This window comes from Cryobacterium psychrotolerans (genome assembly GCF_900101115.1).
GTDB classification, from domain to species: Bacteria; Actinomycetota; Actinomycetes; order Actinomycetales; family Microbacteriaceae; genus Cryobacterium; species Cryobacterium psychrotolerans.
On sequence record NZ_FNFU01000005.1, the window covers coordinates 56,325 to 169,750 of the forward strand.

Below are 113,426 nucleotides of genomic sequence, written 5' to 3' on the forward strand. Positions count from 1 at the left end.
CGGCGAGTTCTCGGGCGAACGGGTGCGGGACGGAATCGTGCTGGCGAACGAATTCGCCGCGATGGATCCCTACCGGGCGACCACGCACAACAAGGGCATCATGAACGGCATCGACGCCGTCGCGATCGCGACCGGAAACGACTGGCGCGCAATCGAGGCCGCCGCCCACGCGTATGCCGCGCGCGGCATACGTTACGCGCCGCTCACCGACTGGCGCACGGACGAAGACGGCAACCTGGTCGGCGAGCTGACCATCCCGTTGAAGGTCGGCACGGTCGGCGGGCAGGTCGAATCGAACCCGGCCGTGCGGCTGGCCCGCACGATCCTCGACGTCTCCTCCGCCCGGGAACTGGCCGAGGTGATGGCTGCCGTCGGCCTGGCCCAGAACCTGGCCGCGCTCAAGGCGCTGTCCACCACCGGCATCCAGCGGGGGCACATGCGGCTGCACGCTCGTGCCGTCGCGGCCGCCGCCGGAGCGAGCGGAGCCCGGTTTGACGAGGTCGTCGAGAGACTCATCGCCGACGGGGAGATCAAGGTCTGGAAGGCCCGCCAGATCATGGAGGCCCTGGGCGAGACCGTGGAGGGCGGCGCGCCCGCGGCGGGTGCGCCCCGGGCGGTTGTTCCCCCCGTGGCCGCGGTGCCCGCCCCGGGCGCCCACCTCGGGTACGGCAAGATCATCCTGCTGGGCGAGCATTCGGTCGTCTACGGTCACCACGCGATTGCCGCGCCGATCGGGCTGTCCGTCCGGGCGGAGGTCACCAGGGGATCGTCGGCGAGCGAACCGGTCATCTCCGACTGGGATGTCGATGGGTCCGTTCGCGAACCGATCCGGGAGAACATCTCACACCGGGTCGCGGCGCTGATCACCGAGCGCCTCGGCGTACCCGCGGCGGGGATGCGCGTCGACGTCTTCTCGGACCTGCCCCGGGCGAGCGGCCTGGGCGCCTCCGCCGCCTTCGCTGTGGCCGTGATCCGCGCGGTCGCCGCGTCGTTCGACATCCGGATCAGCGACGCCGCGGTGTCGCGCCTCGCCTTCGAATGCGAGCAGATCGTGCACGGCACGCCGTCGGGCATCGACAACACCGTCGCCACCTTCGGCAGGCCGATCCTGTTCCGCAAAACGGATGACGGCCGCCCCGAGATCAGCGACATCGTCACACCGCAGCCGATTCCGATCATCATCGGACTCTCCGGTGTGAGTGCGCTCACGTCGCAGACCGTGGGTCTGGTGCGGAGAGCCTGGCAGCGGAACCCGCGGCGCTACGACCAGATCTTCGCCCAGATCGACGGGCTCGTCCTGGCCGGAGTCGACGCGCTCCGACGCGGGGACATCGCCGACCTGGGCGAGCTGATGAACATCAACCAGGGCCTGCTCAATGCCCTGCAGGTGTCCAGTCCGGAGCTCGAGGAACTCGTCGCGATCGCCCGGCGGGCGGGCGCGCTCGGGGCGAAACTGACCGGCGGGGGCGGCGGAGGCGCCATGATCGCCGTTGCGGAACCCAGCGGCACGGAACCGATCATCGCCGCCATGCGCGGGGCCGGCTACACGACGTATCTCACCGAGATCCGCTAGCTCCGGCGGGCTAACCGTTCGGGTAGAGCAGCGGAAGCTGGAGTGTCAGCCAGGGGCTGAACGCCCACGGGGTGGCGTTCACGGCCGTGATCAGCTGCGGTCGCTCCGCCCATCGCCACTCCATCACCTCGTCGGCGTGGGGAGCGATGTCCGAGGCCGTGGTCGCCGTGTAGACCGGGCAGATCTCGTTCTCCACGATTCCCGAGGCGTCCACCGCGCGATAACGGAAGTCGGGCAGCGCCGGGGAAAGCGTGTCGATCTCGATGCCGAGTTCGTGTTCGGCCCGCCGCACCACGGCATCCGCCAGCGCCTCACCGGGGCCCGGATGACCGCAGAATGAGTTCGTCCAGACGCCGGGCCAGGCCTTCTTGGTCAGGGCCCGCCTCGTCACGAGGATGCGCCCGTCCCGGTCGAAGACGTGGCAGGAGAAAGCCAGGTGGAGCGGGGTGTCGAGGCCGTGCACGAATGCCTTGTCGGCGGTGCCGATCGGCGTTCCGTCCTCGGCGACCAGCACCACCAGTTCGCTGGGTTCCCCCGCGGGCTGCTCCCGGTCGCCTCGCAATCGATCCTCCACCACGTGCACCCATCCTCCGCAAAGTCCGCATCCCAAATCTACGCCAGCCCCTCACCTGCCGTCGCCGGCTGAGCCGCCCGAAGTGCTTCCCGCTGCGGCCCCGCTAGGCCGTGTTGAATAAGTCTGTGTTGATTCAGATCAACGTGGCGGCAAGGGTGATACCGGCTTCGCAGTTGCGCGCCGTCTTGTCGGAGCGAGGTCAAAGCCGACCACATCGAGCCCTGCGTCGCGGAGGCCTCCCGCGATGAGCGATCCTGCCTCGCCCAGACCGATTGCAGCAACTTTGATGGCCTGAGTCATGTGATCACTCTCGCAGAGCGACAAGCGGCCGGCCCGGATGTCAGTGCCACACGTCCGCCGCGACCTCGACGACCTCGCGGACCTTCGCCCACTGCTGTTCCTCACTCAGGTCGTTGCCGTCCTCTGTTGAGGCGAAGCCGCATTGCGGACTGAGCGCGAGCTGCTCCAGCGGCACGAACGTCGCCGCCTCCGCGATGCGTCGCTTCAGGAGCTCGCGGTCTTCCAGCTCGCCGCTCTTGGTCGTCACCAGCCCGAGCACCACGACCTTGTCCCCCGCGGGCAGATGGCGCAGCGGGGCGAAGGTACCGGCGCGCTCGCTGTCGTACTCGAGAAAATAGCCGTCGTAGTTGCACACCGAGAGCAACTGCTCAGCGACCGGTTCGTACCCGCCCGACGAGATCCACGTCGAGCGGAAGTTGCCGCGGCAGACATGCGTCGTCACCGTCATGTCGTCGGGCTTGCCCGCGAGCGAGGCGTTGATCAGAAGGGCGTAGCGCTCGGCCAGTCCGTCTGTGCGGATGCCGCGCTCCGCCGCCTTCGCGATCTCGACATCGGAGCACAGGTACGCCCACGCGGTGTCGTCGAACTGGAGGTAGCGGCATCCGGCATCGTAGAACGCGGCGATCGCATCGCGGTAGGCGCGGGCCAGATCGTCGAAGGTGTCCTCGGCGTCGTCGTAGGCCGCGGGGTTCACAGCGCCACTTTCCAGCCGGAAGTGCAGGACTGTCGGTGCGGGGATGGTCATCTTCGGCAGGACAGCGGTCGTGGACTGCAGGAAACGGTAGTGCTCGATCATGGGGTGGTCGGCCGGGAACCTGATTGGCCCAGTGACCCGCACGCCGCGTGAGCGCGTCTGGACGCCCTGGAACTGGATGCCGTGGTCGAGCTCAACGATCTCGACACCCTGCAGGCCGTCGAAGAAATCGAAGTGCCACCACGACCGGCGGAACTCCCCGTCGGTGGCGAGCTTGAGGCCGGCGTCGGCCTGCCGCGCCACGACCCGCACGATCTCTGCGTCCTCCACCTCGCGCAGCCCGGCGTCGCTCAGTGAGCCGGCCTCGTGTCGTGTTCGCGCATCCTTGAGCGACGGAGACCGGAGGAAACTGCCGACGATGTCTGCACGGAATGGCGGGTTGACGGTCATGAGATCAAAACTACCGCACGGAGAGAATGCCTGCCCGAATTCGCGGGCGCCGTCAGAACACCACGGTGGTGTTGCCCGAGCGCACCACGGTCGTCGCAGTGCCAGGCGACTGCTCGCGCGAGCACCTGCCGTTCGACGTCGGCTCGATACCGTGCGAGATCGGCAGCGGTTGCGGCGTGGGAGACGCGCACGACGTCCTGTTCGATGATGGGGCCTTCGTCGAGGTCTCTGGTGACGTAGTGCGCGGTCGCGCCGATGAGCTTGACGCCGCGCTCTTTGGCTTTCTGGTACGGGGCGGCTCCGATGAATGCGGGCAGGAACGAGCGGTGCCAGCTCCTCGACGGTGTGCGGTTTTTCGCCCATTTGAAGGGTCGTCTGGCCCATCACATGCCTCCTCATTGATGACATTGATTGCCGCTTCGCCGCCGTTCCGGCGTTTTCATCGACTCTCGTTTGCGACCTGGTCCAGATTCTCGAACTTCCGAATCGAACCACTAAGACGATCTTGTTTATAAGTAAACAAGATTGAACTATGCTGACTCTCGACTGCGGACTACGAAGTCTGCAAGCGATTATCAAGACACAGAGAGTTGCTTTGACTTATGGCTGAAACAATAGGGACCGTTCGTACCGGTCTGTTCATCGGGGGCGTCCAGCGCGACACGGTGGATGTGCTCGAGGTCGCAGATCCGGCCAAAGCCGGTCAGGTGGTTGGGTATGCGGCAGCTGCCACCACCGCGGATGTCGCGGATGCGGTGGCGGCGGCAAAAGCCGCATTCCCCGCATGGTCGGCGATGTCGGCCGTGGAGCGCGCCGCCATCATGGCCGAGGCGATTGCCGGGATCGCCGATGAGCGTGATGCAGATGCCGCGGTGCTGTCGCGGGAAAACGGGAAAGTCCGTTTTGAAGGCTGGATCGATTCGCTGGTGTTTGAGATCCGGTGGAACCTGGCATTGATGCTCGCCGGGGAAGTCGACACCGGGAAGACCCTCCCCGTGGTTCCGGGAATCCCGGTGTCCACCGAGGTGACGTACCAGGCACTCGGTGTGGTCAGCGTGATCGTGCCCTTCAACTGGCCGATCGCCATCCTCGGCGCGGCGCTGCCACACGCGTTGCTGGCGGGAAACACGGCGATCGTGAAGCCGCCGCCCTCGGCACCCCTGGCGACGACGCGCGTGGTGCAGCGGATTGCGGAGAAGCTCCCCGCCGGTGTGCTGAACATAGTCACCGGATTGGACCAGAACATGGCCGGGTTGATCGACAGCCCCGACATCGCGAAGGTGTGCTTCACCGGCAGCGTCAATGGCGGGAAGCGAATCATGGAGATGGCTTCCAAGTCGCTCACCCGTTTGACGCTCGAGCTGGGCGGGAATGACGCCGCGATCTTCCTCGAAGATGCCATCCTGGATGACACCCACCTCGACCGCCTGTACGCGGCGATCTTCGATACGACCGGGCAGATCTGCATGAACGCAAAGCGCGTCTACGTGCACTCCTCCCGCCTCGACGAACTCGTCCAGGGTCTGACGGCCCGCCTGGAGAAGGTGCAGCTCGGCTATGGCCTGGATGCCGACACGACCATGGGTCCGCTGCACTCTCCCGTACAGAAGGCCTTCGTCGACGAAATCATCCAGGACGCCAAGGACTCGGGTGCCGAGGTGCGCGAGTTCGGGCAGCTTCCCACCGGTGACCTCGCCGGCGGCAACTTCGTCCGCCCCGCCCTGGTGATCAACCCCGATCCGATGCTGCGTGTCGTGACTCTGGAACAGTTCGGCCCCGTCATCCCGATCATCCCGTTCACGACGGAAGCCGACGCTGTCGCCTCCGCGAACGACACGTGGGCCGGGCTCGGCGGTTCCGTCTGGACGGCGAGTCCCGAATCGGCAAGCCGCGTCGGCTCGCAACTGGCCTGCGGATACGTCTGGGTCAACGACCACGGCGCCACCCGCCTCGACCTCCGCGCTCCGTTCGGCGGTATGAAGCAGTCCGGTTTCGGACGGGAACAAGGAATCGAGGGCATTCGAGCCTTCCAGGACACCCGTGCCATCGCCACGATAGACGCAGCAGCACTCGCCGCGCAGGCGCACTGATGGAGGGCTGTGGCCGGCGCGCTCGGCTGATTCAATCGAGCCTGTCGGCCACGGCCCACTGTCCGGACCCCTCGTGATCGGCCCATCGACATGAAGAACGTCCCCAACCACAAAACCACGCGCACAGGGCCCAGCCCGGTCGCCGGGGTATCGCCCGCGCCGACGGAGGACGTGACCATCCTGGAGCCGTTGAGCGATGTCATCGATAGCGAGAGCTTCACTCCGCGTCTGCTCGCTCTTGTCTCGAACGCCCTGGTCTGGCGTGAATCATTGCTGCTGCGGCGCGAGTTCAACCTCGGAACGAATGACTGGCGCGTGATCTCCGCCCTCGCGATCCGGCCCGGGGCCGCATCGACGGAGATCGCGGACTTCGTTGGAATGAACAAGGCCGTTGTGTCCAAGGCCACAAACACGCTGATCAAACGGGAGTTGATTGTCCCCGCGGCAGGCCCCCGCGGTTCACGGCCGCTGTACCTGACGCGCGCGGGCGCGGAGATGCACGACCTGATGAAGCCCATCTCGCTCAAGGGGGAGGAAATCATTCTCAGCGACCTCACCACCGATGAGGTCACCGAGCTGAAGGCCCTACTGGCTCGGCTCCTGCGCAAGACGCCCGAATTGTCGAGCGTCGCCGACGCACCCGCCTAACAGATAGGTAAGCGGGACACCCGGCAAACGACGAAAGGCCCCCGATTTCTCGGGGGCCTTTCTTGTCCGCCTGGGTTTTGCAAACAAAAACCTCTTGTTCTGCACCAAACCCTGTGTGCGCGAGGGGGGACTTGAACCCCCACGTCCTTTCGAACACTGGCACCTGAAGCCAGCGCGTCTGCCAATTCCGCCACTCGCGCGAACTTGGAAATGCTAGCACTTTCAGCTGCCCCTTCGCCATTCGAGCCCCCGTCGGGCGCGCCCAGGGTCGATAAGCGGGGCGCGTTGCGCGGTGATTCGTGTCCTTCCCGGCGGCGCGGCGCGGGGCGCCCGGGGCGCCCGGGAGTTAGGCGCGGCATCGACCGCGCCCATATGATGACCTTTCGTGCGCTCAACCGCCGTTTCGGCGAGTTAACAAGTGAGCCAAGTAACATGCTCATAGCCAAACGGATCGGATCGGGAGACCTGTGGGCATACTGGACAATTTTGAAAAGGGCTTGGAACGTGCCGTCAACGGCGCTTTCGCGAAGACCTTCAAGTCGGGCGTGCAGCCGGTGGAGATCACCTCGGCGCTTCGGCGCGAGCTCGACACCCAGGCGGCCGTCGTTTCGCGCGACCGCATCCTCGCGCCCAACCGCTTCACGGTGCGCCTGGCGCGGGCCGACTTCTCGCGGATGACCGGGCTCGGCCGAACGCTGATCGACGAACTCACCCAGTTGGTGGAGCAGCACGCCCGCGAGCAGCGCTACCAGTTCGCCGGCGCGGTGGAGATCACCCTCGCCGAAGACCCCAGCCTGAGCGAAGGCATGGTGCAGATCGACTCCACCAACCTCACGGGCAAGGTGGCCTGGACGCCGGTGCTCGAGATCAACGGCAAGCGCCACCCGATCGTCAAGCCCCGCACCGTCATCGGCCGCGGCAGCGACGCCGACATCACCGTCGACGACAGCGGCACCTCGCGCCGCCACGTCGAAATCCTGTGGGACGGTTCACGGGCCAAGGTGCACGACCTCGATTCCACCAACGGTTCGCAGCTCAACGGCGAGCGGGTCACAACGGCCGCCCTCGAACCCGACTCGGTCGTCACCATTGGGCGCACCCGCATTGTCTTCCGCGTCGTCGCGCAGGCCGGGGCGGCCGACCAGGCCGCCGGCTTCTGGGGGCCCGGCAAATGAGCGTCAGCGAACTCACCCTGCTCGTGCTGCGCCTGGGCTTCCTGCTGCTGCTCTGGCTCTTCATCTTCGGCATCGTCTACGCGCTCCGCAGCGACCTGTTCGGCCAGCGGGTGCGCAAGATGGCGTCGGATGCCGCGGCAGCGACCCCCGCGCCGTCCCCGGTCTTCGCCGCATCCGCGAGCGCGCCCACCGAGGCCGTCTCCCGGCCCGTTGTGTCGCCCGGCAGCGGCGGAACCGAGAAGGCGACCGCGCAGAGCGCCTCCCGCCTGGTCATCACCTCCGGACCGAAGGCGGGCACCGAGTTCCCGCTCGGCGCCGAGCCGATCACGATCGGGCGCTCCAGCGACTCCAGCCTCGTCATCCGGGACGACTACACCTCCACCCACCACGCCAGGCTGATGCTGTGGCATGACGACTGGATGATCCAGGACCTCGACTCGACCAATGGCACCTTCCTGGCTGGGAGCCGGATCGCGGTGCCCACCCCCGTTCCCCTGAACACCGCAGTCAAGATTGGTGCCACCAGCTTCGAGCTTCGGCGGTAAGTGCATGGCGACAGTTAGCCACAGCGCAGCCGCGTCCCATGTTGGCAAGATCCGGTCCAACAACCAGGACTCCGGCTACGCAGGCAGCGCGCTCTTCATCGTCGCCGACGGCATGGGCGGTCACGCCGGCGGCGACGTCGCCTCCGCGATCGCGACGAAACGCGTCATGGAAGCCGACCAGCCCTACCAATCCGCGGCGGAGGCGGAATTCGCACTGCAGGCGGCGCTGATCGCGGCTAATTCACAGATCGCTGAATCGGTGTTCGAGCACGCCGAACTCACCGGGATGGGCACGACCGTCAGCGCCCTGGTCGTGCTCGACGACCAGGTCGCGATCGCGCACATCGGCGATTCCCGCATCTACCTGCTGCGTGACGGCGAACTGTCGCAGATCACCATCGACCACACGTTCGTGCAGCGCCTGGTCGACAGCGGCCGCATCACCGAGCAGGAGGCCATGGTGCATCCGCGCCGCTCGGTGCTGATGCGGGTGCTCGGCGACGTCGAGTCCGCGCCGGAGGTCGACACCTCCATCCTCGCCACGCGAACCGGCGACCGCTGGTTGCTCTGCTCCGACGGGCTGACCGGTGTCGTGTCCCACGCGTCGATCACCGCCGCCCTGTCCACCGGCGCGGATGCCCAGACCGTCGCCGACCGCCTGGTGAAGGAAACCCTCGAGGGCGGCGCCCCCGACAACGTCACGATCGTCATTGTCGACATCGGGCCAGAGGACGAGCGCGACGGCGCCCCGCTGCTGGTGGGCTCGGCGGCCGGGCAGCTCGCCTTCGGTGAGGAACCGGCCAGGAACCGGGCGCTGCGGCTGCCGGCCCTGCGGCTGCACCCCGTGCGCGAGACCCACTTCGAACCGGACTCGCAGGATTACCTGTCCGAACTGATCGAAGAAGACGAACGGCGCGCCCGCCGGCGCAAGCTCACCTGGCTGACCGCGATCATCCTGCTCGTTCTCGCGATCGCCGGAGCGGCCCTTCTCGGCTACCAGTGGACCCAAACCCGGTATTTCGTCGGCGTCGAGGGCAGCACCGTGGCGATCTATCGCGGCGTCAACCAGGACCTCGGACCGATCCAGCTCTCGAGCGTCTACGAAGACACCAACCTCGAAATCTCCGAACTCCGGGTCTATGACCGGGATCAGGTCGAGGAAACCATCAGCGCGTCCTCCCTGGAAGACGCGAAACTCATCGTCGAACGGCTCCAAAATGCCAGCAACAAGTAATCCGGCGGGCGCGGCGGACACGTCTGCGCGCCGGGCGCAACCGCGGACGGGCGTCTTCAAGCGCCTGCACCTTCCGCAGAAGCTGCGCAACCTCGAGCTCTTCCTGCTCGCCATCGCCTGCGCGATCAACGCCGCCGCCGTGGTGCTCGTGCAGCTCGGCGCGCTCGGCCGCATCGACACCACGCTCGTGCTGTTCGGCGCCGGCCTGTCCGTCCTGGTCTTCGCCCTGCACATCGTGCTGCGCATCGTCGCGAGCGAGGCCGACCCGTTCATCCTCCCGATCGTCACCCTGCTCAATGGCATCGGCATCGCCATGATCTACCGCATCGACGTGGCCAACAACGAAGGCGGCATCGGCAGTGCCTCGGTGCGGCAGACCATCTGGAGTGCGCTGGCCATCGCCATGGCGATCGTGGTCCTCCTGGTGATCCGCAACCACCGGGTGCTCTTCAAATACACCTACATCGCCGGGTTCGCCGCCGTGATCCTGCTGCTGCTGCCGCTCGTGCCCGGCCTCGGCCGGGAGGTCAGCGGCGCCCGCGTCTGGATCGGCATCGGCTCCTTCGCCACCTTCCAGCCGGGCGAAATAGCCAAAATCGCCCTCGCCATCTTCTTCGCCGGCTACCTCGTACGAAACCGCGACAGCCTCTCCATGGTCGGTAAGCGATTCCTCGGCATGCACTTCCCCCGGCTGCGGGACCTCGGCCCGATCCTCGTGCTCTGGGCACTGTCGATGTCGGTCATCATCTTCCAGCACGACCTCGGTACTGCGCTGCTCTACTTCGGCCTCTTCCTGGTCATGCTCTACCTCGCCACCGCACGCCTCAGCTGGGTGGTCCTCGGCATGGGCCTGTTCATCGGCGGTGCGGTCATCGCAAGCCAGACCCTCAGCTACGTCAACGGCCGCTTCACCAACTGGCTCGATGCGATGAACCCGGATGTCTACAATGCGCCCGGCGGCAGCTACCAGCTCGTGCAGGGTCTGTTCGGCCTCGCCAAGGGCGGCCTCATCGGCACCGGTCTCGGCCAGGGTCGCCCCGACATCACCCCGGTGCCCCAGAGCGACTACATCATCGCCAGCCTCGGCGAAGAGCTCGGACTGGCCGGCATCTTCGCGATCCTCGCCCTGTACCTGCTTTTCGTCGCCCGCGGATTCCGTATCGGCTTCGCCGGCCAGGACGACTTCGGCAAGCTGCTCGGCGTCGGCCTCGCCTTCGTCGTCGCCCTGCAGTGCTTCATCGTCATCGGCGGCGTCACCCGCATCATCCCGCTCACCGGCCTGACGACCCCGTTCCTGGCCGCCGGCGGATCCTCCCTCGTCGCCAACTGGATCATCGCGGCGCTCCTGCTCCGCCTGTCCGACACGGTGCGCAACCAACCCAGGCTGGTGGTCTGATGAATCGAGAACTCAAGCGCGTGAGCATGGTCGTGCTGCTCATGTTCGTCGCACTCCTCACGTCGACCACGGTGGTGCAGGCGTTCCAGGCGGACAACCTGGCCGCGGATGCCCGCAACACCCGCACCCTCTATGACAGCTTCCAGGTCGAACGCGGCGCCATCCTCGCCGACGGCAAGCCGATCGCCGAGTCGGTGCCGGCCGACGACGACTACAAGTTCCTGCGCACGTACAGCAACGGTCCGCTGTACGCGCCGGTGACCGGGTTCATCCCGATCAACGGCGCCCCCACGGGCCTGGAGCACGCCCTCAACGCGGAACTCACCGGAACGTCGAACTCGCAGTTCTTCGACAAGCTCAGCTCGATCATCACCGGGCAGAAGCCCCGCGGGGCGGCCGTGGGCACCACGATCGACCCGGTGACGCAGCAGGCCGCCTGGGACGCACTCGGCGATCTCAAGGGCGCCGTGATCGTGACCGAACCGAAGACCGGTCGCATCCTCGCCATGGTCTCGAAGCCCGGCTACGACCCCAACACGCTCACCGTGCACGACAACAAGAAGGTCACCGACGCCTACCAGGCACTGCTCGACAACCCCGACGACCCCCTGATCAACCGGGCGATCCGCGGCGACCTCAACCCTCCGGGTTCCGTGTTCAAGCTGGTCGTGACGGCCGCGGCGCTCGAGTCCGGCGAGTTCACCCCCGAAAGCACGTTCCCCAACCCCGCCACGCTCACCCTGCCCGGCTCCACGGCCGTGGTCACGAACTCGAGCCGGGGCACCTGCGGCGGCGGCGCCACCGTCACCCTGGCCACGGCGCTGCGGCTCTCCTGCAACATCCCGTTCGCCGAGCTGGGACTGCAGCTGGGGGACGCGGCGATTCGCGAGCAGGCCGAGAAGTTCGGCTTCAACTCCACGTATGGTGTCCCGCTGTCCGTCGCGGAGAGCGTCTACCCGAGAGACCTCGACAAGGCGCAGACCGCCCTCTCCGCCTTCGGCCAGTACGACGTGCGCGCGACGCCGATGCAGATGGCCATCGTGTCCGCCACCATCGCCAACGGCGGCATCGCCATGGAACCCAATCTCGTCGACGAGATCCTCGCCCCGAACCTCAGCCCGCTGGAGAGTTTCCAGGCGAAGGAGATGGCCACGGTGATCAGCCCCGAAACGGCCGCGACCATGACCCAAATGATGGTCAACGGAGTCAAGGACGGCGCCGCGAGCAATGCAAGAATAGACGGGGTTGACGTGGCCGGAAAGACGGGAACCGCACAGAACGGAAAGGATCTGCCGTACACCCTGTGGTTCACTGGATTTGCACCCGCGCAGGACCCGCAGTTTGCCATCACTGTCCTGATTGAGGACGGCGGGGGGCTCGGCCAGGAGGGGTACGGCAATCTTCTTGCCGCACCGGTTGCACAAGAGGTACTAGAGGCGGTGTTGGATAAATGAGACCCACAGCAGGGCTCACCTTCGGGGGACGATACGAGCTGCAGTCCAGGATCGCCATTGGCGGCATGGGCGAGGTGTGGCAATCCACCGACCTCGTCATCGGCCGCACGGTCGCCATCAAGATCCTCAAGGACGAATACCTCGGCGACCCGGGATTCCTCGAGCGTTTCCGCGCTGAGGCCCGCCACGCCGCCCTGGTGAACCACGAGGGCATCGCCAACGTCTTCGACTACGGAGAAGAAGAAGGCAGCGCCTTCCTGGTCATGGAGCTCGTGCCCGGTGAGGCACTCTCCACCATCCTCGAGCGCGAGCATGTGCTGTCGACCGACAAGGTGCTCGACATCGTCGCGCAGACGGCAGCAGCGCTGCACGCCGCGCACGCAGCCGGGCTGGTCCACCGCGACATCAAGCCGGGCAACCTGCTGATCACCCCCGACGGCCGCGTCAAGATCACCGACTTCGGAATCGCCCGCATCGCCGACCAGGTTCCGCTCACCGCGACCGGCCAGGTCATGGGCACCGTGCAGTACCTCTCGCCGGAGCAGGCCAGCGGCAAGTCCGCCTCGCCCACCACGGACATCTACTCGCTCGGCATCGTGGCGTATGAAAGCCTGGCCGGCCGACGCCCGTTCACGGGCGAGTCCCAGGTGGCCATCGCCATGGCGCAGATCAACGAAACCGCGCCCGACCTGCCGACCACGGTCTCCGAGCCGGTGCGCAACCTCGTCATTTCCTGCCTGGCCAAGAACCCCGCCGACCGCCCGGCCTCCGCCGCGCACCTGGCCCGCGCCGCGACGGCGCTGCGCCGAGGGGATGTCGCGGCCGCAGCGGCATCCGTGCCCGCGGTCATGGCCGGGATCACCCCGACCTCCGCAACAATGCTGATGCCCGGCGCCGGGTATGACCAGGCCACGACCGTGCTCCCGACTGCCTCGGCGCCCGGGACGCGCGCCGAGGCGGCCGCCGCCGAGGCCGCGACGAAGAAGAACAAGCGCAGCCCCTGGACCTGGCCGCTGATCGCCCTGATCGCCCTGCTCGCGATCGTGCTCACCGGAACGCTGATCGCCCTCTTCACCCAGGGGAACGAGACCCCGGTCGTGCCCCCGACGTCCACGGCGGCGTCGAGCACCCCGAAGGTGACGCCCACTGCCACGCCGACCGTCACTCCAACCCCGACGAGCACCGCGGTCAGCGTGCTGTCCAAGGACTTTGTGGGCCTGACCAGCGCCGAGGCACGCGACAAGCTCGTCGGCCTGGAACTCGTCGCCGACATGGTTCCCGGGAACATCGCCGATGCGCCGGACAAGGTCGACCGGGTCTACGACGTCAACCCGACCGGAACCGTCCAGAAGGGCACGAAGATCACGGTCAAGTACTTCGTTGCCGCACCCACACCCGATGCGCCGACCACTGCGCCGACCGTTGCCCCGGCCACGGCCGTGGCCGGCACCGACGTGGTCGTCACGTGGACCGCCCAGTCCTGCCCCAGCGGCCTGCAACTGACCGGCTACGAGGTGCTCGTCGAAGGTACCGGCGCGACCTCGCCCCCCGTTGCCAGCCCCGCAGCGACCACGACGTCGGTGACCACGGGTCCGGATGCGGGCACGTTCACCGTGAAGTTCCGCTACCTGTGCGGAGGCTTCCCGTCCGAATACTCGCCGGCATCCACCCCGGTGGTCGTCACGGCTGCGCCGTAGTCCATGCCCCGTGCGGGTACCATAGGCGAGATTGTGTTCGCGAGCTGGGAGTGATGCATTGACTGAGGTTGGCCGTTTGCTCGCTGGTCGCTACCGCGTAGGCGCGCTCATCGGCCGTGGCGGAATGGCGGATGTCCACGTCGGCACAGACTCACGCCTCGGGCGCACGGTGGCCATCAAGCTCCTCAAGTCGACCCTGGCCACCGACCCCGCGTTCCGCACCCGCTTCCGCCAGGAGGCCCAGGCCGCGGCCCGGATGGCTCACCCCACCATTGTGCGGGTCTTCGACGCCGGTGAAGAGACGGTCACCGAACCGGGCGGCCACGAGGCTCAGGTTCCCTTCATCGTCATGGAGCATGTCGACGGACGCCTGCTCAAGGACATCATCCGCGAGGGCCCCGTCGAGTCCGCCGAGGCCGTGCGCATCATCGAGGGCGTTCTCACGGCCCTCGAGTACTCCCACCGCGCCGGCGTCGTGCACCGAGACATCAAGCCGGGCAACATCATGATCACCAGGACCGGCCAGGTCAAGGTGATGGACTTCGGCATCGCCCGGGCGATCTCGAGCTCGGCGACCACGGTCGCCCAGACCACGGCGATCCTCGGCACTGCCGCCTACTTCTCGCCGGAGCAGGCCAAGGGCGAATCGGTCGATGCCCGCACCGACCTGTACTCCACCGGCGTCGTCCTGTTCGAGATGCTCACCGGACGGCCCCCGTTCCATGGCGACACCCCCGTCGCCGTCGCGTACCAGCACGTGAGCGAGGCCCCGGTCACACCGAGCTCGGTCAACCCGAAGGTCTCGCCGGCCCTCGACGCCGTCGTGCTGCGGGCCCTGACGAAGGACCGGTTCGCCCGGTACCAGAGCGCCGTCGAGTTCCGCGCCGACGTCGAGACAGCCGCCGCCGGGCACATCCCCGTGCATCGACCGCTCGACGAAACGGCCGCCGGGTTGTTCGGCCCGGCGCCCGTCATCGCATCCGGGTCCGAGCTCGCCCTCAAGCAGCTCGCCGAAGACCAGACGATGGTGCGCACCCAGCGCCGACCACCGGTGAGCTGGATCTGGGCCGGAATCGTGGCCGTCGTCGTGATCGTGGTCTCGGTGATGTTCTGGGTATTCAGTCTCACGCCGAGCGGCGACATCCCGGACAGTTCGCGCAAGGTGCCCACACTGACCGGGCAGAGCTACGACGCGGCGCAGAACTCCCTTCTCGACCTGGACCTCGCGGCCACGAAAGCCGAGGAGGCCAGCGCCACGGTTCCGAAGGACGAGGTCATCCGCACCGATCCGCCCGCCGGCACGATCGTGCAGCCGGCCGAGGTGATCAAGGTCTTCGTGTCGACCGGCGCCCAGCCGGTCGAGGTCCCTGATGTCACGAACCAGCCCGTCGAGGCCGCGGAAGCAGCCGTCAAGGGGGCCGGGCTCGAATCAGGCTCTGTCACCAAGGAGAACTCACCGACGATGGCCGCGGGCATCGTTCTGCGCACCGACCCGGAGGCCACCAGCACCGTCCAGGCCGGCTCCACGGTCAACTACGTGGTGTCCAGCGGGCTCGTGACCCTCATCGACCTCACCGGCCAGTCGCTCAGCGCGGCGAGCGATCTTCTCAGCGCACAGGACCTCCAGCTGGTTCCCATTCCGACGCCCGACTCCACGTGCGCCTCGGAGGCCGGTTCCCCGGTCACCAAGCAGTCACTGCCCCCGGGTGAAGTGCCCCAGAAGTCCGAGGTCCTCCTCACCTACTGCGCCGGCTAAATCCCGCGAAACTGCAGTTGTGCGCGCTAAACCCGCCGTTTAGCGCGCACAACTGCAGTTTCGCGGGATGTGCGGGCGGGAGAAGAAGGGGAGGTCAGCTGAGCTTGAGCAGCGGCGTGAGGCCCTTGGCCGTCTCGCGCGCCTCAGGCAGGCCGGCCAGGGCCAGCCAGTTGCCGAGCATCCGGTAGCCACCCTCGGTCAGCACGGACTCCGGGTGGAACTGCACCCCGAAGATGGGCGCTGACTCGTGCCGGAGTCCCATGATCACGCCGCCCTGCGTGCGTGAGGTGACGATGAGCTCGCGCGGAACCGTGGAATCGACCACGGCGAGGGAGTGGTACCTGGTCGCCGTGAAGGGCTGCGGCACTCCCTGGTAGAAGTCGCTTTCGTCGTGCGTGATCAGCGACGTCTTGCCGTGCATGAGTTCCTCGGCATTGGTCACGGTGGCCCCGAAGGCCTCCGCAATCGCCTGGTGGCCCAGGCAGACCCCGAGAAGCGGCGTGCCTGAGGCGAAGGCCGCCTCGACGATCGGAATGGAGACGCCCGCATTGGATGGCTTGCCGGGCCCCGGCGAGACAAGGACGCCGTCGTAGTGGGACAGTCGTTCGGCCGCCTCCGATGCGTCGAACGCGTCGTTGCGCAACACCTCGGTCTCCGCGCCGAGCTCCATCAGGTACCCGTTGAGGGTGTAGACAAAGCTGTCGTAATTGTCGAGAACCAGAATGCGGGTCATGAGCCGCCCACCGTCGCTTCCTCTGTGTTGATGATCTCGTCCACCCAGGGGAACACCCACGTGCTCAGGACGAGCAGAACGCCGGCCAGCAGGACAAGCAGGAGCAGTATCCGGAGCCAGGCCGGACCGGGCAGGATCTGCCACAGCGCTGCGTACATGTGAGCCTCCTAGCCCTTCGCCTGCGCGGCGATGATCGGTGCGAGCTCCGCGGGCGGGCCGGCGGATGTCGGCCGCCACGATTCGAAGACGCCGTAGGCGATGATCCGCTCCGCCGTCGAGTACAGCGGGTTGCAGCTGGTCAGGGTGATGAGGGCGTCGGTGGCGGCCTTGTCCACTGCGCCGGGAACCGGGGCGAGCACAGCCACCTCGCTCGGCGCAACGTATTCCATGTCCCGGAACCGGTAGGTGAAGTAGCCGTCGGCCGTTTGCACGTAGATTGCGTCGCCGAGTTGCAGTTCATTGATCAGGTGCATGCCCCCTCCGTAAGCGCTCCGGTGTGCGGCCACGGCGAAGTTGCCGACCTCACCGGGCATCTGGGTGTCGGGGTAGTGCCCGATGCCGAGGCGGGTGCTGTTCAGGACGCCCGTTCCGACACCCTCCGCGATGGTGCGGTGGTAGTCGGCACCGAAACGCGGCACGAAGAGCACGGCGAAGGCATCCCCGGCGCCCGGCGCCGCTGACACGATCGGGTCACCGTAGTCCGCGGGTACCGGGGCAGGCTTGTCGGCGTCCCGGGCGTTACGGTCCTGCGCGATCCAACCGTTGCTGAGGTCGGCGGCGGCCTTCGACTGCTCGCCCGCGACGAACGCGTCATTCCACCAGAGCTGCCAGCCGATGAAGAGGAGCACGACGGCGCCCGCGGTGATGAGCAACTCTCCGAGCACTCCCAATACGGTGACCGGGCGCCGAGACGACTTCCGGCCGCGTCTGCCACGGGCGGGCGCGGCGACAGGCTCGGCCATTTCGGTCATGACGTAATCCTAATCGGGCTCCCGCCGGGCTTTCCCCGAATGGCGGACCGGGGCCCGCCCAGCCGGGGACGCTAGAATCTGAGGCATGGCACGCACAAACCCCCGCACCAAGCCCGCACGCGACGTGGTTTCCCGCTCCGAAGACGCACCGAACCCGGTCTGGTTCAAGCCGGTCATGTTCGGCTTCATGCTCCTCGGCCTCGCCTGGATCATCGTCTTCTACGTGAGCCAGGGCGGTTTCCCCGTGCCGGCGCTCGGCTCCTGGAACATCCTGGTCGGCTTCGGGATCGCCTTCATCGGCTTCCTGATGACGACCCGCTGGCGCTGACTGTCCCCATTTCGGCGGACCAATTACACCGGTGTAATTATCCCCATGTGGAAACTCCTGTGGATAACTTTTCCACAGGCCTCTAGCCCAGTAGTTTCACGCAACTGAGGGCCGCCAGGATCAGCGCGAAAACAACGATCAACGCGGTCTGCAGGGTCGCCTGGGAGCGCTTCCTCGTCTGAACGAAGATGAGGCCCACGATCGCGCCGCCGATCAGCCCGCCGAGGTGCGCCTGCCAGGAGATGTTGGTCCCCGGCAGGAACCCGATGACGAAGTTGATGCCGAGGAGCACCAGCAGCTGGGTGGAGTTGCCCCCCAGGCGGCGCTGGATGACGAACATGGCGCCCACCAGCCCGAAGATTGCCCCGGATGCCCCCACAACGCCCACACGCGGGTCGGCGAGGAACAGGACGCCCAGGGAACCGGCCCACCCGCTCAGCAGGTAGAGCGCGAGGAAGCGCCAGCGTCCCAGCATGGCCTCCAGCTGCGGACCGAAGATCCACAGCATGTACATGTTCAGCAGCACGTGGAAGATGAAGCCGGTCGAATGAAGGAAGACGCTGGTGAGCATCCGCCAGGGCTCGAAGAGCGCGGGGTAGGAAAACGCACCGGCGTAGAAGAGCCTGTCCGTGACTCCGAGGCCCGGAATGAGTTGAAGCACGAACACGAAGAGCGTGACGGCAATGATGCCGTACGTGACGACGGGTGCGCCGCTGCCCGTGAGCCGGGTCAGCACGGCCGACTTCGTGCGCGGAGCGTTGCGGCGCTGCTCCTGCATGCATTCGGGGCAGATGACGCCGACGGCGGCCTGGGTCTGGCACTCAGGGCAGATCGTGCGTCCGCAGCGCTGGCACAGGATGTAACTGGGCCTGCCCGGATGCCGGTAGCAGTAATTCGCGGCGGTACCGGGCAGGTCGGTCATCCGGGGCGGGGCCTAGACCTGTTCGACGGTGACGCTCTCGATGAAGACATCGGAGAGCGGGCGGTCGCGGCCGTCGGTGGGGACCGTGGCCAGCTTCTCAACGATGGCGCGGGAATCCGCGTCCTCGACGGCGCCGAAGATGGTGTGCTTGCCCTGCAGCCAGGTGGTGGGAACAACGGTGATGAAGAACTGCGAGCCGTTGGTGCCGCGGCCGCCCTGGATGCCGGCGTTCGCCATGGCGAGCACGTAGGGCTGGGTGAAGTCGAGCTCCGGGTTGATTTCGTCGTCGAACTGGTAGCCGGGTCCGCCGGTGCCCTGGCCGAGGGGGTCGCCGGCCTGGATCATGAAGTCCTTGATGATGCGGTGGAAGACGGTGCCGTCGTAGAGGGGCGTCTTCGAGGTCTGGCCGGTGGCCGGGTGCTTCCATTCGATCTCGCCCGTGGCGAGGCCGACGAAGTTCTTCACGGTCTTCGGCGCGTGATTGCCGTAGAGGTTTACCTTGATCGGTCCGAGGGTCGTGTTCAGGGTGGCGACTGCGGTGTGCTTAGACATAACGGTAATTCTTGCACAGCACTATTGCCGTCTCCTGACGAGGATCCGATACCCAGAGCGCTCCCAGCCGATTCAGTGGCAAGATGGGTGTGTTCGCCACACGACATCGATGGAGGGTCCAGATGAGCCTGTCACGCAAGCGCCGCAAGGAACTTGACCGGCTGCGCAAGAGCGCAGACGAACTATGGAACCACCAGCAGGAGGTTCTCGACCGTGCGAATGAGATCGCACGCGAGGCCGCACGTCAGGCGGGGAGCCTGACTCGCGAGGAAGTCGTCCCTCGCGTACGCGAGGGATACGAGCACTACGTTCGCCCCGGAGTTCACGCGGGCCAGGAAGTCGCCGACAGCGTTCGCCGCCGCCTGGTCGAGGACGTGCTGCCCGGCATCGGGACCGCGATCGGCACGGTCATGTCGGTCGGGGACGTCGCCAAGGATGCGCGGGTGCGCGCCGCCATGAACCGCCTTCGCTTCCAGAAGCCCGTCGTGGTTGAGAAGCAGGGCCTGGGCGCCGGCACGTACATCGCCATCGGTATCGGCCTGGCCGCCGCAGCCGGCGTCGCCTACGCCGTCTGGCAGACGTTCCGTGCCGACGACGAGCTCTGGGTGGCCGCTGACGAGCCCGAGCGCACGCCGAACGAGGACTAACCGTCCATAGCTTCACCAGGGCCTGTATCTTCCGGATACGGGCCCTGGTCTGTTAACGGGTTTGATTCCGGCTCGTGCTCTTAAACGAAGAACGCCCGGCCGCTGGAGCGGGGCCGGGCGTCTGTCATGTGTGGAGCCACGGGGAATCGAACCCCGGACCTCCTGCTTGCAAAGCATTGCAAGACAAGGTTTTTTCGCAGGTCAGAGGCATTGTTGAAATCACCAAGGGCGCACCCGGGGCGCACCGGTCGACGATCGCTAATCGATTCGGGCGATCTGGCCTGCAACAGTGCGCAAAGTTTCAATGAGCTCAGCACGCTTCCCCGGCTGGTTCATGGCTTGCGGACCCGGATGCCAGGTCTCTACAACGTCGACCGCCGGACGCAGTGGTGATTTATCGATGTTCGCGCGCCAACCGCGCTGCGCGAACCGACCGGACAACACCACGGTCTCGAGCCGAGGAAGCATCTGAATCAGCTCGAGCAGAGCGCCCGCGCCCTCCGCCACCTCGGCCACCTTCGGCTTTACGGACGCCGCTCCGAGGTACCACGGGACAATGTTCCAGCCGATGTATCCGTCATGCAGGCCCGCGGCTTCCCTGGCGAGCCAGAGATTCTCTGCGGTCACGTCGTCGTTGTCGACGGAGATGAACCCGGACCCCGCGCGCAGACTGCCGGAGAGAGCATTCGTCATCGGTCCGGGCGCTTCGAGCACGAGCAGTATTCGAGCTTCTACGCCGGCCTCCGCGGGGTCGAAGCTTGGGACGACGCGGCCCGGCGTGCGTGCCGCCAGTGTTGCAGCCCAATCCCTCAGCGGCTGCACGCTGGCGACTTCGTCGAGCATCGCCAAGCGCTCGTCGCGGGTCTGGGCGGAGCGAAAGCCGCGCGGTGCGCTGAGGAACATAACCCTCAGCGTATCTATCGTCGCGGCACGAGCCATGCCCGATGGGGCAAATGGCGAGCGTCAAACGTACTAGCGCGCCTTCTGGGTCGCGCGTGTACGGAGAACTGCCCGTTCGCGCGAAATAACCTTGGCGCGCTCTCGCGCTGCTCGCGTGCTGCTGTGCGCTCGGTATTAAGTAGGAATGGGTGCAGCTGTTCGTTGTAGACACGCACTGCCGTACAGCGCATCAAGGCCGGGCTGAGAGAGTCGGCATGCGGATTGCTACCGGGGGCGAGAGGGCCTCTCCTACCGCGCACCAGCCACAAGCTCGTCCATCTTCGCCATGAGCGGTGCCAGGCCCGCAGGCGCGAGGTGGCCGTACTGATCGAGGGTGATCGACGGCCTGGAGTGCCCCATCGCGCGGGACACGGACAACAGGTCCGCTTCGGCTTCTGAGAGCGCAATGGCGGCGAAGGTGTGTCGGAGTCCATGGACGTTGATCCGCTTGACAGGCTCCTCGCGACTCTGGTTCGCACGAGCTACTGCACGAGTCACGGCGTCAGAGACGTAGCGTTTGCCGATGGCCTGACCAGGCATCCGGGGGCTCGGGAACATCCAGTCGGACTTGGGGCGATCACCGGCCTGTTGCTCGAGGAGCGGCAGCACGGCCATCAGGACGGGGAGGACGCGTCGACTCGCCCTAGTCTTCGTCGTATCGGTATCACCGCCAGAGTTCTTGACGCTGAGTTGACCACGTGAAAGGTCTCCGACGAGTAGCGTGCGGGCCTCGCCCGACCGCAGCCCCATGAGGCCGAGAACCGACAAGAGCGCCTTTTCCCTGTCGTTGGCCGCGGCACCGATCACAGCCATCAGCTCCGAAGACGACCAGTGCGGGAGCTCCTTGTGCCCGAGCGAGACGACGATGCCGTCGGTGGGGTCACTGTCGATGAGCTTGTCGCGGACGCCGCGCTTGATGGCAGCGCGAAACATCTCGAGCTGCTTCTTCCGACTCGAGCGGGCAATATCACTGCGCTGAGACCAGACCTCGATCTCCGTGGTGTCGATCGTTGAAACGAGCCGATCACCAAAGTGGTTTCGGACACCCCGGGCGTGGTGGTGATCGGCCTCGATGGTCTTCGGTGCCCGGTCGGACTTGGCAGCTAGATGCCGGGTGAGGAGGGTGTCGACGGTGAGCGAGTCCCGACGGATGCGTTGAGCCTTTGGGTCCTGCATCTGATTCGCGTCGTCGAGGAGCGCCTGAGCCTTCTTCTGCTCCTTATATGACTGCTTGCGCTGCAGGGCGTCCCGGCCTGTCCCGTCACGCCAGCGGCGCTGCCATCGGTCACGGCCTGCTTGCCGGCGTTGGGCGATCTCATCCTTGGAGAGGTTCTTCCAGAGGTCATGGACGGTCATCGCTCAGTCTCGGTTCGACGTGCGATCTCGGCGCGCAGCTCGTCGGTCGAGAACACAGCGAGCACCTGACGGGTTAGAGCCTCCCGCGCGGCGATGGCGGCCTGGGTGTCGAGGTCGGGAGCGGCCGAGGTGCTCTTCGCTCCAGTGAGGAGCTCGGCTGCCCTGTCCCGACCGAGGCTGCTGAGGACCGCTGGTCCAATCCCCAGGGCGGAGGCCAGTCGAACGAGCGTCTGGTCAGGCGGGACGGTCACCTTGGGCTCGCCGCTTCGGTATCGGATACCGGAGAGCGCAATACGTATGGCTCCGACACTGAGGCCGGTCGCGGCCGCCAAGTCGGCGGCGGTCAGACCCGACTTCTTGTAGGTGGCGTTAAGGATCAGCGACTCCGCGGGCGGCTGCACGCCCGATTCATCCGACGGTGACGGTTGCTCGTTGCTCGACGTGAAATTTCGTATGGCCATGTTGCCCTCCCGGAGTAGTCGTGAAATTTGCATGGTGGCTGATTCACCTAATACATGTTGCCACAAATCTACTACCACTGCCGCATCTGTAGTAGCTTGGTAGCATGACATTAACTACCCTGCTGCGACATGCCAAAGAGGAGTGCACCCTGCTCACCGTCAAGGACGTCGCTGAGCTCACCCATCTCACGGAGTGGTGGGTTCGCCAACTCATCGCGAAAGGAGAGATCCGCGCGATGAATGTCGGGTCCTACGGGAAGTCGACTAGGTGGCGAATCGACCCCGAGGACTTCAACGCCTGGCTGGCGAGCCGCGAGAACCGGCCCCGGGACCTTATGGAGTCTTGAGCACGCCCGCCCCCTAAACGCCACCTTCCACACCGCAGTCGTTCAAAAAACAAATGGGCCGCCGAGCTACCACTCGACGGCCCGACACGAAGACCTGATCAGGAGATCTATCGAATGCCAAGTGACATCATCTCACGTCCGAGCACGTTGGGGGACCCCGAAAAGGAGATCCAACACATCCCTGAGCCCCGCGGGGGGTTTGGGGGGATCGGGGGGAACCCGGATAGCTCCCCCAGTGCAAACGCACCCATTGCCCAGTCGGGCAACACTCACGCATTGGACCCGGGCAAGGCATGTTTTTCACATGAGCCCCCGATTCTGATCCCCCCAATCCCCCCAATCCCCCCGGGCTACGCGAATCTGTCGCCCGAGCATGCCACCGAGCTGGCCGCGAGCGGCATTCCTCCCGTGATCGCAGCGAGGCACGGGGTCTACACTGCCGAGCGCCGTGAGGACCTGCCTGAGTGGGCACACTGGATGGTCGACGTCCACGGCGACGACGTGCTCCCCGCGCTCGTGTACCCAATGATGGAGCCCGACGGCTCTGTGACCGGTCAGGTGAAGCCCCGGCCCGGCACCGTCGTCGACAAAAACGGCAAGACCATCAAGTACATCTCCCCCTCCGGCGGTGAGAACAGTCCTCAATTGCCGGTCATTCGAAAGGTTGACGCGCCTGTCGGCGTCCTGCTCGTCGAGGGCGTAAAGCAGGCCCTCGCCGCCGACGCCTGGGCGCCTGCCGAATGGTCGATTTACCGCTTCTGCGGCATCACCGGGTGGTCGCGCAACGGCCGACCCACCGCGTACCTGGAGGTCGTCGAGGACCTGGACGTGGTGATCGTGCCCGATGCCGATGCGGCAACGAACTCTCGTGTTTTCGACGGTGCTGTGAAGCTGGGGAAGGCGTGCAAGGAGTGGACCGAGAAGGTCTCCTTTACTCGGATCGAAGGTGCCGGCACCACCGGTATCGACGATCGCCTCGGCGAGCTGGACGGCGCCGAACGGCGCCGCAAGCGGTTCACGCGCTGGATCGCTAGGGCAACTGCTAAGCCCGCTGACAGCCGGCCCAAGGACGACACTCGCGCCTCGAGCGCGGCGGCCAGGAGCTCCGTGGCGGGTCGACCAGTGGTCAACGTCGGCGACGACCGCCTCAAAGTGACCGAGACGCTCGAGAAGATCCTGCGCGATACGTTCGATGGCACCGAGCTGTTCCGCCACGGCGACACGCTGGGGCACCTCGCGATCGACGAGGACGGGCCCGTCATCGAGAATCTGACCGACGGTGCGTTCAATAGGCTGTTGTCCCGGGCTGCCGAGACCATCAAGGTAAGCGACCGTGGGATCGAAAAACACGAGTGGCCCGACAGCAATACGCTCAAATCGCTCGTGGCCGGCTATCGCGGCTACACGCGGGTCGACGGCGTCTCGTCCGTCCCTGTGGTCCGCCGCGACGGGTCGATAGTCACCGAGACCGGCTACGACCCCCAGACCCGACTGTTCGTGGCGTTGAGCGACGACATCCAGGGGCTCGTCGTGCCCGAGAAGCCGACCAAAGCTGACATCGCGGAGGCGAAGCGGTGGCTGCTCGAAGAGCTACTCGTCGATGAGCGCAACAAGCCGATCCACGGGTTTTCCGGGTTCCCGTTCAAGGCAGACGCGGACGTCGCGCACGCCGTGGCGGCATACCTGACTCCTCTGATCCGCAAGCTGGTGCCGCTTGTCCCTCTCTGCGTAATCGACGGCCTCACCAGTCGTGTCGGCAAGGGCCTGTTCCTGGAGTGCCTGGTTCGGGTGATGACCGGCTCTCCGCCGGACCTGACGAACCTGCCGAGGGACGACGAGCAGGAGCTCCGGAAGTTGCTGACGTCTATGCTGCTGGCCGGGCGGACGTTCGTCGTGTTCGACGAGGCGCACGTCATCAACTCGGCGGTTCTGTGCCAGGCGCTGACTGCGCAGATCTGGTCGGACCGTCTCCTCGGCGGCAACAAACAGGCTCGCCTTCTGAACGTGGCTTCGTGGTACGCCGCGGGCAACAAGGTGGAGCGTTCCGGTGACGTTGCCAACCGTGGGTACTCCGTGCGCCTGCACACCAATGAGCCGAACCCACAGGGTCGCGCCAACTTCAAGCACGACCTGAATACATGGGTTCCCGAGCACCGCGCAGAACTACTTCGGTCGTGCCTGATCCTTGTCCGTGCCTGGTTCGCCGACGGCTGCCCAAAGCCGACCGGCGTGCCCGCGGTTCTCGGAGGATTCGAGCAGTGGCGCGAGGTCGTGGGCGGGATCCTTCAGGTCGCCGGCATCAAAGGGTTCCTTGAGTCGGTTGAGGATGAGAGGCTCGCTTCGAACTTCGAGGAGCAGTATCAGCGTGCGCACGTCGCGTCTTTGGCCGACAAATTCGGCATAGGCGTCCCGTTCACCTCCAAGCAGGGATCAATGTTCTTGGTGAACGACGCCGACGCCGAGGCGCCGTACGGCCAAGACGGGCTGAAGGACAAAGAAGATCCGCGTGCTCTCGGGCGATGCTGGAGGTCCATGACCGATGTCTGGTACGACAAACTTCGGCTGGTCAAGATCGGCCAGAGCCACGGGAACGTCGCCAACTGGATAATCGAGCAGCACGGTTCGGCCACCACTCTCGGCACCGCCATCACCGGTGCGGCATCCGTCGCTCCTCTGACCGTCGCCGCAGCGTCGACGAAGAAGCGCATCCCCGAGGAGTCCGGCCGTCCGATGCCGGTTATCACCGACATCGACGACGAGGAGGCTGCCTAATGCAAACTGTCTACTTCGACATTGAGACCGCTGATGCCGACGAGCTGTACACCTACGGCCCGAGTTTCTGTCGGCTCGCCGGCTATGCCGTCGACGATGGTCCCGTCGTGCTCACGACGGACATGGACGAGCTGTGCGCCGTTCTCCGGGACGCGGATCGCGTTGTGGCGCACAACGCGATCGCGTTCGACCTTGCAGCACTGGAGCACTGGCACGGGCTCGATGTCGGTTGCTTGGTCGACGAGGGCAGGGTCCGCGACACACTAATACTCGCGCGGCACAACGACCCCCCACTGTCCGGCCACACCGATGACCGTCGGTACAATCTCGACGCGATCGGGAAGCGGCTGTTCAGCCGGGGCAAGGACCTCTCGGCAACCGGCGAGTCAACCCTCAAGGGGCTGGCCCGCGAGTTCGGTGGTTACGACCGGATACCCGTCGACGACTCGTCGTATCGAAAGTACTTGGTCCGGGACGTAGAGCTCCTGCGGGCGGTCGCCGCTTACCTGAGTTGCGACACATACGCGCTCCGGGAGCACTGTGTCGTGTGGCGGCTGACCCACATAAGCAAGCACGGTTTCCGTGTGGACGTTGTTGAGGCCCGCCGACGGCTGGCGTCCCAACAAAAGCGGGTCGCCGTCCTGCAGCAGCGCATGGTGCAGGTATACGGACTCCCGATCGGGGGCAAGGCTCCCCAGCGGACGAAGGTCGGTGTCATCGCTCTCGAGAGGGCGTTCACCGACTGCGGCATCGAGCCGCCACGTACGCCGAAGGGGGCACTGGCGACCGGCAAAGACGTTCTAGCTGCCCTGCTCCAAGGGCATCCCTGCAACGAGTCGCTCGTCGAGCTGGTCGAGACATTGCGCGCGCTGAATGGGGAACGGTCGGTGACTCAGACGACCCTCGACCACACCGGTTCGGACGGTCGAGTGCACCCGTCGGTGGACGCACGGCAGACTACCGGGCGGATCTCGGTGACCAAGCCCGGCTTGACGGTCATGGGTAAGCGTGACCGTGCGAACGTGCTCGAGCGGTCGCTGCTGCTTCCCGACGAAGGCGAGGTTCTCGTGGCGTTCGACCTCAGCCAGGTCGATGCACGGGCGATCGCCGCACACTGCCAGGACGCCGCATACGTCTCCGCTTTCGAGCCCGGCAAGGACTATCACACCGAGATGGCGGTTGAACTTTTCGGCGACCCATCTCGCCGCAGCGACGCTAAGCCGGTCACCCATGCGACGACCTACGGCATGGGCGCCAGGGGTCTGGCCGCGTCGGCAGGGATCGGGCAGGCCGAGGCCCAGGCGCTGCTGAACACGCTGGACAGCCGCTTCCCCGGCCTCGCCCGCTTCAAGAAGCAAGTGCGGGCCGAGGCCGAGCGGAAGCACATCCTCTGGAATGCGTTCGGACGCCCGATGCGTGTGGAGAAGGGCAAGGAGTACACGAAGGCCCCGGCCGCCATCGGTCAGGGCACGGCGCGCGACCTAATGATGGAGGGCATCCTTCGCCTGCCCGGATGGCTGCTGCCGTGCCTGCGGGCGATCGTGCACGACGAGATTGTGCTGTCGGTCCCCACGGACCGCGCTGAGGAGGCCGAGACCGCGGTTCTGAAGGCCCTGCAGTTCTCCTTCGCCGTAACCGGTGCGGATGTTGCCGTCCTCGTCCTCGCCGACAAGTCCGAGCGCGGTCGCGACTGGGCGGACTGCTACCGGAGCGAGAAGGTGACGTGGCCCGAGGTTGCTCGCGACCACCGTGAGCAGCTGTCCTGCCTTGACGAGCACTGCACGTGGCACATCGAGAGAAACGAAACGAGGAGCGCAGCGTGAGGCTGTTGGCTCCCCGGAGTGCCTTCTCCAAAAGGCTCGGGCCAAACCGACCAGATCGGTGCCTGTGCGCCAGGCACCTGACCTTCACCCCTTCCGTGGTCAGGGTGCGCTGAACCCAAGTGGCCGGACCGCATCGCGGACGGCTTCGGCGAACTGGTTGCGGAAGTTCCCGAGCGGGAACGGGATCGGCTGGTCGTGAAGGAGCGGGGCGCCAGCCGCGATGAGTGCGGGCGCGAGCGCGCGGTAGCTCGGGGTGTGGCAGATGACGATGCCGCCGGGGGCGATGTCGAGGATCTCGTCGAGACGGGCGGGCACGCTATCACGGAGCGCACTTCGGCGGGCACGGCCGCCGAAGTGGTTCACCGGGTACGGTGCGAGGTCGATGAGCCAGACGCCATCGTCTTGGAGTCGGGTGAGAAGGTCCGTGCGGTCGTCGCCGGTGCTGACTTTCTGCCCATAGAGGGCCAGCACGACTCCGCGGAAAAGATTGTCGGCTCGGCTAACCGTCGGCGCGTAGAAGAACCGGCGCTCTGTGGCCGCAGCGCCCGGGTCCGGTGCCGACTCGGCGACGAGCAGAAGTCGCACGCGCTTGGGCTTCCACTGCTCGCGGAGATGCTGGTACCAGGCATGCTCGGCGTATGCGACGGTGGGGCCTTCGTCGTTGACCACGGGTGAATCCTCTCCTGTCGCCCTGTTCGGATGTGAGAACGTTCCTGGGCCGTGCAGGCCTCCGGCGACCTATCCGCCGGCTGCGGCCGAGCGGGCGCAGTTCCGCGGAAGCTCATGGTACCGCCCCATGCGCCCTCCGCATTTCGGTTGCAGGCCAGTTGGGTGCGCGCTGACGACCGTTGGCTTGAGCACCGGTCAGTGCAGGCCGAGCAGGTTTCGGTGAGCACGCGGCAGCCAGGGCGCCCGGAGGACGAGGGACACCCGGCAAGGCCCCCCATAGGGGCGTTGAAGGGCAAGGAGCGCAGTGACGCAGTAAGAGCCCAAGGAGCGCAGTGACGAGGGGGAGGAAGACACAGAGACCGAGCGAAGCGAGAGTCACTGGGGCGCCCGAATTCGTGTCGGCTACGCCGACCACCAAGCGAGATTTTCATGTAGCGAAGCGGAATGAAAAACGAAGCGAGGTGCCACGAACTCTTATGCCCTTTTCCTTTCTCCCTCGTATTCGGAGCTCCAGCGGAGAATCGAGGTCATAATTGCTGGTGTATCAGCGTAAATGGATGGTTCCACACCCTCTGTCAACACCCCGTCGCCGTAGGTGACAGCACTAGGGGGTGGTGACAGTGGCCTCCATTTCCGTTGGAAAGGCGGGGTTTGGTTGTCAACGGCTTTTCCGGTGCCTTGGCACCGTGTTGACAGCCATGGAGCGCAGCGACGCAGAGCGCGTTTCACCCTTTGACTCAATGCTCGTTTCACCCTGCCGTGGCCGCGGGCACGCGGTCACCTTTGCCTCACACTCAGCGCAGGTCGGAGCATCGCGGAGACCTCCCTCATGGCGACTTCTGCCGTGTCTGAGTCGTCTCGAAGAGGCTGCTCAGACGCTCCGTCTCGATCGACGCAGGAGTGAGAAGCGGGACCCGCGACAGCCTCGCAGAGGCGCTGGACAGCCTGGTGAGCTTCACCACATTGGAGACGCAGTCGACACGAATGTAGTCGCCTGGTTGGCCGCAGGCCCCGTTGCAGATCAGCTCCAGGGAACCAGCGTGGCAGCTGCCTGGTCGAGCATCGTATCTGCGCACGGGCCAGCGGGAACTAGCCCCTACAGCGGCTGCAATGGGTTTTGCGGGACCGTGCAAGGCGCGCGGCTTCCACGACCACAGGCACGCCTCTGAAGACGATCGGACGTCAGCGCGAGCGAGCGGCCGAATCAGCGCGGGACATGTTGACGATGCCGCGAGTATCCTCATCGAGGTCATGAACGTCGATATGGCCTGTGTCGATGCGTCGAACCAGTTCAGCCGACGCATCAAGCATTGGCAATCCGCGAACGATCGGGAAGTCGAAGTCGGACCGAATCGCCTTCGGGCGAAGCTTCTTCCCCGCCATCAGAGGGAAGCCAAGTGCGGGATCGGCGATATCGGCGCGCAGCATATTATTGAACGGCAGCCATGCGTATCCCCGGCCCTCGGCGAAGACGTCCCATCCGTTGGCCCGGTAGAAGTCCGCCTGGGACAGCGGCACATGGGCGACGATCACGTTCTGCCTCGAGAAGACGCTGCGCCGCTCGATATCTGCGACGAGCGCGCTGCCTATCCCTTCATGCCTTCGGTCGGGGTCAACCGCGAGGTACTGCAGGAGCATGGCTGAAGGGTCGATCTGCCCCGTGCCAGGGAAGGACGAAGGCACCGCGGCGGCAAAGCCGACCAATTCCCCACCCACTTCCGCGACGAGCGTGAACGAACGCAGCGGGGCTGCAACGCCTTCCGTCAGCGTCAAGGCTGCGAGCTCGGAGTCCTCGTACAGATAGCCGGCGTGATGTTCTCCCGCGATTGCGGGAAAGTACATTCGCTCGTACTCGAGGAGGGCCGAGATATCTGACGGCGTGCCGAAGCGGATGCTAACGCCTGCTGCTGGATCCATCCGATGAGAGTAGCCCAAACCGCGCCAACTGAGGCCGATTCCACCCTCCAGAGTGCGCTCCGTCCCCTCGTTCTCAATTCAGCCGCGTTTCGCTTCAAGGGGTTGCTATCCCCGCTATCGTCTCGCCGGGATCGGGAGCGCCTGCATCGCCGTCATCCCATCCAGCCCCGCGAAAACGTCCATGATGGATGACACTGTGGCACGCCAAACAGTGCTCAAATTGAGCGCCTGGCGCGTCTACACCTTTGAATTCGCTGGGAACCGAATGGCTCTTGGAGTGCCCACAGGGCTCCAAACGGTGCGCGATTCGTCACCATTTATTGTTGGTCTCCGAGCAGAATGTGCAGTGCGGAAACGCAGAAATGCCCTCAGTAGGTCCATCTACACGTGCGCAGGGACTCTGAGGAACTTCCTCTAGCGTTACCCCATGACCCGTTTGCCACCCGACTCCGACAGCCTCGACGGACGAGTTGGTCAGCCGGTATCAGGTGATGCCCTCCAGCGCCTCGGACAAGCGATAGCCAATCTGGCAGGCGACTCAAACTTCATAATCGATTCACTCACCGAACTAGCAATCGCCATGAGGCCCGTGTCGAAGAACAGGCTGACCAAGCAGCAGGAGCGATTCCTGATCGAATCCGGAACCTTCACCGCCGAAACGTTGGCCGCAACACAGAGGGAAGTGGACCGAGGTGGACTCCAGCTAGTGCAGCCGAGGCCTTCCTGTCGCACCTATGCGCCACCCTGGGGCCGGAAGACGTCACCGGCTTCCTCGGCTGGGACGAAGAAGCCGTTCAGACCGCCATCGCCGAGGGTCGCCTCTACGCCGTTGAGATCTCTGGCCGGCTCCGCTTTCCGGTCTGGCAATTCAGTCTCGGATCCCCGGGGAAGCTACTCCCGGGCCTGGCCGAGGTCATCGAGGTCGTCACCCCGAGATGGGGCTGGACCAGCATTGCCGGGTTCATGGCTACGGTACAGTCGAGCCTTGTCGCCAAGGGGCGCAAGACACCCGTCGAGTGGCTACGCGACGGCGGCGACGTCCGCGCGGTGAGAGAGATCGTCGAGTCGGACGAGTGGCGGTGAGCAGGTTCTTCAACCTTGCTCAGGCCTCCACCAAGCGTTCCCCGCGGATTGCTCCCGAGACGGTTGGGAGTTCCAGCTAAATGGAACCACTGATGCCGGGCGATGAGACGCACGTGGTCGTGGCAGGCGACTGGCACGCAAACACCGCCTGGGTCGGCAAAGCCATCCCGTCGATTGCCCGCAATGCCCCTGAAATACGAACGATCCTCCACGTCGGAGGCTTCGGAATCTGGGCCGGCGCAGGCGGCCGCAAGTTCCTCGACGCCGTCGACTTCTGGTGCGTCCGGGCCGGCATCTCGCGCGTGCTCGTCACACCGGGCAACCACGAGGACTGGGATTGGCTGGACAGTGAGTTCAACTCTCAGCCCGGTGAGCCAGTGGCGCTGAGCGCAGTAGTTGAAGTCCTTCCCCGCGGTTATCGGTTCGAGATCGGCAACAGGACCTTCGCATCGTTCGGCGGCGCTGCCTCCGTGGACTATGAGATGCGATCAGCGGGTATCGACTGGTTCCCCGGCGAACTGCCCACGGAGCAGGACGTCGAGCGAGCCATCAGCGACGGCCCGGCAGATGTCCTACTAACACACGAGGCCATCGACGGTGGCACCCCGGCCTCGGAAGACATGCTCCGGTCCAATCCGATGCGGTGGAGCCCGGAGGCTCTGAACTACTCAAGCCGGTCACGCGCGCTCGTCACGAGGGTCTGGGACAGGGTCGCCCCGAAGTTGCTTTTCCACGGCCACATGCATCTAGCGGACGAGGTAGCGCTGCCTTCGGGTCAGCAGGTCATTTCGCTCGGCCGTGACGGTCAGGCGAGGAATCTCGCTCTCCTTGAGCTGTCGACGTTGAACTGGCAATGGCTCGAGCGCGCACCGAAGGAATCCAAGTGAGCGCCATCATCCTCGAGCTTCCCAAGAAGCGCAATGACGTGGCCCCAGGGAAATTCGGCAACGGGTCGTTGACCAATCGCGTTGGGCCGCCTACCAAGGCGAGGAAGCCGCGCGAGGTTGTGCGCACGTATCCGCTGCCGCAGTCCGCGAACGTGCGTAAAACAGAATCGATCGTAGCGATGCTTGCCCCATGGCAAGCGGGTCTGGTCCGAATCCATTCAGGGCTCACACGAGCGCGTTTTGAGGGCGCGCGCTTTCCGAAGTACCTCGACACGAAACCTCTCGCCGAAACGAGCGTCTTGACTCAGCGACAGTGGAAATCTGTTACGAATCAGGCGTTCAAGGAGACCCGGTCGTGGGAAGGGATGGCGAAGCTGCGCGTTGCTGTCCTGATTCGCGGCTCGAAATTACCAAAGAACACCCAATTCTGGCTTTATCAGGTGAACGCTTTCCGGGCGTGGTGGTTCAAAGACGGTTCCCTTCTCCTCCCAACGGATGAGGAGGCACCACCGGCAGCCGTGTATCGGTTGTCGCGCCAAATGATCAAGCAGGTGACTCGGACGCACCCGCGCCCGCGCCTGGGTTCCATTCGTACGATGCTGATGGACAGTCTGATTGTGAACGTGGAGCGTTCTCGCGCGAAGACCTTCGATTACTGGGTGAAGATTTCCACCCTGGATCGAGGTCACCGCGTCATGGTTCCGTTGTCGTCGTATGAGCACATGGAAACTGCACCCGGCCGGGTCCTGCATTACGCGCAAGTTCGCGTCGACACGGACAACCAGGTGAGCCTGAGCTTGCTGCGGAAGAACGCCCTCGCACCGCTGCGCGGGGACGGCGCAGTGGTGGGGTTGGATTGGGGCCTGTCGCACATGTTTGCGACGTCGGACGGGCAACTGCTCGGCAACACCATTTTCCCCTGGTTGAAGGAGCGTGACGCGGAACTTCTCGCACTGACGCGCGCCCTGCAGAAGCAAGGCATCAAGCTGCGCGCATCACGGCGTTACCGCGAGCTGACGCGCCGCATTCGCGAACACATGGTGAACGAGGTCAACCGAATCCTGAACCAGCTGTCCCGGCGCAACATTCGGGCGATCGTGGTCGAGAAACTCGACTTTCGCGGCGGCGGAATGAGCCCGAGCATGAACCATCTCCTGAGCAAATCCGCGAGAGCGACCGTCAGGGCAAAACTCACCTCCCTCACGGAAACGGCCGGCATCGCGGTGACATATGTGCACCCCGCCTATACAAGCCAGCAGTGCGCGAGCTGCACCAACATAGATTTCCGCAACCGGAGTGGAGAGCTCTTCCGCTGCCGGTTCTGCGGACGAGAATCCCACGCTGACGTCAACGGAGCACGAACAATTCTGGGACGTTCCCACAATGATTCTGTTCAACTCTGGATGTATCGCGGGATAGTCAAGAAGATCATCGACGCCCAATTCACCCAACGCTGGGGTTCACCCCCGACTGGGCTAACTCGGCGCCGAGAACCCTCTTCGACCCGCGCCTGAAAGCGCACACGGTCTTTGCAGTTGGCCTCTCCGGGCTCCCGCAGCCGGCAAACGCAATTCACGGCACCTCATGAAAGCGGAAACTGTTCAGGTAGTTGTACAGGTTTGGAAACCAAACCCGACAAGAACCTATGCGCCGATAGTGCGGATAAGTGCGATTATCGGGGGTAAAAAACCACCCCCTTGAAGTGAGGCGAGGCTGCGCAGAAAAAGGGGCTCGGGGCGACACTTTATTTGGCAACCCGCGCTCTGACCGCCCGGCGCGCATGTCACAAGGGTTTCAGCGCTTATACCCAAGTGACATGCCGCACGGCCTGGCGCTGCGGTCGGTGCTGCTACAGCTGGTCGGTGAAGCTGACCGTGAAGTCAGCCTCCGGAACGCTGAGGTCGATGCCCCAGTCATGCGCGTACTGCTCGACGAGAGCATCCAGTTCGGCCTCCTGCACGAGCAGCACGCCAGATTCCCAGAACTGCTTCTTCACGACGGGCCAAGAGACGGTCATCGACATGAACTCGCCGACGACAACGGCCACAGCGTCGAAATGAGCCCTCTGCTGAGTGGCCCGCTTCATGTAGCCCAGAACCTGCCTCAATACCGCAGGGAAGTCGTCGCCCATTGTGGGCTTCAGCTCGAGCCCAATCCGGGCGGTCGCGCCCTCAACAACGTCCGCGTTGAGGAGCCCCCACTTGCTGAAGTACCCACTTGTTGATCGGGGGCAGGTTGACTCGTGCTTCGTTTTGGAGGTGTAGCTCTCGAAGAGACTGAGCGCGCGATGGGCGGGTATCGCACGTTCGGGGAGCCTGCCTTGGAACGGCCGATAGCCCGGCAAATTGCGGTTGCGGTTGACCTCGGCGATTGCGGCGCGGTCCTCTACCTTCTGCTTTCGCGCGTGATGAAGACGACGGAACTCCTTAAGCGCGGCTAACGCGTCAGTATCATCCCGGTTTATCACCTCCACACCATGAGGCGGGAGCTCGTCAGGGACGTCAGGCAGTGGAATCGGCACGCAAGAGCAGCTCGGTTCGCTCGGGGGGTCCATCTCGCTCGATGCGCCGTAGTAACTGAACTGCACGTCCCAGGCGTTCACCTCAAAGGACCGCTGTTCGATCGACGGGTGCGAGGAAGTCACGTGACCGGCCAGGGCTGCGCCGACGAGGGATTCCGCCTCACTCTGGACTTCTGACGCCGTGCGCAGTTTGCGACCGGCAGAGAACATCGCCACAGCGGCGAGGCAGTAGGCGTCCTGGGTGAACTTCGCCTGGAGCGCGTTGTGTTCGGGGGTCTCGGCCGGCTCTGCTGTGGCGTTGCCCAGGCCGGCGACGCTGCCGTTCACGAAGAACTGGACGAGTGTCGGGTTCTTCTCCTGGAACCAGGGCTGGGCAAGCGCCCACTGCACGTAGGCAGGGTCGGTGGCCATGACCTCGGCCGCGGACTTGCCGCTGTGCTTGCCGAAGCGGATCATCGGCGGGTCTTCTACTCTGACGATCTCGGACATGGTTGATCCTCTTTCTGGGGTGTGTGGCTGGGTGGATCCACGAAGCCGTCGGCGGCGCCGGGCGGTTCGTGGGAGGGAACGTAGTGGGGACGCGTGTCGATGGTGCGCGCGTCGGTGCACGGCGGTCGAGCCGATGTCAGACCCGGGGCCGAGCATGGGTCCATGCAAACGTCGTCGTCGACCTGGTCCGCGCCGAACTTGGCGGGTGGCCGCGTACGCACTCAGATTGCGCAGCCGACGGACGGCAATCGACCTGTTCAAGCGGGTCAGTAATGCGGAACGGTGGCGCTAATTACCGGCTTACTAACTCCGACAAATCTCAGATTCATGTAGATATTTAGAGACGAATTTGCGCGGTAAGGGAGTAAGGTCACAAGCATTACTGCATTTCCGCGACAGCAATACCCGAAATTAGAATCTCTAGGAGCCGATATGAGCCAGGACATCGAGATCATCTCCTCTGCCGAGGACAGGGCCATGCGCGCCGCCGACCAGTTGGCCGCCGAAGGCGCCAGTGTGACGGCCGCAGCCGTGCGCCAGCGCAGCGCTGTCGCCATGTCAACGGCCGCGGCGGCAACGAAGGCCTGGAAAGCGCGCGAGAAGAAGGCCGTGGAGGATTCCACCGAGCCAGTGCCGGAACATCTCCAGGCTCGCTTCCTCTCTGTCCTCGAAGGGGTGTGGCGCGAAGCGCGCACTCTCACGCACGCGGAGGTCGATGAACTCCGAGTCGCCGGGGACACGAAGCTGCGCGCATCCGAGGAGGAAGTGGCACAACTCACCGCAGCGGTCGAGGAGCTTGAGCAGGAGAGCGAGCGTGCCGCAGAGAGGGCCGACGACCACGCGTCCCAGCTTGCAGCCGAACGATCGCGAGCAGACCGCGCCGAGGGTGCGCTGGCGGCTGTGACCGAAGAGCGAGACCGACTACTCGCCCAGCTCGATGCGGCTCGCGCCGCGACGGTCAGCTGACGCGGACCAGGTTGCAGTGATGGGAGTGGGGGGCATGGCAACAGGTATTGAGGGCGACGTCGCACGTATTGAGGCGGCACTGAACACGCCCACCCTGAAGCTTCTGGACCGCAAGTCCGCCGGCGTCATCATGCCCATCTTCGCCACCGTGTTCACGCAGGACACGCAGTCCATGCCGGTCGAGCGCTTCCACAGCGTCGTCGATGCTCTGCTCGACGAACTCCGAAGCACCGGGCACGCTGTGCCCGTGGGCGGCGGGAAAGCGCTGGCGATGCAGTGGGTGCGGGAGCGCTGGCTCTACCGCGATCCCGGCCGCGGCCAGGAGACTTACCAACTCACCGGCGACGCGAAGCAGGCGCTGGACTACGTGACGCGGGCGACCCGCACTCAGCTGAACGTCTCGGTGTCTCGCATCGAGACCATGCGACGTGTCGTCTCCGAAGCGGCCCTGGTGGCCAACCCGGACCGCGAAGAGCGCAAGCGCCGTCTCGCGGAGGAGATGAGCCGCCTTCAGGCTGAGTACGAGCGGCTGGACGGCGGCGGCGAGCTGCCGGGATCCTCGGAGTCCGAGCTGACCGAGCAGTTCGCGAATGTGCTGCGCGAACTCGACGGCCTCCCCTCCGACTTCCGCCGGGTCGAGGAGACTGTCCGGGATATGCACCGGGACATCACCAAGCGGTTCCGCGAAGAGGAACGTCCGGTCGGCGAAGTGGTGGATGACTATCTGGACCAGTCGGACAATCTGCTGACGGGGACCCCGGAGGGTCGCGCGTTCTCGGGGGCTCTGGAGCTGCTCCGCAAGCGCGATTGGCTGACGAGCATGCGCGTCGATCTTGAGACGATCCTCGCCCACCCTTGGGCGGGCACGTTGCTTCCCGATGAGCAGCGCCAGCTCAGGACGACTGTCGAGGTAATTCGGCATGGCATCTCCGATGTCCTCGGCCAGCGCACACGCCTCACGGCGACGCTGCGCGAGCACATCGAGAACTACGACCACATCAAGAACCGCGAGCTCGACGCTGCGCTGCGCTCGGCCGATCGCGAGATGCGCATCTGGATGCAGTCGGCCAGGGCCCGTGACCATGTCGAGGTGGAGATCATCCCGCCGGGCATGGACATTGCGGCGCTGCGGTTCCGGACGTTCGACCCCGAAAGCGAACGCGCGCCCGAGCCGCTCGAGGACGTTTCCCAGGGGGCTCCTGCGGCACTGTCTCTCGACGACATCCGGAAGCAGGGCGGGCCGTCGTTGGACCAGCTGCGTCGGCAGATTGAGGCGAGTCAGGCCGCGGGCGACCTTGAGTCTGCCGCAGCGCTGTTCAACACCCTGCCGGAGGACCTGCGCCGGCCGGTTGAGATCCTCGGCCTCTTGCACTTGTTCACCCGGATGGGCGGAGAGATCAACCCGGGGCTGCGTGAGTCAGTCTCCGCAACGCGGCCGGACGGGACCACCCGGCGGTTCCTCATCCCGACATCCACGCTCCAGGCAACCGAGAACGCTAATCCCGAGGGGGAACCACGATGACCGACACCCTGACAAACGACGAGGGCGTCCTCGCTGTCGACTCTGTCGACACAGACCCGATCGACGACCTTGAGGCGCTCGAGGCTTACGACGTGGATGCCTACGCCGTCGAGGCGGCGCCGAACTTCGAGGACGACGAAGCTGACCAGACCAGCCTGGCGATGTTCGAGGGGGACACGGGCACGCTGTATCCCGAGCAACGACGCTGCCTCCACGCGCTGCTGAAGCACCGGTACATCTCGGCCGATCGTCACCCTGAGCAGTGGGCGGTCCTCATCGTCAACCAGGACGTCATCAAGAGCCACTTGAACAATCTGTTCCTCGAACTCCACGTCGACCGCGACTTCCAGGTCGCGTTCAAGCGACAGGCCAGCGCGGAGACCGGGGATCCGCTCCCGTCACTCTTGCGCGACATCTCCCACACCAAGGAGGAGACCATCATGATGCTCTTCCTGCGGCAGAGGTTTTTCGCCCAGCGTCAGGAGGGCGAGGACATCGCGTTCGTGGACCGTCAGACGTTGCTCGACGATGTCGCCGACATGCGCCCCGAGCACGCCACGCACCGCGCCATGGACCAGAAACGGGCTGACAAGGCGATCGACGCTCTGGCCAGCGCCGGCGTGCTCCTGAAGACCGGGGACCCGGACCGATTCAGGATCTCGCCGATCATCGAGGTCCTCCTGCCGGTCGAGCGGGCCAACGTCCTGGCGACGTGGCTGATGGCCCAGAACGGCACCGATGCGCCTGACTCGGACGACGCCGACGCAGACAGCGACGCAGACAGCGACGCAGACAGCGACGCAGACAGCGACGCAGACAGCGACACCGACGGCACGCTCGACTTGCTGTTCGACATTGAGGAGGAAGACGCATGACGCTCGACCTGATGATCCCTGCGCAGCCGAGGCCGGGAACGGGCCATGCGCAGTGGCGTATTGAGGCGCTCCAGATGGCGAACTGGGGCGGTTTCCACGGTCGCACCGAGGTGCGCTTCTCACCCGGTTCCAACCTCATGTCCGGCGCGTCGGGATCGGGGAAGTCGACGGTGCTGGATGCGTATCTCGCACTGATGATGCCCTCTGACACGCCGTTCAACGGGGCCTCGAACGATGCGGGCGGGCGAGCCCGCTCGGCCGAGCAACGCAACCTGTTGACCTACCTGCGCGGCAAGATGGACACGAACCGTGTCGACGGCTCGGACGAGCTGCGCGACCAGGTGCTTCGCGGCGGCAAAGGCGAGCCCATCTGGGGTGCACTCGCCGGGACGTTCATCAACGACGACGGTCGGCGCTACACCGCCCTCCGGATGTACTTCGCCAAGGCAGGCGCGAGCGTGGGCGGCGACGTCACGACGACCTTTGCCACTGTCGAGGGGTATCTCGACATCTCCCGACTCGCCCCGCTGGCTGACACGCGGTTCGACAAGCGTGCGCTGAAGGCCGCCCTTCCGGGCCTGGTCACCTTCAACACGTTCTATGAGTTCGAGGACAACATCCACACGCGCCTGGGCATCGGCGGCGGTGACGGCGGCCGGAAGGCCATGCGACTGCTTGCCCGCGTCCAGGGAGGCATGCAGGTCAAGCGTGTCGACGGCCTCTACAAGTCGATGGTCCTCGAGGAGCCGATCACCTACCGGGTCGCCGACGACGCTCTTGCGCACTTCGCCGATCTGGAGGCCGCCTACCTCAAGATGACCGACGAGGCAGACAAGGTCAAGGCGCTGCGCCGGCTGCCCGGATTGCAGCAGGACCTGGCCGGGGCCGAGGCGAGAGAATTCCTGATCCGTCAGTTCGGCGCCGAGGATGCGGGCCCCTCGCCGTTCCGGCTCTGGATGCTGCGCACGGAGCGGGAGTTGCTCGACACCGCAGTGGCGGAGAACCGCCGGAAGCATGCCGAGACCACGACGACGTACACGCAGGCCAAGGCCGACGAAGCCGAATACGAACGCCAGCTCACCCAGATCGCCGAGGACAAGCGCAGCAACGGCGGCGATGCAATCGACGAGCGCAGGAGCGAGATGGCTCGCCTCAGCCGCAGCCGAGACGAGGTCTACAACTCCAACGTGAGGTTCCAGACGCGCACTGAGGCGATTGATCTGGTTGCGCCCGAGACCGTGGAGCAGTTCGCTGAGGCGCAGGTCGCCGCGGCGGACTTCTTGGCGGGGTTCGGCGCGCGTGAGGCGGCGCTCCTGGTGACGGAGGACGAGGTCCAGGACGAACGTGCCCCGTTGACCAGCCGCCAGGTGGATCTCATGAACGAGAAGAAGTCCCTCACCGGGCGCTCCGGGATGGTGCCGAAACGACTGCACGAGGCAAGGGTGCAGATGGCGCAGGCCGCAGGCCTCGACCCCATGGTCGACCTGCCGTTCGTGGCTGAGCTCCTCGACGTACTGCCGGAGGAATCGCGCTGGCGCTCGGCCGTCGAGAACACGCTCGGCGGTATCGCTCGGACCGTGTTGGTTGACCGGCAGACCCGAGACCGGCTCTCCGCCGCCATTGACGGGGTCCCGATCCGGCCGCGCATCCGCTACCAGGCGGTTAGCCTCGCCGAGCACGAGGACTGGCGAGGTGATCCCGACCACGTCTCGGGGAAGCTCGCGTTCAAGGATTCACCGTTCTCGCGCTGGGTTCAGGACCGGGTCGGCGACACCGGCGTCGACCACCTGTGCGTTCCCGACGCAGCCTCGCTCACCGGCCAGGGGGCGCGCGTCACCCCATCCGGGCAGACCCGCAACGGCGACAAGGGCGCGCACGGGGAGTCCGGGGAGGGCGACATCATCGGCTTCTCCAATGAGCACCGGCTTGCCGACATCGACCGGCTGCTGGCCGAGCTCGAACCCGAGATGGCCGCGATGCGGAAGCGTCTTGCCGACGTGCAGGCACGCCTGAGCGATCTCCGCCAGCAGAAGGACGCGCACGGCTACGTCCAGGACGCCACCTGGGCGGCTATCGACCATCTCGGCATCGACCGGCGCATCGTTGAACTCGAGGACGAGATCGCACGGCTGCGGTCCGCCAACAGGATCCTGGATGCGTTGCAGGCTGACGAGGAACGCATTAAGCCGCTGTTGAAGGAGGCCAATCGGGTCAAGGTCCTCGCCCACGAGGGCAGGAACAACCTGGAGGCCCGTCACGGCAATCTGGTGTCCGATCAGGACGAAGCCCAGGACGGTGTGGACGCGATCGTCAATGCGCAGACCGCCACCGTCACCGAGGCCCAGCAGGACTACCTGGATGCTCTGTTCACGGGCAACTGGGACGCCACGAGCCTGGACTCGTTCGCCAGGAACATGAACGCCCTGCGCAAACGTCTCGGGGAGGAGAGCGAGGCCGCGCGCAAGACCGCCCGCAACGCGGTGAGCGCGATGGAGAGCATGTTCGAGGCGTACAAGGACCGTTGGACGGAGCACAACCTCGGCGTCAAGGTCGCCTCCGCAGACGGCTACCGCGAGATCCTCGACCGGATCGAGTCGGAGGGGTTGTACGAGCGCCGGGATCGGTGGAGGCGTGAGTTCGCTGCCTGGTCCAGCGACGACCTGTTGCGCCTCAACGACGCGTTCGACACCGCACTCGAGGACATCGAGGACCGGCTTGCACCGATCAACCGGATTCTGGAGACGCTGCCGTTCGGCGGCAAGGGCATCCTTCAGATCAGCCTCCGTCGCTTGCAGAGCGACGAGCTGGGCAAGTTCCGTCGTGGTCTTCGCGAGCTCTCGTCTGGACTCGCACAGGAGCTCACCGAGCAGCAGGTTGAGAGCCGGTTCACGAAGCTTCAGGAGTTCATGACCCGTCTGCGCATTCCCGAAGGCCACACCAAGTCCTCGACCTCGCAGCGGGACCGGTACCTCGACGTGCGCCAGCATGTCGCCGTGACCGCGGTGTGTCTCGACGAGGATCGTCGCGAGATCGCCAACTACGACTCTCTCGGCGGTAAGTCCGGCGGGGAGACCCAGGAACTCATCGCGTTCATTGTTGGTTCGGCGCTGCGGTACCAGCTCGGTGACGAGTCGCGTTCACGGCCCCGGTTCGCGCCGGTGTTCCTCGACGAAGGGTTCGTCAAGTCCGACGGCGAGTTCGCCGGCCGGGCCGTCAAGGCATGGCAGGACCTCGGATTCCAGCTCGTCATCGGAGCGCCGCTCGACAAGGTGACGGCTCTTGAACCCCACATGGACCGGCTCCTCACCGTCACCAAGAACGAGCAGGGGTACTCCTACGTTCAGGATTTGCTCGACGAGCCTGACGGGCAGCTCGACGAGCTCGACGATCAGATCGCCGGAGACGCAGCATGAAGGCGCCTGACACCGTCGTCGCGGACATCCGGCGCCGGCTGAGTGATAGGTGGCACACGGACCTGGTCGGTGGGGAAGCAGCGTTCCCGCACGCGTTCCCCCTCGGGCGCTTGGACGCCGACGCTCTGCGTGACGACTACGCGCCCATCCACGCGTGGACGGTCGGCATGCAGGACTGGGCTCGGCGAACCGGCGTTGTGCTCGATTACACCAACCGGAGAGCCAAGGGCGGCACTGTGCAGGCCGTCCCGGCTCACGCCCGAGTCGAGTCCATCGACGACGCCGCCCGGATTGTGGGCGGGGACTGGTCTGACCGGCTCGGGCGGGCCCGCATGCGGCTGGCCATCCTGCGGGAGGGCTACCCCCAGATGATCGACATCGGTCGCACCCTGCGGCTCATCGACACGTACGCAGCGGTCGACTTCGGGTTGCTTCTCACCGTCGCCGATTGGTACCTCCAGGACCCGGCTCGCGCCGCGCTCGGCGTCACCCCGAGGCAGGTCCCGCTCCCAGGCGTGCACGCGAAGTGGCTCCAGTCGCACAAGGCCGGGGTCCAGGCGCTCACAGGGCTTGCAGACCTGAGCCTCTTGCCCGAGCACTCGTCGCGTATTCACTTCACCTACCTTGACCCCGATCACAGGGCTGCCGGTGGGCGCGTCCACGATTCGGCCACAGTGGGCGACTCCTTCGTGCCTGCTTATCAGCCCGAGGTCGTCATCATCTCGGAAAACAAAGACACAGCCATCCACTTCTTGCCCCTTGCCGGCGGCATCTCTGTCGAGGGCGTGGGCAAGGGCGGCAAGACGGTCGCGTCGTTCCCCTGGATCCGAGACGCGCCCGTGGTCGTCTACTGGGGCGACATCGACCGGGATGGGTACGAGATCTTGGACGGCTACCGCGCCGACTTCGATCGCGACGTCGACTCGATCCTGATGGACCCCGAGACCTACGAGGCGTATGAGCAGTTCGGTACTGACCTCGACAAGAATACGAAAGCGATCACGGCCGGAGCCCCGAGGCCAGGGACGAACCTCCATGCTGACGAACGGGCTGTGTATCTACGTGTTCTCGATGCTCAGCGCACCGGGCATCGGCGGGTCGAACAGGAACGGATTCCCTTGGGTCGGGCACTTGAGGCTGTGCAACTGGTCTGCAAGCAGTCCGTATCGGGTGTCTACGAGGGTCTGACGCCGTGACCGCATCGACGCCCGGGAGGATCGAGCACACACCGCCGTTCGCGACTTGTCTGCGCGACTTGAACGACCAGAGCGTTCGTGACGAGATCGTCTCGGAGGCGCGGAAGGACGCGAACGCGACGCTGCTGCGCAAGAGTCGTGCTTCTACCCGTGCGCGCCAAGCCAGCTAGACATGAATGAGGTCCTCACATCGTTTCAGTACCCGGTCTTCACGCGTGCCGTCGCGTACCTGCTGACGCCAGGGCAGAGTCTCAACCTCGTGTGGAGGCCAAGCGGTGTTGGTGATGTCAGCGTGCACAGCACCTAGATGGTGTTTGTCGTTGCTAAACACGAATTAGAGCGAGAACAGTGGTGATTAACTCCTTCAGCGCACACGGCCGCGCGCGCTGCGTAGGAGTGTGGGTCAGGCGGTGAGTGCCGCCGGCGCCCAGGCCGGCCAGGAAGGCTCGCCGATCAGCAGGCCATGTTCATACTCCGCGACGCGGCGGAACGGGTTGCTGGCCGTGCTGTTGTCGAAGAACTCAGTGCGATGAGCCGTCGTGCGGGCCGCTGCGATGAGGTCCCACAGTCGTGCGTACCGCTCGCGAATCTTCTGCTCGGGCACGTCATGACCGCCGTAACGCACGCGTTCAGCAACACGACTCACCGCCACGTCGACGGGAAGCAGGATCACGTGCAGATGCACGAGGTAACCGCGTGCAATCGCATCATCAACGAGGTCGAGTTTGCTCGGATGGCTGAACACCGTCTCAGTGATGAAAGATTTTCCGGCTGCCAGCAGCTGCACGCGCTCGTCGGCCGCGGCGCGAGATGCTTCGTAGGCATGCTCGGACTGGGCATCAGGCCAGCGCTCGGCGGCAATCACGTCGGCGTTCACAAACGGAAGGTGCGTCACCGGTTCCAGAAGGTGGGCGACGTAGGTGGACTTTCCCGAGCCGTTCGGCCCGGCGAGGAGGTGAAGGATCGGCACCTGTTAGGCGTCGTCTTGCTGAGCGTGGTGACGTTTGACCAGATGGCCCTGCGCGTCCGCTTCGCTCCATGAGCGTCCGGATTTCGCGAACTCGGTGGCGAGATTCAGCTTGGCCCGTCGCTCGTCCAGCTGCTCATCCCAGCTTGCCCGCACCACCGCCTGGTCACGTTCGCCGAGGTTGTCGTACTTGTAGCCGGCCTCGCCCGCGAGCACGCGCTGGACATCGCGGGGGCTTGTGCCAGGCGACGCCTCGAGCTCGCGCCCGATCCTGGCCCAATGGCTGATCTGCTGCGCAGCACTCCGGCTTGCAACAGCGCCAACTGATTTCGCGGCCTCAAAGAGGTCGCCGTCCACTCGCATCGGCATTGTGGTGCTCATGCTGTGAGTGTAGCAAACTGCTACAGGAAGGTCGAGATGTTTCGACGAGTGATTAGCGCAGTGGGGTGCGCAGCGGGTAGTGCAGCACGACCTCGCCGGCCAGGCTTCGACGATAGGACGCGTCATGGTCGTCGGCGCGGCTCGCGCGGTGGGCAACCGTGGCCATGTGACCGTTGGTGCCCCCGCACATCGCGCAGTGCTGCGGCGTGCTCGAGAATCTGCTGGCGTAGAGGCGCCGGGCGCCGCAGTCGTCGCAGATCCAGTTTCCGCAGGCGCGGCATGGTGCGGCCTCCAGAGTTGCCTCGGTATTCGACATTGGCTTGCACCCTTCGTGGGACGTATGCGCTATTGGTAGACCTCACGACGGTGCGCCACGCGGACCACCGTCACGACGGGGGCATCGTCGAGAAGCTCGTACAGCACCCGGTAATCGCCCACTCGAATTCGCCATGCGTTGCTTTCGCCCGTGAGCTTCTTGCAGCCGGCGGGCCGGGGATCGTGCTCCAGCTCGGCAATGCCGGCCAGGATGCGGCGGCGGATTCCGAGGTCAAGCTTTCTGATTTCTTTGGCGGCCGCGGTGGTGAACTCGACGCGGTAGGAACTCACTCGTGTTGCTCAGAACCCGTGAGTTCAGAAAGCAGTTCGCCCAGGCCGACGCGCTCACCGTCATCAGCGGTCTTCGCTGCTCGGTACTCGGCGACATCCCTGTGCATTTCGAGCTGCTCGAGGAGCTCAAGATCTTCGGGCCCGATCAGCACGGCCGCCAGCTTGCCATTCTTGGTGATCTGGACGCGCTCGTGACCATAACCGGCACGGTTCACAACATCAGCGAGATCCCCGCGGAGGGACCGAATCGTGACGGAAGAGGTGATGGTGTCCATGCTCTGATTCTAGCACCTGTGTACACATGCAACATAGGTGCAGGTGTGGACACACAACGCTCATGCCGTGAGAATACCGCTTGTGGTCCCGCTCCTGCGGAGTCCGTAGATGGCATCGTTTGAACCGTCACGCGACCACTCAGCGAGCCCCACGGCCAGAGGCTCCGCCGCGTTCATCATCACGCCGGGGCGGGAGCGGGTGTGAGCCCATTCACCCGATGCGGTCGCAGGGACCTTCAGGCGTCGCGTGAAGGTCTCTCTTGAGAGGCGTGCGTCCTCGGGGAATTCGGCGCCCATCCACTGCGTGTATAGGGCGTGAAGGAAGCCGGCTGGCAGGAATTCCCAGGCGAAACGATCGGCGAATGCTCGCCAGAACGAGCGCACTTGCTCGTCGGCGAGAGCGAGTTCTGAGCCGTAGCGTTGCCGCGTAGCGTTTCCTGACGCGGCTCCGAGTGCGTAGGCAATGTCCGCCCAGGAGTGGGTGCGCTGGGGGCCAGCGCGCAGCTGGGCAACGCAGGAGCGGAGCAGCTCGTCAACACAGTCGCGTGCGGCGCTCAGTGCGGTGAGTTCGTCGAGTGAGGCGGGGCTGTTGGGGCTCAGGCAGCGGAGCTCGCCGATGGCGGTGTTGAGGGTTTGCTCGGTGTTTCGCATGGTGTTCTCTCTTTTCTTGTGGATGTCCCGTAACGCTGGTTTGCAGCGCAGAACGGCAAAAGTACCGGCGAAAGTACCGTATTTTTTCAATAGCGCTGGCATGCTCGTGGGAGCAGATTGCCAGATGAGGGTGCGTTTATGGAGCACGCGGGCGGCAGGGCAGGTACCGTATTTATTTCGCAGATTTTCAAAAACGGTACGCACTTCAGGGCGCTTTGGCCTGTCTTTCCCTTTGACTGTCTATTTTCAGAAGAGAGAAAGAGAGAGATGTACCCTATGTACCGCCTGATCGCAGAAACCCTACACATGCGCGCCTGCGCACACGCACCTATAGAGTCCTGTCGAGATCGTGGTACAAACGGTACTTTTGCTCGTTTCCCCTGATCACGCAGCAGAACTGTGCATTTTCACGCGGTACCCAACTGGTAACACGCATGTAGCCCTGCGGTGATGAATTGCTCTTTCATCAGGGGTTTTAGTGGCGTCGATACGAGGGCCAGAGGTACCGCGACACGTACCGTTTTTGGGATAACGCAGTAAATGGCTCTCCTGAGGGTCATTTTCACCCCGCAGGCAGCCCAACGGCGAGCCTCAGACGAGCAGGTCGAGGTAGACCCGCACTGTCGCCGTGCCTGGCGCGATCTCGGTGAGGCCGTTGTCGACGATCGTGATGATCGAGGGGTCATCGGGGCCCTGTGCTGCATAGTCAGCGAAGCCGACCTCGCCGATGTTGAGCCCGGGGTCTCGGGCCCAGGCCCAGCGGGTGCTGAGGGGTTGCGCGAGCAACCAGGCGCCCAGCGCGTGCGCCACCTGTGCGGCGGTCTTGCCGGTGCTCATCGAGACATCCGTGTTGATCTCGATGTGCGGGGCCACTGCGCCGGGACGCCGGAAGCGATCTCTTTCGCGTGCGAGATCGAGGCCGGAGACTTGCAGCCGGCTGATCTCGCGAGGGCTGTCCTCGTAGTGCGCCGGCACGAAGCTGAGGGCCACCGCGTCGCCGACGGCGATCTCTGTGCTTGTGAGCCCCAGGGCCCTGATGCGCTCGAGCTCGATGGGCCGCTTGACGCGCCGGACGCTCTTGGTGAAGCTGCCACCGAGCCAGGCGCTCCAGGGGTCGCTGCTCAGGTCAGCGTGCACCATGGCCAGGCCAGAGGCGAGCGCCGCCGCGGCGACGGTGTCGAAGTGCGTGGACGGTTTGACGATGATCGTCTGGACGAGGCTCATGGCGATGCTCACTTTCTGGTCTCGCGGTGGGAGTGGGGGTGCGTAGCGCAGGATGAGCGTCAGCGCTGACCGTCACTGTCGGTATTAGGTGACTTATCGTGTGACGCAGCCCTGTCTTATGGGGTGTTTGATTGGTACGCTAAGTGCATGACAAATCTGGCAATGCGCCCACTGCGGCGCTCGGCGCACAAGGCCTCGGTGCAGTTGTCGTCGACGTCGATCGTGACGCGCCTTCAGGAGGTTCTCGGGCGTGATGTAGTCGCGATCATAACCAGCAAGACCCCCCGGCAGGTCTCGCGGTGGGTTGCAGGCGAAGCGAAGCCTCCTCTACAAGAACAACGCCTGCTGCGAGACACGTTCCAAGTCGTCGAGCTCCTGGCAGAGGTTGACCCGGATGAGGTCGTGCGCGCATGGTTCATCGGAATGAACCCGCAGTTGGACGACGCGGCGCCGGCAGAGTTAATCGCCGAGGGCCGAGTCCGTGATGTGATGGCTGCCGCGCGCGCGTTCGTTAATGCCGGTTGAACTTGCCCTGGTCTTCGCCCCATCCCCGCTGTGGCGGGTTGAGCGCACCGACCCGGCTCTTCGCTTCTCCCTGCTCAACCCCGTCGATGTGATGAATGACCGAGCCGGGAACCGGTTCGACATCCCCGGCGCTGGTGTCCTCTATGGCGCGACGAAAGCCGACGGCGGCTTCGCTGAAACATTGGCCGGTTTCCGTCCACGCGCGTCCATGGTCGGAGCGTTCAACAAGCTCACGCCGGAACCGGGCCGAGTACTCCCCGGGCAGGTCCCTGCGGCCTGGCTCAACACACGAAGGCTGCGGACCTTCGACGAGACGGGATCGCTACCGTTCGTTGATATCGAATCGCCGGCCACCCACGCCTACCTCACCGAGCAAGCCGCGACGGTTCTCCTGCACCAGGGGTTGGAAAACCTTGATGTCGCTGCCGTGCGGGGTCCGAACCGGCTCCTGACGCGCGCGATCGCAAGCTGGCTCTATTCCCGTACCGACGAACATGCACTCCCGCTCTACGCGGGGATCCGCTACGTGTCCCGGCTCGGTGACTTCGAGTGCTGGGCGATTTTTGACGGCACACCCGTTGAGGTTCGCTCGTCAGCCCCGGTGGATCCGACAGATCCGGCGCTCAGGAAGGTGCTCGAACTCTTCGGCATGTCAATTGCGTAGGTTTCGCTGTTGACGGCGGCTCGAGCAGGGTCGGCCAAGAGGGCCGTCAGGGCTGGTAGCCACTTTCGGAATCGGGCCTCTGAGTCTGGCCGGCGCCTTCGCCCAGCCCGTAGCGGTCGAGCACCATCCCGCGCAGCTCAGCTGTCGAGCTCGTAACCGAACGGATGCGCCGCGTCGACCTGCTGACCAGCCGCGACGTCGCTGCGGCCGTGCGGGCCACGAAGGCAGTGGCTCCACGCGAAGAGCGGCAGGCGCAGTTTGAACGCCTCGTGAAAGCTGTCGTGGCACAGGTGCGCCGCAATAGTGCGCGTTATGTCGTCGATGCGGAGATGGAGAACCGGGCGAGGGCTCATCGGGGAAAGCCGCATGTGCCCATCGAGTCAATGGTCGTGCGGCTGGCGATGCTGGAGATCATTGAGCGCATGCCGACAGACAGGCTGACCGTCGAGGATGCTCGGAATGCTGCCCGGGTCGCGAAGCTACACATTGAGATGGCTTTTCAGGTCCGTCCGGCCGCGGTGATCAATCGGATCCACCGGCTGCAACTCTTTTAGTTGACCGGCGCACGCCATCGCGGAGATGCTGGGGAATGGGGTGCTGCGACAGCATGACTGGTAACGGGATCGGCCAGATGCTCGTCGCGTCGTGCCAAACGGCGGTGAAGTCGGATCTGAGCGAGCTCCTGGGCTGTTCCGAAACCCCTCGCCAGGTGCCACCTGAACGGAGATCCACCTATAAACGCATTCGCGACTCCGCCGCCCTGTCTACGAGTGCGAACACCCGTGTGGGACTACCCGTACCGCCAACGATGGGCAGCGGGCTGACGACGATCATGCTACCCACGGGTGGAAGCTGGGCGAGGTTCTGCAACGAAGTCAGTCCGTATTTGTTCTTGCCCAGTAGGAAATAGTGCATCGGGAACGCGGGATCCAAGCCCGCGGCCCCGCCAGCGTCGATGCCCACGGTTTCGACGCCGAATCCCGAGATCTTGGTCTCGTCGGCGAGCCATTTGGCGCATTCGACCGAAACCCCCGGCGTGTGGGGCCCCGTCTCATCGGCGTTAAGGAACCTGGCCTCGTCCGAAGAATACTGGTCCCACCCGGTGCGGAACAGCAGCCACGTGTTCTCCGCGAGCTGCCCGTGTTCCATCTCCCACGCCTTCACATGCTCGACCTCGAGCAGGAAATCCGGGTTGTTTTCTGCCTCCGCGCTCAGGTCCATGACCGACGCAGATCCGATGAGTTTCTTGAGCGGGATGCTGGCCACGTCGTGACTGTCGCGGCCCGAGATCCAGTGGATGGGCGCATCGATGTGCGTCCCGACGTGCTCCCCGGTGTGGATGTTGTTGTGCTTCCAATACGGACCGGGGTCGTTGTACGCGCTGACTTCCTCAAGACTGAAGTCGACGAGGTTGGCGAAGGGAGCCGGAAGCCGCAACGCGGGCGTCGCGGCGCTGAGCCGGGTCGTAAGGTCGATGATCTCGACCGCTTCGGTTTGGATTGCATCTGCGAAGCCAGACAATAGCGAGCTTTCGTGCACAACAATCATATCCCGTGTCCCATCTTCCATCGACCGCGTCTGTCCTTCTGTGGACTAGATCGTGTCAGCAGCGCGTTCACATGTCAAGCTTCTATTACGGTCGTCAAGTTAGCGACCTGTGCAGTTCCGGCTCCGGCGCCGTGCGGCCACCTGAGCGGATGCAGGCAGCGTGGCGGGCGCGGATCTGGGGATACTCTAGGGCAATGATTGAACCCGACGAGTACCGTGCCGACGCAGCGAGGTCACGGCCGTGAGGTCGTCCGACACGGGCGGGGCCGAAGCGACTGTGAGCCCGCGGCACCAGCAGCTGATCGTCACGATCTACGGACTGTATGCGCGTGAAGAGGGCGTTTCGCTTCCCGTTGCGGCGCTCGTTCGGCTGATGGGCGACTTGGGCGTCGAGGCCGCCGGGGTGCGCTCCTCCGTGTCGCGGCTTAAGCGCCGGGGTGTGCTGGAGAGCCGGCGGAACGACGGCGTGGCCACCTATGCGATCTCCGCCGGCAGCGTGCAGATGTTTGCCGAAGGCGACACGCGCATCTTCGCGCCGGTCCGTGCGACGATCGAGGACAAATGGCTGCTGGCGGTGTTCTCTATTCCCGAATCGATCCGGGCGAAGCGGCACGTGCTTCGGTCCGAGCTGACACGCCTCGGTTACGGTTCGGTGACGCCCGGCGTCTGGATCGCACCCGCCAAGAGCTGGAAGCAGACCCGGGTGCAACTGCGGCGACTCGGCCTGGAGCAGTACGTGGACTTCTTCAGTGCCGACCACCTCGGAGCGGGGGAGCTGTACACCAAGGTCGCCGCCTGGTGGGACTTGGACGCGCTCGACCGGATGTACGCAGACTTCGTCGAGCGCTACGACGGCCTCCTCAGCCGCTGGCAGACCAGGCTCGCACAGTCGGCAGCGGCCGGCACGGACAACACGGCCAACGCGGCGAACATGAAGGATGCCTTCACTGACTACGTTCCGATGTTCACCGAGTGGCGGCGGCTACCGTACCTCGACCCGGGCCTGCCCCTGGAATACCTGCCCGCCGACTGGAATGGCGTGTCGGCCGAGGCGCTGTTCGGGTCCCTGCACAGTTTGCTGGGTCCGCTGGCCCACGGCTACGTGGCCGGGACTATTCACCAGAAATGACGGCCACGCCCTGGATCTCGATCAGAGCCTCGGGCTGCCAGAGCTTCGTGACGCCGATGCCGGCCATTGCGGGGTATCGGGTTCCGGCCAGTTCGCGCCAGACCCGCCCTATTTCGCGCCCGTTTGCCTGGTAGTCCTCGACGTCGGTCAGGTAGATCGTCACCGAGACGAGATCGTCGGGCGTGCCGCGGGCCTCCGTCAAGATATCCAGAACGTTCTGGAAGCACTGGCGGAACTGGGCCACGATGCCCCCGGGCACGATGGCGCCGTCGGCGTCCATCGCGGTCTGCCCTCCCAGATACAGGGTGTTGCCGGCGAGCACCCCGTGCGAGAAGCCGGAGGGGGCGGCCATGTGGGCGGGATTGACGAGGCGGTGGGTCACGTGCGGTCTCCTTCGTGGTGATGCGAGCGATGATGCGGATGCGTGCAAGTGGCGTACGTGTCAGCAGCAATTCGATCGCGGCAGTGCCGTTGGGCATTCCCTCGAGTCGCCTATTGTGCTAATTTCAGGAGCATATACTCTTTTCATAACGTTCGTCATGAAAGCGCAACACAGACACGCGTCAATACACAAAACACGCCAAATCATTCAATGAAGACTGAGGTGCAACTGCGATGAGGCTAGCAACCCTAGAGGTCAACGGCTCCTCGACGGCCGCCGTCGAGGTTAACGGGCTCTTCGTGTCGCTCCCCGCCGCCGATGTCGGCGCGCTCCTGAAGCAGCCGGACTGGCGCCAGGTCGTGGAGGCGCACCTGGCTGACGAACCCGCCGTGAGTGTGCGGGATGCCGACTACCGTGCCGTCATCCCCGCCCCGTCGAAGGTCCTCTGCTGCGGCCACAACTACTCCGAGCACATCCGCGAGCTCGGGCGGGAGCTGCCGCCGTTCCCCACCCTGTTCGCCAAGTTCGCCGACACGCTCACGGGCCCCTACGCGGAACTCGTGCTCGACGGCGAGTCCACCGAGATCGACTGGGAGGCCGAGCTGGCCGTTGTGGTCGGCGCCGAGGTCTACAAATGCACGCCGGAGGAGGCATCCGCGGCCATCGCCGGGTACACCGTCGCCAACGACGTCTCGATGCGGGATTGGCAGCGGCGCACGCTGCAGTGGCTGCAGGGCAAGGCGTTCGACGCCAGCACGCCGCTCGGCCCGGTGCTGGTGACCGCAGACGAGTGCAGCCCCGAGTCGGGCCTGGCGATCACCTGCACCGTCAACGGTGAGGTGGTGCAGGAGGGCTGCACCTCAACCCTCGTCTTCGACGCCGCAGCACTGATCTCCTACATCTCCACATTCACCGTGCTGCGCCCCGGCGATGTCGTGCTCACCGGCACGCCCGGGGGAGTGGGCATGGCCCGCAAGCCCCCGAGATTCCTCGCCGACGGCGATGTGCTCGTGACGGCCATCGAGGGAATCGGCGAACTGCGAAACCGGGTGCGGATGCCCGTGCGCGAGCCGGTCCTGAACTGAACCGCACCACTCCAAGCCACCCGCACCACCCACGAACCGACCGTTAAGAAGGGGCTGACCATGTCAGACATCGTTACCGAGAAGATCGTTCCCGTTGTGACTCGCCAGGGCCACGAGTACGGCGACACCGGACAGTCCGGCGGAGCGCACCGCGTCTCCGGCGTCAGCATCCAGCACACGCCGGCCACCAAGATCTGGTTCGGCAAGGTCACCAACCTTCCGGGCTACCGCTCGCTGCCGCACCACCACGGCGAGGCGGAGACCGGCGGTTATGTTCTCAAGGGGCTGGGCCGCATCTACTTCGGCGAGAACTACTCCGAGTTCATCGACATGAGCGAGGGTGACTTCGTCTTCGTGCCGCCGTTCATGCCGCACGTCGAGGTCAACATGAGCACCACCGAGGACCTCGTCTGGCTGACCACGCGCACCCCGGACAACATCGTGATCAACCTGGCCGATGTGGACGACTCCAGCCTTGAGGGCTATCGCCGCGCATGAGTGACACGGCTGAGGCCGCGCTGAGCGCGGCACGTTTCCTCGCGGCCATCGAGCTGGAGCCGACCGAGCCGGAGCACTTCGACCAGGCCTTCACCGCCGTCACCCAGTACGTGCCGTGGCCCAAGGCCTACGGCGGCGACCTGGTGGCCCAGGCGGCGATGGCGGCGATGCGAAGCGTCGACGCCGACCGCGAGCTGCACTCGATGCACAGCTATTTCATGCGGCCGGCCGACATTCTGCAGCCGCTTCGCTACGAGGTGGAGCATCTGCGGGACGGCCGCTCCTATTCGACCCGCCAGGTTCGCGCGTACCAGAACGGCAAGGTCGTCTACGCGGCCCTGGCGTCATTCCACGTGCCCGAGGAGGGACCGGAGTTCGCCGCGGAAATGCCCCTGCCCTACCGGGACCAGCTGCCCCAGCCGGAAGATCTGCCGTCGTCGGGGGAGACCCTCGCGGGCGTCGAGGGACCGGCCGCCGATTACTGGGGATCGGGTCGCAGCTTCGATATGCGCCACGTGTCGTCCCCGGTCTACCTGCAGTCCGGGGCGGACCGGCTGCCGCACCAGGCGGTCTGGATCAAGGCCTTCGAGGAGCTACCGGATGACCCGCACGTGCGGCGGGCCGCGCTCGCCTACGTCTGCGACTACACGATCCTGGAGCCCGTGCTGCGCGAACAGGGCAGCGCCTGGGCGGATGCCGGACTCGTCACGGCCAGCCTCGACCACTCGATGTGGTTCCACCGCGAGGGGCGGATGGACGACTGGGTGCTCTATGTGCAGGAGGCGGTCTCCACGCAGCGCAGCCGAGGGCTCGCCACCGGGCACTTCTACTCCCGCGACGGCGTCTTGCTGGCGACCGTGGCGCAGGAGGGCATGATCCGGAAGCTCAGGCAGGAATAGACAGCCAGCCTGAAAACGTGGCGTATTCGTTACGACCGTCACGCACATGACATATACGCTAACGTCAACGAACAGCGGCGGGTCCGGCACAGAGACGTCCCGGGCCGCGGTCGCACGGAAGGAAAGGTGCCCGATGGATCTCAGCGCTTCGGCTCACGTGGATACATTCGCCCGAGACAACCTGCCCCCCTCCGAGCTGTGGCCCACCATCGAGTTTACACTCCCGGAGCTGCAGTACCCGGACCGGCTGAACGCGGCCACCGTGCTCATCGACGATGCCGTCGCCACGTTCGGCGCCGACCGGCCGTGCCTGCTCACGCCGGACGGCATCCGCTGGACCTACGGCGACCTGCTCACGAAGGCCAACCAGGTTGCCCAGGTGCTGACCGAGGACTTCGGGGTGGTCCCGGGCAACCGGGTGCTGCTGCGCGGGCCGAACAACCCGTGGCTGGTGGCCTGCTGGCTCGGCGTGCTGAAGGCAGGCGGGGTCGTCGTCACCACCATGCAGGCCCTGCGCGCCCAGGAAATCGAAGCGCTCATCGCACTCACCGGGCCGGTCGTCGGAATCAGCGACCATCGTTTCGCCGACGAGCTGCACGCGGCCGCCGGCCCGAAGCTGGCACTGATCGCCTACGGCGGTGCGGCGGCGGACGACCTGGTCGCCCGGTGCGCGACGAAGTCCGGCGCGTTCGTCAACGTGCAGACGGCAGCGGATGATGTCGCCCTGCTGGGCCCCACGTCGGGAACCACCGGCACGCCCAAGATCACCATGCACTTCCACCGCGACATCCTGGCCAACGCCGACACCTTCGCCCGCCTCATCCTGCAACCCACGGTCGACGACGTCTTCTCCGGCTCCCCGCCCCTGGCGTTCACGTTCGGCCTCGGCGGCCTCGTCGTCTTCCCGCTGCGGTTCGGCGCCTCCTCGCTGCTGATCGAGCGCGCCACCCCCGTTGAGCTCGCGGAACTCACCCACGCGGCCGGGGTCACCATCCTCTCCACGGCACCCACCGCCTACCGGGCGATCCTGCGGGGCGGCAAGGCCGACCTGCTCCGCGGCATCCGCCGAGCCATCTCCGCCGGCGAGCACCTGCCCGGCTCGGTCTGGGCCGAGGTGCTCGAGAAGACCGGGCTGAAGCTGATCAACGGCATCGGATCGACCGAGATGCTGCACGTCTTCATCTCCGCCGCCGACGACGAGATCCGCCCCGGCGCCACGGGCAAGGCCGTCGCCGGATTCCGCGCGATGGTGATGGATGAGGACGGCAACGAGGCGCTGGTGAACCAGCTCGGCCGCCTGGCCGTGATCGGCCCAACCGGCTGCCGCTACCTCAACGACGACCGCCAGCTCAACTACGTCAAGAACGGCTGGAACGTCACCGGTGACACCTTCCGCCGCGACGAAGACGGCTACTTCTGGTACGAGGCCCGCTCGGACAGCATGATCGTCTCCTCCGGCTACAACATCGGCGCGCCCGAGGTCGAGGCGGCGCTCGGCCAGCACGACGACGTGGTCGAAAGCGCCGTGATCGGCAGACCCGACGCGGACCGCGGCAGCATCGTCAGCGCGTACGTGGTCCTGCGTGAGGGCGTGCCGGGCGACGACGCCAAGCGCAAGGAGCTCCAGGACTTCGTCAAGCAGACTATCGCCCCCTACAAATACCCGCGCGAGGTCACCTTCGTGACCGAACTGCCGCGCAACCCCAGCGGCAAACTCCAGCACTTCCAGTTGCGCGACCGCCTGGTCGCGAACGATGCCTGAGAACACGATGTCTGAGAAAGGACGTCCCATGCGTATTGCAGTAATCGGCGGAGGCCCCGGAGGGCTCTACTTCTCCGCCCTGATGAAGCAGCTCAAGCCGGAACACGAAATCGTCGTCTGGGAGCGCAACGCCGCCGACGACACGTTCGGCTTCGGCGTGGTCTTCAGCGACGAGACGCTCGGCGGGATCGAGAACGCCGACACCGTCATCGCCGCCGAGATGGCGAGCCAGTTCGCCCGCTGGACCGACATTGACGTGCACTTCAAGGGTGAAGCGCACACGGTCGGCGGTCAGGGCTTCGCGGCGATGAGTCGCAAGGAACTGCTCCGGCTCCTGCAGCTGCGGGCGATCGTTCTCGGCGTGGACGTGCGATTCTCGACCATGCCCCCCGACGTGGAGGAGCTCAGCCGTGACTACGACCTGGTGCTGGCCGCGGACGGGCTGAATTCGGGCATCCGCACCCGCTACGCCGACTCCTTCAAGCCGACGCTGGACCTGCGCACCTCCAAGTACATGTGGCTCGGCACGACGCAGGTCTTCGAGGCGTTCAAGTTCTTCGTCAAGGAGACCGAGTACGGCATCATGCAGATCCACGGCTACCCGTACTCCGACCAGGGCAGCACCTTCATCGTGGAGATGCACCCGGACGTGTGGGAACGCGCCGGCTTCGGCGCCAGCGCGAACAAGGCCTTCCCGCCCGGGGTCAGCGACGAGGGATCCATCGCGAAGATCCGCGAGATTTTCGCCGAGGAGCTGCAGGGCCACGAGGTGCTCTCCAACAACTCGAAGTGGATCAACTTCACCACCGTGCGGAACGAAAACTGGCGCCACAACAACATCGTGCTGCTGGGCGACGCGGCCCACACCGCGCACTTCTCGATCGGTTCCGGCACCAAGCTGGCCATGGAGGATGCCCTCGCCCTCGCGGCCTGCCTGCACGAGCACGCCGAGGTCGAGGATGCCCTCGCCGCCTACGAGACGGAACGCCGGCCCGTGGTCGAATCGACGCAGCGCGCGGCCCAGGCCAGCCTCGAATGGTTCGAGAACATCGGCCAGTACAAGGACCAGGACGCGATTCAGTTCTGTTTCAACCTGCTGACCCGCAGCCGCCGGATCACCCACGACAACCTCAAGCTGCGCGACCCCGGCTTCGCCGCCCTCGTCGACGCCGATTTCGCTGCGCGCCAGGGCGCGGGCGAGGTCGCGCCGGCCATGTTCCAGCCGCACCGCCTGGGCGAGCTGGAACTGCCCAACCGGGTCATCGTCTCCCCGATGGACATGTACTCCGCCGACGAGGGTGTCCCCGGCAACTTCCACCTCGTGCATCTGGGCTCCCTGGCCATAGGCGGTGCGGGGCTCGTGATGACGGAAATGGTGTGCGTCTCGCCGGAGGGGCGGATCACCCCCGGCTGCAGCGGCCTGTACACCGACCCGCAGCGCGAGAGCTGGCGGGAGATCGTGGGCTTCGTGCACGAGCGGTCCAACGCGAAAATCGGCGTGCAGCTGGGCCATTCCGGCAGGAAGGGCTCAACCAGGCTGATGTGGGAGGGCATCGACGTTCCCCTCGAGGAGGGCGGCTGGGAGACAATCAGCCCCTCCGCCATTGCCTACGGACCGGAGAGCGCCACTCCCCGGGAGATCACCCGGGCCGACATGGATGCCGTCCGCGACGAGTTCGTGAGCGCCGCCCGGCGGGCGGCCGACGCCGGCTTCGATCTGCTCGAGGTGCACTGCGCCCACGGCTACCTGCTGTCCTCCTTCCTGTCGCCGTTGGCGAATCAGCGAACGGATGCCTACGGCGGCAGCCTGGAGAACCGGCTGCGGTATCCGCTGGAGGTGTTCGACGCCGTGCGGGCGGTCTGGCCCGCCGAGCGCCCGATGAGCGTGCGCATCTCGGCCACCGACTGGGTGGACGGTGGGAACACCGAGGACGACGCCGTGGCGATCGCCGAGGCCTTCGTGAAGCACGGCGCCGACGCGATCGACGTGTCGACCGGGCAGGTCAGCAAGGCGGAACGTCCGGCCTACGGCCGGAGCTACCAGACCCCGTTCGCGGACCGCATCCGAAATGAGGTGGCGGTCAAGTACGGAGCGAGCGTCATCGCCGTCGGCGCGATTTCCTCCTACGACGACATGAACTCCATCCTGCTGGCCGGCCGGGCGGACATGTGCGCCCTGGGCCGCTCGCACCTCTACGACACCAAGTGGACGCTGCACGCCGCGGCGGAGCAGGAGTATGTCGGCCCGGGGGCAGAGTGGCCACTGCAGTTCCGGGCCGGGCGACGCAAACCGCCGACGGCGCGCACCGAGGCCGTGCGGCCCCGGCTGGAGCTGGTGCGCCACGATGAGCCGACCGAGCAGGGTCACCACGTTCGCTGGCTGCCGCAGCCGGCCGACCGGGCCCCGGAGAGCGTGGAGTCCGTGACGGTGTAGCCGGTACCGCCCGGCGGCGCGCTCGCTTCCCCCGGCGGGAGGCGGGCGCGCTACTTCGTGTCGGGGGTGAGCCTGTCGAGGAAGTGCTGCGGCCAGGGTCCGGCCTGGTCCTGGCCGGGGGCGATGTAGACGGTGACGAAGGTGCCGTGCGCGGCTGGGCTGCCTTCCCGCCCCTCGAACTCGTGGCCGTACGCGTCGAAGCGGAACGCCATCGAGGTGCGGCCGATCTTCTCGAGCGTCACGGTCGTGGTCACCCGCTGGCCGAACCACAGCCGTGCCGTGAAGTTGACGCTCTGCTGAACCCGCGGTGCGCGCGGGAAGTACTCCGGCAGGCCCAGCCCGCGGAAGAGCTCCGCCTCGCACGATTCGGCCCAGCGCAGCAGCACCGAATTGTGCTGGTGACCCCCGGCATCCGTGTCTACCCACTCCACCCTGCGGTTAATGCTGCAGCTGGAGGGTGTCGTGGTGATCGTCATGTGTGAGCTCCCGTGGTCTGTCGTGTTCCGGCTTTCGGAAACTCTATTGCGATTGCTTGACGGTCGTAAGTGAAAGTGTATGGTTGGGGGGCAGTGGGCGCTCCGTCCATGACCCCGCCCTGCATTGCCCCGACTCAAGGAAGAGTTCATGACGCAATCCCACGCCACACCGGCCGCCACGAAGGCCCTGCCGAAACGGAGCGGTGGCCTTGTGCTCGCGCTTTGCTTCTTCACCATTGTCTTCGACGGCTACGACCTCGTCGTCTTCGGCGCGACGGTGCCGACCCTGCTGGCTCACCCCACCTGGAACATCGACCCGGCCCAGGCCGGCCTGATCGGCAGCCTCGCGCTGATCGGAATGCTGATCGGCACGCTGACCGTCGGAGCGTTGACCGACGTGCTCGGCCGCCGCAAGATCATGCTGTTCTGCATCGCCTGGTTCTCCGTGTGCATGCTCGCTACGGCCGCGGCGCCGAACGAGACCGTATTCGCGGTGCTGCGTTTCCTGACCGGGCTTGGCCTGGGCGGCGTCGTGCCGACCTGCATCGCGCTGACCGTGGAGTACGCACCGAAGACACGGCGCCAGATCGCCAACGCGCTCATGTTCAGCGGCTACTCCGTCGGCGGCGTGGCCGCGGCCGTGCTCGCGATGTCGACCCTTCCGGCACTGGACTTCCGCTGGCTCTACGCAATCGGCGCCCTCCCGCTCGTCACCCTGCTGCCGATCGCCTACAAGTACCTCCCCGAGTCCATCGCCTTCCTCGCGAACCGGCGTTCGCCGGCCGAGGCCCGGGCGACGGCCGACCGGTTCGGCCTCGTCTACGCGGACATCGTCACCGACGCACCGGCCGTTGACGCACGGGCCGGCGCTTCGGCCGCCGCCGTGCCGGCCCGGCAGTCGAGCCTGAAAGACCTGTTCAGCGCCCGCTGGCGCCGGTCGACGATCCTCTTCGCCGCCGCGAACTTCTGCGGACTGCTGCTGGTCTACGGCCTGAACACCTGGCTGCCGCAGATCATGCGCGGCGCCGGCTTCGAACTCGGCCACGCGCTCGCGTTCCTCCTCGTGCTCAACCTCGGCGCGATCGTGGGCTCGATCGGCGCGTCGTGGGTGGCCGACCGGATCGGCATCAAGAAGGTCGTCACCGCCTCGTTCATCCTGGCGTGCATCTCGATCTTCCTGATCAGCCTCAACCTGCCGGTAGCCTTGCTCTTCGTGCTGGTGGCCTTCGCCGGCCTCGGCAGCGTCGGAACGCAGATCCTGGTCGGCGGCTTCTGCGCCACGCACTACCCGCAGCGCCTGAGCCCCACGGCCCTGGGCTGGTCGCTCGGCGTCGGGCGCATCGGCGCCATGATGGGCCCGATCATCGGCGGCGTCATCGCCAGCACCGCGCTCGGTTACCAGGCCAACTTCTACGTCTTCGCGGCCGTGGCCGTGCTGGGTGCCATCGTCGTGTCCTCCGTGTCCACACGCACGGGGGAGTCCCAGAAGGGTGCCGCCGCGGTCGAAACCGCGCCCGCGCAGGCATCCGTGTAATTGATACAACACGTGTAGTTGATACAACGCGTGTCGTTGTACGCCCGGCCGTCGGTGCCTTCCGGATCTCTTCCGCAAGGCGCCGGCGGCCACCCCCGCAGGCCCGATAGAGAAGTGGATCAAGCGAATGAACGTAGCGGAACTGGTCGGCCGGACGCTGGCGCAGCTGGGAGTGAGCCACGCCTTTGGAGTGGTCGGCAGCGGCAACTTCGAGGTCACGAACGCCCTGCGTCGCCATGGCGTGACCTACGTGGCCGCGCGGCACGAGGGGGGCGCCGCCACGATGGCCGACGCCTATTCGCGGATGTCCGGCGAGGTCACCGTCGTGTCCGTTCACCAGGGCTGCGGGCTGACCAACGCCATGACCGGAATCGGCGAAGCGGCCAAGAGCCGCACGCCGATGATCGTGCTGGCCGCTGAAACGGCCGGCTCGGCCGTGCGCTCGAATTTCACGATCGACCAGCAGGCACTGGCCCGCAGTGTGGGTGCCGTGGCCGAGCGGGTGCATTCCCCCGGCAGCGCCGTCGCCGACACCGTGCGGGCCTACCGCACGGCGCGCAGCGAACGCCGCACCGTGGTGCTGAACCTTCCCCTCGACGTGCAGGCGGCTCCGGCCCCGGAGGGCACGCCCGACATCGTGGCCGCCATCCCGTCGGCCCAACTGGTGCGTCCCTCGAACGAGGCCGTGCGCGAGCTGGTCCGGCTGATCCAGGCCGCCGCGCGCCCGGTCTTCGTCGCCGGCCGCGGCGGGCGCGACGCCCGCACGGAGATCCTCGAGCTGGCAGAGCAGGCCGGCGCGCTCGTGGCCACCTCGGCCGTGGCCAGCGGGTTGTTCAACGGCGAGCGATTCTCCCTCGGCATCTCCGGCGGATTCTCCTCACCGCAGACCGCCGAACTCATCAGCCAAGCCGACCTGATCATCGGGTTCGGCTGCACGCTGAACATGTGGACCATGCGCCACGGCGCCCTGATCTCGGAGCGTGCCCGCGTCGTGCAGGTCGACGTCGAAGACAGCGCCCTGGGCGCCAACCGGCCCATCGACCTCGGTGTGCTCGGCGATTGCGCGGCGACCGCGCGGGAGGCCCTCGCCGTACTGCGGGAGCACGGCGGGGCGGCCGACGAGAAGTACCGCACGGAGCGAAACGCCACGCTGATCGCCGAGCACTCCCGCTGGCAGGACGTTCCGGTGGAGGACATCTCGATGGGGGGCCGCATCGACCCCCGGGTGCTGAGCATCGCCCTGGACGGCATCCTGCCGGCCGAGCGCATCCTGTCCATCGACTCGGGCAACTTCATGGGCTACCCGAGCACGCACCTGAGCGTTCCCGACGAGTTCGGCTTCTGCTTCACCCAGGCCTTCCAATCGATCGGGCTGGGCCTGTACACGGCCATCGGTGCGGCGCTGGCCCGGCCGGACCGGTTGCCCGTGCTGGGGACCGGCGACGGAGGCTTCCTGATGGGCATCTCCGAGCTGGAGACAGCCGTGCGGCTGAGTCTGCCGCTGGTCGTCATCGTCTACAACGACGCGGCCTACGGCGCCGAGGTGCACCACTTCACGGCGAAGGAGGACCTCGACACGGTCACGTTCCCCGACTCAGACCTGGCGGCCATCGCCCGCGGCTACGGCGCGCACGCCATCACGGTGCGCACGCCCACCGACCTGGACGCCGTGCAGGGCTGGCTGGATGGGCCCCGGAACGCGCCACTGGTCATTGACGCCAAGATCGCCAGCGACGGCGGAGCCTGGTGGCTGGCGGAGGCCTTCAAGGGGCACTGACCTACTCCGAGCGGTCCCTTCCGAACATGGGCACCACGGTATCCCACGCGGCTGACAGGCTGATCCCCTGACGGACTAGTAGCTGGGAGGCGTCGCCGCGATGATGAAGGTCGCCATGACGTTGCCCTCGTTGATGAGCCGGTGCGGAAGCCTGGAGTTGAAATGACAGCTGTCGCCTTCTGCCAGGCTGTAGCGCTTGCCCTGGACCTCCGCGACAAGGGCTCCCTCGATCACGACAACGCACTCTTCGGACGGGTGGCTCCACGGCTCTGCACTCGAGGCGCCCCCGGGCTTCAAGGATCCACGCAGGACCTCAAGCTGACCGTTTCCAGCGGAATGCCGGGAGTAGGTGATGTCCGCTGTGGGGGACGTGATGCGAACCTGGTGATCCTTTCTGACCACCGATACGCCGCCACCTTCGGGCTCCTGCTCAAACAGCTCGAATAGGGGCACGTCCAGAGCGCGCGAGATCTTGCGCAGTGTTTCGAGGCTTGGATCGGAGCGCCCCCTCTCGACCTGACTGATCAGCCCGGCGGACACCTCCGTCGCGAGCGCCAGCTCCGAAATGGTCATCCCTCGGTTGGCGCGCAACTCCCGAATGCGAAAGCCGTCCACAGGCACATTCCTTTCGGCGACATCTCGTGACCTTTGAAGAAAACATTAGTCACATTGAAAACAGTTGACCACACTAAACATCTGGGCATAGGCTCGCCAGCATGGAAACATCAGCCACCGCCGTACAAACCGCAGAACTCTTCGACGCAGAAGAATTTCGACGCCAGTTTCCGCCGCTCGAAAAAATGGTTCACCTGGCCAGCTGCAGCCAGGGCGCCCTGTCGACGCAACTGAATTCTAGTCTGAGCGACCTCACCAGCTCCCTGACCGATTCAGGCGCCCCATGGGGCCTCTGGATGGGTGAGGTCGAGAAACTGCGTGAACGGTTTGCGCGATTCATCAACGCCGACCCGGATGAGATTGCGATTGTCTCTTCTGCATCGGAGGGTGCCTACCAGGTGGCCTCCAGCTTCCGCTGGGACGAGCGACCGGGCATACTGACGTCCGCTCTCGAATTCCCCTCGGTGGGGCATGTCTGGCGCGCGCAAGCGGCGCAGGGATCCCAGGTGCACATGATCTCCGACCGAGTCGACGCGCTGAACGCAGTCGAGTGGGAGTCTGCCATCAACGATTCGCTGAGCCTCGTTTCGGCGCCGCTGGTGAGCTATCACGATGGCGCTCGCCCGCCGCTCAGGGAAATCACGGACCTTGCGCACACGGCGGGTGCACGGATGTTCGTTGATGCCTATCAAGGTGCCGGCGTGGTTCCGATCGACGTCAAGGAACTCGACTGCGACTATCTCGTGACCGGGTCGCTGAAGTACATGCTCGGTCTCGCCGGGGTGGCCTTTCTCTATGTGAAGGATGGGATCACCTCCGAGCGATCACCGGAACTCACCGGCTGGTTCGGTCGAGTCGACCCGTTCGCGTTTGACCCGGAACTCGTCGACTACCCCACAACCGCGCGCCGGTTCGAGGCCGGGACACCCGCCGTACCTGCCGTGTACGCAGCGAACGCGGGTCTCGGGATTCTCGAGCGAGTCGACCAGGCACAGGCGTATGAGCACGTGTCACGGCTGTCTGACCAGCTCGCGGCAGGACTCTCGGATCTTGGAATCCGGATGAGTCGGCCGGCCGATCCAGAGCATCGGGGACCGCAGGTCGCAATCTACGACGAGGATCCCGCAAGGCTGTCCCAATGGCTCTTCGAGCGGGGAATCGTGACCGCTCCTCGCGGCGAAATCCTCCGGCTGTCCCTGCACTACTACACAACGCCCGAGGACATCGAGACAGCACTGGCGGCACTTCGCCAGTTCCGATCCGTTCGCTAGGCGCCAGCCTCGGGGCCGCCGCCCACGATCACCTGCCGACAAGCATCCAACCACCTCGTATATGGGCAAAGGAGCCTAAAAATGATTGAGAGTTCTGAACGGCTTGAATTTAGGGGCGGAATCATGGGGGCTCTCATAGCTCCAGCCACCTTCCTGGTCGGAGTCATCGCCTACTTCGTGATCTTCCGGGTGTTCGACATGAACGCCCTCACGGCGTCCGGGCTGGCCGGCCTGCTGATCGCCGGGCTCTTCGCTCGCCGATACTCCCAATTCTGGGACAGCGTCATCCTGGGCGTCTCATCCCGGACCTCGATCACGCTCCTCCTGATCCTGTTGATCGTGAGTCTTGTCTCGGCCCTGATCAAACAGACGGGTGTCTCCGGCGGCTTCGTCTGGCTGGCCAGCAGCCTCGGCGTCTCCGGGGGCTGGTTCATCGCCGTCACGTTCATTGTGGTGTGCGCGATCGCGATGTCCACAGGAACCTCGATCGGCACGATGTTCACGGCGTTTCCGATCTTCTACCCGGCCGGCGTCATCCTCGGAGCGGACCCGCTGCTCCTGGCGGGCGCGATCCTGTCCGGCGCGTTGTTCGGCGACAACCTTGCCCCGATTTCGGACTCGACAATCGTTTCTTCGTCAACCCAGAAATATCGCAATAAGGAAGGTTCCGCTGAGATCGGCGGAGTCGTCAGGGCTCGGGCAAAGTACTCCCTGGTCGCTGCGGGCATCAGCGCCATCCTGTTCCTCGTCATCGGGTCGCTGCGTTCGGACGAGGGCGGGTCAACCGCGCAGGCGGATGTCTCGGGCACGCCGCTCAGCCTCATCATGCTCATCCCGATCGCCATCCTGCTCTTCGTCGCTTTCTGGAAGCGGGACATCTTCCTGGCGGCAACAATCGGCCTCATCTCGGGTATCGCGCTTGGCCTGCTCACAGGGCTCCTGAGTCTCTCGGATGTCATGTCCGCGAACGAGGACGGCACGCCCGGAGGATTCCTCGTGGCCGGAATCGCTGACATCCTCCCGCTCATCGGACTGGGGATCGTGATCTTTGGAATCATCGGTGTTCTGCAGCAGGCCGGTATCTTCGACCTCATCGTTGATGCCGTCGCAAAGTCTGCATTCGCTAAGACGCCTATGGGGGCTGAGATCGCAATTGGAGTCGGAGCGCTCGCGACGGCGACAATTTTCGCCGGCGTCAACGGGCCGTCGATGATCATGTTCGGCCCGGTCGCCGACCGCATCGGTGCCGCGGCGGGGCTGCACCCGTACCGGCGCGCGAACGTCATGGACTGTGTCACCCTCGGCCTCGGATCAGTGGTTCCGGTTGTGAGCTCCTTCCTGTTGATCGCCAGCCTGCTCACCCAGGGTCATGACAGCGCGCCCGTTCTGTCCGCGCCTTCGATCTTCCTGGCAGCGTTCTACCCGCTGGTGCTCACCTTGGTCATTCTTGTAGCGATTCTGACCGGATGGGGCCGGCGTTTTGAGGGGGCGAACGGCGAGGAGCGCAAGACTCCCTTGCCCGCGAGGATCAGCGACGATGAACTGGAAGCCAGCACGCGCGGCTAACCAGCGACAACGATGCATGGAGCCCGGCGTCCTGAACGTTCACACGTTCAGGACGCCGGGCTTTCGTGTCGGAACGGGCCGCGAACATTACCGGCGGAGGGTGGCCGACGGGTACTTGCCGTACGCCGCGTGGTAGCTGCCGGCGAATCGGCCCAGGTGCACGAAACCGCAGCCCGCCGCGATGTCGCTCACGCTGGCGACGGCGGGATCGGCGGCCAGCAACCGAGCCTGGGCGAGACCCAGTCTGACCTCGTGCAGCCGCTCGGACGGCGTCACGCCGAGCTCACGCCGCACGGTGTTCTGCAGGGTGCGCAGGGGCACGTTCAGGGCGTTCGCGATGTCGATGATGCTGAGCTCGTCCTGGGCGTGGTCGGCGAGCATCCGCTCGAAACGCCGCACGAGCCGTGACTGTAGGGTGCCGCCGGCCGCCGGCGACCCTCGGCCATCCGTCGCCCGGACCGCCGTGTTCCCCACGGCCAGCGGCGGACTCGATCGTGAACCGCCTCGCCAATAACGCCCGGGTCATCAATCTGGGTCAGATCAACATGCGCCGGCACCGCAACGACCAGGCCCGCGCCCACGAGACCTACTGGGAGTAACACCGGAGGTGGCACGGGCACAGCGCCCGGGCCGCTACCATCTCGTCAGAACTGCGCTACCAGGTGCCTGGACTAGCGCTACCATCAAGCGCTACTCGCCATTTGGATGGCGGAATCGCTCGGTTCTAAACCGTGCTGTCGCCGTCGCGCTTGATGGTTCGGCAGATGATTGAGCGGGCTAGCCCGAACAGTTTGCCTAGTTCGACTCTCGCGTGCGTCACCGTGCAGCGCTGCGCGACGGTCAGGCGCCTGGGGGCGGCAGTATTTCGGATTGGCCGGCGATAGTGGCTAGATGTCCAGTTTTTCAAGGGCTGCTTGGTAGGCCTCGTTGTAGGTCGGGTATTGGGCAACCTGGTCGAGAAGAGTGTCGATGGGGATTTGCGCGCGGATGGCTAGGGATGCCTGATGGATCCACTCGCCGGCTTGGGGTGCGATTGCCCATGCGCCGATGAGTACCTTGCGTTTGGTATCCACCAGCAAACCAAGGTGCCCACGGGGATCCTGTTCATATGTCCATGGGCGGGTGATGGCGTTGGCTAGGTCAATTTCCGTTGCCGCCGTAGGTAGCCCCTGTTGGTTGGCTTGGGTCTGGGTGATTCCGGCGGCGGCGATTTCCGGGTCAGCGAACACAACGCGGGGGATGCCGTCGTAGAAGGCTTCGCGGGTGCCGCCGAGAATGGCGTCTGCTGCGATGCGGCCCTGGTATTTGGCGACGTGGGTGAAGGGCATGATGCCGGTGACATCTCCAATCGCCCACACGTTCTCGGCCGCACGACAGTATTCGTCCACCTGTACCTGCCCGTGATCGCCCAGAGCGATACCAGCGTTTTCGAAGCCGAGGTTTCTGGTGCGAGGGGTGCGTCCGGTTGCGAAAATGACAACGTCGGCCGTCACGTCAGTGCCGTCATTAAGTTCAATCACGCTATGTTCGCCGGTGCGGTGTGCCTTGTGGGCGGTCACGCCCAGACGGATATCGATTCCGGACTCTGTCAGATACTTGTAGGTCAGCTCCCCGACCCTGGGCTCTTCGCGTTCCAGGACCCGGTCGCCGCGGTGGACGAGTGTGACCTTCACTCCGAAACGGGAGAGGAAGGTGCTGGTCTCGGTCCCGACGGCGCTACCGCCGATGATCACCGCACTCTTCGGCAGGGTCTTGGTCGTGTATGTTTCTCGGTTCGTCCAAGCGGTGATCTGATCGAGACCTTCGAGATCGGGGATGACCGCCTCCGAGCCGGTCGCGATAATGATGTGCTCTGCGGTCAGCTCGCGGTCCTGTACTTGGATCCGGCCGGGGCCCGTGATCCGGGCTTCGCCCTTAATTACGACGGCACCGTGGCGGGCATACCCGTCGACCTGTGCGCTGTCGTCGAGATTCCGGATCATGTAATCGCGGTACTCACTGGCCTCAGACCAGTCCAGTTCCGCGCCGGATACCCCGGCTGCCCGTTGGACTTCCGTGCGGGCTTCAGCTGGCCGCAACAGCGTCTTGGACGGAATGCAGGCCCAGTAGGCGCATTCACCGCCGATCAATTCCCGCTCGATGACCGCGACCTTCTTCCCTGCATTGAGCAGCCGGCTTGCGGCCACCTCCCCGCCAGGCCCCATGCCTAACACCGCAACATCAAAATGTTCGCTCACAATTTTCTCCTTAATCTCAGATGTCTAAATCAGGTTCAGTTTGTGGAGCTCTAACGGAGACTTCAGTGGACGCATTGGTGGCGGTGCCGTTGCAGCACTGCGGTCTTAGCAGCAGCCGTGCACCCCGTTGCCAGGTTGGGCGGACCGCTGCGGTGTCGTCTCCTTGAGCATCGTTTCGGCAATGGAGGTACCGAGCCGGTAAGCCTCGTCGACAGGTATCACGGAGCCGCCGGGGTGGCTGTCAAGCCAAGGCTTGGCTTCTTCAGGTGACGCGAAGAAGTGGACCTGGTTACAGAACGCCGAACGCACCGAGCTCATGTCTTCCGGATTGACCAGAGAGACCACAGCCGTGGCTGGCTCAACGCTCGTCACCCCGGAGGCGTCAACGCTTACCCGAACTGGAATTCCAGTTGCCCCGTAGGCCGATTCGATTCTCACGGATGATCCGAGGACGGCTGGCAGGATCAGGGTATCCAGAGCACACCACGTGTACAGCTGTTCACCGTTGACCTCGAGGCGGTGCGGAGTGGACCGAAGAGTCAGGCCCTGCCCGATAATCCGCCCGGACCCGTCGTACTCCGTATCGGGCACGGCTGCCAGAGCACGGTGAACGTCTTCGGCGGGCCGGCCGGACGCAGCCGCCAAGTCGGCAATGTCTACTGCGTCTCCCTTGGCCAGCAGCTTCATGAGCGGCAGCCAGAGCCAGGTTTCGAGTCCTGCATCGCCGGAGGTGAGTCGTTCTGTGACCTGATTGGTTTCATTCGTCATGATGAGCTCCTCTCTTTGTGAGGCTTAGGTGGTTAGGCGGCGCAGCAGGAGAGCTTGGAGACGTCCGTGTTATAGGACTGGCAGGCGATCTTGATGCCTTCGGCCATCGTCAGGTACGGGCTCCACATGGTGGCGACTTGGTCGACGGTCATCCCGGCTTCCAGGATGTAGCCGCCGGCCGCGGCGAGGTCACCGGCGTCTTTGGCGACGGCAGTGATCCCCACGATCCGCCGTGTCTCGGCGTCGGCGACGATCTTGATGAAGCCGCGGGTATCCCGGTTGACCAGGGCCCGGGGGACGTATCCCAGCGGCAACACCCGGCACTCACACCGGATGCCGGCCGCATTGGCTTCCTTGTCGGTCATACCTACCGCGGCCAGCGCGGGGCTGGTGAAGGTGACCCGGGGGAGGTGACGGTAGTCGACCACCCTCCCGGCATCGTTGAACGCGTTGTCCACCACAAGGGATCCATGGGAGGCGGCCACATACACGAACTCCGGGTGTCCGGTCACGTCCCCGGCACCCCAGATTCGCGGGTTCGAGCTGGCCAACATGGTGTTGACCACAATCTCGCCCTTCTCTCCCACGTTGACGCCGACCGCGCCCAGGTTCAGGCCCTCCGTCACGGGGCGCCGCCCTGTGGCGACCAGCAGTTTGCTGGCACGGAACTCTTCCCGCCCGCCTCCCGTCGTGGCCACAGCGACAACCTCGCCGGTGGACTCGTCAAGGTGCACGGCGGACACGGTGGCCCGGCGGATGACCCGCATACCCTCGTCCGCGAAGACGCCCATCAGGGTGCGGGACGCTTCCGGCTCCTCCGTCGAAGCCAGCCGTGAGCGGACCAGCATTGTCACCGTGGAGCCGAGTCGTGAGAAAAGCTGCGCCTGTTCCAACGCGACGTATCCACCGCCCAGGACCAGCAGCGACTCGGGCACCTCGTCAAGTTCCATGGCCGTCGTGGACGTCAGGTAGCCCACCTCCTCCAGACCCTCGATCGGAGGCGCCCACGGGGTCGACCCGGTTGCCACCAAATAGTGGGCGGCACGCACGGTTTCCACGGACCCATCGAAACCGGTGACTTCCAACACCGGCTCATTGGCAGTCCCGGCGAACACGGCAGTGCCTTGGCGCAGCTCCCAGCCGTACTCACCGATCAGGTCCACGTACTTGCCGGTCCGCATCGTTTCCACCAGGGAACGTTTGCCACCAATCAGCTCCGACATATTGACTGCGTCAGCGGAGGTAGAGATCCCCGGGAACCTTCCGGAATCCAGTGCGACGTGGCGCGCTTCGGCCGCAGCGAGCAAAGCTTTAGACGGAACGCAGCCAGTGTTCACGCAGGTCCCGCCGACGGTTCCGCGCTCAATCATCACGACCCGCTTACCCAAGTTCGTCGCTCGGATGGCGGCAGCGAACGCGCCCCCGCCGGAACCGATGACCGCCAAGTCAAAATCAAACACTGTTGCTTCAGACATGAATCCTCCGGAAATGCTGTGGACACACGAACCTGTCTTGGACAAGAACGTGCATGATTTTTTGGTGCTGGGCCTAGTCTGCACCTTCCCCTACACTGGAAGGTCAAGTGTGAAAATTCCCGCCGTTCGGAGGAGAGGTACATAGTGCGCATTGGTGAAGCGGCCGCGGCCGTTGGCATGACAACCAAAACCCTGAGATTTTACGAGGACCGGGGACTGCTACCCGCCGCTCAGCGGGCGGCCAATGGGTACCGATCCTATGGGGACGAAACAGTCACGCGGCTAGATTTCATCCGCCGGAGTCGTGGCGCGGGGCTGACCCTGGCCCAGATCAGTGACATCCTGCGCATCCGTGACGCCGGCCAGGCTCCCTGTACGCATGTGCGGGACCTTCTGGCCAGGCAACTGACGGATCTGGACTGGCAGATCGCCGAGCTGGTCGCTCTCAGATCCACCGTCGCCCGATTCCATGACACCGCCGCCGCCGCCGATCCTGCCGCGTGCGACTCCGAACGAATCTGCAGCTACCTCTGAAACGTTTTCAGCTCATCGGCTAGACATGCCGCGGCGCGGAAACAACCCGTCAGGGTTGTCGGCCTGCGCGATGGTCAGCAGAAAGATCCGCCACGCAGTGTGTCGCTGTTTGCTCGGGCTGTCGAGGTCCTCGACGATTGGCCGGGTCGCTTCAGCGATAGGCAGGGCGGTGAGCAGCGCTGGAGCGAGTACAGAACACCTGTGCGGCCGTCTTGCCGGTGCTCATGGTCACGTCCGTGTTGATCTCGATGTGCGGGGCCACGGCGCCGGGACGCCGGAAGCGATCTCTTTCGTGTGCGAGATCGAGGCCGGAGACTTGCAGCCGGCTGATCTCGCGCGGGCTGTCCTCGTGGTGCGCCGGCACCGACGACTCCGACAGAATCCAGCTGCTCCATCGCTCCCCATTCAGTAGTGCTTGAGGATGTACCTCCACGCCGAGTCCATCGGCTCTCCCGTCCGCGGCAGCGAGTACCGCTTGAACAGCGCGTTGAGCTCACGCTTCACGGCCTTCATCGACGACTCTTTCGATGTCCACTTTTCGTGCACCGCATGGCGCACGAGGGTGTCGATCTCGGCGACGATCTGGCCGACCATGACCGTCATGCCCTCCGGCGTGTTCTCCTCGAAGATGCGGGTAAGCATGCCGATGTTCGGGTCCGGCAGGTCGGCGAGAACTCCGTCCCCGTCGGCTTCCTCGGCGGTCTTTAGGTCGTTGGCGACTTCGAACAGTCTCGTCAGCCACACGACCGAGTCTTCCGCGGTAGCGATGACCCGCTGGCGCAGTTGGTCGAGACGTTCCGCTATTGACCCGTAGACGACTGCGTGGTGACCGCCACCCTCCAGCTTCCTGCGGATGCGGGCAGTGAGGCTGTCGACGATCTCCTGCGCTGACTTTCCCACATAGTCCTTCGGGACCGGTGGCAGCTGCCCGGCCTCCGTCATCTTCCGGATCGTCTCCGCGTCCGCAATCACCACGGCGATGTTCCGGTCATCCACGCGCACGTTCCGCATGTGTTGGTGGACCAGCTCACGGGTCTTCGGGCCCAGCCGCTCCCACAGGATGTCGTCCTCGTCCCCGCCGGTTGGGATCGCAGCGTACACCTGCGCGTACCAGGTGTAGTCGTCCTCCCAGCCAGATAGGCGTTCATCGGGGGCGAGCGTCTCCCACAGGCCCTGCGCGTACAGGAACTCGGCCCGGTACTCGGCACGGTCCTCGCTGTTCGCCGGCAGCCGTTCAAGGGCCGCCTGCAGCGAGCCCATCGTGCCGTCCCGGGTGATGCCGACAAATCGGCGCCGCATCTCTTTCAGTGCCGCGTCCAAGCCGGCCAGTAGTCCGTCCGTGTCGATCTGCCGTTGCGCGTGTTCCGGGTCGCTGGGGGCAATTGCTCGGGCGAACGCTCCGCCGAGACCGACATAGTCGACGATGGTGCCGTAGCGCTTCGTGAAGCCGGTCTGCGGGTTCCGCCAGGGACGGTTCGTACGGGTGATCGTCTGGAAGAGGGTGTGAAGCTTCAACGGCTTATCAAGGTACAGCACCCCCTCGATGGGGGCGTTGAACCCGGTGCCGAGCTTCGCGGTGACAATGAGGAACTTCAGCGGGTCGGTCGCGTCACGGAACCGGTCCAGCAGCACCTCCTCCTCGCCCTCGCTCATCTTGAACGCATCGAGCTCCGCCTTACCGGTCGCGGAGATCACCACCGCCGATTGATCGTCTCGTCCCGCGGCGGTCAGCGCGCCCCGCAGAGCCTCGTCGTAGAGGACGCAGAGTTCCTGATCGGCAACAACCACTTGAGCCTTCATGCCGTGCGGTTCGATCGCCTTATAGAAGTGGTCAACGACGTCGAAGGCGACGGCCGTGATCCGCTCCGGGTTGTGGAAGATCGCGCGTGCGTTTGCAACGCGGCGCGAGAAAGACTCTTTCTGTGCGTCGGTGAGTTCCTCCTCCTCGGCGAGAGTGTCGAACGCGGCGTCCAGTTCGGCCTTGGCGACATCGAACCGCACCGGACGCGGAATCACCCGCATGGGGACCGTGGTGCCGTCCGCGATGGACCGGTCTGAGTCGTACGTGTCGAGCGCCCATCCGGAGTCGCGCTCGTCACCGAACAGCTGGTACGTGTTCCGGTCGAGGTCCGCCACTGGCGTGCCGGTGAACCCGAAGCGGTGCGCGTTCGGGAGCGCCGAGCGCATGTCGGCGCCGAGCGCGCCCTCCTGGGTGCGGTGCGCCTCGTCGACGAGCACGACGATGTTCTCCCGCGCAGACAGGAGCCCGGCGTCCTTGAACTTGTGCACAGTCGTTGCAATGATCCCCCGCTCATCACCACGCAGCGCGGACTGAAGCGCGGCGGTGCTCGCCGCTTTCACGGGGGCTGGGACGCCGGCGGATGCGAATTGACTGAAGGTCTGCGTGACCAGCTGGGTGCGGTCGGCGACGGCGACGATCGTCGGGTTGTGCATTCGCGGGTCAAAGTAGAGGCGCGTGGCCACCCACGACATTGTGAGTGTCTTCCCGGACCCCTGCGTGTGGTAGATCAGTCCACGGCTGCGCGGCTCACTGGTCGCGCGGGCGACGATCTTCTCCACCGACTCGTACTGGAAGTACCGCGGCAGCAGCTTGATCGTCCGGACGGCACCATCATCCGACTGCAGGTCGTACATCGCGTAGTGCTCGATGAGGTTCAGCACCACCGTAGGAGACAGGAGCCCTGTGACCGACATCTTCACCCGGTCCCAGCCTTCGATGGTGGCAGGAACGGCACTGCTACCCCACCGTTCCCAGTGGTCGAGCGGGGTACGGACACCGGCGTACCGGAAGTCCTTGCCCTCGGTGGCAAACGACAGCAGGTTCGGGGTGAAGAACGCAGGCTGATGCTCCTCGTACGCCGTGTAGATATCCTTCGCCCCGTCCTTCCACGACTTCACGACGGACACGGGCGTTTTCGTCTCGCCGACGATGACGGGGATGCCGTTCACCCACAGGACTACGTCAAACCGGGCACCCAGGTAGGACACCTCGTCGGAGACGAGCAGCGCATTCCGCTCGGGGTGTTCAAAGTCCAGCAGCTGGAACGGCTCGTCATGGTTGGTGTCCGGCATGAGGACAGTCCCGCCACCGCGGAGCAGTTTAGTGAACTGTTCGTTGGCGCCCATGAGCCCCTCGGACGCCGCCGACAACGCCACCTGCCGGACCTTCGCGAGCACCGCATCCGTGCGACCCACCAGCGCAGGGTTCAGCCGCTCAATCGTATCCCGCAGGTCGGCCTCGATGAACACCTGCTGAGTTGTCCGCGGCAGGTCTTTCCCTGCTACGTACGTCCAGCCGGCACCCACCAGCAGTTGCACGAGCGCGGCTTGCACCGTGCCCTTCTCCGTATATCCGCTCATACCGCCTCCAAAAGGTAGTCATACGATGCCGGTATTTCATGCCCCCCCGACAGAAGCACGGTCAGCAGATTCGAGCGCAGGTTGCGGAGTGCAACAACAGTGGACCGCGCGGCGTCAGCGCTCTCCTGAGTTGAACGCAGCGGAGCAACGTACGCCCCTTGGGCTTCAAGTCTAGGTACGGGAATCATGATGCTCGAGATGCGTGCCTTGCTGATCTTCTGCATCGAGGCGCTCGTTCCCGAGGCGCGGGCCCTGATCTCCTCTCGGCCGTAATCAGAAGAGAGCACCTCGACGAGGAATGCTGAATCGATCTCGGCGGCATCGGGGACAAGGCGCCAGACCAGATCGGGCATGTAATAGTCGTCGTCCACGCCGCCAGCGATTGCGACGAAACCCACCCGGTCAGGGGTGTTCGACCGCGTCATCAAGATATCTCCATTGTGAACTCGCGCGCGTTCCGGGAGTGACACGTTGCCAGCCCGTTTGTGCTCACTGACGTCGAATCGCCCGTGACGGACAGCAGAGATGCGAAGCAGTCGCGGCCCACTGTCCTCGTTGCCAGCCGTTGCGACAGACACGCCTGACTCAATCGCCGTCAGCAAGTTGCCCAGAGGTTTCTTCTGACCGTCCAGTCGCGCCATTCGCAGGCGGTCCAGCAGCGATGCATCGGCCAATGCCTCCGCCTCAGCCGCATCGACCGCGTCGTCAATGGCCGTAGCGAGGTCCACGATGCGCTTCTGCTCCTCGAGTGGAGGGAGAACAATGGTGATTGTACTGAAGGCTTTCCACGACAGGCTCCGCCGGCGGTTGATAGAGCCTTGGGCACTGTCGGCGTATACCGTGAGCATCTCTTTGGAACGTAAAAGATGCTCGAGGTATCGCGGATCATCTTGCCGAGATGACCAGTTCATGACCGTGTACATCGGACTCACGACGCCATCGACGCCCGTGTTGTTGCGGGCAATTGAGCCTTCGTCGATGTGGATGGTCGAGTACACCCACGCACCAGCGGAAAGCGTCTTGTAGTTGGCGAGGTTGGCTGACGCGACCCTTTTGCCGAAGAACTCCTCTGCAGGCATCACGCCGTTGTGCTTGGAGATCGAGAACACTGGAGGCTCAGTAGCATGCTCGCCTAGGCGAGTTTTGCTGGGTTCGAACAACTCTCCCAACGTCACCTGCCGCCAGCCCTCACGCATCGAAACCCGCTTCCTTGAGACGAAGGTCGAGGGCGGCTCGCGCGACGTCCATCGCTTCTTGCGCTTCGCGGAGTGCCGCGAGTGCCGCGTCGACATCAGCCTCGGCCCTCGTCTCGGTTTGGATGTACCGGCCGATGTTGAGGTCGTACCCGTTCTCTTGGATCTCGGCGTGGTCGACAAGGCGGAGGTTGAGTCCTCCCTCACCGTCGATGTCCACGCCGCGCTTGTATGCGGCGTCGATCGCTTTGACGTCCTTGTCGCTGAGAGTGTTCTGATTCTTGCCAGGAATGAACTTGGCGCGGGCGTCGATGAACAGCACCTTGCCGTCCCGCTCTTCAGGCTTGCTGGCCCGGAAGATGAGGAGACAGACGGGGATGCTGGTGGAGTAGAAAAGGTTGTTGGGGAGCCCGATGACGGCTTCGAGCTTATTCTTCTCCACGACCCACTGACGCATCTCTGCTTCGCGGCCGCCGCGGAATAGGACGCCGTGGGGCATGATGACCCCAACGCGTCCCGTGCCGTCCTTCATGACGGAGAGCATGTGCTGAATCCAGGCCCAGTCGCCATTCTTCGCTGGCGGGACGATACCGCCGAGCGCACGCTTGTACGGGTCCTTCGCCCACTTGTCTGACGGCCAACTGTCGAGACTGAAAGGCGGGTTGGCGATGACAACGTCAAACTTGCGCAGCTTGCCAGCCTGGTCGAGGAGCTTGGGCTCACGAAAAGTGTCGCCGCGCTTAATCTCGAAGTCTTCCAGCCCATGCAAGTACAGGTTCATGCGTGCGATCCCCGCAGTAGTGAGGTTCTGCTCTTGCCCATACAGGAAAAGGGACCGCGGGTTGCCACCAGCCTCCTTCACTGCCTCGACGGTTTCCACGAGCATTCCTGCCGACCCGCACGCGGGGTCACAGACTGAGTGGCCGGGCTGCGGGTCAAGAATCTTGACTAACAGGTGAACGACGTGACGGGGTGTGAAGAACTCACCAGCCTTCTTGCCGGAGGCCTCAGCGAACTCCCGCAGGAGGTACTCGTACGCGGACCCGAGCATGTCACCCGAGACGTGGGCGGGGTCGAGGGTGATCTTCGGGTTATGGAACACCTTCAGAAGGGATCGGAGGGCATTCTCGGGGATGCGTTCGGTGTTCGCCCAGTTCACGTCACCGAAGACCCCTGCGAGTTTGCCGGGGTTGGCCTCCTGGATCGCGACCAGCGCCTTGTTGAGCGCCGCGCCAGTGTTCTTCGTGATCTCGTAGGTGTCATCCCAGTGGGAGCCGTCCGGGATAGTGAACGTCTGGTAATCCTCGTCCTCGAGCTCCTGGGACCAGTCGTCGCCGAGGTCATCCAGGGCCTGCTCGTGGTGGTAGTCGTAGACGTCGCTGATCCACTTGTAGAAAAGCACCGGAAACACGTACGCCTTGAAATCACCAGGGTCGACAGGCCCACGTAACGCGTTCGCGGCGGCCCACAGCGCCTGTTCGAGTTCACGCTGAGTGAGGTGGTCAAGGTGGGTAGGCGCAATTGTCATCGGGTCTCCTTGTTGCGTGCATGCAGGCGAGCGGGTCAACTCACACGCACGGTCCTACCGTATCGGGCGTCGAACAGTGCCGCTCGATGCCGCCCCTACCACGCCACACACGACAGGGAGAGGTTTCGCGCCGGCATCGATTGACTCCTCGACGAGCGAACTCAGACCTGAGTGCCATGCACGGCTTGCTCCACGCTGTACTACCAAACCGTGATCTCGCTTTGCAGAGAGGTCCATTTTGTACCCCACGGCGGGCGGTTGGCGGGATCGGCAAGCTCGGCGGCTACCTGCTGGCAGACGAACTGCGTCACACCCGCGACCGTCGGGCGGATCGCCTGATGATCGGACGCCTGCTTGGAAGCATCAGCGAAGGAGACACCCCCCGTGGAACGGACGTGCGTCAGCGCGTTTCGCCGAGCAACAAAGTCCTCCCGTGTCCAGTGGCGCGAAATATCCTCGAACCGCCGCTGTGTGAGGTGGGGGCGTGCCTGGTGCACCAACGTGCCGATGGATGTGGCCAGATTGGGTGGCTCGAACGGCCGTAACGACTCAGCAATGCCCGCGCCGCGCCAATGCGTCGCAGACCCGAGCATCTCCGGCCAAGGGGTCGGTCTCGGTAGCGCCGCGATATGCTCGACGAGGCCAATGTATGCCTTGGCGATATCGACATCGGCTGGCAACACCGCCGGAACAACTGGAAGCTCGATGTCGTAATCCCCGACGACCTTACCGAGTGTCCAGGCAACGACGGTAACGGCCAGCGGCTCAGGGAGAACCCCGATCTCCACACCCCGATCAGACCAATAACGGGCTCGAATGCGCTCACGTAGCTCATTGCTGAAGTCGCTGCTCGGCTCTTTCCGCATTAATGCCGCGAGAATCCAACTCGCAAGGTGTGCGTGCTCGTCTGTGATGCACATCATCGGTTGATACTCAGAAACGGATAGCCAGTGCATCCGATAGAGATCGGACGCCTCATCAAGCCACAGCAAGTCCAAGCCGCCCTCGACCAAACGGTCCTCTATGGTGTCCGCCCATGGCTTCTTGTCCTGTAGGAGGGAGTAAAGCTCGGCATAGACGAGCGGCGACAGCGAGCAGGTCAGGTCCACAGCACTCGCTCCAACCGATCCTCCAGCGGTGGTCGAATGGCGTGGACGGCGTCAACGTCGACCGGGTCGTAGACACGCTCGGTGACGCTCAGCTCACGGACGTCACGAAGACTGAGCCGCTGCATGGTGGTGCCCGTCAGACGAAGCGCACGCATCCCTCGGCCCGTCCGGCTATTCAGGTAGCGAGCAAGACCTGGGGCGAGTCGTCTTTCAAAGAGAGACAAGGCGTAGACACTGGAATCGACAACGAATCCTGGCGGCGCGACGACCGCGTGTGCCGAGCTCCCGTAGGCGGCCATCACGACGTCCGACTCCTCTGTAAGGAGCGCAGCACGGCTACTTTCGGGCGGACACCAGCGGCGAATCTTGCCGCTCCGAAGCCACCCAGCATCTGCGACCGGAAGATCGCCTGGGCTTGGCTCCGAACTCAAGGCATGAGCGGTGTCGGATCGTCCGCGCCGGTATTCCGCGACTAGGTCGGCGAGGGGGAACCCGTTGTCGAGGAGCACTGGACGCGAGGTTGCTAAGGCGAAACGCCATTCGGAGTTACGAAGATCAGTGACCCGCCACCACGATGTCGGCGACTCTTCTTCATCACCGATGATCTGCGCGATGATGTCTTGGAGTACTTGCTCAATTACTCGCTTCTTCTCGGGCGGGGCCCATGGGATCTGGAGCTCGAGAAGCGACACCCGCTTACCACGGAGCCCGGCTTGCGCGGTGGTTCCCATTGCCCGTAGCCGTTTGCCGTCTGGGGAGTTGAGAACACCCCACACCCAGGCCATGTCGGCGCCCAAGCGTAGTGCGGTGAACGAGCCCGAAACGAGCGAACCCTGCATGGCCTCGGTGACGAAGACAACTGGCAGGGACGGCGATGGCGGGACGAGCAAGTCCCCCGATCGGAGGCCGTGCTCGGCGAGCCCAACCTGAAAAACATTGCCAAGGTACCTGTCCGTACGACGCCGCACGCCACCCGTTCGCGGGTCCAACCCTCCGGGGATTACGACGAGTGCACCTTCGGTCGGCGTCGTCTTCGGGTAGATCACCGACGCCACCTCGCCAAGCGACACCAACGGATAGTCAACGGGCCACACGAATGCCTCGGCCGTCAGCCGGGAGATTGCCCAGTCGGGCTCGCCTTGAAGATCAACGATGGTCGGGCTGAACACCGTCAGCTCCCTGCCGAGGGCGCTTCAATGTGCGCCAAGGCTGCTTCCAGGGCGGCGCCGCCAGGAGCGAGCTGGGCTTCCCAGTCTGCTGCTAGTTGGGCGACAAACGTGCCGCTCGCCGGAGCATGATCGATGACCATGAGTACGGTAGAGATGCTTGTGTATGGCTGCAGGGCGCCCTCTAGTCCAATGAGTGCAGCGACCCGATAGTTCTCCGCGAGGAAGCGCCGGTAGGCCTCTCCCCTGGCACGGAAGGTGAAGCTACTCGGTACGAGCACGACCGCCCGGCCGCCCGGGTTGAGGCCGCGAAGAATGGCGTCGACAATGGCGACGTCGCCATCTCTCGCGCGCTCTCCATTCAGGAGCTCGGCTGGGCCTCCTTCGGACTGGAGTCGCATCCCCAAGGGCGGCAGGCTCACGATTACGTCCGCCGCCGCCGGCGCTAACAGATTTCCGCCCATTTCGAATCTAACGGGCACGGGACTCGAGAGGGCGATAGCCTCAGCAGCCTTGAGCAAGCTCGGGACACACTCTCGGCCGCGAAGCATGACGTGAGCGCCTTGCTGCACGGCCTCCTCGGCGACCGCCCAGAGAAGCGTGCCGAGGCCGGCAAACGGATCCACGACGGTGCCCGCAAGCTTCTGCCGAGCGAAGGCGGCCATTGCACTTACGAGCACAGGGTTGGGCGTGTAGATCGGTTCCCAGCGGCTCCGTTCAATCGCTGCGGCGACAAGGCGGCGCCCGGCGTGGAACATTGCCTGAGGCGCGACTTGGGCGTACTCACCCGGCGCGAGCTCGACACCGTGCTCGGTCGCCGAACGGACTAGTTCGGCCGCCTTGTCGATGATGGAACCGTCGGAACCCCGGCGAGGGTCCACCCCGTTCCACAGCGCGGACGTGAGTACGGACGTCACGAGTCCGGCATCCGCCAACAGACCTGCGGCACCGAAGCGCGGAGATTGTGGCGCATCAACGCGCATTACCGAACGAAACCCGTCGTCCGCACGGAACCATTCATCGTCGATGACCACGTAGTGATCGACCGTCCCGAGGAGGTCACGATATCGAGCCAGTTGAGGGAGGGCGAGCTGGGGCGGCTTGTTTGAACCCTGCTTGACCTCGACAATCACCCAAGGGACGAGCTCACCATCCGCGTTCGCAGCCCAGCCCAGAAGGTCGGGGCGGTGGTTGCGTAGCTCAGGGAGCCACGGCTCCACCTGGACAAACGCGTATCCCGCATCCTCGAGCATTCGCTGTGCTTGCATTTCCATCTGATTCACCTCCACGGTTCTGGGCAACTGAGCAACCTATCATGCTTCAGTCGCTTTGAGGAACATTGCCACCGAAGGCACCTCCTGGGGGCCGCCGCTTCGGCATCAGTGTTGCGCCCGACACGCCCCTTGAGACTCGCGCCTGCAAGACGGTTGCCGATCGAGACGCTGCGGCAGCGTTACGTGTCCGCGGCTGGCAGGCGTCCAGCAGGGTGTACCCGGGCGTACATAGAGACAGACAGCTCAAACCTTGTCCATCAGGGTGCCGCCGCGATAGAATTAGACACAGTTGACGGAAGGTCTAGGCATGAGCGAACACAAGGGTCAGGTTGTCGGCTACGTGCGGGTCAGTGCCGCCGACCAGAACGAAGCGCGGCAGCTCAAAGCGCTCGGCGCCGTCGATCGACTCTTCTCGGAGAAGGTCTCGGGCAAGAGCGCCGACGACCGCGCTCAGCTCCAGGAGATGCTCGCCTACGTCCGCGAGGGCGACAAGGTGCTCGTGCAGTCCCCCGACCGGCTCGCCCGCTCGACGACAGATCTGCTCGCCTTGGTCGAGAAGCTCAAGTCGAAGGGCGTCGCCCTGGAGTTCGTCGACAACCCGGCGCTGAACACCGACACCCCCCAGGGCGAGTTCATGTTAACAGTGCTCGCCGCGATCGCGCAGCTCGAACGCAAGACGATCCGCGAGCGCCAAGCAGAGGGAATCGCCATCGCGAAGCGGAAGGGTGTCTACGACCGGGCACCGAAGCTCACTGCGGAGCAGATCGAGGAGGCACGCCAGCGAGTCTCTGCCGACGTGCCTAAGACGAAGGTGGCCCGAGACCTCGGGGTGTCGCGGCAAACGCTCTATGCGGCGCTGACTGGCTCTGGGAAATACGCCGGTGTTTGAGCCCGCCGACGCGCAGTACAGAACTTGTCCTGCTTGCGGCGCCGATTGCCCTCCGAGTCGCTCGAGTCGGAGCAGGGCAGCAGGATTGCGTTCGCTTGCCCCGAACACGGAGCGCACACCATCGTGAACCCGTTCGAGGATGACCGATAGTGCTGCGCACTGTGACCAGAACAGAATGCACGGCAAGTCGAGGGGTCCAGTCGCGCGTGATCCTCGCTGGGCCGTTCGGGCCATATCCAGGATCGGCCGACAACCTCGACGCCGCCCTCACACGAGACCCGGGGCTGTTCACCGCGAGGTAGCGACTGTGCTGGACAGCGACGCCGAAGTGTTCTAGTCTTGATCCATCACGACTGGTCGTCATTCCCGATAAGGGGAGGCGGCCAGTTCTCTTTGTATGCTGATGTATATGGCGAGCACCTACGATAAGCCGTTCCTCACGTTGGAGGAGCAACTGGATCGCTTGCTGGAGCGCGGCATGAGTGTGTCCGACAACGAGGCAGGCATTCGGAAGCTTCAGGCCATTGGCTACTACCGGCTCTCCGGGTACTGGTACCCATTCAGGTTGATGCCCGAAGCTCATGAGGGTCCAAGGCCCTCTGCGTTTGCACCTGGAACTACGCTCGATGACGTTCTTGAGATCTACCACTTTGACGAGCGGCTACGCGTCGAGATGCTCCAGGCGATTGCGCGTATCGAGGTGTCCCTGCGGTTTTGGGTGGGTCACAGGCTCGGAAAGCGTGGCCCCTTTGCGCATACCGAGGCGAGTGAACTCGACCCGATTTGGCGTGAAGAGAAAAGTCGCAACTGCACGAACCCCAACTGTTCGGAATCGTGCTCTTGGCGCACCAGCGATCACGACGGATGGGTGGCAAAGCAACTACGAGTTGAGTCAATTTCGAATGAGGCATTCGTTGCCCACATCTACTCCAATTATGGCCAACCTCTTCCTGTGTGGGCTGCGACTGAGACGATGACGTTTGAAACGCTGAACCGCCTCTTCGGCGGCATGGTCCCACAGGATCGCGAGCAGATCTCCGTGGAGTTTGACCTGTTTAGGGACGATGGGAACGGGGATTCGGCAAGCTTCTCCAACTGGATCGAGCATTTGCGGCAAACGCGAAATTACTGTGCGCACCACGCAAGATTGTGGAACCGGAACCACACCGCGCCACTAGCGGTGCCTGACTCCGTGGAGGAATTGAAGCATCTTCTGGCCTCCGAGCCAAAGCCAACGGAGGCTCTTCCGGTTTCGAGAGCTGCAAGTCGCCTTTATGGAACGCTAACTCTGATCGCGTACCTCTCGGCACGTATTGATTTCTCAAATGAGTTACGGGACAGGCTACTGAAGCTTGTTCTAGAGTTCGCTGCCGGTAGACCAGAGCGTCTTCGCATGATGGGTTTCCCTCAAGGATGGGAAAATCAACAGATATGGGCGGAGGAGTATGCACGAGATTCTGATCGGGGCCATCAGGCCCGGCTACTTCGCAACGTCGAGCTTCTCTACACCGGTGATGCTTCAGCGCGACTTTTCGATAAGCCAACCGGAGGCGAACGACGGTCTCAACTGAACTTCTACCGGAAGAATGGTGCGGCGCTGTCTGTCCCAGGCACAGCGGCGCACCGATATCCTTCTTTTCAGTTCAACGAGGAAACTGGTGACCTACATGAAATTGTCGTTCTCGCAAACCGTAGGCTTCTGACTGGCGGTGACGCCACTGAAGAAAACAGATGGATTGCTCTCAGCTGGTGGATCTCGCCCATCCAGATTCAGGACGAAACGACTAGCCCCCATGGAGCGCTGCAAGCCGGGATTCTGACGAGACAAATTCTAGACACGCTCCTCACGCCTCGAGCTGACGAATAGTTCTCGATGGTGCTCGCCAAACCCCGCATCCATTCCGCAAATTTGGCGACAGCCTACGAGAGCAGATAACACCTGCGCGCTGCAGTCCCGCGCTACCCCTTCGCGGCCGCAGGATCGTCGCGGTTCAGCGTGCGGAGATTGTTGACCATTCGGGACACGGGATACGCCGTCACCGTTTTGGCGACAGCGACGGAGCTGCGGTCAAGCATCGACTGGGCTTCCTCCTTGTCGATGATTAGTGTTTGCCGAGTTCGCACGCGTGCTTGCCCCGAGGCGGACACCTGCTGCTTGCCTTCCAGGCCGGTGACGAGCCTCGGCACATGACCCACGCCTACGGCCACGACATCGCTCTCGACGCTTTCCGGTTGCCGCCCGATGGCATAGTCGTCATGTTGAACAACGCCGGACTGGCCCTGCAGAACCAGCTCCTCTGTCGACGCTCGTTGAAAAGTAGGCCGTTGGCGCTCTTCGAAAAGTAGGCCACCGTGGTTCATTTATTCTGCGGTGTTCTCGGGTCTGGCGGAAGGCAAAGTGGTGATTCCGCTGTCCTTGAGTCGGTAGCTGGCGCCCTTGAGCGAGATGACGTCAGCGTGGTGAACGATGCGGTCGATCATGGCCGCGGCCACGACCTGGTCGCCGAAGACGTCTCCCCAGCGGGCGAACGGCAGGTTGCTGGTCAGGATTAGCGAGGCGTGTTCGTAGCGGGATGAGACGAGTTGGAAGAACAGGTTCGCGGCGTCTTGCTCGAACGGGATGTAGCCGACCTCGTCGACGATGATCAGCCCGTAACGGCGCAGGCGCACGATCTCTTCTGCCAGCCGGCCGCGGTGGTGGGCGTCCTGGAGCCGGGCGACCCATTCGACTGCGGTGCCGAACAGGACCCGGTGGCCGGCGTGGGCGGCTTTGATGCCCAGGCCGATCGCGAGGTGTGTTTTCCCGGTTCCGGGAGGTCCGAGCAGGACGATGTTGCGGGCCTGCTCGAGGAAGAGGCCGCCGCCGAGGTGGATGATCTGGTCCCGTTTCAACGCGGGTTGGTGGTCGAAAATGAAGTCATCGAGGGTTTTGCGGGAGGGGAACCCGGCGGCGCGGATGCGCAGCTGGGCACCGGAAGCATCGCGGGCGGCGACTTCGCGGTCGAGGACCGCGGCGAGGTATTCCTCGTGGGACCAGCCCGCGTCTCGGGCTTGGTCCGCGAGGCGGGAAGCGGCGTCGCGGATGCGGGGTGCTTTCAGGGCGCGGGAGAGGAACTCGATCTGCTTGATCGTGTCGGCGCTCATCAGGCGACCTCCTCGCCCTGCTCAAAGCTGACGCCGAACGCCGCGTCGTAATCGGCCAGGTCCCGTTCCAACGACTCGGCAGCTTTCTCCGGGGTCGGCGTTTGGAAGCGGACCCGCAGTGATTTCGCCGCGCTCACGTGCTCCGGGTCGGTGATCGTTACTGCCGAACCCATCGCCCGTTCGTGGACGGCGATGACCTGTCCGTTGATCCGGACGGTGACCTGGGTCAGGTTCGCGTGAACGTCGACCATCCGGCCAATCGCCGAGGGGTCGACCGAGTAGTCGTTGCCGAAGACACGAACGTAGTAGTCCCGCGGCAGCCGGATCCGGGTGGTGAACCCGACCGGTGGTGGCGGTGGGACGGCCAGCATTCCGGCCCGGTCCTCGGCGACCCGGTCGATCGGCCGGGCGCGCAGCGAGCGAACCGTCCGGCTGTTGGCCGTCGGCAGCCACTGCGCCAGTTGCTCATTGAAGTCCGCGACGGAGGTGAACGTGCGGCCGGGCAGGAACGAGGTTTCCAGGAACTGGTTGGCCCGCTCGACGATCCCTTTCGATTCCGGGTCGAAGGGTTTCAACTGCACGATCTTCGTCGCTAACGCCCCGCAGAAAGCAGGCACTCCCTCCGCCAGCTTGTTGCGCCGGCCGATGCCGGCTTCGTTGTCCCAGATCAGCCGGTGCGGGACCGCCTCGAGCTGGCCCGAGAGCAGCGACCACATGCCGGCCAGCAGATCCGGTGTGGTCCGGGACGGCAGCATCACCCCGCTGATCAACCGGGAGAACGACGCCACGATCACCAGGACCGGCGGGGAGCCGACGCGGCCATCGCCGAGGGGAATATCCACCGGCGGGAACCACAAGTCGCATTGCGCCTGATCGCCGGCCCGGTAGGTGATCCGGTCCGCGGGGTCTTTCGGCGCGAACTCCGGCTTCAGTTGCGCGACCTTCTTCCGGAACCAGGACGACGAACCGGTCCAGCCCACGCGTTCGGCGACCACAGACGCGGGCATCGACGGTGTCGCTTTCAGCAGCCGGCGCACGTCGTCTTCGAATTCGTCGAAAACCGACGGACTCGGATCTCGGCGATACTGCGGCGGCCCTGCCGCCTGAACCGCGCGGGTCACGGTCACCCGCGACAGCCCCAGCTGCTTCGCAATCGCCCTCACCGACATGCCCTCACTGACGTGAAGGTGCCGAATCTCTGCCCAATCCTGCACTGTGATCACCCATCCAATCGTGGTGGGGTGGTCTACTTTTCAAAGAGCGTTACTGGTCTACTTTTCGAAGAGCGCTGACATCCTCCGCGCGCCGGACGAATCAGAGAGGACGCCTCAGGCCTTCCTTCTCGCGCGCAAGCACTAGCTCGCCGTGGAACGACCAGCGGGCTCCTCCGCATCGTTCCTGTGCGCCCAGAGGGCGCGAGAAGACTGCAGCTAGCTCAACCACTCGAAGTAGAACGTGCCTACCCCAACCGCAATGAGCACACCGGCAATAATCCAGAACCGCACGACGATGGTTACCTCGCCCCATCCCATCAACTCGAAGCTGTGGTGGATCGGGGTCATGGGAAAGATGCGCTTGCCGTGCGTGGCTTTGAAGTACGCGCGCTGGATGATGACCGAGCCGGCTTCGATGACGAACAGGCCCCCGATCAGAATGAGGAGCAGTTCGGTGTGGGTCTCAATGGCAAGGGCGCACAGTGCCCCGCCGAGACCCAGCGAGCCGGTGTCGCCCATGATGATCTTGGCTGGACTGGTGTTCCACCACAGGAACCCGATGAGAGCACCGCAGATCGCCGCAGCGACGATCGCAAGCGATAACGGATCGTTCGTTGTATAGCACTTGTCCAAATCGTCCGGGTTGATGGTGGGGCTGAAGCAGGACTGGTTGAACTGCCAGAAACCGATGAGCATATACGAGCCGACCGCGAGGATGGATGCCCCGGTCGCGAGCCCATCGAGGCCGTCCGCAAGGTTCACCCCGTTGGTTGTGGCCGTTGCAAGGAAGTTGATCCAGATCAGGTAGGCGATGACCCCGACCGCGGGTACGGCGGTCGCGATTCGAGCGAGGTCGAGCGCGGGAATGTCGCGGAAGGCCGAGATGGCCATCGATGCCGGAGCGTGACCACCCGTGGTCGGGACTTGAAGGGCGAGCAGACCGAAGGCGGACGCGACCACCGTCTGTCCTGCGATCTTGGCCCACCCGCCGAGCCCGAGGCTGCGTTGGTGATGCACTTTGAGGAAGTCGTCGACGAAACCAACGCCAGCCATGCCTATGAACATGAAAAGTACGAGCAGTGAGGATGCCGAGATGCCCTCGCCGCCGTTGACGATCGCCGAGACGAAGAATCCGAACAGCGTCGCAAGGAGGATGACAATGCCGCCCATTGAGGGCGTTCCACGCTTGGTGTGATGCAACTTGGGACCGTCATCGCGGACGAACTGGCCGAGTTCGAGCCGCTTGAACAAACGGACAAACAGCGGTGTCAGAAAAAGCGAGAAGGCAAGGGCAAGACCGCCGGCCGTTAGTAAAGTCCCCACCGCGCCAGTCTGGCAGGGGGCCGCCCACATGCCGGTCAGGCGGGGCCGAAGCGGCTTGCGTGATCCACGGTTAGGGGGCGGACGGCGCCTGGCCGTTGCGAGGGTGCCCGAAAGCGGAACCGCTACCGGGACGGTTCATGGCGATCGGTGCGTCCGGTAGCGACGTCGGTGGAGACACTTCGTCGGTCGACTGCCATACTGGGCTCGGCGGGGAGGGGACCTGATGCCACGACTGGCGACATCCGTTCTGGGGAGCATCGCTCTGGTGCTGGGACTGGTGGCCTGCTCGCCCCCGACAACCGAGACTCCACCGGTCGACACCGATGCCCACAGTGCTGCGCCCGTCCCGCCAGCCCCGTCCGACCGCGCGGCCAACGTCGTCATCCCCGACGGTGTCATCGGCACGGCCGAGCTCACGTCGGTCTCAAGGGACAACACCGTCTCCGGAACCGTCGTGGTCACGGCGGGAGGCGGCGGGTTCGACGTCGCACTGAAGGACTTCCGCTCGGACGTTCCCGGAGACGTGCAACTGTTCTTCAGTCCCTGGTCGGAGACCACGACCTGCCTGGCCGACATGTACAGCTTCTCGTTCGGCAACCTCTCCACGGACGCCGATCAGCCCGGGCTGAGCCTGGGCAACAGGGACTCCTCCCGGGGCGACCCCAGTTATTTTCTGACCGCCGTCATCACCGCGAACGCCCTGAGCACGACCGATCCTGACGGCTGCGTGCTCACTCCCCGGGCGGTCGGCACGATAACCTGGGACGTGCCGGACACCCGGCCCGGGCTGCTCGCCGTCGATACCGGCGCCCGCTTCGGCGCCGGAGGCGCCACCGCCACCGCCACCGCCACCGCCACCGCCACCGCCACCGCCACCGCCGATGGTGCCCCGCTCTCCTACCGCGCGGTCGCCGGCGACACGCTCAACGACATCGCCGACCGCTTCGGCATCACGTTCGACGACCTCGGGTTCCTCAACCCGCTCACGAGCCGCCAGCTCCAGGCCGGCGACGATCTGAACCTCCGGGTGGCGCTGCGCGGCGGCGGCTCGGTCCCGCCGCCCTGGGCCTGACCGCCGCTCCAGGGCATGAACCGCCGCTCAGGGGACAGTGGCGATTAGGGGCCTTCCGCGAACCATTCTGATTTCCCGAACATTGCCGAAGTGCTCGTCAATTTTGTCGGTTCCGTCTGGCGAGAACCCATTCCGGGCATAGAAAGCGTGTGCTCGAGGATTGTCGTCCAAGACCCAGAGTGAGGCCCCTCGACCGCCAAGGGCGACATCGAGGAGCTCCTGGCCAAGCCCTGACCCGTGGTGCGCGGCGAGCAGGTAAAGGCTGCCAAGCTCAAGATCCCTAACCGGCAGGCCTTCGCGCGGAGGACCCGTCGAGGCGAAACCGACGATATGCCCTTCAAGCTCCGCTACCCACAATTCGCCGAAGTTCGCTGTCAGGAACCGGGTCCACATCTTGGCCCGCTCGCTGGCGGGGAAGCTCTCGATAACACCTTCGGGAAATACGCCTGAATAGGTTTGGACATGCGCCTCGTAATGGACATGACCGATCTCGTCCACGTCCCCCAGTGATGCTTTCCTCACAGCGCCAGCCATAGGGACAGGCTAACCACCGATCAACGTTGGAAATCTCCCAACACGCGCGATGGACGCCGACCTGCTGAGCTCCCGATGCTGCCCGCATGCGGGACCCTCACGGATACAGATTCGCTCCCAGGTCATCAGGTCGCAGAAGAGCCGCTGGGGTCTCGCTTGGGAACACCTAACGGGATCGTCCCAGGCGCACGTGAATGCTGTGTTGAGGCATCGGCCATCGAGACGATGCCACAGAGTCATCAACGGCACTGCTGGCGTGATCAGTGAGTCGCTGCTCTCGCCGCGTCCGGTGCCCCCATCCTCTGCCGGCGCCGTTATTGCCTTGTCCTGCAGGGCTTGGCTGTAATACTGAGCGAGTGACTGATGAGGCGCTTGCGGCGAAGGCCGAGACGGACGGCTTGACCCCGACCACCAGAACTCCTCGTTTGGCGTTGCTCAGGCCGACTGTCAACGACCTCGATGAGTTGTTCCAGATGTATTCGGACCCGCGGCTTGCGGAAGCTGATCCGCTGATTGCTCACCCCTCGATCGCATATACCGAGAGCGCCCTGGAGCGCTAGATTGCGAATTGGGCGCGTGACGGGCACGGACTGTGGGTATTGCGAACCCTGCATGACCTGGGTCCGGGTGAATTCATCGGTGTTGGAGGGTGCAACTTGCTCTCTGAAACTGCGTGGAACTTATCGTTCAGCTTGCGACCCTCAGCCTGGGGGCACGGCTACGCCCAGGAGGCCGCTGCGTCGGGAATCGCTCAGGCGCTAGCGGTGCGTCCCCACCTGCCCATCACTGCTGTCGTGGCGCGAGGAAACATCCGTTCTCACCGCGCGGTTGAGCGAGCCGGGTTGCAGAGAATGTGGCAGGGGCCGGATAGCCACGATCCCAACCCAGCGGCAATAATGACGCTGTACTCGGATCGGGCGCTAGCCGATGAACAGATCAGTTGGCTTACTAGCTGACGTCATGGTTATTTGACACGTCAGGTCAGCGAGACACTGTGAGCGGCCATCTACGCGCTACAGCTCAGAAGGGATCGCAGAGGAACCCTCAACGGGAACGGGCATCGCTCTCTGTGGCGTCGCGCTTCTACCCCAGCAGTTGGCTTCGCACTGGTTCGAATCCGTTGACGGCCAATTCCCATTCCGGCCTGACTAACGATTCGCTCGTGAGCCGGAAGTGAATCTCGTCATTGACCTGCCCCGCGCGCCGAGAGGCGCGGTGGACTCCGTTTGGAACGTACCCAACTGCCTTCGAAACCCCAATGGAAGCAGCGTTCCACGCAGCCGCGCTTGTCTCGGCAAAGTCGGCACCCAAGTAGTCGAATGCGAACATAAGCATCGCTGCCCGCATCTCCTTTCCGAGACCGTTCCCCTGTGACTCCCTCGTGAGCCAGGAACCGGTCTCGACCGTCTTACGGGTCGAGAAAGCGACAGCCGACAGGTCCTGTGACCCGATTACTCGTCCGTCTAGAAGAACCGCAAAGGCTACATGCCAATTGTCTTGCGCAACCTTGGTGCGCAGCATCCACTGGTACTGGGCAAGGTTGCGAACCAGATCGCCCTTCGGTGCGTCAGTCCACGGAACCCCGAACGGCATCACCGCAGGGTCATGGATCCCTGCCACTGCGGCGTCAGCCAGACCTGCAAGATCTTCATCTCTCATTGGCCGCAGCGTAAGGCGCGGGGTCCGAAGGGTCAGATCGAACAACGGCCAGATTTCGCTGAGGTTGGGCATGGGGCTCACCATAGCGAACCCTTACTGGGTCAGGATGCGCCCACTACCTCGACTTTGAAGCCAGCTTCGTTCTCGAGGTAAACGGCGTAGTGGTCGGGGCCTCCTGCGTGGGGGTAACGATCCGCGTACAGGGAGCTCCAGCCGTGGCCTGGTGCTTCTCCAGCCAAGTGGTCGATGTCAGCCGGGGCGCCTCCGTGAAGCGCGACGTGGTTCAATCCGGGGAGCCTCCGGTCATGTGTGTCACCCGAGAGGGCCGGCGGTCGCGTGGTCACGAGGTAGACGTCGCCGCATCGCCAAGAGGTGCCGTTGTCCCACTCCTGATCGACCGACCATCCGAGCTGCGCGAGAAGCCAGCCCCAAGATTTTCGAGCGCTGTCGAGGTCACCGACCCAAATCTCAATGTGATGCAACCCAAATGCCATGTGGCCATCGTTCCACGGGCGGTGCGGATCTTCGCCCCAACACGGGAACCGCTTGCGGGCGTCTCCCATACTTTGCCCCGGCCAAGCTTGGATGTCGCAGAGCTCGCCAGATTAGGATCGGGCAGACTAACAAGATGACCGAAATCGTGGTGCGCGAGGCCGAACCGTTCGAGACGGAAGCTGTCGCGGGATTGCGCTGGCGCTGGGTTGTTGAGCGGGGTGGAATCCCGGTCACAACTCGGGAGGAGTTCGTAGACTCCTTGCTGGCTTTCGCCGCCGAGCACGAGCGCACCCACCACCGTGTCGTGGCTGTGCGCAATGGAATCGTCGTCGGCATGGCCTGGCTGGCTGTCCTGCCTCGAGTGCCAAGTCCTCGCGCCACCAATCGCGCTTCCGGAGATGTGCAGTGCGTGTACGTCGTCCCCGAAGAACGCAACTCTAACGTCGGCAGCAAAATGATGGACGCCATTCTGGACAAGGCTCGACAGCTCAACCTCGAGCACGTCACTGTGCATTCAAGCCCAGAGGCCATCCGCCTGTACGAACGCAATGGGTTCACGGCTACTTCGCGACTCTTGTTCGCTGATTTCGCGGGTCGCTGAGCCCTTTGCGCTTCACAGGGGCCGTGGCGCCCCAGTGAGACTGCCCTTATCCGGTCGCGGCGCCTGCGACGGTCGGGGGCACCTACCTGGCTAGTTCGAACCCGTTCAAGCTGGACTCTGTGTCGTCAATGACTCGATCTATCCATTCGAATCGATGTAGTTCTTTGATTTCGACTGGCCAGAACCAGCCGACATCGGACAATTCCCCTGCTTCGATAACGGGCGGCCCCTCGGCTAGGCGGCAGATGTATGCGGTCGTCACATAGCTCACCACGTCCCCGTTCGGATACTCGTTGGTCAAGTCGGCGCCACCGTAGCTATCGACGACGGCGAGAATGTCGATCGTGAGACCGAGCTCCTCCGTTACTTCCCTGAGGAGGGCAGCGCGGGGATCCTCAAGCGGTTCGATGCCACCGCCGACGAAACCCCACCTATCTCCCGCCACGTGCCGAGCAAGGAGATAACGGCCGGCACCGTCGATGATCACCGCGGTCACTCCGGGCAGGATCAGAAGTTGGGACCCGATGAGACTGCGAATCGCACTGACGTACTCGGAGAGTGGCATAGGACTCAGGCTAGGACACCGCTCCTGAATGTGGTCTCAAGTCCGTCGGCACTTCGTGCGAACCTCGGGACGGCTCCGCACACTGCTCGGATGTCAGCCCGTGACGTCGACCGAGCCAGGTTTCAGCGCGGAACCCAAGGGCGTTGACCGGCGACTGCACTTCCGCAAGTGAGCCTTTGTGAAGCGGAGCATGAATTTCGAAGATCGAGGACGTACCCGCCAGTATGGTGTGACGATGTCGACTTTCGTTCGTGCACGGTCCAATTCAGACAGTGCGCCTGTCGCGGTCATTCTTCCCGGCGCTGGCTACACAGCAATGGGCCCCCTCCTCTACTGGTGCGGAGAGATGCTGGCACAAGAGGGATGGCACGTGCAAGGCGTCGAATGGACAGTTGACGCCAGAGCGCTCAGCGATCCGCAGGCGTTCGTTGAGCAGGCCGTCGCTGAAGCTTTCGACGCTGCACCTCAGTCGTCGCGGCGGCTCATCGTCGCCAAGTCGCTCGGCTGCTTTGCCCTTCCGTGGGCGCGCCGCAACGGCATACCTGGCGTCTGGCTGACACCCGTGGTGACTAATGAGGACGTGCGACTGGCGCTAATCGAGGCCTCCGCCGCCGATATGGCAGTGGGCGGTGATGCTGACGCCGCATGGCTCCCCGAGGCGATCGCGAACACACGGGCGAACGTGATCTCGGTGCCGAAGGCAGACCATTCATTGGCTATTCCCGGAGATTGGCGCGGCTCGCTCACCGCCCAGACAGCAATATTCGAGACCATCGCGAATCACCTCACGACGACCTAGGAGCGACATCTCAGAGCGTGATCCCACCGCAAGGGACCCCAGCTTGAGTTCAATCACTGCCCGAAAGCAGGACTCTCAGCGGGCGCAAGCCGGACGGCTACTGCGACATTTCAACGCAAAGATGCGACCTGCCACGACCATGCCTGCGGTGTCCCAGAGGAAGGATCACCGACCAGATCAGACGAAACTCCCGTAAGCCGGACTCGGAACTCGAAAAGCTCTGCCAGCTCACCTCGAAGCTTGTCCGACTGTGCGCGATCGTACCCGCGCTATGTCGGCGTGGAGAATTCCAGATGGCCCGGCCCAATCCCAACCAGCACTTGAAGGCACTTGCTTCCATTGATCATCGAGATAGTCAGCGATGAGTTGGGCTCTCTCGACACGTTCGACGAGCGTGTGGGTATCCCGGACACGCGCACGTACTTCATCATCCAAGATCGGCAAGTCAACAGAGACCGCGTCTATATAAGTGAACTTGTCAGCCAGCGCCTTGTAACAGTAGGCGCCGACGGTCGTAATTCGGAACACTTCGTCATCGGTCTTACGACCATATTTTCTAGTCGAGTCAAGCAGCCGAAACCGCAGCGAGTACTCCAGCGCGTCTGAGACCTGCGCGGGCTCAAAGCCCATTGCCTGCAGGTACGAATACACATCGTGACCCGACACGTATCCATGTTCTGTTTCTAGCTCTCCGGCCTTCTGAATGTAAGCGAGGCAGAGCGGAATGAGGAAGTGCTCTTTTGCATCGCGACGCGTCAACCGAAAGAGGTTGGGAATCGGAGATGAGTCCGGATCATAATATCGATAGTCGCCAAACATCATCGAACGAAGAAATTCGTGGATAGGGATGGTGTAACTCCCAGACCGTCTCTGAACGTCGATGATTTTCTCGGTGTCTATGTGTCCGCTACCCACGAAGTCGGTGACAAATTGCAGCGCCATGCGCATGTTGCCTCCAGCGAGATTGTCGACGAGCCTCATTAGCTGGTCGTTGGTTCGAAAGTTCTCCGCCAGCGTTGTAAGGAAGACCTCAAGGCTGTCGCTGTTCACTTTGATGCCGTTGGGGAACGAGCCAAGGCGACCGCTGCTCTGCAACTGCCGAAGAGCAAACTCCACGCGTAACCGCAACATCACGTCCGTGCGAGGCGGTGAGATAGTGAACACCCGCGGGTGATAACCAGAAATTGCTCCTTCGCGCTCGGAGAGATAGAAGGTTTCTGGGCGCAACGTGACGAACACAGTAGCCGGCCATGACTGGGCCAATTCGTTTGCAATCAGGAAGACTTGGTTCTGATCTTCACCGCTTCGCTGGTCCACGTTGTCGAGGAAGATCACAATCTGGCGGCGCCATGACTTTCTGATCCACGCGAGGCTCTTCTCGATGTAGCTTGCGCGGTCCAAAATCGCGTTCTGTATGAACTGAATTCGTGCGCTGGCGTAGGCGGTCGCGTCCACATCCTTGAGAGAGCCCAAAGGGGATTCGTCGAATAACTTCGTATCCGCGCGCAGAGCGTCTTCTGCAAAGGCCAGGCCCAGGATGTTTGTGTCGTACTTGTCTCGCAATTGTTCAATGCAAGCGTCCAAGACATGGTCCGACAAAGCCTTGAGCGTCGATGAAGCTCCGAAGTCGACGTAGATACTTATGCTCTCCCCAAGCACTTCCTTAGCGTCGACGTGTATGAGGCGTTCGATGAATGTGCTCTTTCCTGAGCCCACATCGCCCAACAAAATCACAGGTCTGTTGGAGAGGGCTGCTTGCATCACATCGCTCGTGAAGCCCTTGGTCACTCCTTTTCGATCGCTGGCTTTCTGAACAGAAGCGCCGCCCAATTCCGAAAGCAGCTCATAACGCGCCGCCAGTATCTGCTTACTCACGTCGGCATATTGGGACAGAGCGCCACTCGAGGCATAGCACTCGCGCAGGAAATCCTCTTGGATGTCTTCTAAATCCTCCAGATCGCCGAGAAATAGGTCACTCAGTATCTGAAGCCCCGTTTGGATGTCGTTACGACGTTGACTGCCGGGGTAGTTGGGAAGCCGAAACGATAGTGGGTCAGGCGGGAGCGGCACTGCCGATTGCAGCGTTTGGTAAAGGGTGCGATCTGACATTCCCTGAGGCGAAAGATTGTTCCATAGGACCACGAATTCGTCCTGCATTGATTGCGGGGTTGCGAAGACAAGAGCACGGCCTTCCAACGGAGCAAGTCCATCCGTTCGGGACGCCAAAAAGATCACCAACTGGTGTCCGTTAAACGCCGAGGCGATTGGAATTCCCCGCTCCTGGGCGTACCTAGCCGCCTGTTGCAGAGCCTCCTTAAGCGGTTTGCCCGCAGCACCTGAAGCAATGCTCGGAATTGATACGACGCTGGAGGTCAATCCGACGGGAAGGCTGAACGCTCGTCCGGCTCTCTTAGCTTCCAGGACGAACTGAGCGCCCGACATTCCCACGCAGTAGTTCATGTAACCACTGTCAGTGTGAAGCTCGTTCTGGACAGCCGCAATCGGCCAGTGAAGGACGTCAGTGAGAAGTTTGTTGATGACACGGAAACGTGTGTCCGCTTCGTTCACGTCGTCAAGCGCGGCCTCCTCCATGACGGTCACCAGATCCCGCATGGCGGCGTGGCCGCGTTCAAACTTGTCCATAGGTGAAATCTATCGTTCGGTTGCACGACGAGTCGGAGGCTGAGCGGAGGCCGACCAAATGATCCACGATCGCCCGCAAGCCGGACCCTCAGCGCTACGTGAGTCGAGTCGGATCCGTAGCGGAGGTCAGCTGCCGCACCCTGACGGGCTGCCGGTCGAGCCACGGTTCGGTGAATTCGGGGGCGAAGTCGCGGGCCTCGGGCTGGAAGCAGAGGTAGCGCAGGATCTGGTGGTATCTCGAAACCCCGATGCCGAAGCGATGCCGGATCGCGTCGCGCTTCGATTCGCCGGCGCCGGGCGTCCACTTCATCTCGAACTCGAGAATCGCTCTGTGTCGTTCCGTGAACATGCACTCATGCTGGCATCGGTGACTGGTTTGGGCATGCGTGTCGCATACTGACTGGAAGGGGGCCCGTCAAAGCGGTCGCGAGACGGAATGTCGAGAGTTCGCCGACTCGTAAGTCGTCGTTGAGCCAGTCCGTTACTAGAGCTCGCACGGATGACTCACGGCCAGGAGTCGACCGGCGCCTATTCGTAGATTTCGACCAGACTGGCGGACTTCAGCTCGATCTGTGCGACGCCTTCGTACAGTGTGATTTCACCCGTCGTGCACAAAGTCGTTCCATGCGGGATGGGCTCCACGCCGCCGATGTCCCAAAGCACGATTTGGAATCGCCCGGTATCCGGGTAGTCGCGCCCAAGATTCAGGAAGACATCGTCGTTCGAGTTGCCGCTACCGGCTAGCGGTCCGCACACGTGCTGAGTCGTGCCGGCGTAGTTGACAGCCTCGTTCCACGCGATCTCGCCCCCTGGCTGATTCTCCACGGTGGAGGCGTCGACCGGCGACCCGGCAGTGCCGTCCGAGCAGAGGCCGTCCTCGCTCAGAAGAGCGATGGCCTCCCGTCCGATGTACTGGGTCAAGGAGTCGCAGGTGTCAGGGCCGAACTGCTCCGCACTCCCCTTCGTCGACGCATAGTCAGCGAAGACGTCGTATTCGGTCGTGCAGTTGTGGCTCAACCAGTCGATCTCTGAATTTATGGCCCCGGCGGTGTCATCTGCCCTTATTCGTTCCACCACCGTCGCCAGCGCATCGTCACAGGTGACCGACGGCTCGGACCGATTGTTGCTTCCTCCATAGCTGCTGCAGCTCGTGAGCAGCAGGACGGTCAACGGCGCCGCGAGCAGAATCGATAAGGCCCTGTCACGCATTCGCGTAGCGTGATCGAACGTTGTCATCGGGAATGCACCTCACGTTCGGGGCGGTGGAGTTGAGACCCTTCACCCTTGGCAAAGGGACAGCAATGAGCTCAGGTTAGCGACCAGGCAAGGCGCGCCGACCCACCGACTTCCCCCCAATTTAGGGATGACAGCAGTGCGCATTCGAATGCTGACGACCAATCGCACCTGCCCCCAGGCCGCACATGAAGTTGAACCTAGCTCTCCCCCGGCCTCGTCAGCAATGAAATCATCCTGTTCCCTTCTGAGCGCCATCAGGGAGAGGGTCGTCATGCGAGCCGAACGATGCGGCACCCCGGGCAGCACCAGTAGGGGCCTTCAACGGTGCCCTCGATCACCAAGGGCACCAAGCATCGTTCGCAGTTCGGCACACCCAGGTCGTCTTCCATGTCGGACACACTACGCGTGCACCCGTGCTTGGCCTCGAGATCCGCCAACAGGGCGTGGCACTCGACCGTCCCCGCTTCCGCGCCCAGCGTGACGGGATTACAGTTTTGTTATTTAGTTTACGTATTGCGTTTACGTATTACGTCGTCACCGATACGATATTGATATGAGCACCCTCGAAGTCACCGATGTGCGCACCTGTCGTTTCCCCGGCTGCGACGAGCCCGTTGATGCCACGCCTGGCGTTGGGCGACCCTCCGTCTATTGCACCGACCCCGCTCACAACAAGTCCGCCGCGTGGCGGGCACGCAATGCCGAGGCCGGCCAGGGCCAGCGCGCGGCCGAAGACGAGAAGTTCCCCGTCGATGCAGCCCTCCAGCGCGGCAGCATGCTGAAGGCCCAGGTCACCGGCATGGCCGAGCACTTTCAGCAGCAGCTCGCACTCCTCGTCAGCGAGCTGCACACGATCGCGGACCCCGACGCGGTCGCAGCGCAGATCGAGGCAGTGAAAGCTGGCGCTGCCGAGCAGGTCGCGTCTGCGGCCGCCCGCGCCAACCGGGCCGAGACCGCCATGCGTGAGGCCGAAGCCGAGCGCGCCGAGGCCGACGCAGCAGCTGAGGAATCCGCTGCCCAGGTCGACGACCTCCGCGCCGCCCTCGAGGCACTCGAGCAACGCGCTGCCACCCTGGAGAAGAATCTGGTCATCGCGAGCGAGGACACAGTGCGGGCCGCCACAGAGATCGCCACCCTGACAGAACAGGTAGCCGCACTGAGCGCCGAGAACACAGCCATGACAGCACAGCTCTTCGAGGCCCGGGAGGTCGTCACAACGACCGCAGCGGCCAAGGACGAGGCCCTGGCGACCGCGCGGGACGCGGCCGTGCGTGCGGACGCCGCCACTGCGCGCGCCGACCGTGCCGAGGCAGAGGCCGCGAGCACCCGCGGCCACCTTGACCAGGTCCGTACCGAGCGCGAGAACGCCCGGGCGGAAGCGCTCGTGCTCACCGGGAGCCTGGCAACGGTCATAAGCGAACGCGACAGTGCCACGGCCGCGGCGGCGAGGGAGCGTTCCAACGCCGAGCAGCGCGTCACCGACGTGCGGGACGCCCTGGAGCAGCAACTCGCACTGCTGCGTGCGGAGCCGGAGCAGTTGCGCACAGGTGAACGCGAATAAGGCGCAGCGCGGAGTGGCCGACTAGCTCGCCGCGGGGCCGTGCGGCATATGTACGTTTCTGAAACGCCGCCTAAGACCGGGTGCCGAACCTCACGGCAGCGCGGCGTCAGGGAGGAGCCTCAGGCGGCCCCTGCTACCCCCCGCCAAGGCCAAAGCTGGACCCGTGAACTCCGGGCGTCCCCCGCACGCCCTACGCGGCGCTGGGCGGCTCCGGAAGCTACGCCAAACTGGCAGCGGTCGGGACACGCCCCACGACGACAGTCCCTGGCGACGAAGGCGGCATCGCAATCCCCCAGGACGTCGAGATAACGTTCTGCAGCAGGGCTAGTTCCGGGGCGCACTCGGGGCGCACCGTCAGAAATGGGCGATTCAGTCCCCCGCGATTCCGGGGCACACAAGGCGCACCCAAGTACACACGTATTACTACCTAAGATCACCCAAGTGCTACCAACTCACGCACTCGTCGAGAAGCACTCGAGGAAAGCAAAAGGCCATCTCCTGTGTGGGAAATGGCCCTTGACCTAGGTAAATATCTAAATATCGGTTGTAGTCCGCGACCTGTTATGCGGATATTCATGTGTGGAGCCACGGGGAATCGAACCCCGGACCTCCTGCTTGCAAAGCAGGCGCTCTACCAATTGAGCTATGGCCCCGCGAATCACAGGTGACAAGTCACCTTGAGGTCGCACGTGGGGATACCGGGATTTGAACCTGGGACCTCTTCATTATCAGTGAAGCGCTCTAACCAACTGAGCTATATCCCCCTATTGGGCAGATTTGAGACTACCGGAACCAGCCGGTTTCTCCCAATCGAGACGAGAGAAAACCGCGGCTGGTTCCACGTGAAACGTGTATTTCTGCCTAGTTGTTGGTGAAACCGACGAGCAGTCCGCCGGTCATCTTCACACTGAGGTTGTACAGCAGGGCGAAAATGGCCCCCAACGCGGTGATGACGACCGTGTTGAGCACGGCCACCACGGTGGCGAAGCCCATGACGTTCCCGAGCGAGAGAATGCTCGCGAGGTCTGACGAGTCGCCGGCGATCGAGGTGTACAGGTCGTCGACCGTGTCGAAAATCATCGTCTGGTTGAGCACCGTGAAGATCAGGAACGTGGCCACGATCGTGACGACGGCCAGGCAGACGGCGACCAGGAACGAGAGCTTCACGCTCGACCAGAAGTCGATGTACACCAGCTTGAGGCGCACCTGCTTGGTGGACGGTCGGCGGGTCGACTTCTTGGCAAGCTTTTCTGCGACGCTACTCATCTACTGATTCTTCTTTCTCCGCGTCGCTCTCCGGTGCGGCCTCAACGAGTTCGGCCACCAGATTGCGTTCGGTGTTCTTCGCTATGGCAATGATCCTGTCCTGCAACGCGAATTTCGCGAAGACCACGCCCATCGTGTCGCGTCCCTTGGCCGGGACTTCCGCGACGTCAGAGCGTACCACCTTGCCGCTGGCCAGGACCACGAGCACCTCGTCGCCTTCATCGACGATCAGGGCGCCCACCAGGTCGCCCCGGTCCTCGTTGAGTTTGGCGACCTTGATGCCGAGGCCCCCGCGGTTCTGCAGGCGGTATTGGTCGGCCGCTGTGCGCTTGGCGTAGCCGCCTTCCGTGACCACGAAGACGAATCCGTCATTGGAGACAACGGATGCGTCGAGCAGTTTGTCTTCGCCCCGGAAGTGCATGCCGATGACGCCGGAGGTGCTGCGTCCCATCGGCCGCAGGGCCTCATCCGTCGCGGTGAACCGGATGGACATGCCCTTGCGGGAGACGAGCAGCAGGTCGGAATCGTCATTGACGAGCAGCGCGGAGACGAGTTCGTCGCCTTCTCTGAGCTTGATCGCGATGATCCCGCCGGTGCGGTTGGTGTCGTATTCGCGCAGCGCGGTCTTCTTGATCAGGCCGTCGCGGGTGGCGAGGGTGAGGTACTGGGCCACCCCGTAATCGCGGATGTCGAGGATCTGCGCGATTTCCTCACCCGGCTGCAGCGCGAGCAGGTTGGCGACGTGCTGGCCCTTCGCGTCGCGGCCGGATTCGACTGCTTCGTACGCCTTGGCGCGGTAGACCCGGCCGGTGTTCGTGAAGAACAGGAGCCAGTGGTGCGTGGTGGTGACGAAGAAGTGCTCCACGACGTCATCCGCCCGGAGCTGGGCTCCCTTGACGCCCTTGCCGCCACGGTGCTGGTTGCGGTAGTTGTCGCTCCTGGTGCGCTTGATGTAGCCGCCGCGGGTGACGGTGACGACCATCTCCTCTTCGGGGATGAGGTCCTCGATCGACATGTCGCCGTCGAAGCCGAACATGATCTCGGTGCGCCGGTCGTCGCCGAACTTGGCGGTGATCTCGCCGAGTTCTTCGCTGATGATCGTGCGCTGGCGCTCGGGGCTGGCCAGGATCGACTTGAACTCGGCGATCTGCAGCTCGAGTTCGGCGGCCTGGTCGATGATCTTCTGTCGTTCGAGGGCGGCCAGGCGACGCAGCTGCATGGTCAGGATCGCGTCGGCCTGGAGCTTGTCGACGTCGAGCAGGGCCATCAGGCCTTCGCGGGCGTCGTCGACGGTGTTCGACCGGCGGATGAGGGCGATTACCTCATCGAGCGCGTCGAGGGCCTTGAGGTAGCCGCGCAGGATGTGCGCGTCGGCCTCGGCCTTGTTCAGCCGGAACTGCGTGCGCCGGACGATGACCTCGATCTGGTGCGCGACCCACGCGGTGATGAAGCCGTCCAGGGCGAGCGTGCGCGGGATGCCGTCGACGATGGCGAGCATGTTCGCGCCGAAGTTGTCCTGCAGCTGGGTGTGCTTGTACAGGTTGTTCAGCACGACCTTGGCGACCGCATCGCGCTTGAGCACGATGACGAGGCGCTGGCCGGTGCGACCGGATGTCTCGTCGCGGATGTCGGCGATGCCGCTGATCTTGGCGTCCTTGACCAGGTCGGCGATCTTGATCGCGAGGTTGTCCGGGTTGACCTGGTAGGGCAGCTCGGTGATGACGAGGCAGGTGCGACCCTGGAGCTCCTCGATGTTGACCACGGCGCGCATCGTGATGGAGCCGCGGCCGGTGCGGTAGGCATCCTGGATGCCCTTGGTGCCGAGGATCTGGGCGCCGGTGGGGAAGTCGGGGCCCTTGATCCGCTGCATCAGGGCCTCGAGCAGCTCCTCACGGGTGGCCTCGGGGTTCTCGAGGTACCACAGCGCGCCGGCGGCCACCTCGCGCAGGTTGTGCGGCGGGATGTTCGTGGCCATGCCGACGGCGATGCCCACGGAGCCGTTGACCAGCAGGTTCGGGAACCGGGCGGGCAGCACGGTCGGCTCGAGCGTGCGGCCGTCGTAGTTGTCCTGGAAGTCGACGGTGTCTTCGTCGATGTCCCGCACCATCTCGAGCGCGAGCGGAGCCATCTTGGTTTCGGTGTACCGGGGGGCGGCGGCACCGTCGTTGCCGGGGGAGCCGAAGTTGCCCTGGCCGAGGGCCAGCGGGTACCGCAGGCTCCACGGCTGGACGAGCCGCACGAGGGCGTCGTAGATCGAAGAGTCACCGTGCGGGTGGAACTGCCCCATCACGTCGCCGACGACGCGGGCGCACTTCGAGAAGGCCTTGTCGGGGCGGTAGCCGCCGTCGAACATGGCGTAGATCACGCGGCGGTGCACGGGCTTCATACCGTCGCGCACGTCGGGCAGCGCGCGCCCGACGATGACGCTCATCGCGTAGTCGAGGTAGGACCGCTGCATTTCCAGCTGCAGGTCGACCTGGTCGATCTTGCCGTGCTGGATCAGGTGCTTCGCCGCGGCCGCGGCCTCGGCGGCCTCCACGGTGTTCTCGCCCGGGGTGTCGGGGGTGTCTTTAGATGTCAAGGAAACGCACGTCCTTCGCGTTCTTTTGGATGAAGTTACGGCGGGACTCGACGTCCTCGCCCATCAGGGTGGAGAAGATTTCGTCGGCAGCCGCCGCGTCATCGAGGGTGACCTGCAGCAGCGTGCGGGATTCCGGAGCCATGGTCGTTTCCCACAGTTCCTTGTAGTCCATCTCGCCAAGACCCTTGTAGCGCTGGATGCCGTTGTCCTTGGGAATCCGCTTGCCGGCCGCGGCGCCATCCGCCAGCAGGGCGTCGCGCTCTCGGTCCGAGTACACGTATTCGTGCGCCGAGTTGGCCCACTTCAGTCGGTACAGCGGCGGCTGGGCGAGGTAGACGTAGCCCAGGTCGATCAGCGGGCGCATATACCGGAACAGCAATGTAAGCAGCAGGGTGGTGATGTGCTGGCCGTCGACGTCGGCATCGGCCATCAGCACGATCTTGTGGTAACGCACCTTGTCCGGGTTGAATTCCTCGCCGATGCCGGCGCCGAACGCCGTGATCATGGCCTGCACCTCGTTATTGCCGAGCGCGCGGTCGAGGCGAGCCTTCTCGACGTTGAGGATCTTGCCTCGGAGGGGGAGGATCGCCTGGGTCTCGGGGTTGCGTCCCTGCACGGCGGAACCGCCGGCCGAGTCACCCTCGACGATGAAGATCTCGGAGAGGGAGGGGTCCTTGCTCTGGCAGTCCTTGAGCTTGCCGGGCATGCCGCCGCCCTCGAGCAGGCCCTTGCGGCGGGCCGTTTCCCGGGCCTTGCGCGCGGCCATCCGGGCGTTCGAGGCCTGGAGGGCCTTGCGGATGATCTCGCGGGCCGGGTTCGGGTTGCGGTTGAACCAGTCCGAGAGCTGGTCGCCCGCGACGCGCTGCACGAATGCCTTGGCCTCGGTGTTGCCCAGCTTGGTCTTCGTCTGTCCTTCGAACTGCGGTTCGGCGAGTTTGATCGACACGACGGCGGTCAGACCCTCGCGCACGTCGTCGCCGGTGAGGTTGTCATCCTTTTCCTTCAGGATGCCCTTCTCGCGGGCGTACTTGTTGACGAGCGTGGTGAGCGCGGCCCGGAAACCCTCTTCGTGGGTTCCACCCTCGTGGGTGTTGATCGTGTTCGCGTAGGTGTGCACGCTCTCCGTGTACGCGGTGGTCCACTGCATGGCCACTTCGAGCGCGATCTTGCGCTCCTTGTCTTCGAACTCGAAGGAGATGATTTCGTCGTTGACCAGGTCGGCCTTCTTGGCACGGTTCAGGTAGGCGACGTAGTCGACCAGGCCCTGCTCGTACATGAAGGTATTGGTGACGGGGTTGCCCTCGTCGTCAGCGTGTTCGGGCCGCTCGTCGGCGAGCGTGAGGCGCAGGCCCTTATTGAGGAAGGCCATCTGCTGGAACCGGGCGCGGAGCGTTTCGTAGTCGAACTCGACGGTCTCGAACGTTTCGGTGCTCGGCCAGAAGGTGATGGTCGTGCCGGTCTCGCTGGATTCTTCGCCCTTTTCCAGCGGAGCGTTGGGCACGCCGTCGGCGAAGCTCTGGCGCCAGACATGTCCCTGGCGGCGTACCTCGACCTCGAGGCGGGACGACAGCGCGTTGACGACCGAGCTTCCGACTCCGTGCAGTCCGCCGGAGACGGAGTAGCCGCCGCCGCCGAACTTTCCGCCGGCGTGCAGGACCGTCAGCACGACCTCAACTGTCGAGCGGCCCTCGGCCTTGTGGATGTCGACCGGGATGCCGCGGCCGTTGTCCTCGACCCGAACCGCGCCGTCGGCGAGGATACGAATTCCGATGGTGTCGCAGTATCCGGCCAGCGCCTCATCGACGGAGTTGTCGACGATCTCGTAGACGAGGTGGTGCAGCCCGCGGGGACCCGTCGAACCGATGTACATTCCGGGTCGTTTGCGTACGGCTTCAAGTCCTTCGAGAACCTGGATATCGTCTGCGCCGTATTCGTGCGCCGGCTCTGTCTTTGGTTCAACTGACATCTGAAATTGGGCTCCTGACCGTCGCACGGGCGACCATTCAGTCTACCAAACGGGCCGAGCGCTCCCGGCCACATACGCGCGTCTGGCGCGTTTTATTTGCGAGGGTGACCGAATTTGCCCGGTTACCCGTAGGTATCGCGTGGACCCCGCCCTGGAATTGATCTGGGGCCCTTTTTCCAGGAGGGGGCGTTGGGTCCCTGAAATCGGATTGACTCGATTCCGGCATCCGGATACTTCACGGCGATGTGATTCATGATCTCGACGCGCATCATCCTCAGCTGCGTGGCCCACGCGGTCGACTCGCAGCTCACGGTCAGCACACCGTCCTCGATTCCGGCGGGGGTGGAGTGTTTCGCGGTCTCCTCTCCGGCCAGCTCGACCCACGATGCGAGGAGTTCGGACTGGGCGAGGGGAGAGTTCCAGCCGAGTTGCCTGGTGAGCGAACTGATCGCATCGCCGAGCCCCCGCGGGTCGCGGCCGGCCCCGAACGGAACGCTGGAGCCGGTTTCGTCACGGGTGCGGCGCTTGCCCCTGGATCGTTTGGCATTCGGGTCGCCGAAGACGTCTTTGAAGCGCAGGTATACGCGGCCCGCTTCGCTCTGCTCAGCCATCGACAACAGCCCCCGCCCGGATGTGGACGGTGTGCGCCGCGAGGGCCTCTGGCACGTCCTCGAGAACGGCGGCCGTGATAATCACCTGTTCGAAACCCGCGACGGCATCGGCCAGGCGCCGGCGCCGGGATTGGTCGAGCTCGGCGAACACGTCGTCGAGGATCACAACCGGATCTCCGCTCGTGGAGTCGCGGCGCAAGAGCTCGGCCGAGGCGAGCTTCAGGGCCAGGGCGAACGACCACGATTCCCCGTGGCTCGCATAGCCCTTGGCAGGCAGGGCATTGAGCATGAAAACGAGGTCGTCCCGGTGCGGACCGGCCAGGGTCAACCCGCGCTCGAGTTCCTTCGGCCGCAGACTCGCCAGCGCCGCCCGGAAAAACTCCCGAGTCCCGGTGGTCGAGCCTGTCGCGGTGGTCGAGCCTGTCGAGACCCGGATTGCGCCCGCGTCGACCCCGGAATCTTCATCCGCCCCGAGGATGCTGAGCGAGGCGATCAGCGCCGGTCCATGGTCTTCGCCCGCCACGGACTGATAGGCCACGCGCAACGGTTCGCCGAGCTGGCGTACGAGTTCGGCGCGCTCGTCGATGATCTCGGAGCCCAGTTCGACGAGTCTCTCGTCCCAGATATCGAGTGTGCCCAGCGCATTCGGGCGCACGCCCGCCGCCCGGGCGGACTTCAAAAGAGTGTTCCGCTGTTTGAGCACCCGATCGTAGTCGGCCAGCACGGCGGAAATGCGCGGGGTGCGCAGCACGAGGAGCTGGTCGAGGAATCGTCGCCGACCGGATGGGTCGCCCCGGACCAGGGCGAGGTCCTCCGGTGCGAACAGCACGCTCGAGAAGTACCGCGGAAGTTCGCGGGTCTTGATCACGGATCGGTTGACCTGCGCCCGGTTCAGCCCCGATCGGTTGATCTGGACTTCGGTGAGAAGGTCCCGGCCGTTGTATTCGAGCCGCGCTCGAATGATCGCGGCGTCCTGGCCGGCCCGGATCATGGCACCGGTTGTCGACACCCGGTGCGAACCGAGGGTGCTGAGAAAGCCGAGGGCCTCGATCAAGTTCGTTTTTCCCTGACCGTTGCGTCCCACGACCAGGTTGGGTCCTGGCAGGAACGGAACGTCGACCTGCGCGTAATTGCGGAAGTCGGTGAGTGACAAGTGTGTGACCCTCACGCCGGGTCAGTCCGCCTTCTTCACGGCGTGGCCGCCGAACTGATGACGCAGGGCGGCGACGGCCTTCATGGCGGGTGAGTCATCCTGTCGAGACACAAACCGCGCGAAAATCGACGCGCTGATCGTCGGCACAGGGACACCGTTGGCAATCGCTTCCTCGATCGTCCACCGGCCTTCACCCGAATCCTCGACGTAGCCCTCGATGTCGGACAGGTCGGGATCTTCCTTGAGGGCGCTGACGAGAAGCTCCAGCATCCAGGAACGCACGACGGTTCCCCGCTGCCAGGCGGTGAAAACGGCCGGGACATCCGTCATCAGGTCGTCGCGTTTTTCCAGGAGTTCATACCCCTCGGCGTATGCTTGCATGAGCGCATATTCGATACCGTTGTGCACCATCTTCGCGTAGTGGCCGGCGCCGACGGCTCCCGCGTGAACGAAACCCTCTTCACGCGCGCCCTCCGGGCGCAGTGCGTCGAAGACAGGCATCGCCCGCTCGACCTGGTCCGCCGCGCCGCCGACCATCAGGCCGTATCCGTTCTTCAGTCCCCAGATTCCGCCCGACACGCCGGCATCGATGTAGTACACACCGGTCTTCTCCAGGAGTGCGGCATGGCGGAAGTCGTCGGTGAACCGTGAGTTACCTCCCTCGATGACAAGATCGCCGGCGGCCAGCAGCCCCGAGAGTTCCCCGACCACCGAGTCTGTGACCTCGCCCGCTGGGACCATTATCCAGACGATCCGGGGTGCCGGAAGGGCCTGGATGAGCTCGGCGACGGATGCGACGTCGGTCAGGTCCGGATTGCGGTCGTACCCCGTGACCTCAATGCCGCCCGCGCGCATCCGGGTGCGCATGTTCGCACCCATCCTGCCCAGGCCGATGATGCCAATGTGCATTTCGTGTCCTTTGACGGGAACTCGAGCCTCAGCGCAGGAGGAGGTTCGGCTGCAACAGGTACTTGTAGCTGTCGGCTCCCGGCTGGTCGCGTGAGTTCTGACTGGTGATGAGAACCGGGCCCGGCTTGTTCGGGTTCTCGGTTCTGGTGAACGAAATGCGCACGAACTCCGAGTGCACCGCTCCCAGTCCGTCCAGCAGGAACTGCGGCTTCAGGGAGACGACGGTCTCGGTGCCGGAGAGGATGGCGTCGATCTTCTCCGAAGCCTGGGCCTGTTCGGAGCCGATGGCCTCCAGGGTCAATCCGTCGGCGGCGAAGGTGAAACGCAGGGCTGCCTCCCGCTCGAGGACGAGCTGCACCCGGCGGGTCGCTTCGATGAGCTCCGCGGTGTTGATCACGGCGTAGTTGTCGACGGTCTCGGGGAACAAACGCCGGACGGGCGGGAAATTACCCTTGATCAGCAACGACGTCACGGTCTTCTTCTCCGCCGTGAAGGCGATGAGCTCACGGTCGTCGGTGCTCGTGATCGCCACCGAGATGGTTCCGCTGTGCCCGAATGTCTTGCCGACCTCCTGCAGGGTGCGGGCGGGAACCAGGGCGGTGATTGTGCCCTGGGCCTCGTTTGAGCCGCGATCCCAGTCGATTTCGCGAACGGCAACCCGATAGCGGTCAGTGGCAACCATGCTCAGGCTGTTCTCGCTGATTTCGAGTTGTACGCCCGTGATCACGGGGGTCACGTCGTCACGGGATGCCGCGACGGCGACCTGCGCGACGGCCATGGAGAATTCTTCGGCCGGCACGAGCCCGGACTGGGCTCCCACCTGCGGAATGCTCGGATATTCCTCGACCGGCATGGACAAGAGTGTGAAGTTCGCGGAGCCGCAGCTGACCGAGATGCGGGACTCGTTGGTCGAGAACCGAACGGGGGCATTCGGCATCCGGCTGGCAATCTCGGCGAGGAGCCGGCCGGAGACGAGGACCTTGCCGGTTTCTTCGACATCGGCGGCGATTTCGGTCTGGGCGGAAACCTCGTAGTCGAACGAGGACAGGATCAGCCCGGTCTCCGTCGCTTCGATCAGAACTCCACTGAGGATCGGCAGGGTGGTGCGCTGGGGGAGAAGCTTGACCGCGAACGATACAGCTTCGCTGAAAACGTCCCGGTTGGCGTGGAATCTCACGAAGTTACTCCTGTCGAAGGCGGTGGGTGGCTCAATGCTAGTCGTCTTCCGGAGCGGGCCGGTGACCAGTAGCGCTGGGCAGTAAAGGTTGTCGGATGGAGAGATATAAGAATTCTTGTTAATGGTCTTAACCGCTGTGGAAACTGTGGATAACTCTGTGGACACAGCGTGATCACTGGGAACTACACGTTTGTAAGTTGTTAGCGGCCTGTGGGATTAAATGACAAGGAGTTGCGAGGTCCGGATCGGCCCGAGACGAGTTTTCACAGGCGACCGTCGAGTTTCAACAGATTGCGACCTGTTGTTGTCAGAGTTTCCACAGGGTTTTCCACAGGTGGAAAACTCTGGGTTTTTGTCAGTTACTTGTACCGGTGGTTCTGTTTGATGCGGTTCGTGAGCTCAGTGACCTGGTTGTAGATGGAACGGCGCTCCTTCATCAGCTCGCTGATCTTCTTGTTCGCGTACATCACCGTCGTGTGGTCGCGGTTGCCGAACAGCTGGCCAATCTTGGGCAGCGAGAGATTCGTGAGCTCCCGGCACAGGTACATGGCTATCTGCCGGGCAGTGGCGACGGCCTGGGACCGGGAAGAGCCGTAGAGGTCATCGACGGTGAGTTTGAAGTAGTCGGCCGTGTTGGTGATGATGTCGACCGGTGCGATGACGTTGTCCTCATCGAGGGTGATCAGGTCCTTGAGTACCGTCTGAACCAGGTCCATATCAACCGGTGTGCGGTTCAGGCTGGCGAACGCCGTGACGCGAATGAGTGTTCCTTCGAGTTCCCGGATGTTGGAGGACACCTTTGAGGCCATGAACTCGAGGATGTCGTCGGGAACCTGGAGCTTCTCGCTCTGGGCCTTCTTGCGGAGGATGGCGATGCGGGTCTCGAGGTCGGGAGCCTGGACATCCGTGATCAGACCCCACTCGAAGCGCGACCGCATCCGGTCTTCGAAACCGGTCAGGTGCTTGGGCGGCAGGTCGCTGGTGATGACCACCTGCTTGTTGTGGTCGTGCAGGGTGTTGAAGGTGTGGAAGAAGGCTTCCTGTGTCTCCGCCTTGCCCTGCAGGAACTGGATGTCGTCAATCATCAGGATGTCGATGTTGCGATAGCGCGACTGGAAGGCGGACCCGCGGTTGTTGGCAATCGAGTTGATGAAGTCGTTCGTGAATTCCTCGGAACTGACATACCGAACGCGGATGCCCGGATACAGACTCATGGCGTAGTGGCCGATGGCGTGCAGGAGATGGGTCTTGCCGAGGCCACTCGAGCCGTAGATGAAGAGCGGGTTGTACGCCTTCGCGGGAGCCTCGGCCACAGCGACGGCTGCCGCATGGGCGAATCGATTGGACTGGCCGATCACGAAGTTGTCGAAGCTGTACTTGTTGTTGAGACGTGTGTCGTGGGGGCGCTCGGGCGAGGTGGTCTCAAAGACCGACAGCGGCGCGGCCGGTGTTTCGGCGATCGGGCGAGTGGGGGAGTCGAGCTGCGGCGGTTGCTGGGGACGCAACGATTCCTGTTCGAGTTCGGGATTGACCACCACGTAGAAACTGGATACCGCGCTGGCTTCGTCGAGCTGGCCCATCGCCATCAGCAGCGGAACGCGCATGCGCTGGTTCAGCATGCTCGCCGTGAATTCGTTGGGCACCTCCAGGTAGAAGGTTCCGGCCGCAATTCCCTTGGGTTCGACCAGGGTAAGAAAGCCGTAGAGCATCGGTGTGATGCTGTCGTCGGACTCCAGAGTGGTCAGCACCGACCGCCAGGTGTCCGTTATGGGCTGTTCTCCGTCTGCCATGATTGCCTAATCTCTGAAATTCCGACTGGGCCGGAAGCCGCTGGGTTGGTGCCGCGCTCTGGACATCGATTTAATCGCCGAACAAAGCATCCACAAAGTTATCCACCGCCTGTGTGTAAATCCGGTCTAATTCACAGGTTTCCTGCCCAAACCTGTGGATAACTTGTCCTCACGGTAGTCACTCGCCGATAGTCAGTCCAAATTAGCCACGATCCCGCCGCGTGTCACTCCGACGATTAGCGGAATTCTTGTGCAGAATCGGTCGTTTGGGCTTGCTGGGTTTGACCAGAACAGGGTGAGGCCGTAGTTTTAGTAGGTTGACCCCAGCCCGAGGGCTAGCTACTTCTTTCCCGGCCATTGTCCTGGCCTGCGGATATCCAACACGTGGAGATTGAGCAATGAGCAAGAGAACGTTCCAGCCGAACAACCGTCGTCGCGCGAAGGTGCATGGCTTCCGTTTGCGTATGCGCACCCGCGCCGGCCGCGCAATTCTCGGTGCCCGCCGTCGCAAGGGTCGCACCGAACTCTCCGCTTAGGCTCCGATGCTCGCCGGGGCCAATCGCATCACGAGCGGGAGCGACTACAAAGCCGTTGTTCGACGGGGTTTGCGCTACGTCGCACCCCATACGGTTACGTATGTTCGCAAGAGCCGTGAAGATTCCCCGGCGCGTTTTGGTTTCATCGTCGCAAAGAGTGTGGGTGGCGCAGTGAGCCGCAATCGCGTTCGTCGGCGGCTGAAGGCCGCGAGCTACGAGATCCTGACGTCGGTCCGACCGGGAACGGATGTCGTGGTGCGTGCTCTGCCCTCGGCGTTGGACACGAGCTGGCCCGCGCTCAAGGCCGAACTCTCCGATGCGCTCGTCAAGGGCGGCGCCCGGTAGATGGCCGTGAACAGGGTGATTGCGACGATTGTGCTGTTCCCCCGCAACATGGGGGTTCTCCTCCTGCGTGCGTACCGCGCTGTGATTTCCCCGCTCTATGGGGACGTCTGCCGGTACTACCCCTCGTGCTCGGCGTACACCCTGGGCGCGGTCCAGGAACACGGCCTCGTGATCGGATCTGCCCTCGGCGCGAGGCGTCTCGCCCGGTGTCATCCGTGGGCCGAAGGCGGAGTGGATGATGTCCCGCTCAAGCGCACACGCCGTTACCGAGTGACATCCTTTGGATTTGTTGTCGCACCAAGCCACGGAAAGGGCTGACCCGAAGTATGGACCTCCTAGGAATCATCCTCTGGCCACTGAAGTGGGCGGTGGAGCTGCTTCTTGTCGCTTTCCACTGGCTGTTCTCCAACATGGGCCTCGGCTACAACGACGGAATCACCTGGGTGCTGTCCATCGTCGGCCTCGTCATCGTCGTCCGAGCCGCCCTCATCCCGATCTTCGTCAGGCAGATCAAGAGCCAGCGCAAGATGCTCGAGGTTGCGCCGCAGCTCAAGAAGATCCAGGACAAGTACAAGGGAAAGAAGGACCAGTTCTCCCGCGAGTCCATGTCCCGCGAGACCATGGAGCTGTACAAGCGCACCGGAACGAATCCGCTGAGCTCCTGCCTTCCCCTGCTGCTGCAGATGCCCATCTTCTTCGCCCTGTTCTCCGTGCTCAACGATGCCCAGCACCTCAAGGCCGGTGTCGGACCGCTCGACGTCGATCGGGCGCAGAGCTTCGGCAACGCATCCCTGTTCGGACAGGCCCCGCTGAGTGAGTCGTTCGCCAGCCAGTGGACACTCATGATGGCCGGTAACCCGTACAGCGTCGCCGTCATGGTCATCGCGGCCGTCATGGTCGTGCTGATGACCGCCTCGCAGTTCATCACCCAGCTGCAGATCGTCTCGAAGAACATGTCGCCGGAGACCAAGGCGAGCCCGATGTTCAAGCAGCAGCGCATCATGCTGTACCTGCTCCCCCTCGTCTTCGCCTTCTCGGGCGTCGCGTTCCCCCTCGGCGTCATGTTCTACTGGCTCACCTCCAACATTTGGACGATGGTTCAGCAGTTCATCGTGATCCGCAACATGCCCACCCCCGGAAGCGAGGCGGCCAAGGCCCGCGAGGAACGCCTGGCCCGCAAGGGAAAGCTTGTGGCGAAAGACGGCGACATCATCATCGTCGAGGAACCGAAGAAGCCCGCGCAGCGCCAGCAGCCGGTCGGCAAGAACCGTTCAAAAAAGCAACCCGGCCCGAAGAAGTAGACGAGAGACCGACGTGACTGACGTGACTGAAACCGACGCAACCGTGCCCGACACCGCAGCAGATTCCACCGTGCCCGAGACGCCCGTGAGCCCCGAGGGCGGCGCAGCCCACGGCGACGACTCCCCCACTGTCGACCAGCTCGAGCAGGAGGGCGACATCGCCGCGGATTACATTGAGGAGTTCCTCGACATCTGCGACCTGGACGGCGATATCGACATCGATGCCCGCAACGGCCGCGCCTATGTGTCGGTCAACGCCGCCGACGGAGACACGCTGCGCGTGCTGTCGAAGCCGGACACGGTCAACGCGCTCCAGGAGCTCACGCGCCTGGCCGTGCAGAACAAGACCGGCTCCTTCTCGCGCCTGATCCTGGACATCGGCGGGTCCCGTGAGGCACGCCAGGCCGAGCTGTCTGCGCTGGTCGGTCGCGCGATCGAACGCATCGAGGCCGGCGCCGCCGACGCGGCCCTGCCCCCCATGTCGTCGTATGAGCGCAAGCTCGTGCACGACCTGGTCTCGGAACGCGGTTTTGTATCCGAGTCCAATGGCGAGGGCCGCGACCGCCACACGGTCATCTCCCGCGCCTGATCAAACGCGACACGATGACGGAACAACTCGAGCACGAACCTGCCGCCGCAGCGGGACTCTTCGGGGAGAGAGTTGGGATCGCACGTGCGTTCGCGCACAATTTGGCTGATCAGGGCGAGATTCGTGGATTGATCGGGCCGCTGGAACTTCCTCGTCTGTGGAGCCGGCACATCCTGAATTGTGCGATCGTGGCCCCCCTGCTGCGGCCGGGCGTTGTCGGCGATGTCGGGTCGGGTGCGGGGTTGCCTGGCCTGGTGCTGGCGATTGCACGTCCCGATGTCTCGTTCGTGCTGATCGAACCGATGGAGCGCCGGGTTGCCTGGCTGAACGACCAGGTGGACGCACTTGGCCTCGAGAACACGACCGTGCTGCGGGCGAGGGCCGAGGATGTGCGCCTCGAGCAGCCGCTGGATCAGGTGACCGCTCGGGCCGTGAGCGCATTCCGGACCCTCATCCCCCTCACCGCTCCCCTGCTTCGGCCCGGCGGTGAGATGGTGCTCATGAAGGGCGCCGGCGCACAAGCGGAGGTCGACTCGGCGGCCAAGGCGATTCGCAAGTACCGGCTGAGCAATGTTGAGGTGATTACGCTCGGTGAGGGCGTGCTGGACGAGGTCACGAGGGTCATACGGGCTACAGTGGATTAGTCCCAGGTACCGCCACTCGCCGTCGGTGAGAGTCGGACCGAGGTTCCCTTTCGGGTGGCTCATCAACCGTCGAACGTAAAGGTTTCACGTGAAACATCCTGGTGAAGACCAGCAAGTCAGCAGCCCAGCGGGATTCGACACGCCGCTCGCTCGTGAGATTTCGGACCTGACCCGCCGACGCCAGGCGCTCGCCTCCGAACGCCTCCCCCAGCCCGAGAAAACTCGGGTTCTGACGGTGTCGAACCAGAAGGGCGGGGTGGGTAAGACGACCACCGCGGTCAATCTCGCCGCCGCGCTGGCGAGGCAGGGCGCCCGGGTGCTCGTGATCGACCTGGACCCGCAGGGCAACGCCTCAACGGCGCTCGGAGTCGAGCATCGGGCCGAAACCCGCAGCGTGTACGACGTCATCATCAACGACATGCCGCTCGCCGATGTCGTTCAGAAGAGCCCGGAATTCGGTGCGCTGTTCTGCGTTCCGGCGACGATTCACCTGGCTGGAGCGGAAATCGAACTGGTTTCGCTGGTTGCGCGCGAACAGCGGCTTCGACGCGCACTGGATCTGCATGTGCGCGAAATGACGGATCCGTATCACTATGTGTTCATCGACTGTCCCCCGTCGCTGGGCCTGCTGACAATCAATGCCTTCGTCGCTGCCCGGGAAGTTCTGATCCCGATCCAGTGTGAGTACTACGCGCTCGAGGGCCTGAGCCAGCTTCTCAAGAACATCGAACTCATCGAGAAGCACCTCAATCCCGACCTCGCGGTCTCAACGATCCTGCTCACGATGTACGACAGCCGAACGAACCTGGCCAACCAGGTGGCCCAGGATGTGCGCGACCACTTCCCGGATCAGGTGCTGGATACCCTGATTCCGCGTTCCGTGCGGGTGTCCGAGGCTCCGAGCTACGGGCAGA

Annotated in this window: 106 protein-coding genes, 3 tRNA genes and 1 pseudogene (2 of these 110 cut by a window edge); 52 read left to right on the forward strand and 58 right to left on the reverse strand. The window is 64.3% G+C overall.

From position 1 onward, the window contains the following. Window positions 1-1,573, forward strand: partial view of a hydroxymethylglutaryl-CoA reductase, degradative gene (locus BLQ39_RS06105; RefSeq protein ID WP_092322547.1) — the 3' portion only. 710 nt of this gene lie to the left of the window's left edge; only the last 1,573 of its 2,283 coding nucleotides appear in the window; its start codon lies beyond the left edge, outside the window; its stop codon occupies window positions 1,571-1,573. 10 nt (window positions 1,574-1,583) lie between these two features. On the opposite strand, the gene idi is transcribed toward BLQ39_RS06105, so the two are convergent. The 3 genes and pseudogenes from idi to BLQ39_RS06120 all read right to left on the reverse strand — a co-directional run. After that, entirely contained in the window at window positions 1,584-2,150 is a 567-nt protein-coding gene (gene idi, locus BLQ39_RS06110; protein WP_241982836.1) for an isopentenyl-diphosphate Delta-isomerase, read from the reverse strand. A 337-nt stretch (window positions 2,151-2,487) separates the two neighbouring features. Next, the gene (locus tag BLQ39_RS06115) at window positions 2,488-3,591 is read right to left on the reverse strand and encodes a 5-methyltetrahydropteroyltriglutamate--homocysteine S-methyltransferase (RefSeq protein ID WP_092322548.1); all 1,104 of its coding nucleotides are present in this window, start codon (window positions 3,589-3,591) and stop codon (window positions 2,488-2,490) included. A 52-nt stretch (window positions 3,592-3,643) separates the two neighbouring features. Then, a pseudogene (locus BLQ39_RS06120) lies at window positions 3,644-3,920 on the reverse strand (formyltransferase family protein); the annotation flags it as partial. Window positions 3,921-4,256: 336 nt separating this feature from the next. On the opposite strand from BLQ39_RS06120, the gene BLQ39_RS06125 reads away from it, so the two are divergent. Together BLQ39_RS06125 and BLQ39_RS06130 are read left to right on the forward strand one after the other, a co-directional pair. Continuing rightward, a complete protein-coding gene (locus BLQ39_RS06125) occupies window positions 4,257-5,681 on the forward strand; it encodes an aldehyde dehydrogenase family protein (protein WP_241982835.1) in 1,425 nt (474 codons plus the stop codon). A gap of 90 nt (window positions 5,682-5,771) precedes the next feature. Next, complete coding sequence (locus BLQ39_RS06130; protein ID WP_134574932.1) at window positions 5,772-6,329, forward strand: MarR family winged helix-turn-helix transcriptional regulator; 558 nt, start codon at window positions 5,772-5,774, stop codon at window positions 6,327-6,329. Window positions 6,330-6,445: 116 nt separating this feature from the next. On the opposite strand, the gene BLQ39_RS06135 is transcribed toward BLQ39_RS06130, so the two are convergent. Beyond that, window positions 6,446-6,529: transfer RNA gene (locus BLQ39_RS06135), tRNA-Leu, on the reverse strand. 267 nt (window positions 6,530-6,796) lie between these two features. On the opposite strand from BLQ39_RS06135, the gene BLQ39_RS06140 reads away from it, so the two are divergent. From BLQ39_RS06140 to pknB, 7 genes are read left to right on the forward strand one after another with little or no spacing between them, the layout of a single operon-like run. Beyond that, entirely contained in the window at window positions 6,797-7,504 is a 708-nt protein-coding gene (locus tag BLQ39_RS06140) for an FHA domain-containing protein (protein WP_092322552.1), read from the forward strand. After that, the gene (locus tag BLQ39_RS06145; protein WP_092322554.1) at window positions 7,501-8,049 is read left to right on the forward strand and encodes an FHA domain-containing protein FhaB/FipA; all 549 of its coding nucleotides are present in this window, start codon (window positions 7,501-7,503) and stop codon (window positions 8,047-8,049) included. Before BLQ39_RS06140 ends, BLQ39_RS06145 begins: the two co-directional genes overlap by 4 nt. 4 nt (window positions 8,050-8,053) lie before the next feature. Continuing rightward, window positions 8,054-9,283, forward strand: a complete 1,230-nt coding sequence (locus tag BLQ39_RS06150) for a Stp1/IreP family PP2C-type Ser/Thr phosphatase (RefSeq protein ID WP_092322555.1) — start codon at window positions 8,054-8,056, stop codon at window positions 9,281-9,283. Continuing rightward, entirely contained in the window at window positions 9,267-10,679 is a 1,413-nt protein-coding gene (locus BLQ39_RS06155) for an FtsW/RodA/SpoVE family cell cycle protein (RefSeq protein ID WP_092322557.1), read from the forward strand. Before BLQ39_RS06150 ends, BLQ39_RS06155 begins: the two co-directional genes overlap by 17 nt. Continuing rightward, complete coding sequence (locus BLQ39_RS06160; protein ID WP_092322558.1) at window positions 10,679-12,133, forward strand: peptidoglycan D,D-transpeptidase FtsI family protein; 1,455 nt, start codon at window positions 10,679-10,681, stop codon at window positions 12,131-12,133. Before BLQ39_RS06155 ends, BLQ39_RS06160 begins: the two co-directional genes overlap by 1 nt. Further along, window positions 12,130-13,830 carry a serine/threonine-protein kinase gene (locus BLQ39_RS06165; protein ID WP_092322560.1) on the forward strand — a complete coding sequence of 567 codons (1,701 nt, stop codon included), beginning with the start codon at window positions 12,130-12,132 and terminating at the stop codon, window positions 13,828-13,830. The genes BLQ39_RS06160 and BLQ39_RS06165 overlap by 4 nt, the downstream gene beginning before the upstream one ends. Window positions 13,831-13,888: 58 nt before the next feature. Next, entirely contained in the window at window positions 13,889-15,586 is a 1,698-nt protein-coding gene (gene pknB, locus BLQ39_RS06170; protein ID WP_092322561.1) for a Stk1 family PASTA domain-containing Ser/Thr kinase, read from the forward strand. A 94-nt stretch (window positions 15,587-15,680) separates the two neighbouring features. Here pknB and BLQ39_RS06175 read toward each other — a convergent pair whose 3' ends face one another. The 3 genes from BLQ39_RS06175 to BLQ39_RS06180 are packed head-to-tail and all read right to left on the reverse strand — an operon-like array spanning window position 15,681 to window position 17,290. Next, window positions 15,681-16,319, reverse strand: a complete 639-nt coding sequence (locus BLQ39_RS06175) for an anthranilate synthase component II (RefSeq protein WP_092322563.1) — start codon at window positions 16,317-16,319, stop codon at window positions 15,681-15,683. Beyond that, the gene (locus BLQ39_RS15790) at window positions 16,316-16,477 is read right to left on the reverse strand and encodes a hypothetical protein (protein ID WP_166784409.1); all 162 of its coding nucleotides are present in this window, start codon (window positions 16,475-16,477) and stop codon (window positions 16,316-16,318) included. The genes BLQ39_RS06175 and BLQ39_RS15790 overlap by 4 nt, the downstream gene beginning before the upstream one ends. 9 nt (window positions 16,478-16,486) lie before the next feature. Continuing rightward, window positions 16,487-17,290, reverse strand: a complete 804-nt coding sequence (locus BLQ39_RS06180; RefSeq protein WP_241982834.1) for a class E sortase — start codon at window positions 17,288-17,290, stop codon at window positions 16,487-16,489. A gap of 85 nt (window positions 17,291-17,375) precedes the next feature. Between BLQ39_RS06180 and BLQ39_RS06185 the strand changes: the two genes are divergently transcribed. Next, complete coding sequence (locus tag BLQ39_RS06185) at window positions 17,376-17,618, forward strand: cell division protein CrgA (RefSeq protein ID WP_092322564.1); 243 nt, start codon at window positions 17,376-17,378, stop codon at window positions 17,616-17,618. Between the two features lie 82 nt (window positions 17,619-17,700). On the opposite strand, the gene BLQ39_RS06190 is transcribed toward BLQ39_RS06185, so the two are convergent. Together BLQ39_RS06190 and BLQ39_RS06195 are read right to left on the reverse strand one after the other, a co-directional pair. Then, window positions 17,701-18,540, reverse strand: a complete 840-nt coding sequence (locus BLQ39_RS06190) for a rhomboid family intramembrane serine protease (protein WP_092322566.1) — start codon at window positions 18,538-18,540, stop codon at window positions 17,701-17,703. A 12-nt stretch (window positions 18,541-18,552) separates the two neighbouring features. Continuing rightward, on the reverse strand, window positions 18,553-19,092 hold the full coding sequence (locus tag BLQ39_RS06195; RefSeq protein WP_092322567.1) for a peptidylprolyl isomerase: 540 nt from the start codon (window positions 19,090-19,092) through the stop codon (window positions 18,553-18,555). A 122-nt stretch (window positions 19,093-19,214) separates the two neighbouring features. On the opposite strand from BLQ39_RS06195, the gene BLQ39_RS06200 reads away from it, so the two are divergent. Beyond that, on the forward strand, window positions 19,215-19,739 hold the full coding sequence (locus tag BLQ39_RS06200) for a hypothetical protein (RefSeq protein WP_092322569.1): 525 nt from the start codon (window positions 19,215-19,217) through the stop codon (window positions 19,737-19,739). 258 nt (window positions 19,740-19,997) lie between these two features. On the opposite strand, the gene BLQ39_RS06205 is transcribed toward BLQ39_RS06200, so the two are convergent. From BLQ39_RS06205 to BLQ39_RS06215, 3 genes are all read right to left on the reverse strand, one after another. Next, window positions 19,998-20,642, reverse strand: coding sequence for a uracil-DNA glycosylase (locus tag BLQ39_RS06205; protein ID WP_241986955.1), 645 nt, complete (start codon window positions 20,640-20,642; stop codon window positions 19,998-20,000). A 285-nt stretch (window positions 20,643-20,927) separates the two neighbouring features. Next, complete coding sequence (locus tag BLQ39_RS06210) at window positions 20,928-22,034, reverse strand: tyrosine-type recombinase/integrase (protein ID WP_092322570.1); 1,107 nt, start codon at window positions 22,032-22,034, stop codon at window positions 20,928-20,930. Next, window positions 22,031-22,495, reverse strand: coding sequence for a hypothetical protein (locus BLQ39_RS06215; RefSeq protein ID WP_135109362.1), 465 nt, complete (start codon window positions 22,493-22,495; stop codon window positions 22,031-22,033). The genes BLQ39_RS06210 and BLQ39_RS06215 overlap by 4 nt, the downstream gene beginning before the upstream one ends. A 104-nt stretch (window positions 22,496-22,599) precedes the next feature. Between BLQ39_RS06215 and BLQ39_RS06220 the strand changes: the two genes are divergently transcribed. The 3 genes from BLQ39_RS06220 to BLQ39_RS06225 all read left to right on the forward strand — a co-directional run bounded on the left by BLQ39_RS06220 (window position 22,600) and on the right by BLQ39_RS06225 (window position 27,437). Further along, the gene (locus BLQ39_RS06220) at window positions 22,600-22,842 is read left to right on the forward strand and encodes a helix-turn-helix domain-containing protein (RefSeq protein WP_092322574.1); all 243 of its coding nucleotides are present in this window, start codon (window positions 22,600-22,602) and stop codon (window positions 22,840-22,842) included. 276 nt (window positions 22,843-23,118) lie between these two features. Continuing rightward, window positions 23,119-25,614: a hypothetical protein gene (locus BLQ39_RS15795; protein WP_176759155.1), complete on the forward strand. Its 2,496-nt coding sequence runs from the start codon at window positions 23,119-23,121 to the stop codon at window positions 25,612-25,614. After that, window positions 25,614-27,437: a DNA polymerase gene (locus tag BLQ39_RS06225; protein WP_167738553.1), complete on the forward strand. Its 1,824-nt coding sequence runs from the start codon at window positions 25,614-25,616 to the stop codon at window positions 27,435-27,437. The genes BLQ39_RS15795 and BLQ39_RS06225 overlap by 1 nt, the downstream gene beginning before the upstream one ends. 99 nt (window positions 27,438-27,536) lie before the next feature. Here the strand turns inward: BLQ39_RS06225 and BLQ39_RS06230 are convergent, their stop codons facing one another. Further along, on the reverse strand, window positions 27,537-28,106 hold the full coding sequence (locus tag BLQ39_RS06230; RefSeq protein WP_092322577.1) for a hypothetical protein: 570 nt from the start codon (window positions 28,104-28,106) through the stop codon (window positions 27,537-27,539). 1,182 nt (window positions 28,107-29,288) lie between these two features. Next, window positions 29,289-30,023 (reverse strand): GNAT family N-acetyltransferase, encoded by a 735-nt coding sequence (locus tag BLQ39_RS06235; protein ID WP_092322578.1) that lies wholly within the window; start codon window positions 30,021-30,023, stop codon window positions 29,289-29,291. 1,163 nt (window positions 30,024-31,186) lie between these two features. Here BLQ39_RS06235 and BLQ39_RS06240 point away from each other — a divergent pair. Further along, window positions 31,187-31,993, forward strand: coding sequence for a metallophosphoesterase family protein (locus BLQ39_RS06240; RefSeq protein WP_135109364.1), 807 nt, complete (start codon window positions 31,187-31,189; stop codon window positions 31,991-31,993). Then, entirely contained in the window at window positions 31,990-33,507 is a 1,518-nt protein-coding gene (locus BLQ39_RS15800; RefSeq protein ID WP_167738554.1) for a zinc ribbon domain-containing protein, read from the forward strand. Before BLQ39_RS06240 ends, BLQ39_RS15800 begins: the two co-directional genes overlap by 4 nt. Window positions 33,508-33,842: 335 nt before the next feature. On the opposite strand, the gene BLQ39_RS06250 is transcribed toward BLQ39_RS15800, so the two are convergent. Further along, window positions 33,843-35,003, reverse strand: coding sequence for an exodeoxyribonuclease X C-terminal domain-containing protein (locus BLQ39_RS06250; protein WP_092322582.1), 1,161 nt, complete (start codon window positions 35,001-35,003; stop codon window positions 33,843-33,845). 432 nt (window positions 35,004-35,435) lie between these two features. On the opposite strand from BLQ39_RS06250, the gene BLQ39_RS06255 reads away from it, so the two are divergent. From BLQ39_RS06255 to BLQ39_RS15805, 6 genes are read left to right on the forward strand one after another with little or no spacing between them, the layout of a single operon-like run. Continuing rightward, window positions 35,436-35,969 (forward strand): DNA-binding protein, encoded by a 534-nt coding sequence (locus BLQ39_RS06255; RefSeq protein ID WP_092322583.1) that lies wholly within the window; start codon window positions 35,436-35,438, stop codon window positions 35,967-35,969. Next, the gene (locus tag BLQ39_RS06260) at window positions 35,941-37,491 is read left to right on the forward strand and encodes a DUF3375 family protein (protein ID WP_092322585.1); all 1,551 of its coding nucleotides are present in this window, start codon (window positions 35,941-35,943) and stop codon (window positions 37,489-37,491) included. Before BLQ39_RS06255 ends, BLQ39_RS06260 begins: the two co-directional genes overlap by 29 nt. Then, window positions 37,488-38,366: a DUF4194 domain-containing protein gene (locus BLQ39_RS06265; protein WP_092322586.1), complete on the forward strand. Its 879-nt coding sequence runs from the start codon at window positions 37,488-37,490 to the stop codon at window positions 38,364-38,366. The genes BLQ39_RS06260 and BLQ39_RS06265 overlap by 4 nt, the downstream gene beginning before the upstream one ends. After that, window positions 38,363-41,779 (forward strand): ATP-binding protein, encoded by a 3,417-nt coding sequence (locus tag BLQ39_RS06270; protein WP_092322588.1) that lies wholly within the window; start codon window positions 38,363-38,365, stop codon window positions 41,777-41,779. Before BLQ39_RS06265 ends, BLQ39_RS06270 begins: the two co-directional genes overlap by 4 nt. Beyond that, window positions 41,776-42,975: a Wadjet anti-phage system protein JetD domain-containing protein gene (locus tag BLQ39_RS06275; protein ID WP_092322589.1), complete on the forward strand. Its 1,200-nt coding sequence runs from the start codon at window positions 41,776-41,778 to the stop codon at window positions 42,973-42,975. The genes BLQ39_RS06270 and BLQ39_RS06275 overlap by 4 nt, the downstream gene beginning before the upstream one ends. Continuing rightward, entirely contained in the window at window positions 42,972-43,145 is a 174-nt protein-coding gene (locus BLQ39_RS15805; protein ID WP_167738556.1) for a hypothetical protein, read from the forward strand. Before BLQ39_RS06275 ends, BLQ39_RS15805 begins: the two co-directional genes overlap by 4 nt. 233 nt (window positions 43,146-43,378) lie before the next feature. Here the strand turns inward: BLQ39_RS15805 and BLQ39_RS06280 are convergent, their stop codons facing one another. The 7 genes from BLQ39_RS06280 to BLQ39_RS06310 all read right to left on the reverse strand — a co-directional run bounded on the left by BLQ39_RS06280 (window position 43,379) and on the right by BLQ39_RS06310 (window position 47,079). Then, window positions 43,379-43,945: an ATPase gene (locus BLQ39_RS06280; protein ID WP_092322591.1), complete on the reverse strand. Its 567-nt coding sequence runs from the start codon at window positions 43,943-43,945 to the stop codon at window positions 43,379-43,381. Between the two features lie 3 nt (window positions 43,946-43,948). After that, window positions 43,949-44,323 carry a TA system antitoxin ParD family protein gene (locus BLQ39_RS06285; protein ID WP_092322592.1) on the reverse strand — a complete coding sequence of 125 codons (375 nt, stop codon included), beginning with the start codon at window positions 44,321-44,323 and terminating at the stop codon, window positions 43,949-43,951. A 52-nt stretch (window positions 44,324-44,375) separates the two neighbouring features. Next, window positions 44,376-44,639: a hypothetical protein gene (locus BLQ39_RS06290; protein ID WP_092322594.1), complete on the reverse strand. Its 264-nt coding sequence runs from the start codon at window positions 44,637-44,639 to the stop codon at window positions 44,376-44,378. 29 nt (window positions 44,640-44,668) lie between these two features. Next, window positions 44,669-44,929, reverse strand: a complete 261-nt coding sequence (locus tag BLQ39_RS06295; RefSeq protein ID WP_092322595.1) for a type II toxin-antitoxin system RelE family toxin — start codon at window positions 44,927-44,929, stop codon at window positions 44,669-44,671. Further along, the gene (locus BLQ39_RS06300; protein ID WP_092322597.1) at window positions 44,926-45,204 is read right to left on the reverse strand and encodes a type II toxin-antitoxin system Phd/YefM family antitoxin; all 279 of its coding nucleotides are present in this window, start codon (window positions 45,202-45,204) and stop codon (window positions 44,926-44,928) included. The genes BLQ39_RS06295 and BLQ39_RS06300 overlap by 4 nt, the downstream gene beginning before the upstream one ends. 60 nt (window positions 45,205-45,264) lie before the next feature. Next, entirely contained in the window at window positions 45,265-46,059 is a 795-nt protein-coding gene (locus BLQ39_RS06305) for a hypothetical protein (RefSeq protein ID WP_135109366.1), read from the reverse strand. Window positions 46,060-46,446: 387 nt separating this feature from the next. Beyond that, window positions 46,447-47,079 (reverse strand): aminoacyl-tRNA hydrolase, encoded by a 633-nt coding sequence (locus tag BLQ39_RS06310; RefSeq protein WP_092322600.1) that lies wholly within the window; start codon window positions 47,077-47,079, stop codon window positions 46,447-46,449. A 147-nt stretch (window positions 47,080-47,226) separates the two neighbouring features. On the opposite strand from BLQ39_RS06310, the gene BLQ39_RS06315 reads away from it, so the two are divergent. The 3 genes from BLQ39_RS06315 to BLQ39_RS15550 all read left to right on the forward strand — a co-directional run bounded on the left by BLQ39_RS06315 (window position 47,227) and on the right by BLQ39_RS15550 (window position 48,822). After that, window positions 47,227-47,604 (forward strand): hypothetical protein, encoded by a 378-nt coding sequence (locus BLQ39_RS06315; RefSeq protein ID WP_135109368.1) that lies wholly within the window; start codon window positions 47,227-47,229, stop codon window positions 47,602-47,604. Then, window positions 47,594-48,268, forward strand: a complete 675-nt coding sequence (locus tag BLQ39_RS06320; protein WP_092322603.1) for an RES family NAD+ phosphorylase — start codon at window positions 47,594-47,596, stop codon at window positions 48,266-48,268. Before BLQ39_RS06315 ends, BLQ39_RS06320 begins: the two co-directional genes overlap by 11 nt. Before the next feature lie 164 nt (window positions 48,269-48,432). Next, a complete protein-coding gene (locus tag BLQ39_RS15550) occupies window positions 48,433-48,822 on the forward strand; it encodes a hypothetical protein (RefSeq protein WP_135109370.1) in 390 nt (129 codons plus the stop codon). A gap of 178 nt (window positions 48,823-49,000) precedes the next feature. On the opposite strand, the gene BLQ39_RS06335 is transcribed toward BLQ39_RS15550, so the two are convergent. Next, a complete protein-coding gene (locus tag BLQ39_RS06335) occupies window positions 49,001-49,837 on the reverse strand; it encodes a cyclase family protein (RefSeq protein WP_241986956.1) in 837 nt (278 codons plus the stop codon). 220 nt (window positions 49,838-50,057) lie between these two features. Between BLQ39_RS06335 and BLQ39_RS06340 the strand changes: the two genes are divergently transcribed. Beyond that, window positions 50,058-50,945, forward strand: a complete 888-nt coding sequence (locus BLQ39_RS06340; protein ID WP_092322609.1) for a PaaX family transcriptional regulator — start codon at window positions 50,058-50,060, stop codon at window positions 50,943-50,945. Here the strand turns inward: BLQ39_RS06340 and BLQ39_RS06345 are convergent. Continuing rightward, a complete protein-coding gene (locus BLQ39_RS06345; RefSeq protein ID WP_092322763.1) occupies window positions 50,929-51,297 on the reverse strand; it encodes a RidA family protein in 369 nt (122 codons plus the stop codon). The two genes, BLQ39_RS06340 and BLQ39_RS06345, sit on opposite strands and share 17 nt — an antisense overlap. A gap of 263 nt (window positions 51,298-51,560) precedes the next feature. Here BLQ39_RS06345 and BLQ39_RS06350 point away from each other — a divergent pair, with 263 nt between their 5' ends. The 5 genes from BLQ39_RS06350 (at window position 51,561) to BLQ39_RS06370 (ending at window position 58,005) form a co-directional block, all read left to right on the forward strand. Then, on the forward strand, window positions 51,561-52,412 hold the full coding sequence (locus BLQ39_RS06350; protein ID WP_092322611.1) for a fumarylacetoacetate hydrolase family protein: 852 nt from the start codon (window positions 51,561-51,563) through the stop codon (window positions 52,410-52,412). A gap of 60 nt (window positions 52,413-52,472) precedes the next feature. Continuing rightward, entirely contained in the window at window positions 52,473-52,910 is a 438-nt protein-coding gene (locus tag BLQ39_RS06355) for a cupin domain-containing protein (RefSeq protein WP_092322612.1), read from the forward strand. Next, complete coding sequence (locus tag BLQ39_RS06360) at window positions 52,907-53,809, forward strand: acyl-CoA thioesterase (protein WP_092322614.1); 903 nt, start codon at window positions 52,907-52,909, stop codon at window positions 53,807-53,809. Before BLQ39_RS06355 ends, BLQ39_RS06360 begins: the two co-directional genes overlap by 4 nt. Window positions 53,810-53,942: 133 nt before the next feature. Continuing rightward, on the forward strand, window positions 53,943-55,571 hold the full coding sequence (locus BLQ39_RS06365) for an AMP-binding protein (RefSeq protein ID WP_092322615.1): 1,629 nt from the start codon (window positions 53,943-53,945) through the stop codon (window positions 55,569-55,571). Between the two features lie 28 nt (window positions 55,572-55,599). Continuing rightward, window positions 55,600-58,005: a bifunctional salicylyl-CoA 5-hydroxylase/oxidoreductase gene (locus tag BLQ39_RS06370; RefSeq protein WP_092322617.1), complete on the forward strand. Its 2,406-nt coding sequence runs from the start codon at window positions 55,600-55,602 to the stop codon at window positions 58,003-58,005. Window positions 58,006-58,055: 50 nt separating this feature from the next. On the opposite strand, the gene BLQ39_RS06375 is transcribed toward BLQ39_RS06370, so the two are convergent. Next, window positions 58,056-58,481, reverse strand: a complete 426-nt coding sequence (locus BLQ39_RS06375) for an acyl-CoA thioesterase (protein ID WP_241986957.1) — start codon at window positions 58,479-58,481, stop codon at window positions 58,056-58,058. Between the two features lie 148 nt (window positions 58,482-58,629). Here BLQ39_RS06375 and BLQ39_RS06380 point away from each other — a divergent pair, with 148 nt between their 5' ends. Continuing rightward, on the forward strand, window positions 58,630-60,015 hold the full coding sequence (locus BLQ39_RS06380) for an MFS transporter (RefSeq protein WP_092322618.1): 1,386 nt from the start codon (window positions 58,630-58,632) through the stop codon (window positions 60,013-60,015). 127 nt (window positions 60,016-60,142) lie between these two features. Then, on the forward strand, window positions 60,143-61,792 hold the full coding sequence (locus BLQ39_RS06385) for a thiamine pyrophosphate-binding protein (RefSeq protein ID WP_092322620.1): 1,650 nt from the start codon (window positions 60,143-60,145) through the stop codon (window positions 61,790-61,792). Window positions 61,793-61,867: 75 nt separating this feature from the next. Here the strand turns inward: BLQ39_RS06385 and BLQ39_RS06390 are convergent, their stop codons facing one another. After that, window positions 61,868-62,407 (reverse strand): helix-turn-helix domain-containing protein, encoded by a 540-nt coding sequence (locus tag BLQ39_RS06390; protein ID WP_092322621.1) that lies wholly within the window; start codon window positions 62,405-62,407, stop codon window positions 61,868-61,870. A gap of 101 nt (window positions 62,408-62,508) precedes the next feature. Here BLQ39_RS06390 and BLQ39_RS06395 point away from each other — a divergent pair, with 101 nt between their 5' ends. Both BLQ39_RS06395 and BLQ39_RS06400 read left to right on the forward strand, forming a co-directional pair. Beyond that, window positions 62,509-63,678, forward strand: a complete 1,170-nt coding sequence (locus tag BLQ39_RS06395) for an aminotransferase class V-fold PLP-dependent enzyme (protein ID WP_092322623.1) — start codon at window positions 62,509-62,511, stop codon at window positions 63,676-63,678. A 123-nt stretch (window positions 63,679-63,801) separates the two neighbouring features. Continuing rightward, window positions 63,802-65,244: a Na+/H+ antiporter NhaC family protein gene (locus BLQ39_RS06400; RefSeq protein WP_241986958.1), complete on the forward strand. Its 1,443-nt coding sequence runs from the start codon at window positions 63,802-63,804 to the stop codon at window positions 65,242-65,244. An 87-nt stretch (window positions 65,245-65,331) separates the two neighbouring features. Here the strand turns inward: BLQ39_RS06400 and BLQ39_RS06405 are convergent, their stop codons facing one another. The 4 genes from BLQ39_RS06405 to merA form a co-directional block, all read right to left on the reverse strand. Then, window positions 65,332-65,643: a helix-turn-helix domain-containing protein gene (locus BLQ39_RS06405; protein WP_092322626.1), complete on the reverse strand. Its 312-nt coding sequence runs from the start codon at window positions 65,641-65,643 to the stop codon at window positions 65,332-65,334. Window positions 65,644-66,131: 488 nt separating this feature from the next. Next, entirely contained in the window at window positions 66,132-67,481 is a 1,350-nt protein-coding gene (locus BLQ39_RS06415) for a dihydrolipoyl dehydrogenase family protein (RefSeq protein WP_092322629.1), read from the reverse strand. Window positions 67,482-67,586: 105 nt separating this feature from the next. Continuing rightward, the gene (merB, locus tag BLQ39_RS06420) at window positions 67,587-68,249 is read right to left on the reverse strand and encodes an organomercurial lyase MerB (protein WP_092322631.1); all 663 of its coding nucleotides are present in this window, start codon (window positions 68,247-68,249) and stop codon (window positions 67,587-67,589) included. 32 nt (window positions 68,250-68,281) lie between these two features. Beyond that, window positions 68,282-69,724 (reverse strand): mercury(II) reductase, encoded by a 1,443-nt coding sequence (gene merA, locus BLQ39_RS06425; protein WP_092322632.1) that lies wholly within the window; start codon window positions 69,722-69,724, stop codon window positions 68,282-68,284. A gap of 144 nt (window positions 69,725-69,868) precedes the next feature. Here merA and BLQ39_RS06430 point away from each other — a divergent pair, with 144 nt between their 5' ends. Continuing rightward, window positions 69,869-70,258: a heavy metal-responsive transcriptional regulator gene (locus BLQ39_RS06430; protein WP_092322634.1), complete on the forward strand. Its 390-nt coding sequence runs from the start codon at window positions 69,869-69,871 to the stop codon at window positions 70,256-70,258. Window positions 70,259-70,409: 151 nt separating this feature from the next. On the opposite strand, the gene BLQ39_RS06435 is transcribed toward BLQ39_RS06430, so the two are convergent. The 7 genes from BLQ39_RS06435 to BLQ39_RS06465 all read right to left on the reverse strand — a co-directional run bounded on the left by BLQ39_RS06435 (window position 70,410) and on the right by BLQ39_RS06465 (window position 79,909). After that, window positions 70,410-70,622, reverse strand: a complete 213-nt coding sequence (locus tag BLQ39_RS06435) for a hypothetical protein (RefSeq protein ID WP_092322635.1) — start codon at window positions 70,620-70,622, stop codon at window positions 70,410-70,412. 41 nt (window positions 70,623-70,663) lie between these two features. Beyond that, on the reverse strand, window positions 70,664-73,639 hold the full coding sequence (locus BLQ39_RS06440) for a type I restriction endonuclease subunit R (RefSeq protein WP_092322638.1): 2,976 nt from the start codon (window positions 73,637-73,639) through the stop codon (window positions 70,664-70,666). Next, a complete protein-coding gene (locus BLQ39_RS06445) occupies window positions 73,636-74,835 on the reverse strand; it encodes a restriction endonuclease subunit S (protein ID WP_092322640.1) in 1,200 nt (399 codons plus the stop codon). Before BLQ39_RS06445 ends, BLQ39_RS06440 begins: the two co-directional genes overlap by 4 nt. Then, entirely contained in the window at window positions 74,828-76,360 is a 1,533-nt protein-coding gene (locus BLQ39_RS06450) for a type I restriction-modification system subunit M (RefSeq protein ID WP_092322641.1), read from the reverse strand. Before BLQ39_RS06450 ends, BLQ39_RS06445 begins: the two co-directional genes overlap by 8 nt. Before the next feature lie 200 nt (window positions 76,361-76,560). Then, window positions 76,561-77,469: a hypothetical protein gene (locus tag BLQ39_RS06455; protein ID WP_092322643.1), complete on the reverse strand. Its 909-nt coding sequence runs from the start codon at window positions 77,467-77,469 to the stop codon at window positions 76,561-76,563. Continuing rightward, window positions 77,460-78,638, reverse strand: a complete 1,179-nt coding sequence (locus tag BLQ39_RS06460; protein ID WP_092322644.1) for a hypothetical protein — start codon at window positions 78,636-78,638, stop codon at window positions 77,460-77,462. The genes BLQ39_RS06455 and BLQ39_RS06460 overlap by 10 nt, the downstream gene beginning before the upstream one ends. A gap of 2 nt (window positions 78,639-78,640) precedes the next feature. After that, the gene (locus BLQ39_RS06465) at window positions 78,641-79,909 is read right to left on the reverse strand and encodes an N-6 DNA methylase (protein ID WP_092322646.1); all 1,269 of its coding nucleotides are present in this window, start codon (window positions 79,907-79,909) and stop codon (window positions 78,641-78,643) included. 307 nt (window positions 79,910-80,216) lie between these two features. Between BLQ39_RS06465 and BLQ39_RS06470 the strand changes: the two genes are divergently transcribed. Continuing rightward, window positions 80,217-80,798, forward strand: a complete 582-nt coding sequence (locus BLQ39_RS06470) for a recombinase family protein (RefSeq protein WP_092322648.1) — start codon at window positions 80,217-80,219, stop codon at window positions 80,796-80,798. A 409-nt stretch (window positions 80,799-81,207) separates the two neighbouring features. Continuing rightward, the gene (locus BLQ39_RS06475; RefSeq protein ID WP_167738558.1) at window positions 81,208-82,665 is read left to right on the forward strand and encodes an Abi family protein; all 1,458 of its coding nucleotides are present in this window, start codon (window positions 81,208-81,210) and stop codon (window positions 82,663-82,665) included. Between the two features lie 92 nt (window positions 82,666-82,757). On the opposite strand, the gene BLQ39_RS06480 is transcribed toward BLQ39_RS06475, so the two are convergent. The 4 genes from BLQ39_RS06480 to mraY form a co-directional block, all read right to left on the reverse strand. Then, entirely contained in the window at window positions 82,758-83,159 is a 402-nt protein-coding gene (locus tag BLQ39_RS06480; protein WP_092322651.1) for a hypothetical protein, read from the reverse strand. Next, window positions 83,160-83,942, reverse strand: coding sequence for an IS21-like element helper ATPase IstB (gene istB / locus BLQ39_RS06485; RefSeq protein WP_092322652.1), 783 nt, complete (start codon window positions 83,940-83,942; stop codon window positions 83,160-83,162). Next, a complete protein-coding gene (istA, locus tag BLQ39_RS06490) occupies window positions 83,942-85,165 on the reverse strand; it encodes an IS21 family transposase (protein ID WP_092322654.1) in 1,224 nt (407 codons plus the stop codon). The genes istB and istA overlap by 1 nt, the downstream gene beginning before the upstream one ends. Before the next feature lie 207 nt (window positions 85,166-85,372). After that, on the reverse strand, window positions 85,373-86,509 hold the full coding sequence (gene mraY, locus BLQ39_RS06495; protein ID WP_422386372.1) for a phospho-N-acetylmuramoyl-pentapeptide-transferase: 1,137 nt from the start codon (window positions 86,507-86,509) through the stop codon (window positions 85,373-85,375). A 193-nt stretch (window positions 86,510-86,702) separates the two neighbouring features. Here mraY and BLQ39_RS06500 point away from each other — a divergent pair, with 193 nt between their 5' ends. Continuing rightward, window positions 86,703-87,551 carry a LysM peptidoglycan-binding domain-containing protein gene (locus tag BLQ39_RS06500; RefSeq protein WP_092322656.1) on the forward strand — a complete coding sequence of 283 codons (849 nt, stop codon included), beginning with the start codon at window positions 86,703-86,705 and terminating at the stop codon, window positions 87,549-87,551. A gap of 27 nt (window positions 87,552-87,578) precedes the next feature. Here BLQ39_RS06500 and BLQ39_RS06505 read toward each other — a convergent pair whose 3' ends face one another. Beyond that, the gene (locus BLQ39_RS06505; RefSeq protein WP_092322657.1) at window positions 87,579-88,085 is read right to left on the reverse strand and encodes a GNAT family N-acetyltransferase; all 507 of its coding nucleotides are present in this window, start codon (window positions 88,083-88,085) and stop codon (window positions 87,579-87,581) included. A gap of 356 nt (window positions 88,086-88,441) precedes the next feature. Between BLQ39_RS06505 and BLQ39_RS06510 the strand changes: the two genes are divergently transcribed. Continuing rightward, window positions 88,442-88,645: a hypothetical protein gene (locus BLQ39_RS06510; RefSeq protein ID WP_092322658.1), complete on the forward strand. Its 204-nt coding sequence runs from the start codon at window positions 88,442-88,444 to the stop codon at window positions 88,643-88,645. Continuing rightward, the gene (locus BLQ39_RS16250; RefSeq protein ID WP_092322660.1) at window positions 88,646-89,041 is read left to right on the forward strand and encodes a GNAT family N-acetyltransferase; all 396 of its coding nucleotides are present in this window, start codon (window positions 88,646-88,648) and stop codon (window positions 89,039-89,041) included. It abuts the gene before it with no gap. A 127-nt stretch (window positions 89,042-89,168) separates the two neighbouring features. Here BLQ39_RS16250 and BLQ39_RS06520 read toward each other — a convergent pair whose 3' ends face one another. Beyond that, window positions 89,169-89,816, reverse strand: a complete 648-nt coding sequence (locus tag BLQ39_RS06520; RefSeq protein WP_092322767.1) for a GNAT family N-acetyltransferase — start codon at window positions 89,814-89,816, stop codon at window positions 89,169-89,171. Between the two features lie 29 nt (window positions 89,817-89,845). Further along, a complete protein-coding gene (locus tag BLQ39_RS06525; RefSeq protein WP_338419117.1) occupies window positions 89,846-90,307 on the reverse strand; it encodes a VOC family protein in 462 nt (153 codons plus the stop codon). Between the two features lie 65 nt (window positions 90,308-90,372). Between BLQ39_RS06525 and BLQ39_RS06530 the strand changes: the two genes are divergently transcribed. Next, on the forward strand, window positions 90,373-90,840 hold the full coding sequence (locus tag BLQ39_RS06530) for a GNAT family N-acetyltransferase (RefSeq protein ID WP_092322663.1): 468 nt from the start codon (window positions 90,373-90,375) through the stop codon (window positions 90,838-90,840). A gap of 82 nt (window positions 90,841-90,922) precedes the next feature. Here BLQ39_RS06530 and BLQ39_RS06535 read toward each other — a convergent pair whose 3' ends face one another. Next, window positions 90,923-91,405: an NUDIX domain-containing protein gene (locus tag BLQ39_RS06535; RefSeq protein ID WP_092322665.1), complete on the reverse strand. Its 483-nt coding sequence runs from the start codon at window positions 91,403-91,405 to the stop codon at window positions 90,923-90,925. Between the two features lie 190 nt (window positions 91,406-91,595). On the opposite strand from BLQ39_RS06535, the gene BLQ39_RS06540 reads away from it, so the two are divergent. Beyond that, the gene (locus BLQ39_RS06540; protein WP_241986959.1) at window positions 91,596-92,204 is read left to right on the forward strand and encodes a hypothetical protein; all 609 of its coding nucleotides are present in this window, start codon (window positions 91,596-91,598) and stop codon (window positions 92,202-92,204) included. Between the two features lie 228 nt (window positions 92,205-92,432). On the opposite strand, the gene BLQ39_RS06545 is transcribed toward BLQ39_RS06540, so the two are convergent. The 3 genes from BLQ39_RS06545 to BLQ39_RS06555 all read right to left on the reverse strand — a co-directional run bounded on the left by BLQ39_RS06545 (window position 92,433) and on the right by BLQ39_RS06555 (window position 96,056). Continuing rightward, window positions 92,433-94,847, reverse strand: coding sequence for a hypothetical protein (locus BLQ39_RS06545; protein WP_092322666.1), 2,415 nt, complete (start codon window positions 94,845-94,847; stop codon window positions 92,433-92,435). A 94-nt stretch (window positions 94,848-94,941) separates the two neighbouring features. Further along, window positions 94,942-95,196, reverse strand: coding sequence for a DUF3263 domain-containing protein (locus BLQ39_RS06550; RefSeq protein WP_092322668.1), 255 nt, complete (start codon window positions 95,194-95,196; stop codon window positions 94,942-94,944). A gap of 179 nt (window positions 95,197-95,375) precedes the next feature. Beyond that, complete coding sequence (locus tag BLQ39_RS06555) at window positions 95,376-96,056, reverse strand: hypothetical protein (RefSeq protein WP_092322669.1); 681 nt, start codon at window positions 96,054-96,056, stop codon at window positions 95,376-95,378. A gap of 580 nt (window positions 96,057-96,636) precedes the next feature. Here BLQ39_RS06555 and BLQ39_RS06560 point away from each other — a divergent pair. Further along, the gene (locus BLQ39_RS06560) at window positions 96,637-97,644 is read left to right on the forward strand and encodes a hypothetical protein (RefSeq protein WP_092322671.1); all 1,008 of its coding nucleotides are present in this window, start codon (window positions 96,637-96,639) and stop codon (window positions 97,642-97,644) included. A 580-nt stretch (window positions 97,645-98,224) separates the two neighbouring features. Here the strand turns inward: BLQ39_RS06560 and BLQ39_RS06565 are convergent. The 10 genes from BLQ39_RS06565 to dnaA all read right to left on the reverse strand — a co-directional run bounded on the left by BLQ39_RS06565 (window position 98,225) and on the right by dnaA (window position 109,097). After that, window positions 98,225-98,297: transfer RNA gene (locus BLQ39_RS06565), tRNA-Ala, on the reverse strand. Between the two features lie 37 nt (window positions 98,298-98,334). Continuing rightward, window positions 98,335-98,408: transfer RNA gene (locus BLQ39_RS06570), tRNA-Ile, on the reverse strand. Window positions 98,409-98,505: 97 nt separating this feature from the next. Beyond that, complete coding sequence (locus BLQ39_RS06575; protein ID WP_092322673.1) at window positions 98,506-98,910, reverse strand: DUF3566 domain-containing protein; 405 nt, start codon at window positions 98,908-98,910, stop codon at window positions 98,506-98,508. Continuing rightward, window positions 98,903-101,449, reverse strand: coding sequence for a DNA gyrase subunit A (gene gyrA / locus BLQ39_RS06580; protein ID WP_241986960.1), 2,547 nt, complete (start codon window positions 101,447-101,449; stop codon window positions 98,903-98,905). Before gyrA ends, BLQ39_RS06575 begins: the two co-directional genes overlap by 8 nt. A 31-nt stretch (window positions 101,450-101,480) precedes the next feature. After that, window positions 101,481-103,457, reverse strand: a complete 1,977-nt coding sequence (gyrB, locus tag BLQ39_RS06585) for a DNA topoisomerase (ATP-hydrolyzing) subunit B (protein WP_092322676.1) — start codon at window positions 103,455-103,457, stop codon at window positions 101,481-101,483. Window positions 103,458-103,579: 122 nt separating this feature from the next. Then, the gene (locus BLQ39_RS06590) at window positions 103,580-104,068 is read right to left on the reverse strand and encodes a DciA family protein (protein WP_092322677.1); all 489 of its coding nucleotides are present in this window, start codon (window positions 104,066-104,068) and stop codon (window positions 103,580-103,582) included. Then, window positions 104,061-105,236, reverse strand: a complete 1,176-nt coding sequence (gene recF, locus BLQ39_RS06595; RefSeq protein WP_092322679.1) for a DNA replication/repair protein RecF — start codon at window positions 105,234-105,236, stop codon at window positions 104,061-104,063. The genes BLQ39_RS06590 and recF overlap by 8 nt, the downstream gene beginning before the upstream one ends. A gap of 6 nt (window positions 105,237-105,242) precedes the next feature. After that, window positions 105,243-106,130 carry a phosphogluconate dehydrogenase (NAD(+)-dependent, decarboxylating) gene (gene gnd / locus BLQ39_RS06600; RefSeq protein ID WP_092322681.1) on the reverse strand — a complete coding sequence of 296 codons (888 nt, stop codon included), beginning with the start codon at window positions 106,128-106,130 and terminating at the stop codon, window positions 105,243-105,245. A 28-nt stretch (window positions 106,131-106,158) separates the two neighbouring features. Next, entirely contained in the window at window positions 106,159-107,307 is a 1,149-nt protein-coding gene (gene dnaN, locus BLQ39_RS06605) for a DNA polymerase III subunit beta (RefSeq protein WP_092322682.1), read from the reverse strand. Between the two features lie 359 nt (window positions 107,308-107,666). Continuing rightward, a complete protein-coding gene (gene dnaA, locus BLQ39_RS06610) occupies window positions 107,667-109,097 on the reverse strand; it encodes a chromosomal replication initiator protein DnaA (RefSeq protein WP_092322684.1) in 1,431 nt (476 codons plus the stop codon). A 398-nt stretch (window positions 109,098-109,495) separates the two neighbouring features. On the opposite strand from dnaA, the gene rpmH reads away from it, so the two are divergent. The 7 genes from rpmH to BLQ39_RS06645 form a co-directional block, all read left to right on the forward strand. Then, the gene (gene rpmH, locus BLQ39_RS06615) at window positions 109,496-109,633 is read left to right on the forward strand and encodes a 50S ribosomal protein L34 (protein WP_010204566.1); all 138 of its coding nucleotides are present in this window, start codon (window positions 109,496-109,498) and stop codon (window positions 109,631-109,633) included. 6 nt (window positions 109,634-109,639) lie between these two features. Then, window positions 109,640-109,978, forward strand: a complete 339-nt coding sequence (gene rnpA / locus BLQ39_RS06620; RefSeq protein ID WP_092322686.1) for a ribonuclease P protein component — start codon at window positions 109,640-109,642, stop codon at window positions 109,976-109,978. 48 nt (window positions 109,979-110,026) lie between these two features. Beyond that, window positions 110,027-110,296 (forward strand): membrane protein insertion efficiency factor YidD, encoded by a 270-nt coding sequence (gene yidD / locus BLQ39_RS06625; protein ID WP_338419119.1) that lies wholly within the window; start codon window positions 110,027-110,029, stop codon window positions 110,294-110,296. Window positions 110,297-110,304: 8 nt separating this feature from the next. Beyond that, window positions 110,305-111,279 carry a membrane protein insertase YidC gene (gene yidC / locus BLQ39_RS06630; RefSeq protein WP_092322687.1) on the forward strand — a complete coding sequence of 325 codons (975 nt, stop codon included), beginning with the start codon at window positions 110,305-110,307 and terminating at the stop codon, window positions 111,277-111,279. Between the two features lie 13 nt (window positions 111,280-111,292). After that, window positions 111,293-111,868 (forward strand): Jag family protein, encoded by a 576-nt coding sequence (locus BLQ39_RS06635; protein ID WP_422386373.1) that lies wholly within the window; start codon window positions 111,293-111,295, stop codon window positions 111,866-111,868. Window positions 111,869-111,882: 14 nt separating this feature from the next. Further along, window positions 111,883-112,512 carry a 16S rRNA (guanine(527)-N(7))-methyltransferase RsmG gene (gene rsmG, locus BLQ39_RS06640; RefSeq protein WP_092322689.1) on the forward strand — a complete coding sequence of 210 codons (630 nt, stop codon included), beginning with the start codon at window positions 111,883-111,885 and terminating at the stop codon, window positions 112,510-112,512. 88 nt (window positions 112,513-112,600) lie between these two features. Continuing rightward, window positions 112,601-113,426 carry the 5' portion of a ParA family protein gene (locus BLQ39_RS06645; RefSeq protein ID WP_092322690.1) on the forward strand. 104 nt of this gene lie beyond the right edge of the window, so 826 of the gene's 930 nt are visible here — the first part of the coding sequence; it begins with the start codon at window positions 112,601-112,603; its stop codon lies off the right edge, out of view.

Excerpts from the sequence above, each read along its gene's own strand:
- BLQ39_RS06560 (WP_092322671.1), top strand. The coding sequence starts at position 96,637 with ATGAGCACCCTCGAAGTCACCGATGTGCGCACCTGTCGTTTCCCCGGC.
- BLQ39_RS06255 (WP_092322583.1), top strand. The coding sequence starts at position 35,436 with ATGAGCCAGGACATCGAGATCATCTCCTCTGCCGAGGACAGGGCCATG.
- BLQ39_RS06320 (WP_092322603.1), top strand. The coding sequence starts at position 47,594 with ATGCCGGTTGAACTTGCCCTGGTCTTCGCCCCATCCCCGCTGTGGCGG.
- BLQ39_RS06195 (WP_092322567.1), bottom strand. The coding sequence starts at position 19,092 with ATGTCTAAGCACACCGCAGTCGCCACCCTGAACACGACCCTCGGACCG.
- BLQ39_RS06115 (WP_092322548.1), bottom strand. The coding sequence starts at position 3,591 with ATGACCGTCAACCCGCCATTCCGTGCAGACATCGTCGGCAGTTTCCTC.
- BLQ39_RS06130 (WP_134574932.1), top strand. The coding sequence starts at position 5,772 with ATGAAGAACGTCCCCAACCACAAAACCACGCGCACAGGGCCCAGCCCG.
- BLQ39_RS06530 (WP_092322663.1), top strand. The coding sequence starts at position 90,373 with ATGACCGAAATCGTGGTGCGCGAGGCCGAACCGTTCGAGACGGAAGCT.
- BLQ39_RS06235 (WP_092322578.1), bottom strand. The coding sequence starts at position 30,023 with ATGGATCCAGCAGCAGGCGTTAGCATCCGCTTCGGCACGCCGTCAGAT.
- BLQ39_RS06150 (WP_092322555.1), top strand. The coding sequence starts at position 8,054 with ATGGCGACAGTTAGCCACAGCGCAGCCGCGTCCCATGTTGGCAAGATC.
- rsmG (WP_092322689.1), top strand. The coding sequence starts at position 111,883 with ATGACGGAACAACTCGAGCACGAACCTGCCGCCGCAGCGGGACTCTTC.
- mraY (WP_422386372.1), bottom strand. The coding sequence starts at position 86,509 with ATGTGGGCGGCCCCCTGCCAGACTGGCGCGGTGGGGACTTTACTAACG.
- BLQ39_RS06545 (WP_092322666.1), bottom strand. The coding sequence starts at position 94,847 with ATGGACAAGTTTGAACGCGGCCACGCCGCCATGCGGGATCTGGTGACC.
- BLQ39_RS06190 (WP_092322566.1), bottom strand. The coding sequence starts at position 18,540 with ATGACCGACCTGCCCGGTACCGCCGCGAATTACTGCTACCGGCATCCG.
- BLQ39_RS06215 (WP_135109362.1), bottom strand. The coding sequence starts at position 22,495 with ATGGCCATACGAAATTTCACGTCGAGCAACGAGCAACCGTCACCGTCG.
- BLQ39_RS06145 (WP_092322554.1), top strand. The coding sequence starts at position 7,501 with ATGAGCGTCAGCGAACTCACCCTGCTCGTGCTGCGCCTGGGCTTCCTG.
- BLQ39_RS06575 (WP_092322673.1), bottom strand. The coding sequence starts at position 98,910 with ATGAGTAGCGTCGCAGAAAAGCTTGCCAAGAAGTCGACCCGCCGACCG.
- merA (WP_092322632.1), bottom strand. The coding sequence starts at position 69,724 with ATGTCTGAAGCAACAGTGTTTGATTTTGACTTGGCGGTCATCGGTTCC.
- BLQ39_RS06500 (WP_092322656.1), top strand. The coding sequence starts at position 86,703 with ATGCCACGACTGGCGACATCCGTTCTGGGGAGCATCGCTCTGGTGCTG.
- BLQ39_RS06265 (WP_092322586.1), top strand. The coding sequence starts at position 37,488 with ATGACCGACACCCTGACAAACGACGAGGGCGTCCTCGCTGTCGACTCT.
- BLQ39_RS06275 (WP_092322589.1), top strand. The coding sequence starts at position 41,776 with ATGAAGGCGCCTGACACCGTCGTCGCGGACATCCGGCGCCGGCTGAGT.
- BLQ39_RS06210 (WP_092322570.1), bottom strand. The coding sequence starts at position 22,034 with ATGACCGTCCATGACCTCTGGAAGAACCTCTCCAAGGATGAGATCGCC.
- BLQ39_RS06350 (WP_092322611.1), top strand. The coding sequence starts at position 51,561 with ATGAGGCTAGCAACCCTAGAGGTCAACGGCTCCTCGACGGCCGCCGTC.
- BLQ39_RS06365 (WP_092322615.1), top strand. The coding sequence starts at position 53,943 with ATGGATCTCAGCGCTTCGGCTCACGTGGATACATTCGCCCGAGACAAC.
- BLQ39_RS06285 (WP_092322592.1), bottom strand. The coding sequence starts at position 44,323 with ATGAGCACCACAATGCCGATGCGAGTGGACGGCGACCTCTTTGAGGCC.
- rnpA (WP_092322686.1), top strand. The coding sequence starts at position 109,640 with ATGCTCGCCGGGGCCAATCGCATCACGAGCGGGAGCGACTACAAAGCC.
- BLQ39_RS06155 (WP_092322557.1), top strand. The coding sequence starts at position 9,267 with ATGCCAGCAACAAGTAATCCGGCGGGCGCGGCGGACACGTCTGCGCGC.
- BLQ39_RS15550 (WP_135109370.1), top strand. The coding sequence starts at position 48,433 with ATGCGCCGCGTCGACCTGCTGACCAGCCGCGACGTCGCTGCGGCCGTG.
- BLQ39_RS06335 (WP_241986956.1), bottom strand. The coding sequence starts at position 49,837 with ATGGAAGATGGGACACGGGATATGATTGTTGTGCACGAAAGCTCGCTA.
- BLQ39_RS15790 (WP_166784409.1), bottom strand. The coding sequence starts at position 16,477 with ATGTACGCAGCGCTGTGGCAGATCCTGCCCGGTCCGGCCTGGCTCCGG.
- BLQ39_RS06505 (WP_092322657.1), bottom strand. The coding sequence starts at position 88,085 with ATGGCTGGCGCTGTGAGGAAAGCATCACTGGGGGACGTGGACGAGATC.
- BLQ39_RS06345 (WP_092322763.1), bottom strand. The coding sequence starts at position 51,297 with ATGGCCGCCCCCTCCGGCTTCTCGCACGGGGTGCTCGCCGGCAACACC.
- merB (WP_092322631.1), bottom strand. The coding sequence starts at position 68,249 with ATGACGAATGAAACCAATCAGGTCACAGAACGACTCACCTCCGGCGAT.
- BLQ39_RS06370 (WP_092322617.1), top strand. The coding sequence starts at position 55,600 with ATGCGTATTGCAGTAATCGGCGGAGGCCCCGGAGGGCTCTACTTCTCC.
- BLQ39_RS06200 (WP_092322569.1), top strand. The coding sequence starts at position 19,215 with ATGAGCCTGTCACGCAAGCGCCGCAAGGAACTTGACCGGCTGCGCAAG.
- yidC (WP_092322687.1), top strand. The coding sequence starts at position 110,305 with ATGGACCTCCTAGGAATCATCCTCTGGCCACTGAAGTGGGCGGTGGAG.
- BLQ39_RS06185 (WP_092322564.1), top strand. The coding sequence starts at position 17,376 with ATGGCACGCACAAACCCCCGCACCAAGCCCGCACGCGACGTGGTTTCC.
- BLQ39_RS06590 (WP_092322677.1), bottom strand. The coding sequence starts at position 104,068 with ATGGCTGAGCAGAGCGAAGCGGGCCGCGTATACCTGCGCTTCAAAGAC.
- BLQ39_RS06395 (WP_092322623.1), top strand. The coding sequence starts at position 62,509 with ATGGAAACATCAGCCACCGCCGTACAAACCGCAGAACTCTTCGACGCA.
- BLQ39_RS06400 (WP_241986958.1), top strand. The coding sequence starts at position 63,802 with ATGGGGGCTCTCATAGCTCCAGCCACCTTCCTGGTCGGAGTCATCGCC.
- BLQ39_RS06260 (WP_092322585.1), top strand. The coding sequence starts at position 35,941 with ATGCGGCTCGCGCCGCGACGGTCAGCTGACGCGGACCAGGTTGCAGTG.
- BLQ39_RS06205 (WP_241986955.1), bottom strand. The coding sequence starts at position 20,642 with ATGTTCCTCAGCGCACCGCGCGGCTTTCGCTCCGCCCAGACCCGCGAC.
- BLQ39_RS06525 (WP_338419117.1), bottom strand. The coding sequence starts at position 90,307 with ATGGGAGACGCCCGCAAGCGGTTCCCGTGTTGGGGCGAAGATCCGCAC.
- BLQ39_RS06475 (WP_167738558.1), top strand. The coding sequence starts at position 81,208 with ATGGCGAGCACCTACGATAAGCCGTTCCTCACGTTGGAGGAGCAACTG.
- BLQ39_RS06470 (WP_092322648.1), top strand. The coding sequence starts at position 80,217 with ATGAGCGAACACAAGGGTCAGGTTGTCGGCTACGTGCGGGTCAGTGCC.
- BLQ39_RS06240 (WP_135109364.1), top strand. The coding sequence starts at position 31,187 with ATGGAACCACTGATGCCGGGCGATGAGACGCACGTGGTCGTGGCAGGC.
- BLQ39_RS06535 (WP_092322665.1), bottom strand. The coding sequence starts at position 91,405 with ATGCCACTCTCCGAGTACGTCAGTGCGATTCGCAGTCTCATCGGGTCC.
- dnaA (WP_092322684.1), bottom strand. The coding sequence starts at position 109,097 with ATGGCAGACGGAGAACAGCCCATAACGGACACCTGGCGGTCGGTGCTG.
- BLQ39_RS06315 (WP_135109368.1), top strand. The coding sequence starts at position 47,227 with ATGACAAATCTGGCAATGCGCCCACTGCGGCGCTCGGCGCACAAGGCC.
- BLQ39_RS06300 (WP_092322597.1), bottom strand. The coding sequence starts at position 45,204 with ATGGACACCATCACCTCTTCCGTCACGATTCGGTCCCTCCGCGGGGAT.
- BLQ39_RS06540 (WP_241986959.1), top strand. The coding sequence starts at position 91,596 with ATGAATTTCGAAGATCGAGGACGTACCCGCCAGTATGGTGTGACGATG.
- BLQ39_RS06550 (WP_092322668.1), bottom strand. The coding sequence starts at position 95,196 with ATGTTCACGGAACGACACAGAGCGATTCTCGAGTTCGAGATGAAGTGG.
- BLQ39_RS06360 (WP_092322614.1), top strand. The coding sequence starts at position 52,907 with ATGAGTGACACGGCTGAGGCCGCGCTGAGCGCGGCACGTTTCCTCGCG.
- BLQ39_RS06450 (WP_092322641.1), bottom strand. The coding sequence starts at position 76,360 with ATGACAATTGCGCCTACCCACCTTGACCACCTCACTCAGCGTGAACTC.
- BLQ39_RS06380 (WP_092322618.1), top strand. The coding sequence starts at position 58,630 with ATGACGCAATCCCACGCCACACCGGCCGCCACGAAGGCCCTGCCGAAA.
- BLQ39_RS06555 (WP_092322669.1), bottom strand. The coding sequence starts at position 96,056 with ATGCGTGACAGGGCCTTATCGATTCTGCTCGCGGCGCCGTTGACCGTC.
- BLQ39_RS06165 (WP_092322560.1), top strand. The coding sequence starts at position 12,130 with ATGAGACCCACAGCAGGGCTCACCTTCGGGGGACGATACGAGCTGCAG.
- BLQ39_RS06375 (WP_241986957.1), bottom strand. The coding sequence starts at position 58,481 with ATGACGATCACCACGACACCCTCCAGCTGCAGCATTAACCGCAGGGTG.
- BLQ39_RS06520 (WP_092322767.1), bottom strand. The coding sequence starts at position 89,816 with ATGCCCAACCTCAGCGAAATCTGGCCGTTGTTCGATCTGACCCTTCGG.
- BLQ39_RS06175 (WP_092322563.1), bottom strand. The coding sequence starts at position 16,319 with ATGACCCGCATTCTGGTTCTCGACAATTACGACAGCTTTGTCTACACC.
- BLQ39_RS06465 (WP_092322646.1), bottom strand. The coding sequence starts at position 79,909 with ATGGAAATGCAAGCACAGCGAATGCTCGAGGATGCGGGATACGCGTTT.
- BLQ39_RS06385 (WP_092322620.1), top strand. The coding sequence starts at position 60,143 with ATGAACGTAGCGGAACTGGTCGGCCGGACGCTGGCGCAGCTGGGAGTG.
- istB (WP_092322652.1), bottom strand. The coding sequence starts at position 83,942 with ATGAGCGCCGACACGATCAAGCAGATCGAGTTCCTCTCCCGCGCCCTG.
- BLQ39_RS06480 (WP_092322651.1), bottom strand. The coding sequence starts at position 83,159 with ATGAACCACGGTGGCCTACTTTTCGAAGAGCGCCAACGGCCTACTTTT.
- gyrB (WP_092322676.1), bottom strand. The coding sequence starts at position 103,457 with ATGTCAGTTGAACCAAAGACAGAGCCGGCGCACGAATACGGCGCAGAC.
- BLQ39_RS06290 (WP_092322594.1), bottom strand. The coding sequence starts at position 44,639 with ATGTCGAATACCGAGGCAACTCTGGAGGCCGCACCATGCCGCGCCTGC.
- BLQ39_RS06225 (WP_167738553.1), top strand. The coding sequence starts at position 25,614 with ATGCAAACTGTCTACTTCGACATTGAGACCGCTGATGCCGACGAGCTG.
- BLQ39_RS06355 (WP_092322612.1), top strand. The coding sequence starts at position 52,473 with ATGTCAGACATCGTTACCGAGAAGATCGTTCCCGTTGTGACTCGCCAG.
- BLQ39_RS06440 (WP_092322638.1), bottom strand. The coding sequence starts at position 73,639 with ATGAGCGGATATACGGAGAAGGGCACGGTGCAAGCCGCGCTCGTGCAA.
- BLQ39_RS06220 (WP_092322574.1), top strand. The coding sequence starts at position 22,600 with ATGACATTAACTACCCTGCTGCGACATGCCAAAGAGGAGTGCACCCTG.
- BLQ39_RS06445 (WP_092322640.1), bottom strand. The coding sequence starts at position 74,835 with ATGCGTGAGGGCTGGCGGCAGGTGACGTTGGGAGAGTTGTTCGAACCC.
- BLQ39_RS06180 (WP_241982834.1), bottom strand. The coding sequence starts at position 17,290 with ATGACCGAAATGGCCGAGCCTGTCGCCGCGCCCGCCCGTGGCAGACGC.
- BLQ39_RS06270 (WP_092322588.1), top strand. The coding sequence starts at position 38,363 with ATGACGCTCGACCTGATGATCCCTGCGCAGCCGAGGCCGGGAACGGGC.
- rpmH (WP_010204566.1), top strand. The coding sequence starts at position 109,496 with ATGAGCAAGAGAACGTTCCAGCCGAACAACCGTCGTCGCGCGAAGGTG.
- BLQ39_RS06160 (WP_092322558.1), top strand. The coding sequence starts at position 10,679 with ATGAATCGAGAACTCAAGCGCGTGAGCATGGTCGTGCTGCTCATGTTC.
- BLQ39_RS06310 (WP_092322600.1), bottom strand. The coding sequence starts at position 47,079 with ATGAGCCTCGTCCAGACGATCATCGTCAAACCGTCCACGCACTTCGAC.
- BLQ39_RS06250 (WP_092322582.1), bottom strand. The coding sequence starts at position 35,003 with ATGTCCGAGATCGTCAGAGTAGAAGACCCGCCGATGATCCGCTTCGGC.
- yidD (WP_338419119.1), top strand. The coding sequence starts at position 110,027 with ATGGGGGTTCTCCTCCTGCGTGCGTACCGCGCTGTGATTTCCCCGCTC.
- gnd (WP_092322681.1), bottom strand. The coding sequence starts at position 106,130 with ATGCACATTGGCATCATCGGCCTGGGCAGGATGGGTGCGAACATGCGC.